General features: G+C 44.3%; 118 protein-coding genes (1 of these 118 running past the window's edge). 3 read left to right on the top strand and 115 right to left on the bottom strand.

Annotation, left to right across the window (positions count from 1 at the left end; all coding sequences use genetic code 11):
* From IEY34_RS16285 to IEY34_RS15865, 85 genes are all read right to left on the bottom strand, one after another.
* Window positions 1-646, bottom strand: partial view of a hypothetical protein gene (locus IEY34_RS16285; protein WP_189012995.1) — the 5' portion only. The gene continues 206 nt to the left of window position 1, outside the view; only the first 646 of its 852 coding nucleotides appear in the window; the start codon lies at window positions 644-646; its stop codon lies off the left edge, out of view.
* A gap of 92 nt (window positions 647-738) precedes the next feature.
* Window positions 739-990 (bottom strand): DUF3243 domain-containing protein, encoded by a 252-nt coding sequence (locus tag IEY34_RS16280; protein ID WP_189012993.1) that lies wholly within the window; start codon window positions 988-990, stop codon window positions 739-741.
* Between the two features lie 96 nt (window positions 991-1,086).
* Window positions 1,087-1,848: an elongation factor P 5-aminopentanone reductase gene (gene ymfI, locus IEY34_RS16275; RefSeq protein WP_189012991.1), complete on the bottom strand. Its 762-nt coding sequence runs from the start codon at window positions 1,846-1,848 to the stop codon at window positions 1,087-1,089.
* A complete protein-coding gene (yfmH, locus tag IEY34_RS16270) occupies window positions 1,845-3,134 on the bottom strand; it encodes an EF-P 5-aminopentanol modification-associated protein YfmH (RefSeq protein ID WP_189012989.1) in 1,290 nt (429 codons plus the stop codon). The genes ymfI and yfmH overlap by 4 nt, the downstream gene beginning before the upstream one ends.
* Before the next feature lie 3 nt (window positions 3,135-3,137).
* A complete protein-coding gene (gene yfmF / locus IEY34_RS16265; RefSeq protein ID WP_189012987.1) occupies window positions 3,138-4,418 on the bottom strand; it encodes an EF-P 5-aminopentanol modification-associated protein YfmF in 1,281 nt (426 codons plus the stop codon).
* Window positions 4,419-4,518: 100 nt separating this feature from the next.
* Complete coding sequence (gene sleB, locus IEY34_RS16260) at window positions 4,519-5,301, bottom strand: spore cortex-lytic enzyme (RefSeq protein ID WP_189012985.1); 783 nt, start codon at window positions 5,299-5,301, stop codon at window positions 4,519-4,521.
* 124 nt (window positions 5,302-5,425) lie between these two features.
* The gene (locus IEY34_RS16255; RefSeq protein ID WP_229757679.1) at window positions 5,426-7,987 is read right to left on the bottom strand and encodes an FtsK/SpoIIIE family DNA translocase; all 2,562 of its coding nucleotides are present in this window, start codon (window positions 7,985-7,987) and stop codon (window positions 5,426-5,428) included.
* A gap of 64 nt (window positions 7,988-8,051) precedes the next feature.
* The gene (locus IEY34_RS16250; RefSeq protein ID WP_189012981.1) at window positions 8,052-8,291 is read right to left on the bottom strand and encodes a YlzJ-like family protein; all 240 of its coding nucleotides are present in this window, start codon (window positions 8,289-8,291) and stop codon (window positions 8,052-8,054) included.
* Window positions 8,288-9,022, bottom strand: a complete 735-nt coding sequence (locus IEY34_RS16245) for a ClpP family protease (RefSeq protein WP_189012979.1) — start codon at window positions 9,020-9,022, stop codon at window positions 8,288-8,290. Before IEY34_RS16245 ends, IEY34_RS16250 begins: the two co-directional genes overlap by 4 nt.
* A gap of 191 nt (window positions 9,023-9,213) precedes the next feature.
* A complete protein-coding gene (locus IEY34_RS16240) occupies window positions 9,214-10,890 on the bottom strand; it encodes a ribonuclease J (protein WP_189012977.1) in 1,677 nt (558 codons plus the stop codon).
* 170 nt (window positions 10,891-11,060) lie between these two features.
* Window positions 11,061-11,924 carry a 4-hydroxy-tetrahydrodipicolinate synthase gene (dapA, locus tag IEY34_RS16235; RefSeq protein WP_189012975.1) on the bottom strand — a complete coding sequence of 288 codons (864 nt, stop codon included), beginning with the start codon at window positions 11,922-11,924 and terminating at the stop codon, window positions 11,061-11,063.
* A gap of 27 nt (window positions 11,925-11,951) precedes the next feature.
* Window positions 11,952-13,169: an aspartate kinase gene (gene dapG / locus IEY34_RS16230; RefSeq protein WP_189012973.1), complete on the bottom strand. Its 1,218-nt coding sequence runs from the start codon at window positions 13,167-13,169 to the stop codon at window positions 11,952-11,954.
* A gap of 47 nt (window positions 13,170-13,216) precedes the next feature.
* Entirely contained in the window at window positions 13,217-14,254 is a 1,038-nt protein-coding gene (locus IEY34_RS16225; RefSeq protein ID WP_189012971.1) for an aspartate-semialdehyde dehydrogenase, read from the bottom strand.
* Between the two features lie 36 nt (window positions 14,255-14,290).
* The gene (locus IEY34_RS16220) at window positions 14,291-14,884 is read right to left on the bottom strand and encodes a dipicolinate synthase subunit B (protein WP_189012962.1); all 594 of its coding nucleotides are present in this window, start codon (window positions 14,882-14,884) and stop codon (window positions 14,291-14,293) included.
* The gene (gene dpsA, locus IEY34_RS16215; protein ID WP_189012961.1) at window positions 14,881-15,780 is read right to left on the bottom strand and encodes a dipicolinate synthase subunit DpsA; all 900 of its coding nucleotides are present in this window, start codon (window positions 15,778-15,780) and stop codon (window positions 14,881-14,883) included. Before dpsA ends, IEY34_RS16220 begins: the two co-directional genes overlap by 4 nt.
* A gap of 148 nt (window positions 15,781-15,928) precedes the next feature.
* Window positions 15,929-16,384: a dUTP diphosphatase gene (gene dut, locus IEY34_RS16210; RefSeq protein ID WP_268240136.1), complete on the bottom strand. Its 456-nt coding sequence runs from the start codon at window positions 16,382-16,384 to the stop codon at window positions 15,929-15,931.
* The gene (locus IEY34_RS16205; RefSeq protein WP_189012959.1) at window positions 16,371-17,627 is read right to left on the bottom strand and encodes a M16 family metallopeptidase; all 1,257 of its coding nucleotides are present in this window, start codon (window positions 17,625-17,627) and stop codon (window positions 16,371-16,373) included. Before IEY34_RS16205 ends, dut begins: the two co-directional genes overlap by 14 nt.
* Window positions 17,628-17,733: 106 nt before the next feature.
* Window positions 17,734-18,786, bottom strand: a complete 1,053-nt coding sequence (locus IEY34_RS16200) for a polysaccharide deacetylase family protein (RefSeq protein WP_229757678.1) — start codon at window positions 18,784-18,786, stop codon at window positions 17,734-17,736.
* A 154-nt stretch (window positions 18,787-18,940) separates the two neighbouring features.
* Window positions 18,941-21,043 carry a polyribonucleotide nucleotidyltransferase gene (pnp, locus tag IEY34_RS16195; protein ID WP_189012958.1) on the bottom strand — a complete coding sequence of 701 codons (2,103 nt, stop codon included), beginning with the start codon at window positions 21,041-21,043 and terminating at the stop codon, window positions 18,941-18,943.
* Between the two features lie 262 nt (window positions 21,044-21,305).
* Entirely contained in the window at window positions 21,306-21,575 is a 270-nt protein-coding gene (gene rpsO / locus IEY34_RS16190) for a 30S ribosomal protein S15 (protein ID WP_029195252.1), read from the bottom strand.
* A gap of 166 nt (window positions 21,576-21,741) precedes the next feature.
* Window positions 21,742-22,677, bottom strand: a complete 936-nt coding sequence (locus IEY34_RS16185; protein WP_189012957.1) for a bifunctional riboflavin kinase/FAD synthetase — start codon at window positions 22,675-22,677, stop codon at window positions 21,742-21,744.
* Between the two features lie 47 nt (window positions 22,678-22,724).
* Window positions 22,725-23,645 carry a tRNA pseudouridine(55) synthase TruB gene (gene truB, locus IEY34_RS16180; protein WP_189012956.1) on the bottom strand — a complete coding sequence of 307 codons (921 nt, stop codon included), beginning with the start codon at window positions 23,643-23,645 and terminating at the stop codon, window positions 22,725-22,727.
* On the bottom strand, window positions 23,642-24,643 hold the full coding sequence (locus IEY34_RS16175; RefSeq protein ID WP_229757677.1) for a DHH family phosphoesterase: 1,002 nt from the start codon (window positions 24,641-24,643) through the stop codon (window positions 23,642-23,644). Before IEY34_RS16175 ends, truB begins: the two co-directional genes overlap by 4 nt.
* Window positions 24,640-24,999: a 30S ribosome-binding factor RbfA gene (gene rbfA, locus IEY34_RS16170; protein WP_189012955.1), complete on the bottom strand. Its 360-nt coding sequence runs from the start codon at window positions 24,997-24,999 to the stop codon at window positions 24,640-24,642. The genes IEY34_RS16175 and rbfA overlap by 4 nt, the downstream gene beginning before the upstream one ends.
* Window positions 25,000-25,005: 6 nt before the next feature.
* Window positions 25,006-27,942 (bottom strand): translation initiation factor IF-2, encoded by a 2,937-nt coding sequence (gene infB, locus IEY34_RS16165; RefSeq protein WP_189012953.1) that lies wholly within the window; start codon window positions 27,940-27,942, stop codon window positions 25,006-25,008.
* Window positions 27,932-28,261 carry a L7Ae/L30e/S12e/Gadd45 family ribosomal protein gene (locus IEY34_RS16160; RefSeq protein ID WP_229757676.1) on the bottom strand — a complete coding sequence of 110 codons (330 nt, stop codon included), beginning with the start codon at window positions 28,259-28,261 and terminating at the stop codon, window positions 27,932-27,934. Before IEY34_RS16160 ends, infB begins: the two co-directional genes overlap by 11 nt.
* The gene (gene rnpM / locus IEY34_RS16155; RefSeq protein WP_189012951.1) at window positions 28,251-28,565 is read right to left on the bottom strand and encodes an RNase P modulator RnpM; all 315 of its coding nucleotides are present in this window, start codon (window positions 28,563-28,565) and stop codon (window positions 28,251-28,253) included. Before rnpM ends, IEY34_RS16160 begins: the two co-directional genes overlap by 11 nt.
* Window positions 28,566-28,594: 29 nt before the next feature.
* Window positions 28,595-29,692: a transcription termination factor NusA gene (nusA, locus tag IEY34_RS16150; protein ID WP_189012949.1), complete on the bottom strand. Its 1,098-nt coding sequence runs from the start codon at window positions 29,690-29,692 to the stop codon at window positions 28,595-28,597.
* 41 nt (window positions 29,693-29,733) lie between these two features.
* Entirely contained in the window at window positions 29,734-30,198 is a 465-nt protein-coding gene (rimP, locus tag IEY34_RS16145) for a ribosome maturation factor RimP (protein ID WP_268240135.1), read from the bottom strand.
* Between the two features lie 228 nt (window positions 30,199-30,426).
* Entirely contained in the window at window positions 30,427-34,734 is a 4,308-nt protein-coding gene (locus tag IEY34_RS16140; RefSeq protein WP_189012947.1) for a PolC-type DNA polymerase III, read from the bottom strand.
* A gap of 68 nt (window positions 34,735-34,802) precedes the next feature.
* Window positions 34,803-36,251, bottom strand: a complete 1,449-nt coding sequence (gene proS / locus IEY34_RS16135; protein WP_189012945.1) for a proline--tRNA ligase — start codon at window positions 36,249-36,251, stop codon at window positions 34,803-34,805.
* A gap of 22 nt (window positions 36,252-36,273) precedes the next feature.
* Entirely contained in the window at window positions 36,274-37,533 is a 1,260-nt protein-coding gene (rseP, locus tag IEY34_RS16130; protein WP_189012944.1) for an RIP metalloprotease RseP, read from the bottom strand.
* Between the two features lie 269 nt (window positions 37,534-37,802).
* A complete protein-coding gene (locus IEY34_RS16125) occupies window positions 37,803-38,948 on the bottom strand; it encodes a 1-deoxy-D-xylulose-5-phosphate reductoisomerase (RefSeq protein WP_189012942.1) in 1,146 nt (381 codons plus the stop codon).
* A 24-nt stretch (window positions 38,949-38,972) separates the two neighbouring features.
* The gene (locus IEY34_RS16120; protein WP_189012940.1) at window positions 38,973-39,767 is read right to left on the bottom strand and encodes a phosphatidate cytidylyltransferase; all 795 of its coding nucleotides are present in this window, start codon (window positions 39,765-39,767) and stop codon (window positions 38,973-38,975) included.
* Between the two features lie 83 nt (window positions 39,768-39,850).
* On the bottom strand, window positions 39,851-40,621 hold the full coding sequence (gene uppS / locus IEY34_RS16115) for an undecaprenyl pyrophosphate synthase (protein WP_189013062.1): 771 nt from the start codon (window positions 40,619-40,621) through the stop codon (window positions 39,851-39,853).
* 67 nt (window positions 40,622-40,688) lie between these two features.
* Window positions 40,689-41,243, bottom strand: a complete 555-nt coding sequence (gene frr, locus IEY34_RS16110; protein WP_189012938.1) for a ribosome recycling factor — start codon at window positions 41,241-41,243, stop codon at window positions 40,689-40,691.
* A 2-nt stretch (window positions 41,244-41,245) separates the two neighbouring features.
* Complete coding sequence (gene pyrH, locus IEY34_RS16105) at window positions 41,246-41,971, bottom strand: UMP kinase (RefSeq protein ID WP_079408959.1); 726 nt, start codon at window positions 41,969-41,971, stop codon at window positions 41,246-41,248.
* Window positions 41,972-42,061: 90 nt separating this feature from the next.
* Window positions 42,062-42,712 (bottom strand): translation elongation factor Ts, encoded by a 651-nt coding sequence (gene tsf, locus IEY34_RS16100; protein ID WP_079408958.1) that lies wholly within the window; start codon window positions 42,710-42,712, stop codon window positions 42,062-42,064.
* A gap of 119 nt (window positions 42,713-42,831) precedes the next feature.
* Entirely contained in the window at window positions 42,832-43,530 is a 699-nt protein-coding gene (rpsB, locus tag IEY34_RS16095; RefSeq protein WP_189012936.1) for a 30S ribosomal protein S2, read from the bottom strand.
* Window positions 43,531-43,781: 251 nt separating this feature from the next.
* Window positions 43,782-44,297 (bottom strand): hypothetical protein, encoded by a 516-nt coding sequence (locus tag IEY34_RS16090; protein ID WP_189012934.1) that lies wholly within the window; start codon window positions 44,295-44,297, stop codon window positions 43,782-43,784.
* Complete coding sequence (locus IEY34_RS16085; RefSeq protein ID WP_189012932.1) at window positions 44,290-44,892, bottom strand: hypothetical protein; 603 nt, start codon at window positions 44,890-44,892, stop codon at window positions 44,290-44,292. Before IEY34_RS16085 ends, IEY34_RS16090 begins: the two co-directional genes overlap by 8 nt.
* Before the next feature lie 34 nt (window positions 44,893-44,926).
* Window positions 44,927-45,250 (bottom strand): hypothetical protein, encoded by a 324-nt coding sequence (locus tag IEY34_RS16080; RefSeq protein ID WP_189012930.1) that lies wholly within the window; start codon window positions 45,248-45,250, stop codon window positions 44,927-44,929.
* A 19-nt stretch (window positions 45,251-45,269) separates the two neighbouring features.
* A complete protein-coding gene (locus IEY34_RS16075; RefSeq protein WP_189012929.1) occupies window positions 45,270-46,679 on the bottom strand; it encodes a flagellar assembly protein A in 1,410 nt (469 codons plus the stop codon).
* Between the two features lie 30 nt (window positions 46,680-46,709).
* Entirely contained in the window at window positions 46,710-47,498 is a 789-nt protein-coding gene (locus IEY34_RS16070) for a FliA/WhiG family RNA polymerase sigma factor (protein ID WP_189012928.1), read from the bottom strand.
* Between the two features lie 19 nt (window positions 47,499-47,517).
* On the bottom strand, window positions 47,518-47,946 hold the full coding sequence (locus IEY34_RS16065) for a hypothetical protein (protein ID WP_189012927.1): 429 nt from the start codon (window positions 47,944-47,946) through the stop codon (window positions 47,518-47,520).
* A complete protein-coding gene (locus tag IEY34_RS16060; protein WP_189012926.1) occupies window positions 47,946-48,440 on the bottom strand; it encodes a chemotaxis protein CheD in 495 nt (164 codons plus the stop codon). Before IEY34_RS16060 ends, IEY34_RS16065 begins: the two co-directional genes overlap by 1 nt.
* A complete protein-coding gene (locus IEY34_RS16055; RefSeq protein ID WP_373291261.1) occupies window positions 48,437-49,024 on the bottom strand; it encodes a chemotaxis protein CheC in 588 nt (195 codons plus the stop codon). Before IEY34_RS16055 ends, IEY34_RS16060 begins: the two co-directional genes overlap by 4 nt.
* 36 nt (window positions 49,025-49,060) lie before the next feature.
* On the bottom strand, window positions 49,061-49,522 hold the full coding sequence (locus IEY34_RS16050) for a chemotaxis protein CheW (RefSeq protein WP_189012924.1): 462 nt from the start codon (window positions 49,520-49,522) through the stop codon (window positions 49,061-49,063).
* A gap of 27 nt (window positions 49,523-49,549) precedes the next feature.
* The gene (locus IEY34_RS16045; protein ID WP_189012923.1) at window positions 49,550-51,625 is read right to left on the bottom strand and encodes a chemotaxis protein CheA; all 2,076 of its coding nucleotides are present in this window, start codon (window positions 51,623-51,625) and stop codon (window positions 49,550-49,552) included.
* 51 nt (window positions 51,626-51,676) lie between these two features.
* Complete coding sequence (locus IEY34_RS16040) at window positions 51,677-52,801, bottom strand: protein-glutamate methylesterase/protein-glutamine glutaminase (RefSeq protein WP_189012922.1); 1,125 nt, start codon at window positions 52,799-52,801, stop codon at window positions 51,677-51,679.
* A gap of 48 nt (window positions 52,802-52,849) precedes the next feature.
* The gene (locus tag IEY34_RS16035; RefSeq protein WP_189012920.1) at window positions 52,850-53,719 is read right to left on the bottom strand and encodes a MinD/ParA family protein; all 870 of its coding nucleotides are present in this window, start codon (window positions 53,717-53,719) and stop codon (window positions 52,850-52,852) included.
* Entirely contained in the window at window positions 53,716-55,035 is a 1,320-nt protein-coding gene (gene flhF, locus IEY34_RS16030) for a flagellar biosynthesis GTPase FlhF (RefSeq protein WP_189012918.1), read from the bottom strand. The genes IEY34_RS16035 and flhF overlap by 4 nt, the downstream gene beginning before the upstream one ends.
* Window positions 55,032-57,065, bottom strand: a complete 2,034-nt coding sequence (flhA, locus tag IEY34_RS16025; protein ID WP_189012916.1) for a flagellar biosynthesis protein FlhA — start codon at window positions 57,063-57,065, stop codon at window positions 55,032-55,034. The genes flhF and flhA overlap by 4 nt, the downstream gene beginning before the upstream one ends.
* Window positions 57,066-57,086: 21 nt before the next feature.
* Window positions 57,087-58,181, bottom strand: coding sequence for a flagellar biosynthesis protein FlhB (gene flhB, locus IEY34_RS16020; RefSeq protein ID WP_189012914.1), 1,095 nt, complete (start codon window positions 58,179-58,181; stop codon window positions 57,087-57,089).
* A gap of 13 nt (window positions 58,182-58,194) precedes the next feature.
* Window positions 58,195-58,995, bottom strand: coding sequence for a flagellar biosynthetic protein FliR (gene fliR / locus IEY34_RS16015; protein ID WP_189012912.1), 801 nt, complete (start codon window positions 58,993-58,995; stop codon window positions 58,195-58,197).
* A gap of 12 nt (window positions 58,996-59,007) precedes the next feature.
* Window positions 59,008-59,277 (bottom strand): flagellar biosynthesis protein FliQ, encoded by a 270-nt coding sequence (gene fliQ, locus IEY34_RS16010; protein ID WP_029195371.1) that lies wholly within the window; start codon window positions 59,275-59,277, stop codon window positions 59,008-59,010.
* Between the two features lie 26 nt (window positions 59,278-59,303).
* On the bottom strand, window positions 59,304-60,077 hold the full coding sequence (gene fliP / locus IEY34_RS16005) for a flagellar type III secretion system pore protein FliP (protein ID WP_189012910.1): 774 nt from the start codon (window positions 60,075-60,077) through the stop codon (window positions 59,304-59,306).
* Complete coding sequence (locus tag IEY34_RS16000) at window positions 60,074-60,703, bottom strand: flagellar biosynthetic protein FliO (protein WP_189012908.1); 630 nt, start codon at window positions 60,701-60,703, stop codon at window positions 60,074-60,076. The genes fliP and IEY34_RS16000 overlap by 4 nt, the downstream gene beginning before the upstream one ends.
* Before the next feature lie 47 nt (window positions 60,704-60,750).
* On the bottom strand, window positions 60,751-61,113 hold the full coding sequence (locus tag IEY34_RS15995; RefSeq protein WP_028558282.1) for a response regulator: 363 nt from the start codon (window positions 61,111-61,113) through the stop codon (window positions 60,751-60,753).
* Window positions 61,114-61,137: 24 nt separating this feature from the next.
* Window positions 61,138-62,400, bottom strand: coding sequence for a flagellar motor switch phosphatase FliY (gene fliY / locus IEY34_RS15990; RefSeq protein ID WP_189012906.1), 1,263 nt, complete (start codon window positions 62,398-62,400; stop codon window positions 61,138-61,140).
* Window positions 62,390-63,388 (bottom strand): flagellar motor switch protein FliM, encoded by a 999-nt coding sequence (gene fliM / locus IEY34_RS15985; RefSeq protein WP_189012904.1) that lies wholly within the window; start codon window positions 63,386-63,388, stop codon window positions 62,390-62,392. The genes fliY and fliM overlap by 11 nt, the downstream gene beginning before the upstream one ends.
* A gap of 35 nt (window positions 63,389-63,423) precedes the next feature.
* Window positions 63,424-63,909: a flagellar basal body-associated FliL family protein gene (locus IEY34_RS15980; protein WP_189012902.1), complete on the bottom strand. Its 486-nt coding sequence runs from the start codon at window positions 63,907-63,909 to the stop codon at window positions 63,424-63,426.
* Entirely contained in the window at window positions 63,910-64,131 is a 222-nt protein-coding gene (locus IEY34_RS15975; protein WP_189012901.1) for a flagellar FlbD family protein, read from the bottom strand.
* Window positions 64,132-64,192: 61 nt separating this feature from the next.
* Window positions 64,193-65,014, bottom strand: a complete 822-nt coding sequence (flgG, locus tag IEY34_RS15970; RefSeq protein WP_189012899.1) for a flagellar basal body rod protein FlgG — start codon at window positions 65,012-65,014, stop codon at window positions 64,193-64,195.
* A gap of 88 nt (window positions 65,015-65,102) precedes the next feature.
* Window positions 65,103-65,489: a TIGR02530 family flagellar biosynthesis protein gene (locus tag IEY34_RS15965; protein ID WP_189012897.1), complete on the bottom strand. Its 387-nt coding sequence runs from the start codon at window positions 65,487-65,489 to the stop codon at window positions 65,103-65,105.
* Window positions 65,486-65,929 carry a flagellar hook capping FlgD N-terminal domain-containing protein gene (locus IEY34_RS15960; protein ID WP_189012895.1) on the bottom strand — a complete coding sequence of 148 codons (444 nt, stop codon included), beginning with the start codon at window positions 65,927-65,929 and terminating at the stop codon, window positions 65,486-65,488. The genes IEY34_RS15965 and IEY34_RS15960 overlap by 4 nt, the downstream gene beginning before the upstream one ends.
* 33 nt (window positions 65,930-65,962) lie before the next feature.
* A complete protein-coding gene (locus IEY34_RS15955) occupies window positions 65,963-67,396 on the bottom strand; it encodes a flagellar hook-length control protein FliK (RefSeq protein WP_189012893.1) in 1,434 nt (477 codons plus the stop codon).
* Between the two features lie 33 nt (window positions 67,397-67,429).
* Window positions 67,430-68,347, bottom strand: coding sequence for a MotE family protein (locus tag IEY34_RS15950; RefSeq protein WP_189012890.1), 918 nt, complete (start codon window positions 68,345-68,347; stop codon window positions 67,430-67,432).
* A gap of 23 nt (window positions 68,348-68,370) precedes the next feature.
* Window positions 68,371-68,814 (bottom strand): flagellar export protein FliJ, encoded by a 444-nt coding sequence (gene fliJ / locus IEY34_RS15945; RefSeq protein WP_189012888.1) that lies wholly within the window; start codon window positions 68,812-68,814, stop codon window positions 68,371-68,373.
* A gap of 9 nt (window positions 68,815-68,823) precedes the next feature.
* Window positions 68,824-70,149 carry a flagellar protein export ATPase FliI gene (fliI, locus tag IEY34_RS15940; protein WP_189012886.1) on the bottom strand — a complete coding sequence of 442 codons (1,326 nt, stop codon included), beginning with the start codon at window positions 70,147-70,149 and terminating at the stop codon, window positions 68,824-68,826.
* 2 nt (window positions 70,150-70,151) lie between these two features.
* Window positions 70,152-70,967: a FliH/SctL family protein gene (locus tag IEY34_RS15935; RefSeq protein WP_189012885.1), complete on the bottom strand. Its 816-nt coding sequence runs from the start codon at window positions 70,965-70,967 to the stop codon at window positions 70,152-70,154.
* Window positions 70,960-71,976 (bottom strand): flagellar motor switch protein FliG, encoded by a 1,017-nt coding sequence (gene fliG, locus IEY34_RS15930; RefSeq protein ID WP_189012884.1) that lies wholly within the window; start codon window positions 71,974-71,976, stop codon window positions 70,960-70,962. Before fliG ends, IEY34_RS15935 begins: the two co-directional genes overlap by 8 nt.
* 12 nt (window positions 71,977-71,988) lie before the next feature.
* Window positions 71,989-73,572 carry a flagellar basal-body MS-ring/collar protein FliF gene (gene fliF, locus IEY34_RS15925; protein WP_189012883.1) on the bottom strand — a complete coding sequence of 528 codons (1,584 nt, stop codon included), beginning with the start codon at window positions 73,570-73,572 and terminating at the stop codon, window positions 71,989-71,991.
* 43 nt (window positions 73,573-73,615) lie between these two features.
* Window positions 73,616-73,924, bottom strand: a complete 309-nt coding sequence (gene fliE / locus IEY34_RS15920) for a flagellar hook-basal body complex protein FliE (protein ID WP_189012882.1) — start codon at window positions 73,922-73,924, stop codon at window positions 73,616-73,618.
* 27 nt (window positions 73,925-73,951) lie between these two features.
* Window positions 73,952-74,401 carry a flagellar basal body rod protein FlgC gene (flgC, locus tag IEY34_RS15915; RefSeq protein WP_189012881.1) on the bottom strand — a complete coding sequence of 150 codons (450 nt, stop codon included), beginning with the start codon at window positions 74,399-74,401 and terminating at the stop codon, window positions 73,952-73,954.
* Between the two features lie 6 nt (window positions 74,402-74,407).
* On the bottom strand, window positions 74,408-74,815 hold the full coding sequence (flgB, locus tag IEY34_RS15910; protein ID WP_189012880.1) for a flagellar basal body rod protein FlgB: 408 nt from the start codon (window positions 74,813-74,815) through the stop codon (window positions 74,408-74,410).
* 227 nt (window positions 74,816-75,042) lie between these two features.
* Window positions 75,043-75,828: a GTP-sensing pleiotropic transcriptional regulator CodY gene (gene codY, locus IEY34_RS15905; RefSeq protein WP_189012879.1), complete on the bottom strand. Its 786-nt coding sequence runs from the start codon at window positions 75,826-75,828 to the stop codon at window positions 75,043-75,045.
* 39 nt (window positions 75,829-75,867) lie between these two features.
* Window positions 75,868-77,262 (bottom strand): ATP-dependent protease ATPase subunit HslU, encoded by a 1,395-nt coding sequence (gene hslU / locus IEY34_RS15900; protein WP_189012871.1) that lies wholly within the window; start codon window positions 77,260-77,262, stop codon window positions 75,868-75,870.
* A 37-nt stretch (window positions 77,263-77,299) separates the two neighbouring features.
* Window positions 77,300-77,854 carry an ATP-dependent protease subunit HslV gene (hslV, locus tag IEY34_RS15895; RefSeq protein ID WP_189012870.1) on the bottom strand — a complete coding sequence of 185 codons (555 nt, stop codon included), beginning with the start codon at window positions 77,852-77,854 and terminating at the stop codon, window positions 77,300-77,302.
* A 195-nt stretch (window positions 77,855-78,049) separates the two neighbouring features.
* Window positions 78,050-79,366, bottom strand: a complete 1,317-nt coding sequence (trmFO, locus tag IEY34_RS15890; protein ID WP_189012869.1) for an FADH(2)-oxidizing methylenetetrahydrofolate--tRNA-(uracil(54)-C(5))-methyltransferase TrmFO — start codon at window positions 79,364-79,366, stop codon at window positions 78,050-78,052.
* Between the two features lie 12 nt (window positions 79,367-79,378).
* Window positions 79,379-81,481, bottom strand: coding sequence for a type I DNA topoisomerase (gene topA, locus IEY34_RS15885; protein ID WP_189012868.1), 2,103 nt, complete (start codon window positions 81,479-81,481; stop codon window positions 79,379-79,381).
* Between the two features lie 70 nt (window positions 81,482-81,551).
* The gene (dprA, locus tag IEY34_RS15880) at window positions 81,552-82,643 is read right to left on the bottom strand and encodes a DNA-processing protein DprA (RefSeq protein ID WP_189012867.1); all 1,092 of its coding nucleotides are present in this window, start codon (window positions 82,641-82,643) and stop codon (window positions 81,552-81,554) included.
* 115 nt (window positions 82,644-82,758) lie between these two features.
* Window positions 82,759-83,691, bottom strand: a complete 933-nt coding sequence (gene sucD, locus IEY34_RS15875) for a succinate--CoA ligase subunit alpha (protein ID WP_189012861.1) — start codon at window positions 83,689-83,691, stop codon at window positions 82,759-82,761.
* Between the two features lie 49 nt (window positions 83,692-83,740).
* Complete coding sequence (gene sucC / locus IEY34_RS15870) at window positions 83,741-84,901, bottom strand: ADP-forming succinate--CoA ligase subunit beta (protein WP_189012859.1); 1,161 nt, start codon at window positions 84,899-84,901, stop codon at window positions 83,741-83,743.
* Window positions 84,902-85,183: 282 nt separating this feature from the next.
* Window positions 85,184-85,441 (bottom strand): hypothetical protein, encoded by a 258-nt coding sequence (locus IEY34_RS15865; protein ID WP_189012857.1) that lies wholly within the window; start codon window positions 85,439-85,441, stop codon window positions 85,184-85,186.
* A gap of 190 nt (window positions 85,442-85,631) precedes the next feature.
* Between IEY34_RS15865 and IEY34_RS15860 the strand changes: the two genes are divergently transcribed.
* Window positions 85,632-86,267 (top strand): magnesium chelatase domain-containing protein, encoded by a 636-nt coding sequence (locus tag IEY34_RS15860; RefSeq protein WP_189012855.1) that lies wholly within the window; start codon window positions 85,632-85,634, stop codon window positions 86,265-86,267.
* 86 nt (window positions 86,268-86,353) lie between these two features.
* Here IEY34_RS15860 and IEY34_RS15855 read toward each other — a convergent pair whose 3' ends face one another.
* The 27 genes from IEY34_RS15855 to IEY34_RS15725 form a co-directional block, all read right to left on the bottom strand.
* Entirely contained in the window at window positions 86,354-87,289 is a 936-nt protein-coding gene (locus tag IEY34_RS15855; protein WP_189012853.1) for a S66 peptidase family protein, read from the bottom strand.
* Between the two features lie 443 nt (window positions 87,290-87,732).
* Complete coding sequence (locus IEY34_RS15850; protein ID WP_189012851.1) at window positions 87,733-88,110, bottom strand: YraN family protein; 378 nt, start codon at window positions 88,108-88,110, stop codon at window positions 87,733-87,735.
* Window positions 88,107-88,424, bottom strand: coding sequence for an EscU/YscU/HrcU family type III secretion system export apparatus switch protein (locus IEY34_RS15845; RefSeq protein WP_189012850.1), 318 nt, complete (start codon window positions 88,422-88,424; stop codon window positions 88,107-88,109). Before IEY34_RS15845 ends, IEY34_RS15850 begins: the two co-directional genes overlap by 4 nt.
* Window positions 88,421-90,292 (bottom strand): TP0910 N-terminal domain-containing protein, encoded by a 1,872-nt coding sequence (locus tag IEY34_RS15840; RefSeq protein WP_189012849.1) that lies wholly within the window; start codon window positions 90,290-90,292, stop codon window positions 88,421-88,423. Before IEY34_RS15840 ends, IEY34_RS15845 begins: the two co-directional genes overlap by 4 nt.
* Window positions 90,293-90,358: 66 nt before the next feature.
* Window positions 90,359-91,006 (bottom strand): ribonuclease HII, encoded by a 648-nt coding sequence (gene rnhB, locus IEY34_RS15835; protein WP_189012848.1) that lies wholly within the window; start codon window positions 91,004-91,006, stop codon window positions 90,359-90,361.
* A gap of 153 nt (window positions 91,007-91,159) precedes the next feature.
* Window positions 91,160-92,026, bottom strand: coding sequence for a ribosome biogenesis GTPase YlqF (ylqF, locus tag IEY34_RS15830; RefSeq protein WP_189012847.1), 867 nt, complete (start codon window positions 92,024-92,026; stop codon window positions 91,160-91,162).
* Window positions 92,027-92,037: 11 nt separating this feature from the next.
* Entirely contained in the window at window positions 92,038-92,655 is a 618-nt protein-coding gene (gene lepB / locus IEY34_RS15825) for a signal peptidase I (RefSeq protein WP_189012846.1), read from the bottom strand.
* Window positions 92,656-92,754: 99 nt separating this feature from the next.
* Window positions 92,755-93,096, bottom strand: a complete 342-nt coding sequence (rplS, locus tag IEY34_RS15820; protein ID WP_127458434.1) for a 50S ribosomal protein L19 — start codon at window positions 93,094-93,096, stop codon at window positions 92,755-92,757.
* Between the two features lie 172 nt (window positions 93,097-93,268).
* On the bottom strand, window positions 93,269-94,018 hold the full coding sequence (gene trmD / locus IEY34_RS15815; protein WP_189012844.1) for a tRNA (guanosine(37)-N1)-methyltransferase TrmD: 750 nt from the start codon (window positions 94,016-94,018) through the stop codon (window positions 93,269-93,271).
* Window positions 94,015-94,530 carry a ribosome maturation factor RimM gene (rimM, locus tag IEY34_RS15810; RefSeq protein WP_189012843.1) on the bottom strand — a complete coding sequence of 172 codons (516 nt, stop codon included), beginning with the start codon at window positions 94,528-94,530 and terminating at the stop codon, window positions 94,015-94,017. The genes trmD and rimM overlap by 4 nt, the downstream gene beginning before the upstream one ends.
* An 82-nt stretch (window positions 94,531-94,612) precedes the next feature.
* Window positions 94,613-94,843, bottom strand: coding sequence for a KH domain-containing protein (locus IEY34_RS15805; protein ID WP_079408680.1), 231 nt, complete (start codon window positions 94,841-94,843; stop codon window positions 94,613-94,615).
* A gap of 26 nt (window positions 94,844-94,869) precedes the next feature.
* Window positions 94,870-95,142: a 30S ribosomal protein S16 gene (gene rpsP, locus IEY34_RS15800; protein ID WP_189012841.1), complete on the bottom strand. Its 273-nt coding sequence runs from the start codon at window positions 95,140-95,142 to the stop codon at window positions 94,870-94,872.
* A gap of 35 nt (window positions 95,143-95,177) precedes the next feature.
* Window positions 95,178-96,536 carry a signal recognition particle protein gene (ffh, locus tag IEY34_RS15795; protein WP_189012839.1) on the bottom strand — a complete coding sequence of 453 codons (1,359 nt, stop codon included), beginning with the start codon at window positions 96,534-96,536 and terminating at the stop codon, window positions 95,178-95,180.
* Window positions 96,537-96,565: 29 nt separating this feature from the next.
* Window positions 96,566-96,925: a putative DNA-binding protein gene (locus IEY34_RS15790; protein WP_189012837.1), complete on the bottom strand. Its 360-nt coding sequence runs from the start codon at window positions 96,923-96,925 to the stop codon at window positions 96,566-96,568.
* Window positions 96,926-97,097: 172 nt separating this feature from the next.
* Complete coding sequence (gene ftsY / locus IEY34_RS15785) at window positions 97,098-98,093, bottom strand: signal recognition particle-docking protein FtsY (RefSeq protein ID WP_189012836.1); 996 nt, start codon at window positions 98,091-98,093, stop codon at window positions 97,098-97,100.
* Between the two features lie 32 nt (window positions 98,094-98,125).
* Window positions 98,126-101,701, bottom strand: coding sequence for a chromosome segregation protein SMC (gene smc / locus IEY34_RS15780; protein ID WP_189012835.1), 3,576 nt, complete (start codon window positions 101,699-101,701; stop codon window positions 98,126-98,128).
* 98 nt (window positions 101,702-101,799) lie between these two features.
* Window positions 101,800-102,501 carry a ribonuclease III gene (rnc, locus tag IEY34_RS15775; protein WP_189012834.1) on the bottom strand — a complete coding sequence of 234 codons (702 nt, stop codon included), beginning with the start codon at window positions 102,499-102,501 and terminating at the stop codon, window positions 101,800-101,802.
* A 60-nt stretch (window positions 102,502-102,561) separates the two neighbouring features.
* On the bottom strand, window positions 102,562-103,797 hold the full coding sequence (gene fabF, locus IEY34_RS15770) for a beta-ketoacyl-ACP synthase II (protein ID WP_189012833.1): 1,236 nt from the start codon (window positions 103,795-103,797) through the stop codon (window positions 102,562-102,564).
* Window positions 103,798-103,890: 93 nt separating this feature from the next.
* Window positions 103,891-104,124 (bottom strand): acyl carrier protein, encoded by a 234-nt coding sequence (acpP, locus tag IEY34_RS15765; RefSeq protein WP_028558238.1) that lies wholly within the window; start codon window positions 104,122-104,124, stop codon window positions 103,891-103,893.
* Between the two features lie 84 nt (window positions 104,125-104,208).
* Entirely contained in the window at window positions 104,209-104,949 is a 741-nt protein-coding gene (gene fabG / locus IEY34_RS15760; protein ID WP_189012832.1) for a 3-oxoacyl-[acyl-carrier-protein] reductase, read from the bottom strand.
* Window positions 104,936-105,886 carry an ACP S-malonyltransferase gene (fabD, locus tag IEY34_RS15755; protein ID WP_189012831.1) on the bottom strand — a complete coding sequence of 317 codons (951 nt, stop codon included), beginning with the start codon at window positions 105,884-105,886 and terminating at the stop codon, window positions 104,936-104,938. The genes fabG and fabD overlap by 14 nt, the downstream gene beginning before the upstream one ends.
* Window positions 105,887-105,961: 75 nt before the next feature.
* Window positions 105,962-106,948: a beta-ketoacyl-ACP synthase III gene (locus IEY34_RS15750; protein WP_308423027.1), complete on the bottom strand. Its 987-nt coding sequence runs from the start codon at window positions 106,946-106,948 to the stop codon at window positions 105,962-105,964.
* On the bottom strand, window positions 106,945-107,949 hold the full coding sequence (gene plsX / locus IEY34_RS15745; RefSeq protein ID WP_189012830.1) for a phosphate acyltransferase PlsX: 1,005 nt from the start codon (window positions 107,947-107,949) through the stop codon (window positions 106,945-106,947). Before plsX ends, IEY34_RS15750 begins: the two co-directional genes overlap by 4 nt.
* Window positions 107,933-108,544: a transcription factor FapR gene (gene fapR, locus IEY34_RS15740; protein WP_167387999.1), complete on the bottom strand. Its 612-nt coding sequence runs from the start codon at window positions 108,542-108,544 to the stop codon at window positions 107,933-107,935. The genes plsX and fapR overlap by 17 nt, the downstream gene beginning before the upstream one ends.
* A 120-nt stretch (window positions 108,545-108,664) precedes the next feature.
* Window positions 108,665-108,838: a 50S ribosomal protein L32 gene (gene rpmF / locus IEY34_RS15735; protein WP_029195321.1), complete on the bottom strand. Its 174-nt coding sequence runs from the start codon at window positions 108,836-108,838 to the stop codon at window positions 108,665-108,667.
* A 38-nt stretch (window positions 108,839-108,876) separates the two neighbouring features.
* Window positions 108,877-109,386, bottom strand: coding sequence for a YceD family protein (locus IEY34_RS15730; protein ID WP_189012829.1), 510 nt, complete (start codon window positions 109,384-109,386; stop codon window positions 108,877-108,879).
* 89 nt (window positions 109,387-109,475) lie between these two features.
* Window positions 109,476-110,597 (bottom strand): SepM family pheromone-processing serine protease, encoded by a 1,122-nt coding sequence (locus IEY34_RS15725; protein WP_189012828.1) that lies wholly within the window; start codon window positions 110,595-110,597, stop codon window positions 109,476-109,478.
* A gap of 124 nt (window positions 110,598-110,721) precedes the next feature.
* Between IEY34_RS15725 and IEY34_RS15720 the strand changes: the two genes are divergently transcribed.
* On the top strand, window positions 110,722-112,011 hold the full coding sequence (locus IEY34_RS15720) for a nucleoside recognition domain-containing protein (protein ID WP_189012827.1): 1,290 nt from the start codon (window positions 110,722-110,724) through the stop codon (window positions 112,009-112,011).
* A 14-nt stretch (window positions 112,012-112,025) separates the two neighbouring features.
* On the opposite strand, the gene coaD is transcribed toward IEY34_RS15720, so the two are convergent.
* From coaD to IEY34_RS15705, 3 genes are all read right to left on the bottom strand, one after another.
* Window positions 112,026-112,529, bottom strand: coding sequence for a pantetheine-phosphate adenylyltransferase (coaD, locus tag IEY34_RS15715; protein ID WP_373291260.1), 504 nt, complete (start codon window positions 112,527-112,529; stop codon window positions 112,026-112,028).
* A 24-nt stretch (window positions 112,530-112,553) separates the two neighbouring features.
* Window positions 112,554-113,114, bottom strand: coding sequence for a 16S rRNA (guanine(966)-N(2))-methyltransferase RsmD (gene rsmD, locus IEY34_RS15710; RefSeq protein ID WP_189012825.1), 561 nt, complete (start codon window positions 113,112-113,114; stop codon window positions 112,554-112,556).
* 580 nt (window positions 113,115-113,694) lie between these two features.
* Window positions 113,695-114,591 (bottom strand): AraC family transcriptional regulator, encoded by an 897-nt coding sequence (locus tag IEY34_RS15705; RefSeq protein WP_189012824.1) that lies wholly within the window; start codon window positions 114,589-114,591, stop codon window positions 113,695-113,697.
* Between the two features lie 275 nt (window positions 114,592-114,866).
* Here IEY34_RS15705 and IEY34_RS15700 point away from each other — a divergent pair, with 275 nt between their 5' ends.
* Entirely contained in the window at window positions 114,867-115,199 is a 333-nt protein-coding gene (locus tag IEY34_RS15700) for a carboxymuconolactone decarboxylase family protein (RefSeq protein WP_189012823.1), read from the top strand.
* Window positions 115,200-115,343: the final 144 nt, after the last annotated feature.

Below are 115,343 nucleotides of genomic sequence, written 5' to 3'. Positions count from 1 at the left end.
TAACCCAATTAGCGAAATGCTGCTTCGTCTGAAAGGATAATTGCTGAAACCACTGGTCATTGTTGTCCAGCAGCACAATATGATCCGCTTCCTCAGAAGGAGCCCACACGGATGGTATGGGACGATCACTGCGCGTCACCCATTCAACGGTTGCCTTCTGCGCCAATAGATCTTGAATTCGCTTCGTTTTCAAATTCTCAACCTGCTGTGCATCGATTTGCCATGTGGAGGCTTGGTCGCTTACAGTGCTTACGCTTCCATTGCTGTCTAGCTGACTCTGTAACAATGTCCATTTCCCTGTTGTTAGACCTTGAGCAATCAACCCATTGGCCGGCCCGATTAGTTCATTCCCAATGACATATATGTAATCATATGTGTTTGCTTTCAGCTTGGCGCCAACACTATCATCTAGGCTGTTCACATCTTTGATCCAATCAAAAGCGATAAAATGTTCACCTCTCCAATTAAGCAATGCTTGGCCAATTGACTGCTTGGCTGCATCCGATAAACGGGGGCTGGAGAGCATTAAGACGGACACTTTCTTGTCCATAACGTCCTGTTTAATGACAGGAATCCCCCGATTTCCACAGCCTGTAACGATCAATATGAAAAGTATGAACAAGAGCATAAACTGTTTGTTAACCATGCCATTCGTTTCCTTTCTACCTTTGAAAGCATGCAAAAGCCTCCGAAAGAGGAGGCTTTCACATAGTACCTTATTGAATTGTAAAACGGTTATTAACCTTTGTCTACTAATTTTACCATGAGTCGGGCAATCGTCCGTTTTTCTTGCTCATCCCCTGCATCCCATAGCTCCTTGAGCACTCGTTCTTGCTCATTTCCAGGATCTACTTTATCAGATAAGAATTCACCGATTTGAAAAGCGAGCTTGGAAATCGTTTCCTCACTCATCCCTGCATGCCCCGCTTGACTCACACGTTCAGCAAGAAACTCTTTCCACTTATCAAATACTTTAAGAACTGTACCCATTGTAAGAAGCCTCCTTTGAGTTATGAGAAATGGTCATTACATACGTAATATTCGCTTCCCGCTCAATAATTATGCACAAGGCTTCTTCGCGTAAACTTAGGTTAGCCATCCACCATTTGGACTGATAATTTGCCCAGTAATATAACCAGACTCCGGCAGGGCCAAGAAATAGACAAGAGAAGCTACTTCATCTGGCAATGCAAACCGACCCACTGGAATTTCATTCTCAATGGCTTCCCGCTCCTCAGGTTGAAAACCAGCCATCATTTCCGTATGCACAGCACCAGGGGCTACGGCATTCACTGTAACGCCTGACGGTGCCAACTCCTTCGCTAAAGCTTTGGTAAAGGCGTTGAGTCCTCCTTTGGCTGTTGAATAAACAACTTCACAGGAAGCACCAGAAATGCCCCAGATGGATGATACATTGATAATCCGGCCATACTTCTGCTTCACCATGGCTCCCATAAAGGTTTGCGTACACAGAAAAGCACCTTTGAGATTCACACCCATGACGGTGTCCCAATCCTCTTCGGTTACGTCAGCCAACATGCCATATAAGGAAATTCCCGCATTGTTCACGACAATATCAGGGATCATGCTTTTTTGTTCAAGTATTTCCTGCATTTTATAAATTTGATCTCGTGATTTCACATCTGCAGAAACGGTCATTACTTTCGCGCCGTGTTTCATACAGGACCTCGCTACTTCATTCGCCGCTTCATGTGATTCACGATAATGAATAACGACATTCATGCCTACCGCGGCGAAGCGTTCAGCAATTGCAGCACCGATCCCTCTGCTTGCGCCAGTCACAAGAACCGTTTGTTCACTAAAGGGTTTACTTGGTGTTAAGATCACGTCACATCACGACTTTTTACGATAGAAACAGCTAGTTTGCTCCAGTCAAAATGATCGCGGAAGCGCTGATTCACATCATCCAATGTAATCTGCTCGTAGACCGGCAAAATATCAAACAAATCGATGTCTTTGAACCGATATTTCGTAAATTCATTGGCAATCGATTCCGGAGAGTTCATCATCCGCAGGAAATTACCGATTTTCTTTTTGCGGCTCCGCTCAAAGGTAACCTGATCCAAGCCAGCATCTTTGCGCTTTTCGATTTCTTCGCGAATTCGTGCAACGAGCCCCTCTGGATCTTTGGTATCACCGCCAAGTATGGAGAACGCGTAACCTTCACTGCAGTTAAATTCATGACCGAAATTATCTGAAATCAATTGCTCATCATACAACGCCTGATAGATCTCCGAGCTAGAACTGAAGAGTACGTCCAGCATGAGCTTGGTTGTAAGCTCTCTGACCAGAAGTTCCTTGCCTATTACGGCAGGCGCAGCTTCCTTGAAGCCCATTAGACACTTAGGCATCGATACAGGCAAGTTGATAATTCGGCGGGCTTCGTTCACGTCAAGCGGTTCGTCCGGAAAAAACCGTTCGATACTTCCTTGTGGCGGAAAGCTTTTGGCAGCTTGATTGGCTTTGACTAGGGAGAGAACTTCCTGAGCGTCCACCCCGCCTACGACAAACAAACTCATATTGCTCGGATGATAAAAGGTGTGATAACACTCATACAGTGTTTCTTTGGTGATTTCGGCTATCGACGCTACGGTTCCAGCAATATCAATATGAATGGGATGTTTCGCGTAGAGAGATTCAATCAAACCGTAATAACTTCTCCAGTCCGCATTATCCTCGTACATTTTGATTTCCTGACCGATGATCCCCTTTTCTTTCTCCACATTTTCATCTGTAAAATAAGGGTTTTGAACAAAATTAATTAATGTCGTTAAGTTTTCTAAATAATGATCGGTGGACGAGAACAAATACGCTGTTCGATCAAAACTTGTAAAGGCATTCGCAGAAGCCCCATTGGAAGCAAAGGTAGCAAAGATATCACCTTCTGGTTCTTCAAACATTTTGTGCTCCAAGAAATGAGCTATGCCATCCGGAACTCGAACCGCATCTTTGCCAGTAACTTGAAAATAATTATCGATCGAACCGTATTGGGTCGTGAATGTAGCATATGTTTTCTGAAAACCTTCCTTAGGAAGAACAAACACATGTAGCCCGTTATCAAGCTTTTCGTGATATATGGTTTCACCCAAGTGTGGATAAGGAATTACCTGCATGGTCTACTCTCCCTTCTGGTCCCGCAAAAAGTAAATCGTGTCCAACTGAACACGTTTGGCAGCTTCAGCAATTGCCGGCACATCAACCTGCTCCACAGCTTCGATCAATCCAGAAACCGAACGTTCTTTTCCGGATAAAATCGCATTGAAATCAAATGAAATAAGTTCGAAAGCGGAGTCTTGAATTTCACGCAGCTGATTGGAAATCATCGCTTTGGTTTGACTCATTTCAGTGTCATTAATCTCACCTTGCTCCATGGCGGAAAGCTGTTTACGGATAATATCAACCGCTTTCTCATAGTTGGCCATTTCAATCCCGGATTGAATAGTCAAAATACCTTTATGGCCATCAAAACGCGAAGAAGCATAATAAGCAAGACTCGCCTTTTCACGAACATTTATAAACAGTTTGGAGTGCGGATAACCGCCCAAAACACCGTTATACATAAGCGCAACCGGATACTTGTCATCCCGATAGGAAAGATTTGTGCGTAAGCCTAAGTTCAATTTGCCTTGATTGACATCCAGTCGTTCAACAATTGTCTTCACTTCACCGCTTGCACCGCGGGGTTCTGAAGTGAGGTAACTGACATCTTCCTTGCGGTCAATGGCGAATGCCCCTTTTACAATATCTTCTACCTCGGTCAAGGTTGTATTTCCCACGACATAGATATCGATCGGAGCGGTTTGCAGCCACACTCTATATTGTTCGTAGAGCTGCTCCGAATTAATGCGGTCAAGGTCGGAAATTTTGCCGAGCGGATGAAGGCGGTATGGCTCATCGGCGCACATTTCTTCCATACAGCGCTCTGCCGCGTAACGAATTTTATCATTAATGACGGATTCAATTCGCTTTTGGAGCGTCTGTTTCTCTGAATCAACATACTTCTGGCGGAAATGACCATTTTCCGTGGCCGGTTTCGTTAATGTTTCCCCAACAAAGTCCAATCCTTGCTGTAATAAGGACTGCGCAGACTTCACGAATCGATCGTTGATAATATCCATGCGCAGCTGTACGATTTGATAATCGCCCCGCTTATAAATATCAAAGCCAAAACCAGCTCCGTAGAGATCATCCAAATGCTCGCGAAATTGCTTCGTTTCCGGGCGCAGCGCAGTTCCTCTGCGCAGGACAAACGGTGTCAAAGCCGTATTCGTAACTGTCTCTTCCCCTAAGGGACGGCCTATGTACACTGAAATCGCAAATGTCTTGAATCGATCTGTGGGAAGTACATGCAATCGAATATGATTCCAAGTACGACGCTCAAATTGTATATGCTCCAAAGGTCTGTCTCCCTTCTATGTCCGTGATATCATCCATTATATTCCTATACGAAGAGGAGAAGCAACCAAAGCTGGTTCCTTCTCCTTGTCCGCTTCTAAATTATTTGCAAAAAATATGCTTTCCGATATTCTTCACTTGCGGTCTGCTCCAAATCCATTTCGAGGTGGCCGTTGCTGGATTGAAATAATAGATACAACCCCCTGTTGGATCCCATCCGTTCAAAGCATCCTTAACGGCCTTCTTCGTTGATTCACTTGGTGTAAGCCAGATTTGTCCATCTGCCACGGCAGTGAACGCCCCTGGTTGAAAGATAACACCGGATACCGTATTGGGAAAACTGGCCGATTTCACCCGATTCAGGATAACCGCAGCTACCGCAACTTGACCCACATAAGGTTCTCCGCGCGCCTCGCCATTAACTGCATTAGCCATGAGATTAATATCTTGTTCGGATAGTCCCAGGTTGTTCGAGGGGGTCAAATTCGCGGGCTTTTGATCCGTGGTGACTTTCTCACTTTCGTTATTCCCAGAACCACCGGTTGCTGGAGGCGCGGTAGGCTTCCAATTCTTCGTCGCTTCCCATAACCTGAGTTTTGTTTTGGCTCCAACAATGCCATCCACTGTCATCCCAAATTCGCCTTGGAATCGTTTGACCGCCGTCAACGTCTTATACCCATAATCTCCGTCTATACTGCCATTATAAAAGCCAATGAACTTCAATCGACCTTGCAGCTCGTTGACATCGGATCCAGTGGCACCATAACGGATTTCATTTTTACTGAACGTTTCTTCGGCAGGCGGATTAAACTTTCCTTTTAACTGAAAAGCGACAACAAGTACGAAAACAATACAAAAGGTAAGTACGATTAGTCGTTTATTCATTCCCCTTCTCAACCTCACTTTTCAAATTACAGCCTTTTCTTGCTTATTATGAGAAAGGGAGTCGCTGTTTATGCAAATAAAAACACTCTCCTGAGGAGAGTGCTTGTTCAAATCCTTATTTCTGTTACGAACTTATCCGATTATGTTGATATTGTTCTATGGACATTAGCACCTCACGAGGCTTACTTCCCTCATAGGGACCTACGACACCTTTGGCTTCCATCGAATCAACCAGTCTTGCGGCACGGGTGTAGCCGACTCTCATCCGGCGCTGCAGCAGCGATACGGATGCTTGCTTGGCTTCCAGGACGATTTGAACAGCTTGATCATAAAGTTCATCCTCGAACTCATTCTGCTGATCTGGCATTTCTTCTACGTGCGGAACCATTTCTTCTTGATAATTAGCTTGTTCCTGTGTACGTACAAAGCCCACGACATGTTCAACCTCTTGATCTGATAAAAAGGCCCCTTGCACACGAACTGGCTTGGAAGCACCTACAGGCAAGTAAAGCATGTCCCCTCGGCCTAACAGTTTCTCCGCGCCAACCATATCCAAGATTGTTCGTGAATCCACTTGAGACGATACGCCAAAAGCAATACGGGAAGGAATATTGGCTTTAATGACCCCTGTAATAACGTCAACAGACGGTCTCTGCGTGGCAATAATTAAATGTATGCCTGCCGCACGGGCCATTTGGGCTAGACGACAGATCGAATCCTCAACATCGTTCGCAGCGACCATCATCAAGTCCGCTAACTCATCTACGATGACGACATAGTAAGGAAGCGGTGGTGCAGTGCCGCTCTCTATGAGCATGGTATTGTAGCCCTCAATATTGCGCGTTCCGCTCTTCGAGAACAGCTCATAGCGCTTCTCCATCTCAACGACGACTTTTTTGAGCGCCAGCGACGCTCTACGAGGATCTGTTACAACCGGTGCTAGCAGATGCGGTATCCCATTATACACATTTAATTCAACCATCTTAGGGTCAATCATAAGAAACTTGACTTCATTCGGTTTGGCTTTGTATAAAATACTCGTAATAATCCCGTTAATACACACGGATTTTCCTGAACCTGTGGCCCCTGCTACGAGTAGATGAGGCATTCTTGCCAGATTGCCCACAATAGGTTGTCCAGAAATATCCCTTCCCAAAACGACAGATAATCGTGAACTGGATTCCTGAAAAGCGGACGTTTCCATGACTTCTCGCATTGTCACGACAGAAACCTCTAAATTCGGCACTTCAATTCCGATCGCGGCTTTGCCGGGAATCGGCGCTTCCATTCGAATATCTTTGGCCGCTAGCGCTAAGGCAATATCATCGGTTAAAGAAACGATTCGACTGACTTTAACCCCGACGTCAGGCTGTATCTCGTAACGAGTTACTGCTGGTCCTCTGACTACCTCAAGCACTTTGGCACGAACACCAAAGCTCTCTAGCGTTGCTTCCAGCTTCCTTGCGTTCGCTTTGTAGTCTGAAATTTCACTGCCTTTGCCTACAGCAGGTTTGGCAAGCAAATCAAGCGAAGGCATTTCATATGGTCGCGTTTGGACAACAGGTACGGCGTCCTGGAATTCCAGCGTCACTGGTTCGTCCCCTGAATCTCCAGTTGCAGCAGCGGATTGAGGCTTAACTGGCTGTGAAGGCGTTATCGGAATCGCAGCGGGCTGGGTAACTGCTTGTTGAGCTTCCTGGAATACCTGCTCCTGAAAATCACGAATAATCGGTGTAACCGGCACATCCTCATCCATTGGTACAGACTCAGCTCTCGCTTCGTTGGACTTATACACAACCTTCTCCGCGGTTTCAGTGGAATCCAGATCATTCGATTCGTTATCGTCACTCACATCGCTCTCACGAACAGCAGCTTTCTTGCGTCCCTCCTTGATAGGTCGAAGCAGTTCCATGAATAATGGAGATTTCTTGGCCTTCTTGACTGGCTGGAAAACCTCTTCATCAAATTCATCATCAACCGGTACGTAAGTAGGCTTCTTAGTCTTTCGCTCACTAACTCCTGCTGTTGCCGTTTGGGGCTGACCCGATTCACGATCCTGCAGCCATTCTTTCATCTTATCTCTGAAATTCTGGCCCACATTACTGAATCTGCCTCGAATGACATTCCCCATATCTATATAAGAAATGCCCGTGGCTAAGATAAAGCCAATCACAAATAACGCATATTGGATTAGCCTTGCTCCCAAATAGTCGAATAAGAAATACAAAATACTATACAAGAATGCGCCAATCATCCCACCGCCGATACCATACTCGAGCGCTGCTTTTCCTGCGTCTGTTGGATGCAATCCTTCCAACATAGCCGTCCAAGTCGACGAGATGACTTTACCAGAGGCAAACCCGCCGTCCGGATACAATTGGGCAAACAAATCGATTTGATTTTTAATCAAAAGTCCCAGAATAAACAGCAAAATGCCTGCTTTCTTGGGTGTTATCATTTCCGGCCAAGCTCTCTTGATCATGGCATACAAAGCCACATATATGAAAATCAGCGGTATTAGCGAATACCACGTTCCCACGAAAAATCGAAAAAGATACACCAAAGAATTCCCAACATGCCCTTGATGCGCAAGTGCAATGACGGAAAAAATCAGGATTAGAATACCATACAACTCGAATAACAAGCTCGTTTTTAATGCCTTGCCTTTTTTCTTGCGTTTCGCCACACTTGTCACCCCCAAGTCCACATTATACCATATTGGACTTGGGTGATGATACAGGAACAGCGCTTTAAATAGATGAAGTCGCCTCCGGAAAAGGACTATAGGAAATAATAGTTCCAGGGGCATATTGACGATTTAAATAGTCCTGAGGATTGCAACTGTATAGTCTTACTATGCGTGCTTGAAAGCCGCTAATAGGTTCTATCTGCATCGATATGCCGCCTTGCTCGATCTCCAGATACTTGGGCTCGTAGGTCTCGATCCCCTCAAATACCACTTCCATTGGCAGCACAGAGTAATGAATCATTGCACCAATCCTCCATTGGGAGATGCTTTCTTAGCATCAATCCGCTTATTCAGCTCTCGAATGGCATCTCCGATGCCACCGACTTGATCAATTAGACCATATTTAACGGCATCAACCCCAATAACGGTAGTTCCGATATCTCTCGTGAGCTCTCCCGTTTTGAACATTAGCTCTTTAAATTTATCTTCCGTCACATTGGAATGTTTCGTTACAAATCGAACGACACGCTCCTGCATTTTATCCAAATATTCAAACGTTTGAGGAACGCCGATAATTAACCCATTCAATCGGATCGGATGGATCGTCATTGTTGCCGTTTCCGCGATAATGGAATAATTCGCTGAGACGGCAATTGGAACCCCTATGCTATGTCCCCCGCCTAGCACGAGGGCAATAGTCGGTTTGGACAGCGTAGCCACCATCTCTGCAATGGCTAAACCTGCTTCAACGTCTCCTCCCACCGTATTGAGGATAATCATGACGCCTTCAATTTTCGGATTTTGCTCAGCTGCCACGAGCTGTGGAATTAAATGCTCATATTTTGTTGTCTTATTTTGAGGTGGGAGTACGATATGCCCTTCCACTTGTCCAATAATCGTAAGGCAGAAAATATTAGATTCGCCTGAAAGTGTATTGGTTTGGCCCAACTGTTGAATATTCTCGAGGACGGGGTTCTTTTTCCCTTCCTCTGTTTCCGGCTCTTGCTGCTTCGGTCCTGTTGATGCTGCCACTCGAATTCCCCCTTGTCGTACTGCCCTAGGCCAATTGGACGGCTATGCATGTACGGATCATAATCTCCCATAGTATGAATAAATTTGCGTTCTTTCATGCATCGAAAGTCGTTCCCTCGACATTGAAAAAAGCCCCCTCCGAATTCGGAGAGAGCTTTACTATTTGCATAGGTTCAAGTGACTGTTCGAGCCTAGACTTCCATGATAATAGGAAGGATCATTGGTCTTCTTCTGGTTTGTTCATATAAAAAACGTCCGAGAACATCTTTCACGTTTGTTTTTAAAGATGCCCATTCATTTACATTTTCGTTCATTAATTTCGTTAATGTATTTGTTACAATACGATTGGCTTCTTCCAAGAGACCCTCAGATTCACGTACATAGACGAATCCACGGGAGATAATATCCGGTCCGGATAAGATTTTGCCATCTTGTTTGCTTAGTGTAACGACGACCACCAGAATACCATCTTGAGACAGCAGCTTACGGTCGCGCAACACGATGTTGCCTACATCTCCTACACCGAGTCCATCAATCAGAATGTTGCCGCTTTGAACTTTAGAGCCTTTGCGAGCAACTCCGTGCTGAACTTCTACTGTGTCGCCGATATCGCACATAAAAATATCTTCTTTAGGAATGCCGACAGATTCGGCAAGAATGGCATGTTGACGCAGCATGCGATATTCGCCATGAATCGGAATAAAATATTTAGGCTTTATCAGATTGAGCATTAATTTCAATTCTTCTTGGCTGCCGTGACCAGATACGTGGACACCAGTTACAGAACCTGGTCCGTAAATGACATTAGCACCAATTCGGAATAGCTCATCAACGGTACGCCCTACATAACGCTCATTGCCCGGAATTGGCGTCGCTGCAATAATAACCGTATCACCCGGTAAAATATCGATTTTACGATGAGTGGAACGTGCCATTCTTGTTAACGCAGACATCGGCTCGCCTTGGCTTCCTGTTGAAAGAATAACCACACGGTCAGCAGCAAGCTTGTTCACTTCTTCAGGCTCAATAAGCATGCCGTCCGGAATGTGCAAGTACCCTAACTCGCTAGCAATCGAAACTACGTTCACCATACTGCGACCGATTACCGTTACTTTACGATTTGTTGCCGCGGCTGCATCGAACACCTGTTGTACACGGTGAATGTTCGAAGCGAATGTCGCGATAACAACTCTTTGCTTAGCTTTACGGAAAACTTCTTCAATTTCAATTCCAACACTGCGCTCAGAGCCAGTGTAGCCTGGACGTTCTGCATTCGTACTATCGGAAAGCAAGGCAAGAACGCCTTTCTTCCCGATTTCTGCCATACGGTGCAAGTCCGCATATTGATCATTCACAGGTGTTTGATCAAATTTGAAATCTCCTGTGTGAACAACTACGCCTTCTGGTGTGTCCAAAGCGACACCAACAGAATCAGGAATGCTGTGATTTGTTTTGAAGAACGAAGCCGTAAGTACACCTAAGGAAAGAACAGTTTCTGAGTTAATAACGATTCTGTTCGTAGTTCCGAGCAAATTCGCCTCTTTCAGCTTAGCTTCGATAAGCCCCATTGTTAGCTTAGTTGCATACAAAGGAACATTAAGGTGCTTAAGCACATAAGGTAAGCCGCCGATGTGATCTTCATGGCCGTGCGTGATAATAATTCCGCGTACTTTATCCCGATTCTCTGTTAAGTAGCCGATATCCGGAATGACAATGTCGATCCCCAGCATGTCCTCCTCTGGAAATTTCAATCCACTATCAATGACGATGATATCGTTCGCATACTGAACGCAATACATATTTTTTCCGATTTCGCCCACGCCGCCAAGAGCGAAGATCAAAAGTTTATCAATATTTTTTTTGGACAAGAATATACCTCCTTCTAAGATTGGACGACGAATTTTAAATGAAAAAACCGAACTAGTCACTTGCAACCATTATACATGAAAAAAAACTACAAATACAAGTTAATACCGATTACATTAGTTTCCCCAAAAAAAGAAAACCGATGCCGGAAGCACCGATTCATTAGGCGTTATCATACAAAAAGTGATTGGATGAATTGTCCTTCTTGCTCGGATACGCGAACTAGCGGAAGTCTTACTCCTCCTGTTTCCATCCCTTTCAGTGCGAGCGCATGCTTGATTGGCGCAGGACTCGGTACACGGAAAATGCCGGTAAAAAGAGGGTGAAGCTTACGATGAAGTTCAGCAGCTTGCTGAATGTTGCCTTCTAGATAATACTTTATCATAGATTGCATTTCTTTTCCAATCACATGACTGGCTACACTGATAATTCCTTGGCAACCCACGGCTAAAGCAGGCAAAGCATTGCTGTCATCCCCGCTGTAAACAAGGAATCCAGGCGCTGCTTCATTCAAAATGCGTGTCAATTGATCCGTATTCGCACAGTCTTTCGTGGCTACGATATTCGAAATATGGGAAAGACGAACCGTTGTGTCCGCATCTAGATTAACGCCTGTACGTCCTGGAACGTTATACAGGATTACCGCAGTCTGAACAGATTCAGCTACCGCTTTGAAATGCTGAAACAACCCTTCTTGCGAAGGACGGTTATAGTAAGGAGCTACGATTAATAAACCGTCTACCCCAAGTTTCTCAACCTTTTGGGAAAAGTGAATCGTATGTGAGGTATCATTACTGCCAGTGCCTGCAATAATCTTGCAGCGTCCACGTGAATAGCGAACAGATAACTCAATAAGCTTGAGTTTCTCATCATCCATTAAGGTAGGCGCTTCACCGGTTGTTCCGCAAATAACAAGGCTATCCGACTGTTGATCCTCAATTAAATAGTTAATAAGTGGTTCTACTTGATCCCAATTGACTTGTAATTGATCGTCAAACGGAGTGACCATAGCTGTGACTACTCTTCCGAAATCCACCGTTTGCACCTCCTGAATTTCCTATTTTCATTTCGATAAATTAAATTTATGATGCAAGGCTTTGACAGATTTAATCATATCTTCACCTTGAACAAGTACCCAAATCGTTGTATTCGAGTCAGCTGATTGAAGGATTCGAATGTCTTCTTCGGTCAAGGCTTCAACAATATGTGCCATGATCCCTGGGACACCGTTAATTCCCCCGCCGATAACGGAAACTTTGGCGCACCCGCTTAAAGCCCTAGGCTCGTAACCTTGATCTCTTAGGAGTTTGACTGCTCGCTCCGCCTCATGATCAAACACCGTATAGACCACCGCTGACGGATTTACATTAATAAAATCAACACTGATCTGATGCTGCGCCATCGTCTTGAACACACGAAGCTGAAGGTCAAATTGCCCTTCTACTGCCGCAACTTGAATCTGTGTAATATTCGTAAAATGGGCAATTCCTGTAACGAAACAATCTCTTACTTGGCTGCGTTCCTTCGGCATACTGTCAGAAGCTGTAACCAATGTTCCCTCTTCCTTCGAAAACGTAGAGCGCACGCGAATTGGGATATTCGCCTGCATAGCAACTTCAACAGCACGAGGATGAATGACCTTCGCACCATTGTGAGCCATATTGCAAATCTCAGCAAAGCTAACACGAACAAGCGGTTTCGCATCTTCTACAATTCTTGGATCCGCTGTCATGATACCATTCACATCGGTGAATATATCGACGATTTCGGCTTTTAATGCTGCTCCAAGCGCTGTTGCGGACGTATCACTGCCGCCCCTGCCAAGTGTGGTCAATTCATCCTGACTTGATTTCCCTTGAAATCCGGTCACAATGACAACCAAATCCTGTGCCAATAAATCGAGGATTCGGTTTGGCTGCAAAGCTAGTATCTTCGCGTTGCCATACTCGTCATTCGTATGAATGCCAGCTTGCCCACCTGTCAAAACGGTAGAACGAATACCATTTGCTTGCAGCAAGCTGCACAAATGCACTGCAGAGATTAACTCTCCGCAGCCCATCAGCATGTCGAGTTCCCGCGCCGGCAGCCCCTCTCCGTTCTTTCGAACGAGCTCAAGGAGCGTATCCGTCGCATAAGGTTCGCCTTTTCTACCCATCGCAGATACCACTACAACTAATTGATAAGGATGATTGAGTGCGTCTTGAATATGTCCGATAACGTGTTCTCTAGCTGAAGCGGTGGAAAGCGAAGTACCTCCGAATTTCTGCACAAGGATTCGCATGAGTTTCCCCCATAGTCACTGCATATTGCTAATCGCAGTAGCGCTGATTATTGTTCTATAGCAATATATTCAGCAATTTGCACAGCATTCCAAGCTGCGCCTTTCAGCAGGTTATCCGAAACGATCCACATGTTTAATGCTCTGGGATTGCTCAAATCACGACGTACACGTCCCACGAAAGTTTCTAATTTGCCTGCTGCATCTGTTGCCAGTGGATATTGCTGCTCTTCCGGATTGTCGACTAGCACAATGCCAGGAGCATTGGCCAGCAACGTTTTGACTTCTTCAATGTCAAAATCCTCTTTCAATTCCACGTAGACGGACTCAGAATGCCCGTAAACAACCGGAATGCGTACACAAGTTGCTGTAACTTCAATGGACTCATCGCCCATGATTTTTTTCGTTTCAAGAATCATTTTCATTTCTTCATTCGTAAAACCATTTTCATGGAATTTGTCGATTTGCGGAATCGCATTGAAGGCGATTTGATGTTTGACCGGCAGAGAACCTACTGGCAAAATATCTGGTTTTGCATCATTGCCTTCAAGAACTTCCTTGGACTGTCTCAGCATTTCGTCAATCGCTTTGGCGCCCGCTCCGGAAACGGCTTGGTACGTAGATACGATAACGCGGGAAATCCCATAACGATCATATAATGGCTTAAGTGTAGCAACCATTTGGATGGTGGAACAGTTCGGATTCGCAATAATTCCTTTGTGTTCATTGATTTTCTCAACATTAACTTCTGGTACAACTAATGGCGTTTCTGGATCCATACGGTATGCGCTCGTGTTATCAATACAAATCGTGCCCGCTTGAACCGCATGAGGAGCTAATGCTTTGGTAACATCCCCGCCTGCACTAAACAATGCAATATCAACACCTTGAAAACTCTCCGGTGTGGCTTCTTGAACAACCACATCTTGACCTTTAAAAGGAATCTTCACGCCTGCTGAACGGGCGGAAGAAAGCAATTTTAATTCCTTAATGGGGAAATTCCGTTCTTCTAATAGACGGATGATTTGTTCTCCTACTGCGCCTGTAGCGCCTACAACTGCAACATTAAAAAGCTTCTGGTTCGACATTATGCTGGTTTCTCCCCTTCAAGGATTATATATAAATTAGTATTGAAATCTCTCAATAATCATCGGCTGCAATTGCTTACCTTCCAGTGCAGCTTCACAGGCTTCCATAATCAAGTCCATCCGAGCTACCAACGAATTTGGTTTGGCTCCAGGGGCGTCTTGACCATAAGGAACGAAGTAAATGTTCTTGGTGATTAAAAGTTTAGCAATGTTCATCGCATTCAAACCTAGGCCGTCATTGGTAGAAATAGCTAGAACCAACGGACGCAAATTTCTCATCTGGGCCTTAGCCGCCATAAGTACAGGACTTTCAGTCATTGCATTTGCTAGTTTACTAGTCGTATTCCCTGTACAAGGCGCAATAACCATCACGTCAAGCAACTTGGATGGACCTAGTGGTTCTGCATCTACAATCGAAGAGATAATCTGATTGCCTGTAATATCCTTTAATTGCTGCTGCCAATCCGCAGAGTTGCCAAATCGAGTGTCCGTAGTCATCACCGAATTGGATACAATCGGAATCACACGTGCACCTGCATCTACAAATCTCTTAATCTGAGGCATGACTTCTTCCAGCGTACAGTGAGAACCGGTTAATGCATAACCGACCGTTTTCCCTTGCCAATTCATTCCACATCGCTCCTGTCTTTGAAGTCTTCCTCGATCAGCTGACTTAATGTGTTTGCCATGATGCGGCCAGCTGTTTTGGGGGCGACGATGCCAGGTAGACCGGGCGCGAGCATCGCTTTAATGCCTCTTTTCTCAGCGAATCGGAAGTCCGTTCCACCAGGTTTAGAAGCCAAATCGATGATGAGCGCGCGATGTGGGATATTGGTAATAACTTGCGCTGTGACTATCATAGTCGGAATTGTGTTAAAAAGCAAGTCAATATTCCCCACTTCCGGGTACAAGTCCTTTGTATAAAAAGGCTGAAAACCCATCTCCCACGCTCTCGCAAAATGCTCTGGCTTCCTTACGCCAACCTTGACGGCCGCCCCTAATCCTTGCAACGTTTTGGCCATTGTAAAGCCTGTGCGTCCAAAACCTAAAACCATGCAAACAGACCCATGAATTGTGATATCTGTGTTCTGGATCGCCATCATGAGTGCACCCTCTGCAGTCGGAATAGAATTGTAGATGGCAATATCATCCCGTTCGAATAACTCAATCACTTCAATGTCATGGGCAGCGCAGAGCTTTTTAAGAAAATTCTTGGCCATCCCTGTGTACACTTTGGCATGCTTGGGCAGCGCAGCCATGTGTTCGTCGGTCAATCTCATTTCTTCATTGGAGAACACAGATTCCACTTGTCCTGAATCATCCGTTCCCACCGCAGGTAATATAAGTACGTCCACGGTTTGCAGTAATACAGGGTCAAGTTTAGCCGTTGAAACACCGCTGAACTGCCTTCCGAGATTATCAAAACCGATTAATGTCACAGTTGCATCTAACTCGGTAAATTTCTGAATTACTTCTAGTTGCCGGGCGTCCCCGCCCATAAATGCAACCGAAATCCCAGTAAGCATTCTTGCCTACACCCCTTTCTCAGTCCGTTTCGATACGTTATAGTATGCGTTCGCCTAAAGATGGGTGCAATTCCTTTTCTGCCGTACCAGTGAAACAAAAAAGGACCGTCTTCACTGGGAAGACAGTCCATAACCTTATTATTTCTAATCAACGCCCTGTATGACCGAATCCGCCGGAACCGCGCTCTGTCTCCGTTAGTTCCGTTACTTCAACAAGATTAATTTGCGGAACTAATTGAAACACCATTTGCGCAATCCGCTCATTGCGCTGAATTGTAAATGGCTCTTGTCCATGGTTAATTAAGAGCACTTTTACTTCGCCTCGATAATCTGCATCAATCGTTCCAGGCGAGTTCAGTGAAGTAATGCCATGCTTATAAGCAAGCCCGCTTCGCGGTCGAATTTGGGCTTCGAGCTCTGGCGGCATACTAAGCGCAAATCCTGTCGGGATAAGTTCCCGCTGGCCTGGGCTCAGAATGATCGGCTCGCTAACCGCGGCATGCAGATCAAAGCCACTGGCTAGTTCGGACATTTTCTGCGGCAGCTTGATATCCTCATGACCAGCAAGGCGTTTAATTTGAACTTCAAAACTAGAGAGTGACAAGCTGATCCCTCCTGAAGCCATTAATTACATCATCCGAATTTCCAACCATGGATAAAGCAAATGGGGTAGCGAACAAGGACTTGATCAATGCGCGAATATGATCCATCTGAACACTTTCAATTCGTTGGATCATTTCATCAAGACTATAATGTTTCCCCGTCATCAACTCATTCTTGCCGAATCGGTTCATGCGGCTGCTTGTGCTCTCCAAACTAAGAATTAAGCTGCCTTTCAGCTGCTCTTTCCCCTTCTTTAATTCCGAGTCCGTCATTCCTTTAATAGCGATATCTTGTAGAAGCTCCATCGTAACTTCGAGCACTTCCAGTGTCTGCTTAGGCGCAGTTCCCGTATAAATCGTGAACATCCCGCTATCGATGTGGGAAGAGTGGTACGAATAAACCGAGTAAGCAAGACCTCGCTTCTCACGAATTTCTTGAAACAGTCTAGAGCTCATGCCTCCGCCAATGGCGTTGTTGAGAAGTACCATCGGGTACAAATTCTCTTCTTGCAGCGAAAGCCCAGGCAGCGAGAGACAAATATGATTTTGTTCCGTTTTTTTCGCATGGAAAATCAAGTCACCAAGAAAATCAGGCGCATCATAGCTAGTTTCTATCCCTGTTGTTGCAAACTCGCCAAAATGCTTCTCGATTAGTTCACGTACGCTATCATCAATATTCCCAGCAATGCTTAACACCGTATTCTCGGTATTATAATGCTGCTTCATATAGTTACGAAGATCCTCTGATTTCATTTTGGACAAGTTATCTTCAGTTCCGAGAATCGTATAGCCTAGCGGATGCGAGCCATACGAAGCCTTCGCTAATAAGTCATGTACCAAATCATCCGGCGTATCTTCATACATGGAGATTTCCTCGTAAATGACTTTCTTCTCTTTCTCCAACTCGCCTTCATCAAAGGAAGAATGGAAAAACATATCGGATAAGACATCCATCGCAAGCGGCAGATGCTCGTCGAGAACTTTGGCGTAATAACAAGTATACTCCTTGGATGTGAATGCGTTGACATTCCCACCAATTCCATCAAATATCTCAGCGATATCTTTTGCTGTATGACGATCCGTCCCCTTAAACAGCATGTGTTCAATGAAATGCGATACGCCGTTCATCTCTTGAGATTCATTACGCGAGCCTGTTTTCACCCATATTCCGAATGTAACCGATCGAAAAGTAGGGATTTGTTCCATGACGACTCTCAAGCCATTATGTAAGCGATATTTGATCACCAAGGTTCCTCCTCAAAGTGTAGCACCTAAAATCCTATTCCCCAATTATACTTACTCAGTCTAACAAAAATGTGTCTACGACTCAACTATGTGCCGAGTAGCTCACTTAGTTCGTCATTTGCCCCCCATCTGGGATTCGTTTGGAGGACATAAGCTCCGATACGGTACCCAGAGTTAAACCTTTATTCTTAATGAGTCGGATCATCCCTTGCAGCGCATCTTTGGAAGATGGTGTGGGGTGCATCAGGATTAGCATGCCTGGTTCAATACTCGTCGTTAGCCGCTGAATAATGCGATCTGCTCCGGGATTTTTCCAATCGATTGTATCAAAGGTCCACAACACCGTTTGCAATTTAAATTCAGAGGCCACTTGAATCGTCTCTTGGCTGAAATAGCCCGAAGGCGGTGCAAAAAGAGTATTTTTAACACCGAGCTGCTGTTTCAAAAGATCTTCTGTCTTGGAGATTTCTTCTACCGCTTTGCTGCGATTTATATTTCTCATATCTTTGTGCGAATAAGCATGATTAGACATTTCATGTCCCTCGCTTTGGATCATTTTGGCCATTTCAACATTTTTCTTTAACCAAGAGCCATCCAGAAAAAAAGTAGCGTGAACGTTTTCTTTACGAAGTGTCTCTAAAATACTAGGTAAATATTCATTCCCCCAAGCCACATTAATCATCAATGAGGCCATTGGCTTCTTGGGGTTTCCTTTATATACGGGAATCGGCCCCAAATCATTCAGTTGAATGCTGGGCTCTACTTCCTTCATGACATAATTAATTTTGCCAGGCGTAAGGTTATGTGCAGATAATTTAAGCGTCTCTTCGACATCCATTGCCAAGCCATTATACCCTGGTATTGCCTTCCATACAGGATCAATCCTAGCATTTATAGGGGCAATATTTCGTTTAATCGCTTCATTTTGGATGATTTCAGCAAGTTGAGAGGGGCTAAGTTTCGTTTGCTGGATTGCCCGCGTTGATTCAGCTGCAAAAACAGGCATTGTCTCTTCATTCTGCCAATCGCTCCGATTCACATAAGGCATTTGTATGTTTTTCACAGCTTGAATATATGTGCCTACATCTGGTATTGCCTGAATGGTGAGCATAACCACAGCAAAGAAACTTCCAAGTAGAAGCCATTTTTTCACGTACATGTACAGGTCCCCCCATCCTTATGTCCTGATTGTATGCAGGTAAGGACAAGAGTAGAACGAGGCGTGTCCATGCTCACTGAAAAGCAAAAAAGAGACAGATTGATCTGACTCTTTGTTCAAAGACTATGAAGAGAGACTTCACAAGTCACGCGGCTTAGGTCTGAGCCGGGACTTGCGAAGTTAGTGTCGCTTTGCGAGAAAGATTTACTCTTCCTTGCTGGTCAATTTCAGTTACTTTGACGGTAATTTGGTCGCCAATATTCACGACATCTTCCACTTTGGCAACACGCTCTGTGGAAATTTGTGAAATATGCACTAAACCTTCTTTACCTGGCAAAATTTCAACAAAAGCTCCGAATTTCTCAACACGCTTAACTGTGCCAAGGTACGTTTCACCCACAATGACTTCACGTACGATGCCTTCGATAATGGAACGCGCTTTTTCGTTCATCTCTTGATTGGATGAAGCGATGAATACACGACCGTCTTGCTCGATATCGATTTTCACGCCTGTTTCTTCGATAATTTTGTTGATAATTTTACCGCCTGCACCAATGACATCACGGATTTTGTCCGGATTAATGTTCATTGTCAAAATTTTAGGCGCATATTTCGAAAGCACTTTTTTCGGCTCAGCAATGCGAGATACCATTTTGCCTAGAATGTGTAAACGGCCTTCTTTGGCTTGCTGCAAAGACTGCTGCAGAATGCTGCGATCAATACCGTCAATTTTGATATCCATTTGCAGAGCTGTAATCCCTTCGGCTGTTCCCGCAACTTTAAAGTCCATATCGCCAAGATGATCTTCCATCCCTTGAATATCAGACAAAATGGAGAAGTGATCGCCGTCTTTGATCAGACCCATAGCAATACCGGCAACTGGTGCTTTAATCGGTACACCTGCGTCCATAAGAGCTAAAGTGCTTGCGCAGATACTTGCTTGAGATGTCGAACCATTCGATTCCAACACTTCAGATACAAGACGTATTGTATAAGGGAATTCAATTTCATTAGGGATGATAGGCTCAAGCGCTCGTTCACCTAAAGCACCATGTCCGATTTCACGACGACCTGGAGGACGAAGCGGTCTTGCTTCACCGACGGAGAATGGCGGGAAATTATAGTGATGCATGAAACGTTTGGTTTCTGTCAAATCCAATCCATCCAAGATTTGAACATCGCCAAGTGCGCCTAATGTACAAATACTAAGTGCTTGGGTTTGTCCACGTGTGAACAGACCGGAACCATGCGTACGCGGCAATAGATCAATATCACAATCGATTGCACGAATTTCCTCAGGTTTACGGCCATCAGGTCTTACTTTATCATGCGTAATTAAGCGACGAACTTCTTCTTTGACGATATCGTACAGTGTTTCTTTCACATCACCTAATAGACCTGGTGTTTCTTCATATAAGGCAGTGAAATGTTCCACAGCTTCGGCGTTAACCACATCAATTGCTTCTTGTCTTGCATGCTTCTCTGGGATTTTGATAGCTTCCACTAATCTAGCTTGTGCAAATGCGCGAACAGCACTATTTACTTCTGCATCAACCGCATGAAGCTTCACTTCCATTTTCGGTTTACCAGCTTGTGCAACTAACTCCTCGATAACCGCGACAATTTTACGGATTTCATCATGACCGAACATAATCGCTTCCAAGACAACTTCCTCAGAAACTTCATTCGCGCCTGCTTCTACCATCATAATTGCGTCTTTGGTTCCGGCAACCGTCAAGTGAATATCACTTTTCTCAGCGATCTCACCCGTTGGATTAATTACGAATTGACCATCAACTCGTCCCACAATTACGCCACCAATAGGGCCGTTGAATGGCACATCGGAGATTGCAAGTGCAGCTGATGTCCCAATCATTGCCGCGATTTCAGGCGGACACTCTTGATCCACGCTCATTACGATGGAAACGATTTGAACATCATTACGGAACCCTTCAGGAAATAATGGACGAATCGGACGATCCGTTAAACGACTCGAAAGAATGGCTTTCTCACTTGGACGTCCTTCCCGTTTAATAAATCCACCCGGAATTTTACCAACCGAATAAAGTCTTTCTTCATAATTAACCGTTAGCGGAAAGAAATCCAAATCTTTCGGTCCGCTGGATGCTGTTACTGTACTTAGTACAACCGTATCCCCGTAACGCACGGTAACAGCTGCATTGGCTTGTTTGGCCAGTCTTCCCGTTTCAAGAATGAACGGTTTGCCGCCAAGTTCCATTTGTACCCTTTTCTCCATAAAATCCTCCTAAGGAATTATTGCATTCCATATGTGTTTGACTGCATGCACAGAAAAAAAGGTCCACAAACCTAGTATCTCCATACTCCGTATGTATTCATCATGAACTCATGATGGAGTCATCCTCTATTTCTGCATACTGTCTAGTATTTCCTTCTTTTTCCGTTTTAAAAATACAAGAAAAAGCAACCTTGTTGTCACTCTCTGCTGAAGCTTTATCAAGCCCAGCAAAGGAGCAACAGGTTGCTTCTCATTGTCGGTTTTATCGACGCAAACCAAGCTTCTCGATCAAAGCACTGTAACGGCTCACATCTTTGTTCTTCACGTATGCCAGCAATTTACGGCGTTGTCCTACCATTTTGAGCAAACCACGACGGGAGTGATGATCTTTCTTGTGTGTCCGCAAGTGGTTAGTCAGGTTAACAATGTTCTCAGTAAGAATTGCTACTTGTACCTCTGGTGACCCAGTGTCAGTATCATGTACTTTGTGAGTTTGAATCAGTTGTGTTTTGCGTTCTTGAGTTAATGCCATGATTGTTCATCTCCTAAATTCTATTGTATCCCCGCTAGCCTAGAAATCGCCGATGATAGCGTCAATCCAAGCTAAGGTTCATGCCACAAAGAACTGTTCCTCTGGGCAACGTTAATCAGTATATCACAAACGTCTAGTAGAAGCAAATGCCTGTTCGACTAGAACGTTATAATTTCATCTTGGCTGCTTCCGCATCCAGTTTGATTTGGGTGATCAACTCGTCGATCGATGAGAATTTACGCTCGGGACGAAGGAATGCAATAAGTTCGACATTCATATGCTCGCCATAAATTTGCTCGGAAAATTCGAATAAATGGGCTTCAAACGATGGTTTTAACTCTCCGGTTGTGAATGTTGGCTTAACGCCAATATTCATAACACCGTTATACGTTTGCCCGTTAACTGAAGCTTTAATCGCATAAACGCCGTTCGTGGGGATGACATAAGATTCATCCAATTGCAGGTTAGCTGTTGGAAACCCGATCGTTCTTCCCCGCTTCTCTCCATCCACAACAATACCGCTTATACTATAGGGACGCCCAAGTAGTCTCGTAACTGTGTCAATATCCCCTTGGTGCAATGATTCACGAATGAGTGTGCTGCTAACTTTTTCGCCATCCATATGAAAGGGTCTCACCACTTCTACTGAAAATTTCCCGTGACTCAACTCACAAAGTGAATCAGGGGTTCCTTTGCCTTGATAACCAAAAGTAAAATCAAAACCACATATGACACTGTTCACTCCGAGCAAGTGCAAGACTTGATCCACAAACTGCTCTGGTGTTAACCTCATTAAAGAAGCATCAAACGTGACAATGTACGTATGACTAACACCTAAGGACGCGAACATTTCCATTTTCTTTCTCATCGGTGTGAGCAGTTCAAAGTATTTATCTTTGCCCATTACCGCTCTCGGATGAGGGGAAAAGGTCATAATGGCCGTTGGCAGCCCAAGCTTCTTCCCTGTTCGCAAAGCTCGTCCAATGACTTCCTGATGTCCCAAATGAACGCCATCAAAATCACCGATTGCCACAACTTGCTCGCCAACAAAAAGGGGCGAACCATCCAAATCAATGGGATATGAGATTGGAATTACTTGCATATGTTTTCATTCACCTACCCATTTCAACCTGTCCCTAGACATTTGTATTAAAGGAAAACTTTGACTGGGACCAGGGCTTGGCTAGCACTTTTCCATTCAAATAGACCCAGAAAACGTTGATCCGGCGAATACGCGCGGACGATGCTTTGAGAATGCTCAACTTCCCCGCGAATCACCGGACTAACGGTCATCACAATCTTCTTTCCTTGCAGGGCATTCGCAGCTTCTTGAGCTGTTAGTACAACCGAAGGAATATGCGCAATCGCTTCATCCATTGGAATCATCTGCGCTTGCAGGTCATTTTGCGCTTTCAGTTGAGCAATTTGTTCAAATGTCAAACATTTCTCTTGACGAATGCTGCCCGTTGAAGTTCGTATCAAACTCTGCATAACCGCCGGATAACCCAACGCCTTTCCGATATCTACGCATAAGGTTCTTATGTAAGTTCCTTTGGAGCATAGAGCGCGGAAATGGATTTCCGGATGCTTCTGCTGTAAATCAATGTGCAGGATATCCAAGCGATAGATCGTCACTTTACGTGATTTTCGTTCTACTTCTTTGCCTTCTCGGGCTAATTCGTAGAGACGTTTACCATCTATCTTAACAGCTGAGTACATCGGAGGAATTTGCTCGATTTCGCCGACGAAAGATTCAAGAACCGAACGAATGTTCGCATCTTCTAGACGAACCTCGGAAACTTCCTCCGTGATCGTCCCCGTCATATCTTCCGTATCTGTTGCCAGACCAATTCGAAGGACAGCCTCATATTCCTTGGGAAGATCCTGAATATATTCAACCATCCGAGTTGCTCTGCCAATGCATAAAGGCAAAACCCCAGTTACTTGAGGATCCAATGTTCCCGTATGGCCAATCCGCTTGATACCTAATATTCCTCTAACTTTGGCAACAACATCGTGAGATGTGAAGCCAGCAGGTTTCCATACAGGTAGAACGCCTTCTAACGTCATATCAGCTTACTCCCTACTTCCTGGACCATTTTGGCAACGGCCTCATCCAATGTCCCATGGATTGTGCAGCCTGATGCGCGAACATGACCGCCTCCACCAAGTGATTGCGCAATGGCCGCAACATCAACAAGTCCGGAAGAGCGAAGGCTGACCTTAATGACGCCGATTGACTTCTCTTTAAGCAGCATCCCCACTTCGACACCTTCTACATTGCGCGGATAGTTAACTAACCCATCCAAATCATCACTAGAGGCTCCTGTTTGCTCCAAATCCGCCAAAGAGACAGCAAGCCAAGAAAGTTTGCGATCATTGGCAAATGAAAGCGTTGATAGCGCTTTTTGTAGAAGAACGATTTGTGAGTAGGTGACTCTTTCCAGCACTTGTTCAGCAATCTCGGCACCTCGCACACCAAGGGCTAACAGCGTTGCTCCCATCTGCATAACTTCAGGAGACGTATTGGAATAACGGAAACCGCCTGTGTCCGTAAGCAAGCCCGTATAGATGCAATCACCAAAGGTCAAATCAGGCTGCAATCCCATATACATCGCTAAATCATACAAAATTTGAACGGTCGCCGCTGCATCATGCTTGATCAAATGACATGAACCAAAGTTATCGTTCGTCGGATGATGATCAATATTGAGCAACTGCACTTGGTCGTCAAAAAGAGTGCTGATCCTACCCATTCTGGAGAAATCAGCACAATCTACACTTATTATGGTTTGAAAATTTCTACTCGGTATTGCTTGGCTGTAATCAAGAACCTGATCACTGCCCCATAGATAGGAAAATTTAGAGGGCATTGCGCCCTCATTGATCATGGAGAAGGCTTTGCCTCGTTGAGTCAAAATCCAGCCCATGGCATACGTAGAACTGGCGGCATCTCCATCTGGCTGGATGTGAGATACCACCAGGAAATCATCATGCTGCTCGATAAACGCAGCGGCTGCTGCCAGCTGCTGGCTGTATTCGGGTGCATGGTTCATTCCGCTGCTCATACGTTTGGATTCCCTTCATGGTTCAGCTTGTGCAATAGGTTGTCGATATGACTTCCATAGTCGATCGAAGCATCGAACTTGAATTGCAATTCCGGGATCTTGCGCAAACGAATTCGTTTGCCTAGTTCGGAACGAATATATCCCGTACCCACGGAAAGTGCCTTCAATGTCGCTTCTTTCTGTTCTTCTGTGCCCATCACACTTAGAAACACTTTTGCTAATGATAAATCATTCGTTACATCTACCGCGGTCACGGTAATGAAACCAATACGCGGATCTTTCAATTCGGACTGTACGATTTGGCTTAATTCTTTCTTAATTTGCTCGCCAACTCGACCTACACGAACTCTAGCCATTTGTCATCACCTCTCAACGGACTCCATGATGAAGGCTTCAATAATGTCGCCCTCTTTAATATCATGATAACGCTCCAGAGATATACCACACTCGTACCCTTGTGCCACTTCTTTTTGATCATCCTTGAATCGTTTCAAGGAGTCAATTTTACCTTCGTGAACAACAATGCCGCTGCGGATCAAGCGTGTTTGCGCGTTACGAGCAATTTTGCCTGATATGATCATACAACCAGCAATTGTGCCTGAACCCGTAATTTTGAATACGTTACGAACTTCAGCTTGACCAAGTACAACTTCTTTAAAGATTGGATCCAGCATACCTTTCATGGCTTGCTCGATTTCTTCAATTACGTTGTAGATGATGTTATGCAGACGAATGTCAACTTTTTCTTGATCAGCTGTTGCTTTCGCAGCAACTTCAGGACGAACGTTGAATCCGATAATAATCGCATTGGACGCAGAAGCCAGAATAATATCTGATTCCGTAATCGCTCCAACACCGTGGTGAAGGATTTTCACGCGAACGCCTTCGACTTCAATTTTCTCAAGGGAGCTTTTCAGTGCTTCAACCGAACCTTGAACGTCACCTTTGATAATCACATTCAGATCTTTGATTTCGCCATCTTTAATGTGTTTGAAGAGGTCATCCAACGTTACACGGGAGTTAGCCGTCATCTCCGATTGACGAAGTGCAACTGCACGACGTTCAGCGATGTCTCTTGCTTTGCGCTCATCTTCATAAGCAAGGAATGGATCTCCTGCTTGAGGAACTTCCGTAAGACCTGTAATTTCAACAGGTGTTGACGGGCCTGCTTCCTTCAAACGCTTGCCTTTATCGTTCACCATCGCTCTTACGCGGCCAAAGCACACGCCTACAACGAAGCTGTCTCCAACTTTGAGAGTTCCGTGCTGAATAAGAATACGGGCAACAGGGCCTCTACCTTTATCCAACTCAGCCTCAATGACGGTTGCTCTTGCCCGTTTGTTCGGGTTAGCTTTGTACTCCTGAACTTCTGCAACCAGCAAGATCATCTCTAAGAGATTCTCAAGACCGATCCGTTGTTTTGCGGAAATTTCGCAGAAGATCGTATCGCCGCCCCACTCCTCCGGAACCAATTCATAAGCGGTAAGAGCTTGCTTAATTTGATCAGGATTTGCGCCTTCTTTATCAATCTTGTTCACAGCAACGATGATAGGTACACCAGCTGCTTTGGCATGGTTGATCGCTTCAACCGTTTGTGGCATAACGCCGTCATCTGCCGCAACAACGATGATCGTAATATCCGTTACCTGCGCACCGCGGGCACGCATTGTTGTAAACGCTTCGTGACCAGGCGTATCTAGGAACGTAATTTTCTTATGGTTAACTTCAACTTGGTATGCACCGATATGCTGCGTAATACCGCCGGCTTCGCCTTCCGTTACGCTAGTTTTACGAATGGCATCAAGCAATGTCGTTTTACCGTGATCGACGTGTCCCATAATCGTAACGACAGGAGGACGTTCAAGCAAATCTGCTTCATCATCGATTTCTTCAAAAGTCTCGAAGTTGTCTTCTTCAACTTTAATTTTAATTTCAACTTCAACACCGAACTCCGATGCGATCAATTGAATAGCTTCCAAATCCAACTCTTGATTGATCGTTGCCATTGTTCCCAAGAATAACAGCTTCTTAATCACTTCAGAGGCATCTTTGTGAAGCAATTTCGCTGTTTCTCCAACGGTCATGCTGCCACGAACGATGATTTTCTTAGGTGTGTTGTCGATTTTTTCTTTCTTAACCGTATCTTGCTGGTAACGGCCTCTGTTGTTGCCGCGTTGGTTCCCTCTGTTTTGTCCACCAGGTCCACGATTTCCGCCTGAACGATTATCATCAAAACGTTTAGGTGTTGGTTTGGACTTCTTCGTTGTAATAACGCCAGCTTTCGCTGCTGCATCATCCAACTCCGCTGCCGTTGCGCCAACATGGAATTGTGGTTTAGCTTCTTGAACAACAGGTCTTCCGCTTTGGTTGTTGTTGCGGTTGTCAAACGGTTTGGATTGACGATTAGGACCTGCGCTGCGGTTCGGTCCTGCATTTTGTGGACGGCTGCTGTTCGCGCTTTGTCCACCACCTGCACCCGGACCACCAGTGCCTTGGCTTGGACGTGATCCCGCATAATTGCTGTTGCTGCGTGGAGCTCCGCCTTGACCTTGGCCTCCTTGACTGTATCCTTGACCGCCACTTGGACGTTGGCTGTTGTAGCCGCCAGTAGAACCAGCAGGACGCTGTCCACCAGTGTTGGAACCTTGATAGCCTGTGCGTTGTCCTTGACCTTGGCTAGTGCCTTGACCACTTGGACGCTGTCCACCTGGATTAGAACCTTGATACCCTGTGCGTTGTCCGCCTTGGCTAGAGCCTTGGCCGCTTGGACGTTGTCCGCCTGGGTTAGAACCTTGATACCCTGTGCGTTGTCCGCCTTGACTGCTTGGGCGTTGTCCGCCTTGTGAAGAACCTTGACCGCTTGGACGTTGGTCACGTTGCGGTTGGGAAGGACGACTCGTCGTGTTGGAAGACGTAGACTGTCCTTGCTGGGAAGTTGGTGTCACTGCACCATTGGCTGGTGTGCTGCTTGCTTGTTCTGAAACAGCTGGCTTTGAAGCCGGAGCTGCTGCACCTTTATTCTCTTGTGCTGGAGCCTGCGATGCAGGATTCTGATTCGTCGTAGATGAACTCACATTTCCTCCGTCCGTAGCTGCTCGTTTGGCAGCCGCATTGGCTTTAATATCACGAAAAAACTTTTCTACACTGCTTACTGCATCATTTTCCATTACACTCATATGGTTGTTAACGGGAATGTTTAACCGTTTGAGAATTGTAATAATCTCTTTGCTACTCATATTGAGCGTCTTCGCGTATTCATATACGCGGGTTTTGTCTTTATTGTCTTGTTTATTGGTCAATATGTTCCACCTCCGCAGGATTATCTTGACTCTTCTGCAGCATCTGCGCGAAGCCTCCGTCCAATACACCTATGGTGACACGCATTTCTTTCCCTATGCTGCGGCCCAATTCATACTTCGTACCAATTTCCAAGAGTTTGACTCCATAAAATTGGCATTTATCTTGAAATTTCTTACGTGTATTAGCCGAGGCATCTTCCGCCATAATGACAAGTTTGGCTTCTCCCCCGCGAATCGCTTTAAAAACACCTTCATCGCCGGTTACAAGCTTCCCTGCCCGCATCGCCAAGCCCAATTGAGACAGAAATTTAGGATTCATCTTGAGGTTCATCCTCCTTAGAAGAGAGGAATTCATCTTCAACACGAATGAAATCTTGCTCCAATTGATCATAAATATCAGCGGCTACGGCATGCTTGAGTGCTCTATCCAGGGCTTTGCTTTTTTTGGCCAATTTAAAACAAGAAACTTTACCGCACAGGTAGGCACCGCGCCCAGACTTTTTTCCTTTGAGATCAATGAGAATGTCATCTTCAGGCGTTTTGACGACGCGGATCAAGTCCCTCTTAGGCATCATTTCCTGGCAGGCCACGCATTTTCTCAGAGGGATTTTTCTCTGCTTCATTCCGATCACCCCTTGCTTCAAACCAAAACCTAGTCGATACTGACGGAGTCTTGGTGCATTTCTTCTGCATAAGTTTTCACTCTGCCAAACTCTTGTTCTGCCTGTGTTTCACTCTTTATGTCAATTTTCCATCCGGTCAATTTGGCAGCTAAACGGGCATTTTGCCCTTTAATCCCAATGGCCAAAGAAAGTTGATAATCAGGAACAATGACACGTGCCATCTTTTCATTTTCATGAATTTGCACTTCAAGAACCTTGGAAGGACTAAGCGCATTAGCGACATACTCTTCCACGCTTTCCATCCATCTTACGATGTCGATTTTCTCGCCGCGCAGTTCGCCAACAATCGTTTGAACGCGAAGTCCTTTGGGACCAACGCAAGATCCGACTGGATCAACTTCATTATTGCGGGAGTGAACAGCGATCTTGGAACGGAAGCCAGCTTCACGAGCCACCGAACGAATCTCCACAACGCCATCAAAGATTTCTGGAACTTCCAGCTCAAAAAGACGCTTTAACAATCCAGGATGTGTTCGTGACAAGATGATTTGAGGACCTTTGGTCGTATTCTCTACTTTCGTGATATACGCTTTGATCCGGTCGCCTTGCTTGAACTTATCTGTCGGCATGAGCTCCGTGAGCGGCAATACAGCCTCTACTTTGCCCAAATCCACGTAGATATTACGTTGATCCTGACGCTGAAGGATACCCGTAACGATATCTTCCTCTTTATCGATAAATGCGTTATAAATCAAGCCACGTTCCGCTTCGCGAATACGCTGAGTAACCACTTGTTTAGCGGTTTGTGCAGCAATTCGACCAAAATCGCGAGGTGTCACTTCAATTTCAACAATATCATCCAATTGATAGTTCGGATTAATTTCACGTGATGCATGTACTGAAATTTCCAATCTTGGATCTAGTACTTCCTCAGTTACCGTTTTACGGGCATATACTTTAATGAGGCCTGTATGGCGATTGATATCGACGCGCACATTTTGTGCGGTGTTGAAATTACGTTTATAACTGGAAATCATCGCTGCTTCAATTGCATCGATAAGTAACTCCTTCGAGATACCCTTCTCACGTTCAATTTCCGACAGCGCTTCGATAAAATCCGTGTTCATTTGAACTGAGTCCCCCCTTTCAATAAGTAACGTAACGATTACTAAAAAACGATAGCAAGACGAGCACTTGCTACTTTAGCAAACGGAATGATGATTTTCTTTTTACCGATTTCAACAACGAGTTCTTCTTCGTCAAATGAAAGCAGTAAACCTTCAAATTCCTTGGAACCATCAATTGGTTCATAAGTGGTAACAAATACGTGACTGTTCACTGCCTTGTGATAATCTTGAGTTTTCTTGAGCGGACGTTCCGCTCCAGGTGAAGAAACTTCCAAGAAGTAGGCATCAGCGATTGGATCTTTCTCATCCAGTTGAACACTTAAGTACTCACTGATACGGCCGCAATCATCTATATCAATTCCGCCTTCCTTGTCTGCATAGACACGAAGGAACCAATTGCTGCCCTCTTTGACATATTCAATATCCACGAGTTCAAATCCATTTTGTTCAAAGAAATCTTTCAGCATGTCCTCAATGACGGATTTGATTTGTGCTTGTGTAACCACGAATACATGTACCTCCTAAATTGACTTTCCTTTGTCGTAAACCGAAAAGTCCTATATCAAAATGTAAAGAGTGGGTTTCCCCACTCTTTAATCACAAGATGATATCCTCATTATTGCCAATAAAAATTATACCATAACCATTCTTTGCATTACAATAGCAAACTTGTTAATCATTTTCACTTGACAGCCTGAGCTGAACTCTCGAAAACGGGCTAAAAAAACAGTCAATTAAAATAATGAAAGTTGGTTAGACTCCGGCAATCCACGGAAACAGCCCATCGAAGCAAGCATCTCAATGACTGTTTTGGAAGCCTTGGAACGATTCTGGAAATCTTCGATAGAAAGGAAGTCTCCCTGATCTTTGGCTGCCGCGATATTCTTCGCCGCATTCTCCCCAATTCCGGAGATCGCCGCGAATGGCGGAATGAGCGAAGTGCCGTCGATAATAAACTTCGTCGCGTGCGAGCGGTAGATATCAATGGGTTTGAAGCTGAAACCGCGCGAAGTCATCTCCAAGGACATCTCCAGAATGGACACCATCGCCTTCTCTTTCGGCAGCGCTTGGAAGCCCTTTTCTTCAATTTCAATCAGCTTTTTGAGAATAGCATCATAACCTTGACATAATATTTCAAGATCAAAGTCGGCTGCACGAACACTAAAATAGGTCGCATAGTAGGCAATCGGGTGATAGACTTTGAAATAAGCGGTACGAACAGCAGAGATGACATAGGCCGCAGCATGCGCTTTTGGAAACATGTACTCAATCCGCTCACAGGATTCAATATACCAAGCCGGTACATTACAGCGCTTCATCTCATCTTTCCACTCATCTGTCAAACCTTTCCCTTTACGGACACTCTCTGTAATTTTGAAAGCTAGACCTGCATCCATGCCTGCCTTGTAAATCAAGAAGAGCATGATATCATCCCGACAACCGATAACGGTCTTAATGTTGCAGATCCCTTTCTTAATCAGTTCCTGAGCATTCCCTAACCAAACACCTGTTCCATGCGACAGTCCAGAAATCTGCAGTAAGTCAGCGAAAGAGCTGGGCTGTGTTTCTTGAAGCATTTGTCGAACAAATTTGGTTCCCATCTCCGGAACGCCATACGTCGCGACCGGTGAACGAATTTGATCCGGTCTGACGCCGATAGCTTCCGTTGAATTAAAGATACTCATGGCCTTGGCATCATTCATTGGAATCGTCGTTGGATCAATCTCTGTGAGATCTTGCAGCATCCGCATCATCGTCGGATCGTCGTGTCCAAGAATATCAAGCTTGAGCAAGTTAGCATCAAAAGCATGGTAGTCAAAGTGAGTTGTCATCCACTCGGAATTCTTATCGTCAGCTGGGAATTGTACAGGAGTGATATCATCGACTTCCATATAATCCGGCACAACAACGATTCCGCCGGGATGCTGCCCTGTGCTTCGCTTTACGCCCGTACAACCGGATGCTAAACGGTTAATCTCGGCACCTCGCCATTTGGCGCCTTGTTCTTCTTCATATTTCTTAACAAAACCGAAGGCTGTTTTTTCAGCGACCGTACCTATCGTTCCCGCACGGAAAACACTTTTCTCGCCGAACAGCTCTTTGGTATAGTTATGCGCAACCGGTTGATATTCCCCGGAGAAGTTCAAATCGATATCGGGAACTTTATCCCCTTTAAAACCAAGGAACGTTTCGAAAGGAATATCATGCCCATCCCCTTTGAGCGGTCCTCCGCAATTCGGGCAGATTTTATTCGGGAGATCGAATCCACTCGGAACACTGCCATCCAGGAACCATTCACTATGCCGGCAAGCTGCACAAAGGTAATGAGGAGGCAGAGGATTAACCTCAGAAATCCCCAGCATCATGGCAACAACAGAGGAGCCTACAGACCCCCGTGACCCTACGAGATAGCCATCTTCATTAGACTTTTTGACGAGACGTTCTGAGATTAAGTAGTTGGCAGAGAACCCGAACTTAATAATCGGCACCAGTTCTTTCTCCAAACGAGCGACAATAACTTCCGGCAATTCATCTCCGTACATGTTCTTAGCGGTCGTATAGCAGGTTTCTCGAATTTCTTCGTCTGCTCCTTCAATAATCGGGGTAAACAATTTATCCGGGAAAAGGTCAATCATTTCAAAGCGATCGGCCAAATCATTAGTGCTGCGAATGACGACCTCCATCGCTTTCTCTTCGCCCAGAAATTTAAATTCTTCCAACATCTCTTTGGTGGTCCGGAAATGCGCATCCGGCTTCTTCATCGCTTTGAGCGGGCTGAAACCTGTAATCCCTTGAATCGTAATGTCTCGGCATACTTTCTCGCGAGGATTCATGTAATGAACATTGCCAGTAGCAATGACTGGTTTGCCTGTTTTATAACCGATTTCGCACACTCGGCGTACCGCGTCTTCTAACGCCTCTACACTGCCGACAAGCCCTTTTTCAACCAGATGCATGTTGTAGCTAACAGGTTGAATCTCGAGAATATCATAAAATTCTGCAACTTGTTCGGCTTCCTCCATCGATTTATTGAGTACGGCTTCAAAAAATTCGCCTTTTTCGCAACCCGATGTAATCAGGAGGCCTTCTCGGTGCTCAACCAATATACTCTTAGGGATGGTTGCGGCACGCTGCAAGTATTTCGTATGTGATAATGAAATAAGTCTGAATAAGTTCTTCTTGCCAATCGCATTAAGTGCATAAATACAACAATGGAACGGTCGTTGATTCGACAAATCTTTACCGACGTAATCGTTCAATTTCGCGAGACTCGTAATTTGTCGATCATTCGCCTCGTTAATTAAATGATACATAACATAACCTAGGGCAATGGAATCGTCGATCGCTCGGTGATGGTTATCCAAGCCCACTTTAAATTTATCGGATAAGGTGTTCAACCGATGATTTTTCATAGAAGGAAAGAGAAATCTCGCAAGTTCAAGCGTATCCAGCACCGTGTTGGTTACTTCAGGCAAGTTCATCCGTTTCAGATTCGTTTGGAGGAATCCCATATCAAATCTCGCGTTGTGGGCGACCAATACAGAATCGCCTATGAACTCCACGAATTTGGGCAGTTCATCCTCAATGTCTGGCGCATCAACCACCATATCATCGGTAATATTCGTTAGTTGCTGGATATTATAGGGTATCTTCTCATGCGGATTGATGAATGTTGCAAAACGATCGATTTCTTTGCCATCCTGCATTTTCACGCCGGCCAGCTCAATAATCCGATTGTTCGTTACCGATAGACCCGTTGTCTCGACGTCAAATACCACATAAGTCGCTTGTTTGAGATCCAAATCACGACTGTTCATGACAATGGGCACCGAATCATTAACAACGTTCGCTTCTAAACCAAATATCACTTTGATGCCATGTTTCTTGGCCGCTTTGCCTGCATCGGGGTAACATTGAATGTTGGCGTGATCCGTAATGGCAATCGCTTTATGTCCCCATTTCGCTGCCATTTTCACATATTGATCTACGGGGGTTAGCGCATCCATCGTGCTCATATTCGTATGTAGGTGAAATTCAACGCGCTTTTCTGCCGCATCATCCATACGATCTCTAGGAGGCATGACTTCGGTCAAATCATTAGGGATCATAACCAATTCCGGAATTTGCATGAATCGATCATATTCCACCTTGCCTCGGGCACGAATCCATGTCCCATTGGCAAGCAAACTAAGAATTTTCACATCATCCTTGGTCTTCGCAAATACTTTCATAGCCAAAGAATCCGAAAAATCCGTCAAGTTAAACGTGAACAAGGTATTACCATTTCTCAATTCCTTGACATCTAAACCAAATACCGTTCCTTGTACTGTAATTTTCTTCTCTTCTTCTTGAATGTTTTTGAGCGGTACAGGAACTTCTTTAATTTCGTAGCCCATAACGAGCTTGAGATCATCCGGCAAGGAAGATTCTTCTTCCTCCATATCGATCGACATCATGATTTCTTGCGTGAATGTCTTCTCGCCTTGTTCTCGCTGCTTGGCAAATTTCTCGTACTCGGCTTCGATTTCGGTTGAATCACTAATGGCGTACTTGATCGTTAGCTCGGTTTGAAAAAAGTTTTGAAAAAAATTGCGGATAAACATATCCATATTTTTCTTCTTAGCGAGTTCAAGCCCTATTTGATCGAGCATGATAAGGGTTAATGAATGACCTTGAACATCCACTTTGGCCTTCGTCATCCAACCATTAATCGAAGCAACCTCACGCTGCAGCCACTCCAGGAATAAACTCCAATATTCATCTACCAAAACTGCCGGTTCCACTTGCTCGTATTTCCAAATGAAACGAATCTTCGCTATTTGCGCAAACTTTTCTTGAATCATTTTACAAAATGAGCGATAAACGTTCAGAGGCACCAAGTCATTTTTCACCAAATAAAAAGTCCAGTCCCGATTCTTGCGACTGATTTCCACTTGATCAATATAGCCTTCCGCAAAAAATGATCGCACAACATCGGCTGGAATCTCGGCTTGCTGCATCAAAAGCTCAAAGCGATTCCGTTTATCAGCCAAATTACTCATGAACAGCCTCCCCATAAAAATACGAAGGGCAATGGAATTGTTGCCTCCATTTGCCCTTAGGATTGTAATTAATAGCTTCGGCCAAATACGACCGTATGTTTAGCAGCTTCGCCGCAAACCAGACACGTTGATTTCGTTTCTGAAGGTGTGAAAGGGATATTACGGCTTGTTGCACCCGTTTCTTGCTTGACATGCTCTTCACATGCTGTTGAACCACACCAACCTGCTAAGGCAAACCCGCGTTTCGTTTCTAGGAAGCTCTTGAACTCCTCGATCGAATCGACAGCAATATAATGCTCATCGCGGAACTGCTTGGCTTTATCATACATCTGCTGATGAATCTCAGCAAGTAAATTTTGCACCTCTTGCACGAAGTCAGCTTGCTGTACCGTTTTCTTCTCGCCGCTAACGCGGGATACAAGCACAACTTGACCATTTTCCATATCACGAGGTCCTAATTCAACCCGAATCGGTACGCCGCGCATTTCATATTCATTGAATTTCCATCCCGGACTTTGGTCAGCACGATCATCTACTTTGACACGAACGCCGGCTTTCTTCAGTTCAGCGAACAGCTCATCCACGCGGCCGATGACTTGCTCTCTCGTTTTGGGAGGCCCGATCGGAATCATAATGACTTGGGTAGGGGCTACTTTAGGAGGCAGTACCAAACCACGATCATCACCATGAACCATAATCAGCGCACCAATCAAACGAGTGCTCACACCCCATGAAGTTGTATGTGCAAACTGGTGCTGATTCTCACGATCCAAAAATTTAATATCAAAAGCAACAGCAAAATTCGTTCCAAGGTAATGGGAAGTTCCGGCTTGTACCGCTTTGCCGTCTTTCATCATCGCTTCGATGGAGAATGTATCTATAGCACCAGCAAATTTCTCGGAAGGCGTTTTTTGCCCAACGATAACAGGTATCGCTAAGAAATCTTCCGCGAACTGACGGTAAACTTCAAGCATCTGCATCGTTTCCCGGCGCGCATCCTGCTCATCTTCATGTGCGGTATGGCCTTCTTGCCACAAGAATTCTGTTGTGCGCAGGAACGGCAATGTACGCTTCTCCCAACGAACGACATTCGCCCATTGGTTGATCAAAAGAGGCAGATCACGGTAGGAGTTGATCCACTCCGAATACATATGGCCAATCATTGTTTCCGAGGTCGGACGAATTGCCAAACGTTCTTCCAGTTTCTCGCCACCTGCTTCTGTCACCCAAGGAAGTTCAGGATTAAAACCTTCGACGTGCTCTTTTTCCTTTTGGAAAAAGCTCTCTGGAATGAATAGTGGGAAGTACGCATTGCGATGCCCGGTTTCTTTAAATTTGCTGTCCAGCTCGCGTTGGATGTTTTCCCAAATTTCATAACCATCCGGTTTAAATACGATACAGCCCCGTACAGGAGAATAACTCATTAAATCAGCTTTCTTAATTACATCTATATACCAACGGGAGAAATCTTCTCCTTGTGGTGTAATCTCTTTTACAAACTGCTTATCGTTTGACATAAACCCTCCCAGATCATTAGAACTAGCCTTTAATCAAGCGCAAAATATCATTATACGTTACAGCCACCATCAGCAGCATAAGCAGTGCAAACCCAACAAAGTGAACCATGCTTTCCCGATTCGGATCAAGTGGCTTGCCGCGCAGTGCTTCCAATCCCATAAATAGAAGTCGACTTCCATCCAAGGCTGGAATCGGCAGAAGGTTAAATATCCCTAGGTATAAGCTCAAAGTAGCTGTCCAAGAGAGGAAAACCGCTATTCCCATTTGAGCAAATTGGGCAGATACTTGAGCGGTTCTTACAGGACCGCCTAAATCATCGAGTTTAAATTGAAGCGTGACGAGCTTTTGCAGCCCTGTTACGATTCCGATTGTCGTACCAACGACCTGATCGTAAGTGCCTGTTAAGACTTCACTGAAGCTTGCGCTCCTGCGATCACCAGAAATGACAACACCTAACTTACCGGAACCTGCATCCATCTCAGGCGTAACTTGAACCGTTAATGGGTTGCCTGCACGATCGATGACCCAAGTCATCGGCTTCCCCGCTGATGCTTGAATCGATGTTACCAGCTTCTCGCGATCCGTACCAATCGGTTGATTATCAATGGAGATGATGACATCACCTTTGTGCAAACCGGCTTTTTCTCCAGCTTTACCCGCAAGCACGGAATCCAGTTTTACATTCGTAAACACACCAGATATCACAACCACGATAAAAAACAAAACGATCGCCAAAATAAAGTTCATAACGGGTCCCATTACGATCGCCAAAGCTCTTTGCCCCACTGTTTTGGAGCCGAACTGCCTGTCGTATGGGGCAATTTGGGTTTCTGTTCCCTTCGTGACCATCATGGCTTGCGGATCCATCGGATAAGTGACTTTCTCTCCATCCACATCCAGCGAGACTTGAAGCGCCCTCTCCAGATCAATCTGTTCCACCACACCAATAATAACATTGGAACGACGGTCCAGTTGGTCCAGATACAGAGACGTCACTTGATTTTGTTTGTTTAATTTAATCGCAACCGTTTGCCCAGGATTTACCTGAACAATTTCCGGATCTTCACCCGCCATCCGCACAAATCCGCCAATTGGCAGAATACGCAGCGTATAGCGTGTTTCCCCTTTTTTATATGAGAAAATCTTGGGCCCAAAACCAATGGCAAATTCTCTAACTAAGATCCCTGCACGTTTGGCAAAGTAAAAATGACCCCATTCATGAATCGTTACCAGAACGAAAAACAACAAAATAACCTTCAATCCCACTTCTATGGTTGACAAGTCGTAATTCCTCCTTCAAGTTTTCTCCAGAAAACTATCCTATGTATGGAAAACCATATCGTTTTCGTTGGAAACCTGCCTTTTAAGCATCCATTCGTCGACAGCATGTTCTTAGATTACCATTATTGAACCGCTGAATACAAGCTATGCCCGTTTAGCACAGTATACGAATAAGAAGATTGAATTAGACTTTACTCCCTAAAGCATGCTAGCCGCTGATTAAAAAAAGAGCCGAGCCAAACGCTCTGACTGTAGCTCCCTTGCTCATCTTAGAATTGGACATTTGTCGCGAAGGCTCTCGCCCACAAATCCTGCTCATGAATAACTTCAAGAGGTGGATTTGAAATCGACTCATGCTTTAATAAAACAGATTCAATAATATGTTCAATTTGCAAGAAAGCAATTTCACCTTTGAGAAAACGTGCAACTGCAACTTCATTCGCTGCATTATAGACTGTCGGTGTTGTTCCACCCTGAATACCGCTCTCGAAAGCCATCTTGAGACATGGAAAACGATTGAAATCCATTTCACGAAAATGTAACTTGCCGATTGCCGCTAAATCCAATCGCTTAGTCGGTGTTGGATAACGATCAGGATACGTTAACGCATATTGAATCGGCACCCGCATATCCGGATTGCCTAGTTGCGCAATGACACTATTGTCTTCGAATTCAACGTAGGAATGAATGACGCTCTCTGGGTGAATGAGTACATCGATTTGATCATAGCGAAGATTGAACAACCAATGGGCCTCGATGACTTCAAGTCCTTTGTTCACCATAGTCGCAGAATCAATCGTAATCTTGGCGCCCATGGACCAATTGGGATGCTGCAAAGCTTGCTCAACTGTTACTCCCTCTAATTCAGCTCGCGAGCGATCACGAAATGAACCTCCAGAAGCTGTCAGTGTAATCTTGGCAATTTGTGAACGATTCTCACCATTCAAACATTGAAATATGGCGGAATGCTCACTATCGATAGGGAGCAAGCTAACACCTTTCCTGCGAGCAGCATCCGTCACAATGTGCCCAGCGCTCACCAGTGTCTCTTTGTTAGCTAAACCAATATGCTTGCCTGCCTCGATGGCAGCCATCGTGGGCTTCAAACCCTGACTCCCTACCATGGCTGTCACAACAAGATCTGCCTCGCTTGAAGCAGCAACTTCCATTAAACCTTCTTCTCCGTATAAAACCTTGGTCGTGGATGTTATTTGCTTCGAAACTTCATCCGCCAATTCTTTGGTTGCCACGGAAACGATCTTAGGCTGAAAAGCTTTAATCTGTTCGATTAATAATTGACTGTTATATCCGCCTGCTAGGGCTTCCACTTGAAATTTCTCTGGCGCGTGTGCAACAATGTCCAGCGTTTGAGTCCCAATGGACCCCGTTGATCCCAAAATGGCAATCCGTTTCATCAATTTCCACCTCGTAGCTGACAATTAGTGAGGAATCATTCCAAGCAAATGAATAAATGGGAATACGATTAACCAGCTATCCATTCGATCGAGTACACCACCATGACCGGGGAGTAATGTTCCTGTATCTTTAATACCTTTCACTCGCTTATAGGCAGATTGAATCAAATCGCCGACTTGTCCCACAACAGCAATGACTAGCCCAAGAAACAGAGCTCGTCCATAGCCGAGTAAATCTGGCGCGTACCAAGCAAATACCAGGGCGATAATCATCGAGATCACAACCCCGCCGACTGCCCCTTCAACTGATTTTTTCGGACTAATTTGTGGCCAAAGGAGATTTTTCCCAAGCTTAGAGCCTACAAAATAAGCGCCTGAATCCGATGCCCAGATACAAACAAAGACAAGGATCGTCCAAAACAAGCCATGTTCAGCAAGCCGTGAAGAAATCATATAATAAAAGCCAAAACCAATATAGACAACACCAAGCAACATAACCGAAACCTGATCAATCGTAATTTTGTTTTTGGTCGCTACCGTTATGAAAAGCAGTAAAAACATGAGAAGCCATATAACGGCAGTCGAAGTGAGAGGTATTGAGATACCCACCCAATCCCAGGGAATCGTTATGTATAAGAGTGCAATTAGTCCCACTGCGCTTGTTAATTTAAATTTAGAATAGCCATTCATTTGCAAGTACTCGCGATATCCCAAAATGGATACCAATACGATTAAACCTGCATACCAATAACCACCCAAAACTAATAGAGTGATAAATAAGAAGCCAGCGATGACTCCTGTGACAATTCTCTGCTTCAAGTTGAATCCCCCTAGATGAACAACTTTCAATCGTTAAGCCAGGTTACGCTTCCCTACTAACGTAGAAAGAGAGGAGCTGTAGACTAAACGCCCCCATATCTTCTTCCGCGGCGCTGGTATTCCGCAATGGCTTGTAAGAATAACGATTCCGTGAATTCCGGCCAGTAAGCCTCCGTAAACCAAAGCTCCGAGTAGGCTATCTGCCAAAGTAAAAAATTACTGAGTCTCAATTCACCGCTAGTGCGAATTAATAAATCCGGATCTGGCAAATCGGAAGTAAGCATATAGGAAGAAAACCGGTTCTCATCCAATTCCTCAACTTGTAATTTACCGCTATGAACATCACGAATCATTTCTTGAACACCAGCAATCATTTCTTTACGCCCGCCATAATTCAAGGCAAAATTCAATATGAGTCCTGTGTTATCCTTTGTCCGTTCGATTGCACCTTCAATCGCTTTCAGCGTGTATTCAGGCAAACCTTCGCGCCATCCTGTCATTCGAATGCGGACATTATTTTCGATCAACTCTTCAATTTCCAAAGGGAAAAACTCTTGAGGAAGCTTCATTAAGAAATCCACTTCTTCCTTAGGCCTCTTCCAATTTTCGGTCGAAAAAGCATACATCGTCAACACTTTGACACCAATTTGATTTGCAGCCATCGTAATTTTCTTCACATTTTTCATACCTGAATGGTGACCAGCTACGCGAGGCAACCCTCTTTGTTTGGCCCACCTTCCGTTGCCATCCATAATAATAGCGACATGTGCAGGTACTTTGTCTAATTCGATGTCTTGTAATTCGGCCTTAACTGGTTTACTTCTTCCTAACCATTCCTTAACTAGCTTGAACACCACTGTTGTTCCTCCCAACTAGGGAAAGATGAAAAACCCCCAGCGAATACCCGGGGGCATATCTATCTTATACTTCCATGATTTCTTTTTCTTTAGCAGCCAAAACTTTCTCAACTTCAGCCACGAATTTATCCGTAAATTTCTGGATATCTTCTTGATGTTTGCGGGACTCATCTTCAGAAATCCCAGCTTTTTCAAGTTTCTTAATTTCATCGTTCGCATCGCGGCGAATGTTACGAATAGCAATCTTCGCTTCTTCGCCGAACTTCTTCGTCATTTTCACGAGATCAGCACGACGCTCTTCCGTTAAAGCCGGAATGACAATACGAATAATCGTCCCGTCATTGGACGGAGTTAATCCTATATCAGACTTCATGATTGCTTTTTCAATCGATGACATTGAACTTTTGTCCCATGGTTGAATGAGTAAAGTACGTGAATCCGGTGTAGTCAAATTAGCAAGTTGATTAACAGGTGTCATTGCACCATAATATTCAACTTGAATACGATCTAATAAAGATGGGGTCGCACGACCAGCACGAAGCGAAGTCAAGTCTCTTTTCAAAGAACCAATCGCTTTGTCCATTCGATCTTCCGCATTTTGTTTCACTGCTTGTGGCATGGTTAGACACTCCCTTTAACTGTAGTCCCAATTTTCTCGCCAAGGACCACTCGTTTGATATTCCCTTTTTCTGTAATGTTGAACACCACTAACGGGATGTTGTTATCCATACAAAGGGAAGATGCGGTGGAGTCCATGACACCAAGATTATTACTGATGACTTCCATATAGGTTAACGTCTCGTACTTCTTAGCTGTTGGATCTTTGAAAGGATCAGCGGAATAGACGCCATCCACTTTGTTTTTGGCCATGAGAATAACTTCCGCTTCAATTTCAGCGGCTCTCAAAGCTGCTGTCGTATCCGTTGAGAAGTAAGGATTACCAGTTCCTGCGGCGAAGATAACAACTCGACCTTTCTCAAGGTGACGCATTGCTCTTCTCCGAATGTACGGTTCTGCAACCTGTTGCATGGTTATCGAGGACTGCACGCGTGTAGGGACTTCAATATTCTCCAAAGCGTCCTGCAGCGCCAATGAGTTCATCACCGTTGCCAACATGCCCATGTAATCAGCAGTAGCTCGGTCCATCCCCTTCTCGCTTCCGGCTATCCCACGCCAGATGTTACCGCCACCTACGACGATAGCTACTTCTACATTCAATTCCACAACATCTTTGACCTGTTGGGCAATGGACGTAATGACTTCCGAATCAATGCCGTAGCCCTGCTGACCAGCCAAAGCTTCGCCGCTTAATTTTAGCACTACTCTTTTGTAAAAAGGTTGACCCAACTTGTTTACCCCCGTTTCATTGCATGAACCAACATCTCTTATTGGCTAAAAAAGAAGGAACACCGAGTGTTCCAACTTTTTTGAAAGCTATTATAGGTTAACTTGGGACATAACTTCTTCCGCAAAGTTCTCTTGTTTTTTCTCTAGACCTTCACCAAGACCGAAACGTACGAAACGACGAATGGAGATATTCTCACCGATAGCTGCGATTTTCTCATTCAACAATTGGTCGATCGTTTTGTCTGGATCTTTAACGAATTGTTGTTCCATCAAACAGAACTCTTCGTAGTATTTGCCGATACGGCCTTCAACCATTTTGTCAATGATTTTCTCAGGCTTGCCTTCATTTAAAGCTTGGTTGCGAAGAATTTCTTTTTCTTTTTCCAAAGCTTCTGTTGGTACTTCTTCACGTCGTACATAAGTTGGGTTCGCTGCTGCGATGTGCATCGCGATGTCTTTACAGAACGTTCTGAATTGATCTGTTTTACCAACAAAGTCAGTTTCACAGTTGATCTCAACAAGAACGCCTACTTTACCGCCAGCGTGGATGTAAGACTCTACTGCTCCTTCTGTAGCGATACGTCCAGCTTTGTTAGCTGCCGCGGAAAGACCTTTTTCACGAAGCAATTCGCCGGCTTTCGTGATATCACCGTTTGCTTCTTCAAGGGCTTTCTTGCAATCCAACATACCTGCGCCTGTTTTTTCACGTAATTCTTTCACTTGTGCTGCTGTAACTGCCATTGAAAGAAACCTCCCGTTGTTTGTTAGTATAATATGTAACATACCATGAATTCTTCTTTAAAAAAAGGGTGGTGACAGGCTGTTACACCTTCCAACCACCCTTTTCACGTGCCTATAGATTAAGCTGTTGTTTGTTCGCCTTGGTGTGCTTCGATAACTGCGTCAGCAATTTTCGCTGTCAACAATTTAACCGCACGAATCGCATCATCGTTACCTGGGATCACGTAGTCGATTTCGTCCGGATCACAGTTTGTATCAACGATACCAACGATTGGGATACCCAATTTGCGAGCTTCTGCAACAGCAATACGCTCTTTACGTGGATCGATAATGAAAAGTGCACTAGGCAGACCCTTCATGTTCTTGATACCGCCTAAGAATTTCTCAAGACGATCTCTTTCTTTGCGAAGGATGATAACTTCTTTCTTAGGAAGAACTTGGAAAGTACCGTCCTCTTCCCATCTTTCAAGAGTTTTCAAACGGTCGATACGTTTTTGAATTGTTTGGAAGTTAGTTAATGTACCACCCAACCAACGTTGGTTGATGAAGTACATGCCACAACGTTCTGCTTCTTCAGCAACGGAATCTTGTGCTTGTTTCTTAGTTCCAACGAAAAGGATTGTACCATTATCTTCCGAAACGGATTTAACAAAGTTGTAAGCTTCTTCAACTTTTTTAACCGTTTTTTGTAGATCGATAATGTAAATACCGTTTCTTTCTGTAAAGATGTACTTGTCCATTTTCGGATTCCAACGACGTGTTTGGTGACCGAAATGTACGCCAGCTTCTAAAAGCTGTTTCATGGAGATAACTGCCATCCCCAATCCCTCCTCTAAAATGGTTTATTTGGTATCCGCCGCCTATCGCATCTTTGCATAAAACTTACCAAAGTAAGCACCATTATGCAAATTGACGGGCGTGAGTTTTTAACACCGAGAATAAATATACCACAACTCAAATCCCTATGCAACCTTTTGTCGACAGCGTTTTTGGATACTGTAAATAAAGAGTCTCAGGGACTAAACGAACAAAAAAGACCTCCATAAGAAAGATCCATTTGTAAGTTAAACTATTGAGCTGCAAGTAAATTCGCAACGATTTTCTGCACGTCCAAAACACCTTCAAAGGAATGAAAACCTACTTGAATCTTCGTGTTTCCGCCTTGCTTCTCAAGCTCCGTCGTGAAGGCTTTACGATCCGCAATAATGCCCGATTTCATTAACAAATCAGCAACTGCGGTAGCATCGAGATTAGGTTGTACATATAGAATTATTTTCTGGCTTCCTTCAGGTGACGTAGCTTTAGGTTGATCCTTGGGTTTAGCCGCGGCTAACTTATCGCTTTCTTCTTTCACCTTCGTCTGTACAAGGGTATCCAGCTCGGCTTGGGTATATACTTTTATGTTTTTATCAAACACTTGATAATATTTCGCGGATTCATCCTTTAACTTCTGCGGATCCAACTCGTCCAAAGCCAAGTTTGTCTGACCAGGCGCGCTCGTTCGAACGGACATCATTTGCAAAAGCAAGGCACCCATAATAATCCCAATCCCGATACCTAACATCATCGAACGATTTTTAAGCACGAGTCATCTCCTCCTGTCTCGAAAGCTGCAGGATTAGACTGACTTCGCCTTTATTCATCCCTAATTTCTTAGCGATGGCTTCAACACCTTTTCCTTGATCGTGCAAAGCAAACAACTCTGCATATCTGCTCTTCATACTTAATCCCGAGTATACAGGTTCTTCTACGACAAGTTCTTCATGATGCGCATCTGCACCTGATGGTAGCATAGGAGCTGATGGTGTGGGAATAGACACGACAGTCATGTCAGAGATCGGAAGTTGATCTGGAACTGCAGTCATTCCAGTTGCAGATTGATTCACATGAACTTTCGTCAATTCCTGGGAGAGCTCATATTTTTGCTTCTCAAGCGATTCTAGTCGGCCTGCAAGCTTTGCTAATTCGACTTCATAGTCTTGTTTCGTTTTGGAGAAGAGATTGAGCAGGGACTGATTTTGCTCATCCATTTCAGCCGCAAAGTGCTCGATCGTTTCCTCAATTTCTTGCACTACGCTTGTCTTGGTTGACAAGGCAGCCTGATCTTTGGGTAGGAACCGTGCGTAAACAATAAGGACAAAGCCCAGAAGAACGACATACATCCACGGCTGCATAGCCATTGGGTTCACCTTTTTCTATATGTAAGATAGCTGGTTACAGAGATAAATCAATATGATGCCCTTTATATGGGTGTTCTGGCTCGTGAGGTGCAGCTGACGATTTCCCATCTGCTTTCCTCTTCCCCTTTGACTTCCCTTTAGAAGTTTGTTGATTCTGTCCGGACTGATCTTTGATATCTGCCCTTGCGCTTTCTTCCAGCTTACTGCTGCGATGACGATCTCTCTCAGTATTCTGAAGCGATTGATTCTCTAGAATGGTTTCATCCTGACGTGGTTTTTGCATGAGTTGATTCTGGCGTATACCCGCCTCATCATTTTTGTGAACGGCCAGTTGTAAATCAATGGCTTTAAAACTCATTGTCTAGCCACCCCTTCACTCACACATAGGCACTCATTGTAATATCACCTTCACTTAGACGGAACGTCATCCGATTCGTTGGATCCTTGATGAATTTCGTATAGCGCCCTATTACGATTTTCGTTCCGCCATATACGGTAGACAGAACCTCCACTTTCGCTTTCTCTGAGTCTTCCAAAGACTTCTCAATTTCAAAAATCCGATCTTTAACCGCATTTTGTTCTTCGATTGCCTGTTTTTTCGTGTGATTCAGTTTGATGCGCATGGCCACTTTATCAGGTGTAAGCTGACCTGCAGCAGCTAATGAATCTAGTAAAGTAAGCGCTTTATCCGTCTTATCCATATTTTCCATATACACTCTAAGTTGATTGCGTAAAGTAATCATTTCATTGCGAAGCTCGGGCAATACACCAACTTCGACGACCGTTGCGGTTGACATCGTATTCCCGATGGTTCTGGCCGTTACACGTTCACCAGCCTGAATCGTACCTCCAACAATAAGTCCCTTGGAACCACTGCAAACAACAGCTTTTCCAGCTCTGATCGTAGAATGCATGATACTCTGGCTAACTAGCAACTCACCGGCAACTTCTATAGTAGCATCTTGAATGAAAGAACTTTTGACATTCTTACCAGCTTTAATATGTGCTTTATTTTGTCCAACAATCCCAGCGTTAATCTCAACAGAACCTTCTGCTTCTAGTTCAGCTGCTTCGACGCCGCCAGTAACGCGAATGTCGCCTGCTGCGCGAATTTTGAAGCCAGGAAGCACATTGCCGCGAATAACAACCGTACCGATGAAATCGATATTACCTATATTGTAGTCCACATCTCCATTTACTTCATACACAGGGAACACATTAATTTTATCCCGATCTGTACGTACAACCATGCCGTCAATGGCCGAATACAGTGCTCTTTGTTCGGCATCAGCAATCACATTCTTGCCCAATTTAAAGCGAGCTTCTTTACCTGCTTTGGCGAACTGCGTCTCTCCTGTAACAGCTCTCCCAGGCGTGCCCTCTGTCGCTAATGAACGCTGGCCGATCAGTTGGCCTTTCCGCACATTGTGAAGGGTGACAACTTCTTTATAATTCACCCTGCCGTCATCCAGCTCGAGTGGTTTTTTTTCATCTTCATCAAAAACAAAAATATATTTAATAGAGCCATTCTGTCCATCTACAGGCTTAGTACCTGTCGCAATTACAACTTTCTGATGATAAAACGACTTGGGATCCGCAGCAATTTGAGCAAGTAAAGGTATATTTAATCCATGCACAATATGATTTTTTTGAATAAGGTCTTCCAATTCACCTATCGTAACTTTGAAATCAGCTTCTGCGTTTGTGATCAACAAGCTTGCAGACAATTTGTTGTCCGAAACAGAAATATTAATATAGTAATCTAAAGGCATGTTCCTCTCAAGCATGGAATACCACCTTTCACGATCGAATTTAAGTTATGAATCCTGAAATAATTGATTCTTGAATCTTCCAAGTACACCTTTTAAACGAAGAATCGCCTTGGAATGCAGCTGTGAAATGCGTGAAGGCGACAAGCACATAACTTCCGCAATTTCACTCAATGAAAGCTCTTCGAAATAAAATAAAGAAACGACGGTTCTTTCTTTCTCCGTTAAACGCTCAATCGCTTTGGCCAAAGAATCTTTCAAATAAAACTCATTCACCTGAAACTCAGGGTTCTTAGCCTTCTCATCCACGAGCAAGGATAACCTGGTTTCAGAGTCTTCCTCACGAATCGGATCATCGATCGAACATACGGTAGTAATGGAAATATCTTGCAGCATCTGTTGAAAATCGGTTTCTGACACTTGCAAATAAGCACTTATCTCCGCATCAGTAACTGAGCGAAGATACTGCTGTTCCAGCTTCTGATAAGCATCTTCAACCTTTTTGGCCTTCTCGCGTACAGAGCGGGGTACCCAATCACCTTGTCTCAATCCATCAATGATTGACCCTCTTATTCTCCAAGAAGCATACGTTTCGAATTGCAACCCACGTGCATAATCGAATTTCTCCACGGCATCTATAAGCCCCATGACACCAAAACTGGATAAATCCTCTTTGGAAACACTCTTCGGAAGTCCAATAGCAAGTCGGCTGGAAACGTAGTCGACTAAAGGCAAGTAACTCTCAATAAGGGATTGTTTCGCAGGCACCCAGCCTTCTTCCTTCCACTGTTTCCATAACTCAATATTCGCTAGTTGTGATTGCTTTTGTTCAATCATGATTTATGTTTCACCATCCTTAATCTTCAGACATTCGCCTTAAGGCACCCGCCAGTTGTTCAGGGTCCAAATTATTCTTGGTGACTAGCTTAGGTGGATTGAGTGGTGAAAATTGCATATCCGCAGAAGATAAAGAGTTGTTATCACTCAGGTTAGCTTTCATCAATTCACGGGTTTCTTCATCCAAATCAGGCGTTGTCATATCGAGTGATTGACCAACTCCCGAATCCTCTACTGGATTACCTGGGAAGGTTCCATTTGCTTGCTCTGCTCCGATCATGACACCTAACACCCATCTGAAGCCAAATGTCAGAACATATAAGATAAGAAAGCTATACAAACTCTTGAGACAAGTGGAAAGAAATAAATTATTCCCAATCGATAAGGCAAATGTAAATACTCCCGCTATGGCTGCTACAATAACATTGATTCGCATGGTTCCAATCATTAAATTTCCTTCACTCCTAATTGGACACTTCGAATGACCAGTATGCCTGTCTCACTATTAAATTCAATGGTACGGCCGTAGTTGGCACCTGTATCCTCAGCGCGAATTGGAATTCGATATTTAATCAACATTTCTTTACAAGATTCTACATTTCTAGGCCCAATTCTCATCGTATCATTGTTTCCCGCAAAAGCAAACATCTGTGCACCGCCAGCGAGCTTGGCTTCTAACCTGCTCACAGCTGCGCCAAGCAATTCCATTCTTGAGATTAACTCAGGAATAGCTGTATCCGCGTATTTAGCAATGTTCAGCGATCCCTCACGTGCAATCTCTGATGAAGGCAGCATAACATGTGCCATACCGGCCACTTTAACGCGGCTATCATACAAAGTGACACCTACACACGAACCCAGCCCTGTTGTCTTTAGCACACCTATTTGGTGAGCTACATTCAGGTCAGCCATTCCTACTTTAATCAAATTGTCTTGGATCATGAAGACTCTACTCCCAATGCGGAAAATATTTTGCCAAACGATTCCGGATCAGGAATTAGGAAGAAATGTCCTTGTACTTCATTATCCCCTTCCAAAAATTTGGTATCAATGAGAAGGGCTTGATCTCCCATTTGACCAAACTGCAATAAGCCATAACTCAAGATAGCTCCTGCCATATCAATCGCTAACGCCGGAACGGTAGGTTGCATGTTTAAATTCGTGAAATCTGCAAGTGAGGATAAATAGGACCCCGCTAGAATATTGCCTATTTCATTCAGCGCCGACAATTCAAGTTCGGAATATTCTTCTTGATCCTGTATGTTCATCCCAATCAGATCTCTTAACATATTTTTGGCAGCATCTAAATTGAGAATAAAAAACATATTACCAGGAGCATCGCCATCCACTCGCAAGAAAATAGCTAGAACTACAGTCTCAGCTCCACCGACACTTTCGCAAATTTCTTCAAAAGGCAGCATGCGTACTTTGGGAACAAGCATATCAATTGGCTTATCTAATAAAGTAGATAGGGCGGTCGCTGCATGACCCGCACCTATGTTCCCTACTTCTTTCAAAACATCCATCTGGAAATCTGCTAACTGACTAAACACATCCACAACTTAATCCTCTACTCTTTCCAACTGTTGGAGTTCGTTGCGGTCCAATACCTGCTCCAAGTTGAGCAAAACTAATAATCTTTGTTCTCCGACACGAGCAATGCCATCTAGATACTTGGCTTTAATCCCGCCAACAATTTCTGGAGGATTATCAATATTATCTGTATCCAAATCAATAACGTCATTGGCAGAATCAACAATCAAACCAACTTCGAAATCTCCTGCAGAGACAATGATAATGCGAGTAGCATCCGTAGTCGGCAGTTCATCAAGTCCAAAGCGGGAACGAAGATCAATAATCGGAATCACGACACCACGAAGATTAATGACACCCTTGATAAATTCCGGTGCTTTCGGTACACGGGTCATCGGCTGCATTCTTTCAATTGTTCTGACTTTCTCAACTTCCACACCATATTCTTCAGTTCCAAGTGCAAAGACGATAACCTTTTTTTCTTCTCCCATTGTGAACGCCTCCTTAGATTTAAGTAATTATTTAATCAATGCATTAGGGTCGATAATCAAAGCTACTTGTCCATCCCCAAGAATCGTTGCGCCTGAAATAGCAAACAATCCAGATAAGTATTTGCCCAATGTTTTGAGGACAATTTCTTGCTGGCCAATAAATTCATCCACCATTAAAGCAACTTGCTTGTCCCCTTTGCGAACAACGACAATTTCGGTTTCATCTTCCAAATCCTCATTGAAATCTGGAACACTGAACAACGTACTGAGTGACACCAACGGGATAACCGAATTGCGGTAATCCACCATTTTGTTGCCATGGATGTTGCGAATTTGTTTCTTTTGAATAGCAGATGTTTCAACGATGGAAGACAATGGAATAGCGTATTTCTCGCTGCCAAGACGAACAAGCATCGCTGAGATGATCGACAAAGTCAATGGAAGTTGCACGGAAAATTTACTGCCCAAACCTGGTCTGGAATCAACTTGCACGTGTCCGCCTAGCATTTGGATCTTGGTCTTAACGACATCTAGACCAACACCACGGCCTGAAATGTCAGAAATTTTCTCAGCTGTACTGAAGCCGGAGGCGAATAACAAATTATAGACTTCGATATCAGACAATTTCGCAGCTTGTTCAGCCGTTACGAGACCATTCTTCAGTGCGGTTTTCAACACTTTATCGCGATAAATGCCTTTGCCGTCTTCTTCGATTTCAATAAAGACATGATTACCGCTGTGAAATGCGCGAAGCTGAATGGTACCCTGCTCACTCTTGCCTGCTGCAAGTCTGTCACTAATAGATTCAATCCCATGATCCACCGCGTTGCGAAGCAAATGAACAAGCGGATCACCAATTTCATCAATAACGGTACGATCTAATTCCGTTTCAGCGCCCGTAATCACAAGATCTACTTTCTTATCCAATGATTTAGCTAAATCTCTGATCATACGAGGAAATCTATTGAAAACAGAATCTACAGGCACCATGCGGAGCTTCAAGACGATATTCTGCAAATCACTGCTGACTCTGGACATATGTTCGACGGTTTCAGTCAAATCATTCCGCTTAACTTCCGTAGCGAGTTGTTCCAGTCGCACGCGATCAATCAACAATTCACTAAATAAATTCATAAGTGCATCTAGTCGTTCAATATCTACACGGATCGTCCGACTCGCTACGGGAGCTCCGCCAGCAGCCGGTTTAGCAACAACAGCCGCTGCTTCTACTTTTGGTGCTGCTTCAATCGTTGGAGTCTGCACAGGCACAACAGCTGCAGCCACTGCAGCGGCAATTTCTTGTCTTGCTGCCTCAACTTCAATTCGCGGACGAGAAAGCTCAGCCAAGGATTCTGTATCGACCGTAATGATAATTGCAGATTGAATCTCTGAAACATTCAAAATTTCTTTTTCTAGCGTTCCTTGATCCACTTTCGAAATAAAGTATAAGGAGAAGGAGCGATCGAATTTCTCTTGTTCAATTTCTTGAACAGAAGGCGTCGCTTTCACGATCTCTCCCATTCTTTCTAAAGCATCAAAGACCATATAAGCACGAGCCGCTTTGAGAACGCAGTTCTCGTTCACTGTCACTTCGACATAAAAAACTAGGAAACCTGAATCAATGGACTGTTGCAAAATGGAAAATTGGAACTCGTCAACTTCAATCCCTTTTGTTGCCTCTTTCACGGCAGTAACAGCTGCCGGGACTGCCGCAGTCTTGTATTCACCCGTAACAATAGAGCGAAGTGAAACAACAATCGGGGATACATCTGCTTTACCAGTACCGCCTTGAATAATGTCTTCCACCATGGATTCCAAAGAATCCAAACTTTTGAAAATACAATCAAAAATGAAAGGGTTCATTTCAATTTTACTGTTGCGCACTAGATCTAAGACGTTTTCCATCTCATGTGTAAGGGCCGCGATGTCTTCGAAGCCCATCGTTGCGGACATGCCTTTCAGCGTGTGAGCAGAGCGGAAAATATTATGTACAATACTAATATCCTGAGGGTTGCTTTCTAAACTTAGTAAGTTCTCATTCAAGGATTGCAAATGCTCTTTCGATTCATCGATAAACATGGATAAATATTGACTAAGTTCCAAAACCACACACCTCCAATAGAATCATTATTCAATTTGCTTGCTAACGTTCAACTAATTAAGTACGCATTGAGCTAGTCTAACGGCAATATCTTGCTGTGGCAGCACGTGCATCGCAGCTTGCATCTCTACAGCAGCCCGAGGCATGCCGTATACGACGCATGTTTCTTCAGACTCAGCAATGGTTGTCGCTACACCGGATTGCTTCAGTGACAGCATCCCTTTGGCGCCATCGCTTCCCATCCCTGTCATCAGTACGATGTGCCGTTTCAACTCACTCATACCAAGCAAGGACTCAAACATGACATCCACCGAGGGGCGGTGGCCAGAACGAGGATCTTCTTTGGTTAATCGGATTTTGTACGTTTTGTTCGAATCTTTATATGCGATCATATGCCAACCGCCAGGAGCCACGTAAGCTGTTGCGGTTTGGAGAACATCCCCCTCCGCTGCCTCGACAACTTTAATTTGCGAAATGTCATTCAAACGTTGTGCTAATGACTTCGTAAAGTTAGGCGGCATATGTTGAACAATAAGAATCGGAGCTGGAAAACCAGCAGGGATATTCGAGATTACTTGATGTAAAGCTCTAGGACCTCCTGTTGAAGTACCTATCGCAACAAGATGATTGAAGTGCGTCGAACCCTCAGCCGCTCCCGCTTTCACATCAGGAGGTTTCATAGCGGATGCTTTGCTTCTCTCAAATACCGATGGAGTTGGTGATGTATTCAAACGAGAAGACAATGGTTTCTGCTGAACAGGCTGAAAGCTTCTCATTTTGGTTCTTACTGCCATATGTAGTTTTTCATGAAGTAGCTGTTTTACTTTGTATAAGTCAAGGGAAATCGAGCCAGAAGGCTTTCGAATAAAGTCGACAGCTCCCCATTCTAGCGCTTTAATCGTTTCAGATGCCCCTTCTTCGGTTAAAGAACTTAACATGATAATCGGTGTAGGCTGTTCAGCCATAATCCGTTGAAGAGCATCCAGCCCGTTCATGACGGGCATTTCGATATCCATCGTTACGGCATCAGGACGAAGAAGTTTAACTTGTTCGATAGCTTCTTGACCATTTTTAGCGGTACCAATGATTTGATATTGGGGATTTTCAGAAATCAGATCGCTAATAATTTTTCGCATAAAGACAGAGTCGTCTACGACTAGAATGTTATAAGGTGCCATGCTGTTCCCCTCCCTTTATGTGCTTATTCGACATGATTTGCGAAAATCCTATTTCAAAAGTTTCATCATTTTATTTAAAAATCCTTTTACGCCTGTAGATGGCGTATCAATGACTCGATAACCTTTGATATAATTTTCGGTTAATGTGTTTAAGCTTCTTGATGCTGCTGAATGTGGGAAAGCGACTGTAAACGGTATTTGCTTTTTTACTGCTTTTGAAACTGTTGCATCATCGTCTACAAAACCAAGTGTCGGAATATGAATATCTAGAAATTGCTTAGCAACCAGTGAGATTTTGTCCGCTGTTTGCTTTCCTTCTTTCGAATCTGTAACGCGGTTAATGACTAATTTAAATGAGACGTTATGTCCCATGGAATTCACCATTTTAATTATTGCATAAGCGTCAGTGATGGATGTTGGTTCTGGTGTTGTGACTACAAACGTTTCTTCAGCGGCTAGAATAAATTTGAGTGTTTCTTTGGATAATCCAGCGCCGGTATCAAAAATGATAAAATCTACGTATCCATTGAGCTGCATGACTTGTTCTGCAAAGTAATCTAATTCTTCCTCTGTTAAGCGGAGCAAATCGTTGAATCCCGAACCGCCTGCAATAAAATCTAAATTGTTATAGCCTTTTTGGATGATTTCCCATATTGTTTTTTCTTTCTTCAAAAGATGATACAAATTGTATTTAGAGGACACACCCATAAGCACGTCAATATTGGCGAGCCCGATATCAGCATCAAAAACAAGCACCTTATAACCTTGGGACTGAAGCGTCAATGCAAAGTTCAGCGTGAAATTAGACTTCCCAACGCCGCCCTTTCCGCTAGTCACGGTAATAATCCTGGTTGCCCTTGTGCCTTTATCATTCTGAATCTGTACCAGGTTCCGCAACGCTTCTGCTTGATCCTTCATGCTTTAGGCTCCTCCAATAACAAATCAATGATTTGCCACTCATTCATCTCCGTAATATCATCAGGGACATTTTGTCCATTCGCAACATAGGAGATTTGAAGAGTAAATTCATGAACAATATTCACAATTGCCCCGTAAGAATCCGTTTCGTCCATTTTCGTAAAGATTACTTTGTCCAATTTAAACTTATTGAAATTGTTGGTAATAGCTCTCATATCGCGATATTTGGTTGTTAAACTCAAGACGAGAATCGTTTCACTATTCCCCTGCGTCTTGAGAAGTGAGTTCAGTTCAGAAACATACATTTCATTCCTAAAATTCCGACCGGCCGTATCCATGAAAATAATATCGCAATCCGCTAGATTATGAAAAGCTTTCGATAAATCTTGCGGAGAGAAGACTACTTCCAACGGCACATTCAAAATAGTAGCGTACGTTTTCAACTGCTCAATTGCTGCAATACGATACGTATCCGAAGTGATGAATCCAACTTTTCGTTGATACTTCAGGACTTGTTCAGCAGCTAACTTGGCTATCGTCGTTGTTTTGCCAACCCCGGTTGGCCCTACGAAATGAACAACGCGAGTATTCGGTGAAATTTGTTTGCTTTTATCTGACTGAAAAACTTGACCAAGTTTGGACTTAATGATTTGTTTGGCGGATTCTTCCGTCACGGGTTCATCGGCCAATTCGAAATCAGCTAAGGTCTCGTCAATAATTTGGCGAACAAGTAAAGCATCTACTTCTTGATCGTAAAGTCGTTGTTCAATTTGTTGCAATGGTTCCGGAAGATTGGAAACGTCTGCCGCTTTCGTCAGCTTGTGCATCATTTCCTTCATTTGCTTGAGTTCCTCAAGCAAGTGCTCATCCTTAGCATTAGGCCTGTTAGGTGCATTCACAGAAACGGGTGAGTACGATTGCTGCGCAGCATAGAGCGGAGCTGCAGGCGCTTCGTGAGCTGTTTTGACAGCTACGGGTTCTCTGGCTGGGCTCACGGGAGCGAAAACATCAGGAACATCAGGAAAATCCGACATATGTGTTTGCTGCTTAACAGCTTGAAGATTGTTTGCCGGTGCCTGCACCCGCGGCTGCTGCATGTGAGGTGCTGCTGCACGCTGTTGGTTAGCCGCATTGGCAGCAGCGTTCGAAGCATCGATTGCTGCAATAACTTCAATCTTTTTTTTGCCAAATAAACCGAGAAAGCCGCCAGTACGAATTTCTTTGGTATTCAAAATAACAGCATCCTTGCCCAAATCAGTGCGTATTTTCTGCAAAGCATCCGGCATGGAATCGACAACATATCTTTTTACTCTCATAAATTGACTACCCCCATGCTCTGAATTTCAACGCTTGGCTCTAATTCGCTGTAGGACAAGACAGGAATATCTTGCAGAGTTCTTTCTAGTAATTGTCTTAAATACATGCGAATCGTCGGAGAAGTTAGAATAACGGGCTGTTGACCAGATTGAATCAATTTGGAAACCTGTTCGCTTACACGATGATAAATAATTTGTGAGGAAGAAGGATCCAGAGCTAAGTAGCTGCCTTGATCTGACTGTTGAACAGATTCGGCTATTTTCTTTTCGACTGATGGGCCTACCGTAATTACTTTAAGCGAATCGCCCAAAGAGGTGAACTGTTGCGTAATTTGTCTGGACAAGGACTGTCTGACATATTCAGTTAAAATCTCAGGATCTTTGGTGTAAGTTCCATAGTCCGCTAAAGTCTCAAGAATTGTAACCAAATCACGTACCGAAATTTTCTCACGCAATAACTTAGCTAATACCTTTTGCACATCACCAATCGATAAAACGGAAGGTATAAGATCGTCAACAAGTGCTGGGTACGCTTCGCGAACATTGTCGATAAGAGCTTTCGTTTCCTGACGACCCAGAAGTTCATGCGTATGTTTCTTGATGATTTCTGTAAGATGTGTGGCAACGACAGAAGGCGGATCTACTACCGTATAGCCTGATAATTCCGCTCTTTCTTTGGTCACCTCATCAATCCAAATCGCAGGCAAACCGAAAGCAGGTTCAGTTGTTTCAATACCAGAAATCGAATCATCTTCAATACCAGGACTCATCGCTAAGTAGTGATTAAGAAGTAGTTCGCCGCGTGCTACGGTATTGCCTTTAATTTTGATGATATACTCATTAGGTCGTAATTGGATGTTATCACGAATACGAATAACAGGTACGACAACCCCGAGTTCAAGCGCACATTGTCTACGAATCAAGATGATTCGATCCAATAAATCTCCCCCCTGCTGTGTATCCGCCAGAGGTATTAAGCCGTAGCCAAATTCAAATTCAATTGGATCCACTTGAAGCAAAGAAATGACACTTTCTGGACTGCGAACTTCCTCAATTTGCTGCTCTTCAACCATCTGCTCTTCTTTGATCGCTTCCCGTTCCAAATTCTTCTGCATCTTATAAGCGGCATAAACTAGCAACCCTGCAATCGGGAATGTAGTGAACCAATGAATTGGCGTGAATAATCCAAGAACAACTAACGTACCAGCAACAATGTACAAAAGTTTCGGCTGAGCAGTAAGCTGTTTAGTAACATCCTGTCCAAGATTCCCTTCTGAGGAAGCGCGAGTTACGATAATACCAGCAGCAGTAGAAATCAATAACGCAGGAATTTGACTGACGAGACCATCACCAATTGTGAGAATAGAGAAGGTTTCCAGAGCTTTACTGAAAGACATCCCTTTCATCGTCATTCCAATGATGAAACCACCGATTAAATTGATAACAAGGATAATGATACCTGCAATAGCATCCCCTTTAACGAATTTGCTGGCACCATCCATTGCCCCATAGAAATCCGCTTCACTTTCAATTTTCTTTCTTCGTTCACGAGCTTGAACTTCATTAATTAAACCTGCATTTAAATCAGCATCAATACTCATCTGTTTGCCCGGCATCGCATCGAGCGTAAATCTCGCTGCAACCTCGGCAACGCGCTCAGAACCTTTGGTAATTACGATGAACTGTACCAAGACCAGAATGAGAAACACGACGAATCCCACGACGATATTGCCTTGTGCCACGAAAGAACCAAAAGTTCTGACCACGTCGCCTGCTTCTGCATGCGACAAAATGTTCCGGGTCGTTGATACGTTAAGCGCCAACCGGAACAAGGTCGTAATCAAAAGTAAGGAAGGAAAGATGGAGAACTGCAGTGCTTCTTGTGTATTCATTGCTACTAAGATAATCATTAAAGCAACTGATATATTGATAATCAGCAGAAAATCCAGTAAAGGGATTGGTACCGGTACAATCATCATTAAGACAATACAAATAATGCCTACCAGAACCACTAAATCTTTGATTTTCAACAGATTGTACCTCCCTCTTCGTTAATTCGTTTTGCCCTTCATTTTATAGACGTAAGCCAACACTTCAGCAACTGCTTGGAATAAATCAGCTGGAATGGCTTCACCGATCTCCACTTGGGCAAATATGGCACGTGCTAACGGCTTGTTTTCCATCGTCACAACACCATTCTTCTTGGCCACTTCTTTAATTTTGAGAGCTACATAGTCAGCACCCTTGGCAATAACAGTGGGCGCCTGCATGTTAGAAGAATCATATTTCAAAGCAACTGCAAAGTGAGTCGGGTTTGTGATAATGACATCCGCTTTGGGAACTTCTTGCATCATCCGCTGCATGGCCATTTGACGCTGCTTCGCACGAATCTTTCCTTTAATCAGCGGATCTCCTTCACTTTTCTTATACTCATCTTTGATATCCTGCTTGGACATTTTGAGACTCTTCTCATACTCGTACTTCTGATAGATATAGTCAAATACCGCAAGCACGATAAGAATAGCACCAATTTTAATGCCGAGCTTTAAAGTAAGTGAAGCAATAAATGAAAAGGTGCTTTCAAGTGGCGAATGACCTAACCCTAATAACTTGGCCTTTTCCCCCATTAAAGTCGTGTACACAACGTAACCGATAATAAGCATCTTCATGGTGGATTTCAAAAAATCCATTACTGTTCGCAAGGAGAAGATTTTTTTGAACCCCTCAAGCGGATTAATTTTACTGAATTTCATCATCAAGGGATCGCCGATAAACATAAAGCCAATCTGCGCGTAATTCCCTATGAAAGCAATCAAGACAACAAGAATAAAAATAGGTGCCAGAATGATTAAGCCTTGTATGACCAAATTTGTGAATAGGACTTGAACATTCCCCATCGTAATATCCATATTGAGTTGATTATTGTATACGTTTTTGAACATACTGATGATTCTTACTTTCATGTAGCTTCCAAACATGAGGAACGACAAGAATGAAAAGAGGAGGATGAACGCGGCGGGCAAATCCATGCTCTTGGCGACCTGTCCCTTTTTACGGGCATCCTGTCTCTTCTTCGCTGTCGCAGGTTCCGTCTTTTCTCCTGCAAACCATTGTAAATCAAGCTGCAAGCGATATGGCTGGGACACGGTTTCCTCCTACTCAGGGAGAGGGTTGCTGTGTACCACTAACTAATTGAAGCAACTTCTCCATGTAATCAAATATCGTTGCAAATAAATTTTGAAATTGCGAAATCAATTCTGGGAAAAGCACAACTAGCAAGAAAAAGCCCAAAATCATTTTCAAAGGTGCGCCGATGACAAAAATATTGAATTGCGGAGCCACCCTTGTCAACAGCCCTAATCCTAAATCTGTTAAAAAAAGGGCTGCTACAATTGGAGCAGCAAGCTGGAACGAAAGATAAAACATTTTCGACAAAGATTTGAAAAGAAAATCCGATATCTCACCATTGTAAATATGGGCGAACAACTGATTATCCAATGGAACCCATTTATAGCTATCAATAATCGCTCTAATCAAAAAGTGATGTCCATCAAAGGACAAAAAGAGCAAGATGGCGATCATGTACTTGAGATTCCCTAACATCGGGGATGAAACCCCTGTCAAAGGATCTATGACACTTGCCATACTAAAACCGATCTGCATATCCATGAAAGAACCGGCTGTTTGCACAACTGTAAAGAAAATATAGGCCAGGAAACCAAGTAAAATGCCAATCAGCATTTCACGAATGATCAATAGGATGTATTCACCATCCAATGGTATAGGCTTGTCAAGACCCATACTTGCAAAAATAAGGAAAGAGATGAATACAGAAAGACCGATTTTGAACATCATCGGTACATTTCGCGAGGAAAGCACCGGAACCACGACAAAGAATGATGTAATTCGACAAAAGATAAGCAAAAAAATAGGGATAGCCTGAAAAAATATATTTGTCATATCGCTCACAACCTAACCAACGAATTTGTAAAGGTTGTTGAGTAAATTAAACGTAAAGTCTACCAATGTATTCATAATCCATGGCCCAAAAATTAAAATAGAAAGCAGTACTGCAACAATTTTGGGAACAAAAGCTAACGTCTGCTCTTGAATCTGCGTAGTTGCTTGGAAAATACTGATGATCAAACCAACAACAAGCCCAATAATCAACATGGGGGCACTGGCTTTCAGTACGGTATAAACAGCTTCACCGGCAATCCGAATGACAAATTCCGAACCCATTTAGTAATCCTCCGATATCTTGATCCTCAACCATAGCTTAGGAGTAATGATCTCACAACAAGGTACCAACCATCTACTAAAATAAACAACAGGATCTTGAAAGGCAATGAAATCATAACAGGCGGTAACATCATCATCCCCATCGCCATTAAGGTACTGGAAACAACCATATCGATGACCAGAAATGGAATAAATATCATAAATCCCATCTGGAAGGCTGATTTCAGTTCGCTAATCGCATAAGCCGGCACTAAAGAAGTAATAGGAATATCTTCAACACCAGTTGGCGCTTTAGCTTTGGTGTAATCTAGAAATAGCTTTAAATCCTTCTGCCTGGTATGTTTGAACATAAACTTCTTCATCGGCAGTGAGGCTTTCTCAAAAGCCTGGGTTTGATTAATTTCCCCCTTCAAGTAAGGTTGAAGTGCCGTCTGATTAACTTCCCCCAAAGTTGGAGACATAATAAAAAAGGTTAAAAACAGAGCGAGTCCGATTAAAACCTGATTGGGTGGCATCTGCTGTGTTCCCAGTGACGTTCTTACGAAACCAAGTACAATGACGATACGCGTAAAACTTGTCATCAAAATTAGAAATGATGGAGCAAGGCTCAAAACAGTTAACAATAGCAATAAGGTTACCGTATTAGAGGAACCAGCGGCAGCGCCTCCGGTACCAATATTTACATTTAATCCAGGAATCGGATTGTTCGGATCTGTCTCGGCAGCCGAAGCTGTCAGAGAGATTAGAAAGACGGAAATGAACACGATCAATAGGGCAAGAATTCGTTTATTTCTCTTCATTCATCATTCAACCGATCTGTTGGTTTTTGATCTGAAAGCCATTCTTCCACATTTTTATTCCGATTTGAAACTCGTTGAAGTTTGTCATGAAATACTTGTTGAAAGGAAGAAGTGATTTCAACTTCCTCTTCAATATCTTTCTTTTTAAGCGGCAGTTTGCCAATCCACTTCGTCAATGCGCCAAAACCGACCCTGTCATCCTGAGAGGAAGTCAGTAAATCAGTGATGTAGGCTACTTCATCGGCGTCATTGATTTTATCCAATAATTGAATATTCTCACCGACGCCAACTACGAAGAGCGAATGACCAATTTCTACAATCTGGATTGACTTATTTTGCCCAAGGGGAACTCCACCTAAAGATCGAATCGAGTTCCCAAACATGGTGCCTTTATTTCTCCTAGCTACATACTTGATGAGTACAAAGAACAAGAGAATGATTAAAACGAGAAAGAAAATGACCTTGACAACCATACCAAACGAATCAAAGGAGTCTGTAGTCGGAAAATCAGATGTTGGCAGACCTTGTCCTGGCTCTGTTTCGGCAAAGCTTATTGACGTCGTGTACAACATCGCGGCTACACTAAGTAACGTAGTTAACAGTCGTTTCGATTGGAGTCTTCTCATAGTCGCATCCCTCTTGGTTTATATAAGACTCAACCGAATTAAGCGGCTTACCCTAGAGTCTTTTTAATTGCTTCGATAACACGGTCCGCTTGAAACGGCTTTACGATAAAGTCTTTGGCGCCAGCTTGAATCGCATCAATAACCATCGCTTGTTGCCCCATCGCGGAACACATGATTACTTTCGCATTTGGTTCAATCTTCTTAATTTCCTTCAAAGCTTGAATCCCATCCATCTCAGGCATGGTGATATCCATTGTAATCAAATCTGGTTTTAATTCTTTGTATTTCTCAATAGCTTGTGCGCCATCATTCGCTTCGCCACAAACCTCATACCCATTTTTAGATAAAATATCACGAATCATCATTCTCATAAAAGCAGCATCATCAACAATAAGAATACGGTTAGCCATGAATAAAGTCCCCCTAGAATTAAATTATTGTAGCTTTTGAATTCGTTCCCATTGATTAACAATGTCCGTAACACGAACCCCAAAGTTTTCATCGATAACCACGACTTCGCCTTTGGCGATTAACTTATTATTAACTAAGATGTCAACAGGCTCACCTGCTAATTTATCCAATTCAATAATAGATCCTTGTGACAATTCCAAAATATCTTTGATCACCTTGTGGGTTCTGCCTAACTCAACCGTTACTTTCAGAGGAATATCCAAAAGCAGATCAAGATTAGTATCATCCGAATGAGAGAACGAACCGTTTTGTAAATTACCAAACTGAACAGGTTGCACATTTACATTGCGATTCGGCATCCCACCATATGCGGCTGCAGGTGGCTGCTGATACATAGGCTGTTGAGGTGGATACATGGGTTGTCCCATCGGTGGTTGTTGATACATCGGTTGCTCATACATAGGCTGCTGCTGCTGCTGGTACATAGGCTGCTCATAAACAGGTTGAGCTGCTGCAGGAGGAGGTGTATGAACTTCTTGCTTAGGTGCGGAAGGAGCAGGTGCTTGTGCAGCCGGGGCAGCTTCCATCTCAGACTCTGAACCACCACCCATTAGGATCGATACCATTTCTTTGGCGAAAGGAACAGGAAGTAACTGCATGATGTTGGAATCAATAAGATCACCAATGATGAGTCGGAACGATATCTTAATAAATACGTCCTCGTCAGGTAATTTTCCTTCTCCTTTCGACAAATTTAATATGTCGATTCCAGGCGGTGAGATATTGACAAATCGATTAAAGATAGTAGACATCGAAGTTGCCGATGAACCCATCATCTGATTCATTGCTTCTTGAACAGCGCTGATGTGAATTTCACTGAGATTTTCATCTCCACCAGTACCGTCTCCACCCATCATAAGATCAGCGATTACTTGCGCGTCACTTGTTTTGATGACTAGTAAATTAATACCATCAAAACCGTCGACATAATTAACATGAACCGCTACATGTGGTCTAGGAAACTCTTCTTCCAATTCCTCTTTGCCAATTATTGACACGCGAGGAGTTGTAATATCTACTTTCTTGCCCAGCAATGTCGAAAGAGCTGTGGCTGCACTGCCAAATGTAATATTACCAATTTCACCAAGTGCATCCTGCTCTAACGAAGATAAATAGTCTTCAACTTTAGGAGGCCCATGATAAGAAGAGGCTGGACTATCGTCCGAGGACTGTCTCAACAAAGCGTCGATCTCTTCTTGGGACAGATAATCTCTGTTATTCGTCATAATCTTCTTCTCCTTCGTTTACGATTTCTGTAATTTGTACAGCCATCTTCCCTTTTACGGTACCAGGGCTTCCGAGATATTTCAGCTTCTCGCCCACTTTGACTTGAAGCGAATCTTCGACGGATTTATGCAGTGGGATAACATCGCCAATTGTTAAACCAAGAAAGTCACGTATGGTAATATCAGACGAACCCAGTTCTGCAATGAGTGGCAACTTGGTTTTTTCCAAGCGCGATTGAAGTGCTTCCACTTCTTCAGGAGCTCTCGTCTTTTTCTGGGAAACAAACCAGTGATGAACGGATAGACGAGGCATGATCGGCTCAATAACCACATGAGGAATACAAAGATTGATCATCCCCGTGGTATCACCGATTTTGGTGCTAAGCGAGATCAGTGCAATCGTTTCATTAGGAGAAACAATTTGCATGAACTGCGGATTCGTTTCAAGTGCCTCTAATCTTGGCTGAATGTCGATAACGGTCTTCCAAGCTTCTTGCAAACTATCGAAGGCTCTACTAAAAATACGTTCCATCACAATCGTTTCAATTTCAGTTAAGGCATTAATTTTCGTAGGGGTCGTGCCTGCTCCACCCAATAATCGATCCAACATAGCGAAAGCAACATTGGGATGAACCTCAAGTACCATTCGACCCTCTAAAGGCTCCGCTTCAAAGATGTTCAAAATGGTCATTTTCGGGATCGAACGAATAAATTCGTCGTAGGGCAGCTGCTCCACTTGGACAACACTAATTTGTACAAACGTACGAAGTTGTGCTGAAAAATACGTAGTTAAGAATCGTGCAAAATTTTCGTGAATCCGAGTTAAGCTTCGAATATGATCCTTGGAGAAGCGCACGGCTCTCTTAAAGTCATACGCCCTTACCTTCTTCTGCGTATCCTCTTTTTTAAGTTCATCCGCATCCATTTCGCCAGAGGACAAAGCAGCTAGCAAAGCATCGATCTCATTTTGCGATAGAACATCAACCATTCGAGTCACCTCCTTTAAGCAAAATCAAAAGCGAGTTATTGAAGTACTTTATCGGTTATCCAAATTTGCTTGATTTTTCCTTCATGTAACAATGGGTTTAGTTTATTCATTAAAGTTGAAGTTAAACTATCAGAACCTTTGCTGCCTTCAATCTGATCTTTCGTTAAATCACCTAGAGCTTGTACAATTGTTCCTTTGACCGCGGAGTCCAATAAACTATCAAACTCTGCTTTACCCTTAGCATTTTCTAATTCAAAAGCGAAACTAATTTTAATGAAATTCTGACTGCCGGATAAGTTTGTTAAAATATCTTTGATAATGGCCGTGTTAGCTTTGACTGCTTCAGCAGAAGGCGCTTTGGTCGGTTTCACACTGGCAACAGCATCTTGTGCTTTGGCGGCAGGATCTTTGGATTCATTATTTTTCTCCATAAAGTTCCATAATACAAAGGCCGCTGTCAAAATCAGTGTAATCGCAATTAGAATGGAGACAATGAGTATGAAAATTTTGTTCTTAAACACTTACGAACCCTCCGCATCCTTGGACTTAATAGTCGCTCGAACTGAGCCAATCTCCTGCATGTAGGTCCGCACTAAGCTTACCACAACCTCTGCCTTTTCGAGAACTGTGATTTTCTTTCCTGTTGTTAAACTAATCATGGTATCAGGAGTCTCTTCAATCTGTTCAATTAATAAGGCATTCAGAAAAATAGGCTTGCCATTTAAACGTGTGAGAGAAATCATGCTTCTCCTCCTGTATCAGGATAAGGGGAGGCAAGCTCCCCTCACTTCACATTACTGAAAATTAGCGTTTAAGATTTACGACTTCTTGCAGCACTTCATCGGAAGTTGTAATAATGCGTGAATTCGCTTGGAAACCACGTTGGGCGATGATCATCTCCGTAAATTCACCAGTCAAATCAACATTGGACATTTCCAATTGACCTGAGATCAGGGTGCCTGTACCTGTTGCTGTATTGCCTGGCACATCGATAGTTAAAGCACCTCCTGGATTCGCGTTGGCTGTCATACGGTACAAATTCCCACCGATTTTCTCAAGACCAGATGGATTGATGACTTTAACAACACCAATTTTCTGTCCTGTTGTAACCGTTGCACCTGTGGAATCAATACCAATAATATCTCCATTTTGCGCGATTGAGAAGGAAACAATATCTTCAGGAATTACGATTGGGCCAGCACCTTCAGCCCCCATCACATGAAGCCCTTCAGCATTTACTAAGTTGCGGCTAGCATCTAACGTGAAGTTACCTGATCTTGTAAGGTAAGGCGCATCCGTTTGCTCCGCTGTCCCTACTGCAAAGAATCCATCACCATTCACACGCAAATCCGTTGTAACATTCGTTGTCATGGCACTGCCTGCTGTATGAATAGTATCAATTGCTGCCAAACTAACTCCTAGACCAACTTGCTGTGCATTCACACCACCGCGGTTGTCATCGGCAGCACTCGCACCGGAAACAGTTTGGCTAAGAATGTCTTTGAACATAACACGGCTGCCTTTGAAACCAATCGTATTCACGTTAGCTATGTTATTACCGATAACATCTAATTTCGTTTGAAAACCACGCATACCTGAAACGCCTGAGTATAAAGATCTTAACATCTATTTGGGCCTCCAATCGGTTTTTAAAATCATGAGCTGCTTCATTCGTTCCACAGCCCCAGGCTTCCTGCACGGTCGAGCCTGATTCTTATGCGATAACAATGGCACTGTCGATTTGAGTAAATACATGTTCATTCATAGAGGTTCCATCAAGCGCCGTCACGACGGTTCGGTTAGGAACATTAACAATCAAAGCATTGCCGCCCAGAATCATTAGCGCATCTTTGGCACCTTTAGCGGCCACCTTATCGATTGCTTGACTAAGTTTATCCAATTGCTCGGGCTTTAGTTGAATGCCTCTCTCCTTAAGTCTAACCTCTGCATGATGACTGAAACGAACAAATTGTTCCTGAAGAAGTTGTTGAAACTTAGGAATACCGGGTGTAGATACCGGCTGCTGTACAGGTGTTCGTCTCGTAGACGCTGGAGAAACCGCATTAGGATAAAGCTGTCCAATGGATATTCTCTCTGTCATTTTGTTTCTCCAACATTCTCAATTCTTTTAAGCTTGTCGAGAGAAATTTCCACTCCCTTCACAGTAGCATATTGATTGCCATCTTTGAACGTAATGGAATCTACGATACCTGTTTTTTCAGAGGAAGCACCAGATGAATCTATATCCGTCCACGTCACCGATTTGCCAATTAACCCTGACACGAAACCAAGAGATTGGCGCATCAGCTTCATTTCACCAGCCATATTCGTTAATTGCTCAACGGATGTGAACTGTGCCATCTGAGCGATAAATTCTTTATCTTGCAAAGGCTGAGTCGGGTCTTGATTTTGAAGCTGTGTGATCAAAATCTTGAGAAAATCATCTTTGCCTAATGTATTGTTGTCTTTTTGTTTCGTCTTGGCATTATTGCCTGCATTAATTAAATCTGACACATTTCCTACAACCGGGTTTGAAGCCATACTATCACCTCCAACTGCTTCATATGTATTCATCTAGGCAATGACATCGAAGGAGTTACCATTCACAGCGGTACGAACTTGAGCAATATTGTCGATTTCTTGATTAAAATCAAGAGCATCTTCTTGAAAATTGCCAGTACGATTCTTGTTTTGCTGCTGTGATTGACCAAAGGTCTGTTGTTGACGTTGATCCTGGAACATACTCGATTGCATATTCTGGTTCTGCGTAACTTCCAGTTTCTCTACTTGCAAACCTTGAACCTGAAGCGCTTGTCTTAGCGATGGAAGCTGACTTTCTAACATCTGCTTGCCGGCTAAAGTATCCGCTGCGAATTGCGCGATTAATTGACCGTCATGCATGGAGATTCTAACATCAACTTGACCCAGGTTTTTGGGAAACAAGGAAAGCTTCGCTTCAGAGAATGAGCCAGCCACTGTAATCTTCATGTTCTTCAGAACATGGTCTGTCATTTCTTCAGCAAAATTACCTGCGTTAATGGTTGCAGGAGCTTTCACTACAGCTGTATTAGCGATCTGTGCTTTCTGAAGATCTGCAATCGTTACAACAGTATTGGTGGAAAGATTGGATTCAGTTGGCAAATCTACAAGGTCAACGAAAGATTCTTTGGAATCTGTTTGTGACTTGAGCGTTGACGAAATGAAAACATTTTTTGCCGCAAGCAGTTCTAATCTGGACTTAGGTTGTTGCACAAGTGTGAATGAATCGCCATCCAGTTTCTGTGGCAAAACCAGATTACTTGCACGCTTATGATGGCTAGCTTTGTCTACATGAACTAATTCTTCTTTGTTTCCATCTACTGAATCTTCTGCTGCTCCTACAACTGGTGTTGCTGGTTTAGAAGTTATAGCTGGTCCTTTCAGATTCGCCATCAGTTCAGGAAGCAAAGGTTGAATCGTGTTCTGCAAGTCTTGATTAAGAAACTTCACAATCGGGTTGTCCGGTTGTTGTTTCGTTAAAGTAGCAAGCGCGAGCAACGTGTTCTGTGCATCTAAGTTTAACGTATCTGCAGGTTGCAAGTTCAATCCATTGGATAAAGGAAAGGCTCCGCTGGCTTGTCCGTCACCAAGCGTTTGCAATAGTTGCTTAGCATCTGCAAACCATTGGCTAACTTTAGGGTCTTGCAACAATTGCTCTGCTAATGCTGGATTGCTATTCATCGCTTCTAGCAGCATCTCAGGAAGAGGTTGATCCTCTGTTCCTTGATCAGGTTGTGCAGTTGCTCCTTGTATGGGTAGAACCAAACTTTGCAGCATCTGCAGCAGCATATTTAGCGAAATTGCGGGATCTGTTGCACTTTGTTCCCCTGTCGTTGACTCCTGCGATAGTTGTCCTCCCAAAACTTGGTTAAAAGCATCTTTGGATGCAGCATCTGTGGACGCTGTTTTACCAGTAGTTGCTGTGGAAGTTGTATTCGCAGTTGGAACTTTAGCTATTTGAACATCCATTTTATTCACCTCCCTTCATGACATCCACATTGCTTATTGAACAAGTTTGGCTGAAATGGCAGCAGCGATTTCCTTATTCGCATCTGAAAGTGATGACATGACTTTTGAGCGTGAGGCATTGTCCATCCCACTTAGAATTGCCAATACCTTTTCTGGATTTGACTTATTCATTTCCAATAAAACAGATGAAGCGCTTTTTGGCGTCATATTAGCAAAAGTTTGTCCGAGATCCGATTTGCTAACGGTGGTTGTTGATTTAGTCGTATCTTTGGAACCATTCATTGATAATCTTTCTTGCAAAGCAGCAATTTCTTTGTCCCGAACAGGTACAACGTCTTTGAGTCCAATGGAAGCTTCAGCAGCCTTGGCTGCATCCATTTTTTCAAGAATCGCTCCTCGACTGTCGGATTTCATCATAGAGAAGATAAGTACCATTTCTTTCTGCGTTAAAGCTTCGATGATTGGCGCCGCTTTGCTTGGCGTCATTTTTGCGTACATATTGGCTAGTTGTGTAATCTGATTATTGTATTCTTCCTGAGTTTGCGTTTTGTCTTTCAACTTTTCTTCGAGCTCGGTCAATTTCGACTGCGCCTCTTTAATAGAAAGATCTTTTTGTTCTGAAGTCGACTCTGCTTTCTGAAGGGCTGCTTGCAATTCAGCAACTCTTCCATTCAGCTTAGTGATTTCATCATCTTTGACTTTCACGTTTTGCTCAGCCGTTTGTGGTTTAGCAGTGCCGTTCACAACGGTTTTCTCCTTAGGAGCAGGAACAATCGTCCCTATGACTGGTGTATTGTGCAGTGCCTTCTGAATACTGCTCTTGATATCGTAATCAAAGATAGATAACAGCACGAAGAGCAAAACCGCCGTGAACACAAAGGGGATGACAAACCATATCAGAAATCGTTCCAGTGCACTATAGGATGCACCCTCAATGTTGGTATCGGCCATCTCCTCTTCCCTCCTTTACATCCTCAATACGTTAATCGCTTGAAACGATTTGTCGCCATTTCATCCAGCGTATCCTGCTCTTTTTTGGCAACGAACGCTTGGAATTGGTTGAACGCTTTTTCTCTAGCTTTGGACCAAACCTTTTCGTCAACCATTCTTTCAGAGAGGTGCTCTCGCTTTTTGTGTACAATATGTTGAGCTTGCTGCACATCTTGATGTTTTCTTGCAATTTGTTGGTCAACATGATTCATATAGCTTTGCATCATCATCATTTTTGAAATGGATACGGAATGACTAGATTCATCCGCCATTTCATTCTGAAGATTTTCTTTTTGTTCAAATAATCCACTTAAATTCGTTTCTTCAGTCCGTAATTGACCCATTGCCTCCGACAAAATCCACTCTGCCTGTGTTCTTTCATTGTTTTTCAAGTTGACAATTTGTTGGAAAGAATAGCGAAAGTTCATTCAGGACCCTCATCCCTTATAAAATTCATGAATCAAACGTTCTTGAGCTTCTTCATAAGTTAACTTCTCACTCGTCTTTTGTTTGGTAAAATCCCATATGGCCTCAATATTATCCATTGCCAAATCAATATTTGGATTAGAACCTTTTTGGTATGCCCCTATATTGATAAGGTCTTCCGAATCTTTATATATAGAGAGAAGTCGCTTCAACTGATCGGCAGCTTCCATATGTTCAGAGGGAACAATTTCTTTCATAACACGACTTACACTGGATAATACGTCAATCGCCGGATAATGTCCTCTGTTGGCAATATTGCGGTTCAAGACGATATGACCATCGAGGATACCACGCACGGCATCAGCGATTGGCTCATTCATGTCATCCCCGTCTACTAGCACTGTGTAGAACGCAGTAATAGATCCTTTGGGACCAGTTCCTGAACGCTCCAAGAGACGTGGCAGCATGGCAAAAACCGAAGGGGTATAACCCCGTGTAGCAGGAGGTTCACCGACGGCAAGACCGACTTCACGTTGTGCCATGGCAAAACGAGTAACAGAATCCATCATCATCATCACATTTAGACCGCGATCTCGGAAGTATTCAGCAATGCTGGTAGCAATCATCGCGCCTTTGATTCGAATTAGAGCTGGTTGATCCGATGTTGCAACGATGACAACTGATCTGGCAAGCCCTTCAGGCCCTAAATCTCTTTCAATAAAATCAAGAACCTCACGTCCACGCTCTCCGATTAGAGCAATTACATTGACATCCGCTGAGGTATTACGGGCAATCATACCCATTAATGTACTTTTACCGACACCAGAACCAGCGAAAATACCGACACGTTGTCCCTTACCAATGGTCAGCAATCCGTCAATACAGCGAACCCCTACAGAAATTGGATGTAGCACACGAGGCCGTGTGAGTGGATTGCCTGGCACATTATTGGTCGAGTACTGCGCCATTCTTGAAGGCAAGAAGGAACCATCCAAAGGCTGTCCTAAACCATCTAATACTTTGCCAAGCAACTCGTGCCCCACTTGAACCGTTAGTGGTTTTCCAGTACCAACAACATCACAACCTGGACCAATAGCATCTAAATCGCCCAAAGGCATAAGAATAACTTTGTTGCTGCGAAAACCAACAACTTCAGCTTTTAACGGCTTATTCGATTTATGTGGATAAATGTAACAAAGGTCACCAATACTTACATCTGGCCCTTCAGATTCAACCGTTAACCCAATGACTTGGGTCACTTTACCGTTGACTCGGATTGGATCAATGGTGTGCAAGTGCTCTTTGTATTTATCCGCTTTTGGCGAAGAATGACTCATGATTAGATTCCCTCGCTTTGAGTCGCCAGTTGTTGTAGGGCAGACTTGATCTCTTTTAATTGAGTATCAATCCTTGCATCAATGCTCCCAAATGAGGAACGGATCACACATCCCCGATCTTGTACAGTGGAATCGGGAATGATTTGCAGTTCTGCTTGTGAGTCAATCGATGTAAGCAGTTCTTCCCTCGCGTCTTGAATATAGGCGAATTGTGAAGGTGCCACGCAGAGAGCGATAATCCCCTTCTCACGTCTGCGCGAAAGGACAGACTGAATTAAATCAATAACCCATTCTGGCTGAAGTGTTAATTGTCGACCAATAACTTTCTCCGCGATAGAGGTACTGAGTTCAATTAGAAAAGGTTCTGATTCCTGTATGATTTGTTGTTTAAGCTTATAAGATTGTTCCAAAATAGCTTGAGCCTCTGCCAGCATTTCTCCGTGCTCTTGTCTGAGTACATCTTCTGCTTGGGCTATTCCTAATTGATAACCTTCTTCATAACCAGCTTGCTTCGAACTGGCAATAAGTTCTTCATCTTGAGAACGGCGTGCTTCCCACCAATGGTTAATTTCTTCATTTGCTTGTTCACGAAGTGTGGCAGTTTCCTGCATGGCCTGATGAATTTGTTCATTAGCGAAAGCTTCAGCATCTTGAAGAATCTGATCTTTCAACGATGTTGCTTCTGCAATTTCTTGTTGCTGCTCAAATGTCAGTTCATCAGAATCTTGTTCTTGCATGAACGGAAGAGGAGAAATGGTTTCGACTAACTTCTTATCATCTAAAGGGAAATAAGCAAATGATTTAATGATATTAGACAATAATATCGTCTCCTCCACCGCGTGCAATGATGATTTCACCTGATTCCTCTAGACGGCGAATAGTGGCAACGATTCTAGTTTGAGCTTCTTCCACATCACGCAAACGAACGGGACCCATGAATTCCATTTCTTCCTTGAACGTCTCGGCCATACGTTTGGACATGTTTTTGAACAATACATCGCGTACTTCCTCGCTTGCAACTTTGAGTGCGAGCTGCAAGTCGGCATTCTCAATATCACGAATAATACGTTGAATAGAACGATTGTCGATATTGACAATATCTTCGAATACAAACATCCGTTTTTTGATTTCTTCGGCCAGTTCTGGATCCTGAATTTCTAGGGAGTCGAGAATTGTACGCTCTGTTCCGCGGTCAACACCATTCAAAATTTGGACGATAGAAGCAATACCACCGGCATTTGTATAATCTTGCGTTACGGTAGAAGATAACTTCTGTTCCAGCACACGTTCTACTTGGCTTATCACTTCAGGCGAAGTACTATCCATAAGCGCGATACGTTTCGCAACATCCGCTTGCTTTTCTTGTGGCAAGGAAGACAAAATAATGGAAGCTTGTTCGGCCTGTAAATAAGACAATACCAATGCAATTGTTTGAGAATTCTCATTCTGAATAAAATTCAGAATTTGAGCTGGATCCGCTTTTCTTGCAAAGTCAAAAGGTCTAACTTGCAAAGTTGCCGTCAAACGATTAATGATATCAAAAGCTTTCTGAGTACCCAACGCCTTTTCCAAAATATCCTTGGCGTAAGCAATACCCCCTTGCGAGATAAACTCTTGCGCTAAACAAATTTGATGGAATTCAGATAAGATCGCTTCTTTTTCTAAAGAATCTACTTTTCTAACATTCGCAATTTCAAGCGTCAATTGTTCGATTTCTTCTTCTCGCAAGTGTTTAAATATTTGTGCAGACACCTCAGGGCCTAAACTGATCAAAAGAATGGCTGCCTTTTGTCGTCCGGTTAACCCTTGCAGAGCAGCTCTGGCCATACAAGTGCACCTCTATTCGTCTACTAACCAAGTACGAAGTAAGTTAACAAAGTCTTCTGGGCGCTTTTTCGCAAGAGCTTCCAGTTGCTTACGCACTTGGTTGTCATTAGTTACATTTTCAATATCCACGGTAGGAAGCTCAGCTTTGCTCGCTGCCAAGTTCATATCTTGTTCTAATTGCGCAGCAGCTCGTCTCCGCTTTCTGATCGCTAGTCCAGCAATAAGTCCAATCGCAAGCGCCGCTAGTGCAAGACCACCATACATCAAATACTGCGTAGTTTTGGAAGCAAGCGTATCTTTCGGTTTTGCAAAAGAATGTGCAAATACCGTAACTTTTTTCTGCAAGTCTTCGTCTGTATATGTAACCTTGTTATCAGCTAAAGCCGTTCTGACAATGTTCACTAATGCATTTTGAACCGCTGTCTTGGTTTCAGCCGTCAAAGAGTTAGGATCATCAGCAACAGGCGGTTCAATACCGACATTAATACTTAAATCTTTGACAACATAAGGAGTAGAAATAATGTCGTTCGTAATTCTATTTACTTCGTAATTAACGGTCTTGCTATTTTTCTCGGAATTGGAATTGCCTGAGGCGCTAGAACCCGGATACCCTGGTACATCCGTCGACCCTGTGCCTGGGACTCCGCTTGCTGCACCAGCACCTTTATTAACATAAGATTCAGTAGCTTCTTGCAAAGAGATTTCCAAACCTTTTTGATCAACTTGATTTGGCGCGCTGACAAGCTGCTCTTTGCTCTTCTTTTGATCAAAATTCATCGTTGAGAAGACACTAACATTCACTTTGTCGCGACCAAACATAGTTCCAAGCATATTATTAATGTTCTTCTGCAAATCATTTCGGAATTGATTGTTAATATCGGATTGATTTGAAACCAGACTTGAAGATGAAGTTCCGCCTGCCTTAGAAGACACTAGGCTTTCCCCATATTGATTAGAGATGGTGATATTCTCTACGGGAAGATTCTTGACACTGTGAGAGACTAAATTATAAATCGTATCAATCTTGGCTTGATCCAATGAATAGCCTTGTTTCATTTGCAAGACCACAGATGCAGTCGCTTTCTCTTGCTGCTGTTGTAAGAACGGACCTTCTTCTGGCAGTGAAATCAAAACCTTTGAACTACCGATCGCTTGATTCGAATTAATCAGCTGCTGCAATTCCCCTTGAATTGCGTTCAAATATTTCACTTTAAATTCGTTATCTGTGATACCAAATGAACTGCTGCTGCTAAAAGCACCGAAGCCTAATGATCCATTTTTATTTAAACCTTGTGATTCTACCCCAAGTTTCACATTTGCTACTTCGCTGGTAGGAACTTCGATACTTTTACCATCAGCACTAAGTTTATAAGGAATCTTAGCTGTATCCAGATAACCTTTAATAGCAGAAGCATCGCTAGGCTGTAGTTCTGTAAAAGCCAATGAATAATCCGTCTTAGATAAATTAATACTTATAATTGCGGCAGTTAGAATCAATAAGAACACAGTTGCTATGAAAGTGATTTTTGTCGTCTTACTGTATCGATTCCAATATTGCTTCACCTTTTCCCAGTACTGGAGCAGGTTCTCGTTCACACTTTCACCTCATCGAACCAAAGTTTAGCAGCATTCATTAAAATCACAGCTGCATTCTCATCATTTCTTGGTAAGCTTCCAGAACTTTATTTCTGACTTGTACGGTCAGTTCAAGTCCCAACGATGCTTTCTCGGAGGCAATTGTCAGTTGATGCACATCGGAAAGTTCACCTTTAATGAAACTCTGATTCAACTGGTCCACTTGCTGTTGTTGCGTATTCAGGTTTGTAATAGCATCATTCAGAAAAGATCCAAATCTTTTACCGAGGTCAGCGGCTCCTTCGCCGGCGTCACTCTTGGGTTGAACGGAGCTCATGATATTGAGCGGACTGTAACTGATTTTGTCAATCATGATGCAACCTCCTGTAATTTATCTACCTTATCTTCCAATCTCCAAAGCCTTCGTAATCATTGCTTTACTTGCATTTAGTGCGGTTACGTTTGCTTCATAAGATCGTGTAGCAGACATCATATCGACCATCTCTTTGAGGACATCGACGTTTGGCATATACACAAAGCCATTTCCGTCTGCATCCGGATGTGAGGGATTGTACACTTGTTTCAATGGTGAATTGTCTTCAAAAATTTTATTTACCCTTACCCCTTCTCCCGTTCCGTCAGCCATGGCTGATTGAAGCGATTGAGCAAAGCTTGGTTGCGACTTTGTTTCGAATGAAACTAATTTCCTTGTATAAGGAACCCATTTGCCATCTACAAATTTCGCACGGGTCGTATCCGCATTCGCTATGTTAGAGGAAACAACGTCCATCCTTAGACGCTGTGCTGTCAGTGCCGAAGAACTAATATCAAATCCATTTGTAAGTCTCATAGGTTATTACTTCCCTCCTAACACTGTACGCATCTTTTTGAATTCACTGTTCATTTGCTGAATCATCGTGTTGTATTTAAGTTGGTTCTTAGCCATCAAAGACATTTCATAATCCATATCCACATTGTTCATATTATTGTTGATTGCTGTCGATTCATCAGTTTTTATTTCTGTATTTGGCAATTTTGTAGTTTTACCTATAAAGAAATGCCTACTGTCTGTCCGATAACCTTCTATAGAGGGTGTCGATGAACTCATTTGATCTTGCAGAAGATCTTCAAATTGCACATCTGAACGCTTAAAGTAGGGTGTATCCACATTGGCAACGTTATTCGCTACCACCTTTTGTCTTAAGGTCGATGCGTCAAGCGATCGCTCCATTAAGTTCCAACTTGGTTTGTCTAACAAAGACATAGACGTTACCCTCCTTTCTATAGCATTTTCCTTTAGTACTTCAACAATAGATTGAATGATTCCTTCTTATTTCGACATTATTTTTATTAAATTAATTCAAATTAGTTCTATAATGTAGAAATATGTAAAACTCCTTGTTACATTTCTTATCATCTAAGATATTAGCCTAACTTACAATAAGAAAAAAGCCCTATCTTTTTACAAGACAGGGCTTTTCCTTATGTTTGCTATAACTTCGTCTTAATCTGTTCGATACTTTGCATTAATTGTTCATTTAATATACGGATATAAGTGCCCTTCATACCCAGAGAACGCGTTTCGATGACCCCCGCACTCTCCAATTTACGGAGCGCATTAACAATCACAGAACGTGTGATACCGACTCGATCCGCAATTTTACTAGCTACTAGAAGCCCTTCCTTACCATCTAATTCCTCAAAAATGTGCTCAACAGCTTCCATTTCACTAAATGATAAAGAGCCGATTGCCACTTGAACAACTGCTTTGCTTCTCGCTTCTTCTTCGATCTCTTCAGCACGTTCTCTGAGAATCTCCATCGCGATTACAGTTGATCCATACTCCGCCAGAACCAAATCATCATCGATGAAGGTGCCTTCATTCCGACTTAATATCAGCGTCCCTAGACGACTTCCTCCCCCAATAATTGGTACTAAAGTCGTATGGATATATGGAAACATGTCTTTCATCTGTTCTGTATAATAGAAATAGGGGCTGTCTTGTTCAGCGATTGCCGATGTTTCCTCAATCTTCAAAAGAAGATTATTGGACTCTGTCGGAAACCTGCGTTCGATGAGAATGGATTGATTCATCTCAAGCGAAATCGGATCATTTGTCGTGGCATAACCAAGGATTTTACCTTTGCGACTTACCACATAGATATTGGCAATGACAATATCCCTTAACACTTCTGCCATATCCATAAAGCTGACCGCATTGCCTGCTTCTTTCTGCAGCAATCGATTCAGCCTTCTTGTTTTGTTTAGTAAACTCATTTAACTGCCTCCTACTTACATTACCGTGCACACATACATTTATAAAATATACTGACTTAAATCTCGGTTTTGAACAATATCTCCGAGCTTATCACGAACATATTCAGGATTAATAACGATCGATTCAAGTGTTATCTCTGGCGCTTCATAGGACAGATCTTCTAGCAGCTTCTCCAAAATCGTATGCAATCTTCTTGCCCCGATATTCTCCGTATTCTGATTTACTTCCACAGCAATTCGCGCGATTTCATAAATAGCTTCTTCCGCAAACTCGACCGTTATACCTTCAGTTTGCAATAAAGCTGTATATTGTTTGGTTAGTGCATTTTTGGGCTCTTTCAAAATAGAAACGAAATCCTCAAGCGTTAAATCACTCAATTCAACCCGAATCGGGAATCTCCCTTGCAGCTCTGGAATCAAATCAGATGGCTTTGCAATGTGAAAGGCACCAGCGCCAATGAATAAGACGTAATCCGTCTTCACAGGGCCGTATTTAGTCACAACCGTTGAGCCCTCTACAATTGGCAAAATGTCGCGTTGCACGCCTTCTCGAGAAATATCCGGGCCGCTCCCGCCGCGGCTGTTGCTCGCTATTTTATCTATTTCATCAATAAAAATAATGCCGGATTGTTCAGCACGATGAATCGATTCCTGGATGACTTCATCCATATCGATCAAGCGTTGCGCCTCTTCTTGGGTCAGAACTTTTCTGGCTTCTTTGACAGGCAGCTTTCGCTTTTTCATTTTCTTCGGCAGCAAGTTGCCAAACATTTCTTGCATGTTCATACCTGCTTGCTCATTGCCTTGACCTGCGAGCATATCCATCATGGAAGGAGAAGAATCTTCAACCTCAATCTCAACTAGCTCATTCTCTAATTTACCGTGTGTCAATTGTTCGGCAATATCTGCCCGCTTAGTGGATAGCGTAGGGTCTGGGGCTTCTTCTTGCTCTGGTTGGTTCTGACCACCGAACAGCATTTCAAACGGATTACGTTGCGTTTTGGCGCGTGTCGCACTTGGTACTAACAAGGAAACCAGGCGCTCATTGGCCAATTTCTCTGCTCTATCCTTAACATTCTCCATACGTTCAGCCTTTACCATACGGACAGCCGTTTCCGTTAAATCGCGAACCATGGACTCCACATCTCGTCCCACATAACCGACTTCGGTGAATTTCGTAGCCTCAACTTTAATGAATGGAGCACCAACCAACTTGGCAAGTCTACGGGCAATTTCCGTTTTGCCTACACCAGTTGGGCCAATCATCAGGATGTTTTTCGGAACAATTTCATCCCTCATGGCTTCGTCGACCAGGTTTCTCCGATAACGATTCCGCAGAGCAATAGCCACTGATTTTTTCGCTTTTTTCTGACCTACTATGTATCGATCCAATTCTTGGACAATTTGTTTAGGTGTAAGGGAGCTGTTGGCCATGTAGGATACCCTCCTATAAGATTTACCTTCAGATACGTTATTCGATCTCTTCGACAATGATATTGTGGTTTGTGAATACACAAATCTCAGCAGCTGTCGTTAAAGCAGCATGAGCAATTTCTTTGGCACTCAAAGTAGATGCATGCCTATGCAGCGCTCTTCCAGCAGCTAAAGCGAAACTGCCTCCAGATCCAATAGCCAAGATACCATCATCAGGTTCGATGACTTCCCCATTACCAGAGAGAAGCAGCAGCCCCGAAGCATCCATCACAATCATCATAGCTTCCAGTCTGCGCAGCACACGATCCTGCCGCCAATCCTTGGTAAGCTCAACCGCGGCGCGCTGCAAGTTTCCATGATGTTCCTCCAGCTTACCTTCAAACTTCTCGAAAAGCGTAATAGCATCGGCAACAGAGCCGGCAAATCCAGCGATAACTTTCCCTCTATGTAAACGCCGTACTTTTTTGGCACTGCTTTTCATAATCATGCTGTTGCCAAATGTCACTTGCCCATCTCCGGCAATAGCCCCTTTACCTTGATGACGAATAGCAAAAATAGTTGTTGCATGAAACGTGGCTTGATTGGAATCCATCTCTTATCACCTCTCAAATGGAATCATACATCACATAAGAAACACTTTTTCTTGGTTTCGGTCTCATAAAAGAGATAAACCCCTAGCGAGGTCGTTTCAAAAAAAGACCGCATCTAGAGGTAAATGTATGAGGAAACAAATGAAAAATACCACAAAACATAATTATAGTACCACAAGAAATAGTACGATTACAACTTATTCGGCAAGTGTTTTCGAAAAATTCTGAATACTTTCTAACGCACGGTTAGCCAGCTTCTCGTATTTTTCTTTTTTGTTGCGAATTCGTTCCGGCAATTGTGGAAGTAATCCGAAATTTGCATTCATCGGTTGGAAGTGCTTTACGTCCGCTTCGGTAATATAATTAGCCATACTTCCTAACGTTGTTTCAGCAGGCAGAGTCACGCATGCCTCACCTTTTGCCAAACGACCAGCGTTCATACCGGCAATTAGTCCGGAAGCAGCCGACTCTACATATCCTTCAACACCAGTCATTTGACCAGCAAAGAAAAGGTTTTCTCTGTTTTTATATTGATACGTCGGATTAAGCAGTCTAGGCGAATTGATGAACGTATTCCGATGCATAACACCGTAACGTACAAACTCGGCTTGCTCAAGCCCAGGAATCAATGATAAAACACGTTTCTGCTCCCCCCATTTCAGATGGGTTTGGAAGCCTACCAAATTAAATAAAGTTCCAGCTGCGTTATCTTGACGAAGTTGAACGACAGCGTGCGGCAATTTGCCTGTATGTGGATTTACTAATCCAACAGGTTTCATTGGTCCGAATAAAACCGTTTGTTTGCCGCGTTTAGCCATAACTTCAAGCGGCATACAGCCTTCGAAATAGATTTCTTTCTCGAATTCCTTGAGTTCTGCTACCTCTGCTGTGATCAATGCTTCATAGAAAACATTGAACTCGTCTTCCGTCATCGGACAGTTGAGATAGGCTGCTTCCCCTTTATCATATCGGGAAGCCAGATACACCTTATTCATATCGATGGAATCCTTCTCTACGATAGGAGCTGCGGCATCATAGAAGTAGAGGTATTCTTCTCCCATCAATTGCTTGAGATCCGCAGACAATGCTGGTGAAGTTAAAGGACCCGATGCGACTACAACAATTCCATCCGGCAGAATTTCAACTTCCTCATTGCGAACCTCAATAAGCGGATGGTTGCGCAGAGTGGAGGTTACAGCTTGCGAGAAACCATCGCGGTCAACCGCTAATGCCCCTCCAGCAGGTACAGCATGCTCATCTGCGCAAGACAGAATGAGGGAATCCAGCTTTCTCATCTCTTCCTTCAAAACACCTACCGCATTGGTCAGGCCATTGGAACGAAGCGAGTTGCTGCACACGAGCTCAGCGAATTGATCGGTAATATGAGCTGGTGTTTTACGAACATTACGCATTTCATATAAAGTAACAGGCACGCCTTGACGGGCAATCTGCCAGGCGGCTTCACTTCCAGCCAATCCTGCACCGATGACTGTTACTCTTGGATATTCTGGCAAAATCAGACACCTCTAATCTTTCATATCGTCGGATGAATCGTCACTTGCTTCTTCTTTATGGTCACACTGCGTACACTGAATCATCACGCCGTTCTTGCTTCTTTTCTCGATCATCATTGAGCTGCAAGCGGGACATGGCTTATTGACCGGCTTATCCCAGGAAACGAAATCACAAGCTGGATATTGATCACAGCCATAGAATACACGTCCTTTTTTGCTTCTGCGCTCTACGATCTTACCTGTCTTGCACGTAGGGCATGTAACGCCAATATCTTTGATGATTGGCTTCGTATTCCGGCAATCCGGGAAACCGGAGCAAGCCAGAAACTTACCGAACCGCCCCATTTTATAAACAAGATGCTTGCCGCACTTCTCACAAATTTCATCGGAAACTTCGTCTTGAATTTCAATTTCTTTCATTTCCTCTTCAGCGAATTCAAGACGCTTTTCGAAGGATTTGTAAAAGGAATCCAATACCCGAACCCAATCTTCCTTGCCCTCTTCAACAAAATCGAGTTCTTCTTCCATATGAGCTGTGAATTCAACATCCAGGATTTCCGGGAAGAATTCCTGCATTAATTGAATCACAAGCTCACCGAGTTCCGTGGGCACGAATTTCTTCTCTTCAATCGCCACATAGCCACGCTTTTGAATCGTCTCCAGCGTTGGCGCATATGTACTTGGACGACCAATACCCATTTCCTCCAGCGCTCGCACCAAACGCGCTTCCGTATACCGTGGAGGCGGTTGAGTAAAATGCTGCTTCGGATCGATGCTTTGTTTCTGGAGGGTATCTCCCTTCGTCAGAGGAGGCAGCAATTTATCCTCTTCTGTCGTTCCATCATCATTGCTCTCGACATAAACTTTCATAAAACCAGCAAATTTCATTTTGGAGCCGTTCGCGCGGAATATCGTCTCCCCTGCTGTCAAATCAATCGTCATTGTATCTAAGACTGCTGAGGACATCTGACTCGCTACAAAGCGATCCCAAACCAGCTTATACAGGCGATATTGATCTTTGCTGAGATACTCTTTCATCTGATCCGGTTCCCTAAGCACGGAAGTAGGACGAATGCCTTCATGCGCATCCTGCGCATTCGCATTCTTTTTCGTGTACATACGTGGTGTTTCAGGGTAGAATGTCGGACCATATTTATGAATGATAAAATCTTTGGCTTCTTCTTGTGCGATCGGTGAAATTCGTGTCGAGTCGGTACGCATGTAAGTAATTAGACCAACCGTACCTTCTTTCCCCAAATCTATTCCTTCATATAATTGCTGGGCTACAGACATTGTCTTGGAAGCTCTGAAATTAAGCTTTCTCGCAGCTTCCTGCTGCATGGAGCTCGTGATGAATGGTGGTGAAGGATTGCGAGCTCGCTCTTTCTCTTTCACTTCTTTCACCGTAAAGGCATCGCTGCCCATCGCAGCTAAAATCTGTTCAACGTCCTCATTCGAATGGAGTTCTTTCTTCTCCCCGTTGATGCTATGATACTTGGCTTCGAACACCGTCTTCCCAGCATCAAGCACTACGGTGATAGACCAGTACTCTTCCGGTTCGAAGGCTTTGATTTCATTTTCGCGATCTTGAATTAATTTAACTGCGACGGATTGTACACGGCCTGCAGATAGTCCTTTTTTTACTTTTTTCCAAAGCAAAGGGCTGATTTTATAACCAACAAGTCGATCCAAAATCCGTCTCGCTTGCTGAGCATTAACAAGATCTTGATTGATTCGGCGAGGCGTTTTGAACGCATCTTTAACCGCATCTTTCGTAATTTCGTTAAATACTACACGACAGAGCTCGTCGGCACCCACGTCCAAATAGTGCGCTAAGTGCCAGGCAATTGCTTCACCTTCACGATCCGGATCCGCCGCCAGATATATTTTCTTAACTTTTTTGCTAGCATCTTTTAATTCTTTAAGGATAGAACCTTTACCACGGATAGTTATGTATTTAGGCTCAAAGTTACGATCCACTTCTACGCCAATTTGGCTCTTCGGAAGGTCGCGAATATGACCCATCGAGGCTTTTACAATAAATTTACTGCCTAAATATTTGCCAATGGTTTTGGCTTTTGCCGGTGACTCCACTATGACTAAAGAATCCGCCATGGATCGTCCTTCCTCCCCTCTTGGTTTCAAGGTAACGTCTATTGGCGAGAAGAAAAACTTCTTGATTAGCCTATGCTAAGATGTAAGTAGAACCTGGAAGCTGTTTAATCGCCTTTTTCATTACCAAAGATAACAGAACTGCATGCAAATGTCCAAACGTAAATTGACCATCCTCTAACAAGCTGTCAATTGAGACTGGCTGATTCGACATTTTCCGGAAAATTTCGTCTTCCTCAACCGTTAGTGTAAATAGCTGAGATTGTTTCTTACTTGCGCCTAGTTCCTCCATACGGATGATATGTTTATACTCCTCCAGAATCTCCTCGACTTGAGTCACTAGTTTGGCGCCATCTTTAAGAAGTTTGTGAACGCCAACGCTTTGTTTGGAGTCAATAGGACCTGGAACAGCAAATACATCACGTGATTCTTCGAGGGCAAAATCAACCGTTATTAATGACCCACTATCAGCTGCTGCTTCCACAACGGTAACACCAAGGGATAGACCAGCAATAATTCGATTCCGCTGGGGGAACATCCCCGGTCTCATGCCTGTACCAATCGGATATTCGGAGATAATGACACCTTCTTGTTCAATTCGCTTATATAATAGTGCGTTTTCACGCGGATAAATGTGATTGATAGCACAGCCGAGGACAGCAACTGTCTTCGATTTGCCTTTTAGCGCACCGATGTGAGCTTTGCTGTCTATGCCTCTGGCAAGTCCACTCACAATGCTGAATCCGGTTCTCGAAAGTGCATCTGCCCATTCCTCAGCAATCCTCTTCCCATATAGTGTCGGCGTTCTTGTCCCAACTATACCTAGGATTGGCCCTTTTAACAAAGAAAGTTTCCCTTTAACATACAGCACCCACGGTGGTTGTGCAATTTCTTTGAGTATTGGCGGGTAGTCATCGTCCAAAATCGTAATAATTTGAATCGATTGCTTCCTATATAAGTGAAGTTTTTCTTCAATAAAAGATCGGTTAAACTGTGTGGCGATTTGGGCAGCGACGGATGCTCGAATCCCTTTGGCAGTTAGTTCAGCTGTTGACAACGTTAATAAACGTTCCGGCTCCGGAAAACGGTTTAGTAAATGAAGAATCGTTTTCCAACCAACACCTTCAAGCTCATGAAGTCCAATCAAAATCAATCGATTATCCATAAGTATATACACTCCCCACTCGAATGACAAATACCTGCCTTTGTAAAAAAACAAAAAACCTCCCAAATCCCTATGTCAGGGATATGGAAGGTTGCCTACCTTCTTCATAAGAAGACTATTTTTTTGTGATAACTTTATCCAGCATACCTTTTTCTTCAAGGACACTTACAAGCGTAGAGCCCATTTCAGAAGGTGTTGCAGCTACGCGGATTCCGCATCTTTCCATTGTTGCAACTTTCTCAGCTGCAGTACCTTTACCACCGGAAATAATGGCACCAGCATGTCCCATACGTTTTCCTGGAGGCGCCGTTTTACCACCGATAAAGCCAACAACTGGCTTCGTCATGTTAGCAGCAACCCACTCAGCCGCTTCTTCCTCTGCTGTACCACCGATCTCACCGATCATGATAACCGCATAAGTGTCTGGATCATCATTGAAACGTTTGAGGATATCAATGAACTCAGAACCTTTAACCGGATCTCCACCGATACCAACAGCGGATGATTGACCGATTCCACGTGTAGTCAATTGGTGAACAGCTTCGTAAGTCAAAGTCCCTGAACGGGAAACAACGCCTACGTGGCCTGGTGTATGAATGTAACCTGGCATAATACCAATTTTGCATTCACCTGGTGTGATAACGCCTGGGCAGTTAGGTCCGATAAGAACCGTTTTCTTACCTTCAAGGTAACGTTTCACTTTAACCATATCAAGAACCGGAATACCTTCCGTGATACAGATAACAAGCTCAAGCTCAGCTTCAATAGCTTCAATGATGGACTCAGCTGCGAATGCAGGTGGTACATAAATAACCGATGCCGTAGCACCTGTTGCATTTTTGGCGTCGATAACTGTATTAAAAACTGGAAGCTGAACAAGCTCACCGTTTTCCAATGTGATATCTACTTTCGTACCGCCTTTACCAGGCGTTACGCCACCAACCATTTGTGTGCCATATTCCAGTCCGCCTTTGGTATGAAACAAACCCGTAGCGCCGGTAATCCCTTGAGTAATGACTTTTGTATCTTTATTGACCAAAATACTCATGATCTTTTGTTCACATCCCCTATATTAGTTAAAACCACTCGGGTTTAGATTATTTCACAAGTGCAACGATTTTTTGTGCGCCGTCTGCCATGGAGTCAGCCGCAACGATGTTCAAGCCGGATTCATTAAGAATCTTTTTACCAAGTTCAACGTTAGTTCCTTCTAGACGAACAACGAGCGGACGGGAAAGTCCAAGCTCTCTTGCAGCAGCGACAACGCCATCAGCAATAACGTCACAACGCATAATCCCACCGAAGATGTTAACGAAAATCCCTTTAACTTGCTCATCGGACAAGATGATTTTGAATGCTTCAGTAACTTTCTCTTTCGTAGCACCGCCCCCTACGTCTAGGAAGTTAGCCGGGTCTCCGCCGTAATGCTTGATAATGTCCATAGTGGCCATTGCAAGTCCTGCGCCGTTAACCATACAACCGATGTTGCCATCAAGAGCGATGTAGCTCAGGTCGTATTTGGAAGCTTGAATTTCTTTCGCGTCTTCTTCTTCAAGATCACGAAGATCTACGATGTCTTTGTGACGGAAAAGCGCGTTGGAATCGAAGTTTAATTTGGCATCGAGAGCCATAACGTCACCAGAGCCTGTGACAACCAAAGGGTTGATTTCGGCAATAGATGCATCTTTCTCAACGAATGCTTTATAAAGAGCAAGCATGAATTTAACTGCTTTGTTGACAAGTTCATTAGGAATGTTGATCGCGTAAGCAAGTCTACGTGCTTGGAAAGCTTGAAGACCGATTGCTGGATCTACAGCCTCTTTGAAAATTTTCTCAGGAGAATGCTCAGCTACTTCTTCAATCTCCGTACCGCCTTCTTCAGAGGCCATCAAAACGACGCTGCCTGTAGCACGGTCAACAACTACACCGACATAATATTCTTTTTTAATGTCACAGCCCTCTTCGATCAAAAGGCGTTTTACTTCTTTACCTTCTGGACCTGTTTGGTGAGTGACAAGCACTTTACCAAGAATCTCGCTAGCATATGTACGAACTTCGTCGAGGCTTTTAGCTACCTTAACGCCGCCTGCCTTACCGCGACCTCCGGCATGAATTTGCGCCTTAACTACGACGACGGATGTTCCGAGTTCTTTTGCTGCTTCAACAGCCTCATCAACGGTAAAAGCAACTTTTCCGTTAGGAACGCTGACTCCGTACTGTCTCAGGACTTCTTTGCCTTGATACTCATGGATATTCATTTCCTAAAATCCTCCTATCAGTGTGGACTTTCTATACGTGCTATACAGGGGAAAAGTGTAATTTCCTGATTGCGTTCTGCACGAAATAATTCTTGCTGCCGGAATTAGTATCACACTTCTTCACAAGCCCTAACCATTGTATCACTTATTTTCGACAGTTTCCTTATTTTTTTCGTTAATTCATTCAAAGTTTCCTTTCACGCTGAAAAACTTTAGCTATCACTTTGCACATAAAAAAGACGTATTTTCCATCATCTGAAAAATACGTCTAGCTTGAATTGCCTAGTAAAGCGGTGTTGTTGGCGTATTCATTCGCGGTTCACGTTCCGCTTGTTTGATGAACCTAAGCTCATTGCCAGTGAAATGACAAATTAAGCATTGAATCGTCGGCTCGCTCTCTGCTATCGCATTAGGATCTTTAAATTCCGTTATACTGCCAGAAAGGGCATCCTTCTGAAACGATTGCGCATAACTGGTAATTACACTGAATTTTACTCGGTTGGAACGACAATTGGGGCAAAAATAGGGTTTCTCCTGCATATCATCACCTCTAGTTCCAGTATGCGCATCGAGGCGTTATTTAAAACGCCTTTCTTACAATTAGGAATTGCGTAATTTTACCATATTCGCTTACAATATAATTACACGGATCGATAAGGAAGCACCTTTTATCCAATTTTATGACAGTATGCTTCATACTGCTTAACCTAGGAGAGGAAGGTGCTTTTTGATGTACGGTAAAGTATTAAGCGCATGTTTGCAGGGTATCGAAGGACAGCCGATCGAAGTTGAAGTCGATATATCAAGCGGGTTGCCGCAGATTAATTTGGTAGGACTCCCCGACCCCGCTGTCAGAGAATCCGTTGAAAGGGTTCGTTCTTCCATTAAAAATGGCGGGTTCAGCTTTCCTATGGATCGCATAACCGTAAATTTAGCACCCGCTGATTTGCGCAAGGAAGGCTCCTCATTCGACCTCGCTATTGCGGTTGCCATTTTGATTACAACTGGACAAATCCCTGCGGATTGCTTCCAGCAAACTTTATTCCTAGGAGAACTCGCGCTCGATGGTTCACTCCGCCCCATTCCTGGCGTTCTGTCGATGACACATGCTGCTAAGTTGCTAGGAATGAGGCGTGTTTGCCTTCCTCTGGCAAATGCCTCTGAAGCAGCGTTGATCGCTGGAATAGAGGTGTGTGGCATTACGAATTTAGCTGATTTCAAACATTGGAACAAAGACTCCGAACCTGATTATATATTTAATGTCATTAATAACAGAGGTAGCGAATCTTCGACAAATTATACGGAAACTTCCCATTTTGTCGAAGATTACGCGGACGTCAACGGTCATTATCAAGTTAAGCTGTGATATTGGCCTACATTGGCTTATAAGTGTTTAATGACCAACGCCTCAAAGGCTCCCTTTATGTGTTCAACCTCACTTCTATTACTCATTTAGCGCCTGGTAATTGTACTAACAGTTGGTTCAAGCACAGTCAAAGTGCTAGTATACGTGTTGAGATTTACCAATGCGCCAATCGGTACAGCAACCTTATATATGCCATGAGCGGCAGCCAAATTAGTCATTAGCGGCTTCCCTAAAGGTACTAATAGTTCATTGATCAAATCATTGTAAGATTTGCCGTAGGCATCTGGGCAACCTGAACACTCGCCCATTACAATTCCAACACAATCATACATCTTACCTGCCAATATTAGATGCTTAATCATTCTATACACCTTGTTGATAGGTTCATGAATTTCTTCAAGGAATAGAATTTTTCCTCTAGTATCAATTTCGAACGAGGTACCCAAAGTATCCGTAATTGAAGATAGGTTGCCTCCGACCATAGGTGCAGTCACATTGCCAACCACTTTACTTGTTAGAACCCTACCTGGAGGATTTTGGATACGCCTTGGAGATTTAACAGTAGAAACTGCCTCAAAGAATTGATTGAAATTAAAAGCAGGAGTAGACGCCTTAAAATCGATAAGCAGCAGACTAGAAAAAGTTACTAAGTCAGAAAATTGATATAAGGTATTTAATAAAACAGAAACATCACTGTATCCTGTGAGTATTTTGGGATTTGCTGAAATTAATTCGTAGTCCAAATACGGGAGAATTCCCGCTACGCCCACTCCTCCTCTTGTGGGAAGAATCATATTAACTTTTGGATTAGCAAACATATTCATGAGATCGATCGCTCTTTGTTCATCTGTTCCAGCAAGAAAACCATTTACTGCATACACATAGTCACCTAAAATAACCTGAAATCCCATGCTTTGCAATACTGAAATACCAGTATGTATGGTGTCCGGGGCTAGTGGACTTCCTAATGTAACAATTCCTATTGTGTCACCACGTTTTAATATGGGTGGATAAATAGGCATGTCTCCACTCTCCTAGCAAGTCTGTAAGTAATATTTATGTGCGGAAAGCGAAAATAATGATACCTATAAGGAATAAAGATCAAGTTGCCATCACTTGAAAAAAAACCTTGCCTGCGGTTAGGTCACCAAGTCAAGTCAATTAACCTTGAGGCAAGCCCCTTTAGGAACTGAATACCCTCTATTCGCTCAAAATCGCTCATTCTGAAAATCTAATGAATGCCAGACGCGCTATTACAAGGAAACGATCACCTTTTCCTCCTAAAAACTGCTCGATAGGGCCAATTCTGTTCATTAAATCTCCAAAGCAGCCATATTCTCGTCTTTAAGCATCATACAGTTCATTAGAAGCCCTTTTGTGCATGAAGAGGAAGGAATTGGGTTCCGACCGCAGTCAAACTCGTGTAAAAAAAGCCTTATGAGGCGTTTGTCCGACGACAACCGTATCAAAAGGCTCCTTCTATATGTTCGATGCGAGGTGCTTCTACACCTAAAGTTACTTCTATCGCGATGACATCAAAGCGAACTGATCTCCCATGCTGTTGAAAGCGATGCAAATAAAATTGCGCTGTCTCTCTGACCTTCAACTGCTTTCTAAAATCAATTGATTCTTTAGCCGTCCCAAAATGCAGGGAGGGTTTTCGTGTGCGGACCTCAACAAATATTAATACGCCTGCTTTTTCAGCAATGATATCGAGTTCTCCTGTCCGGCATCGCCAATTCCGCGCCACAATCCGGTAGTTCATCTCAATTAAATAGCTCTCAGCTGTATCTTCGCCGAATTTCCCTAATTGTTTCCTTGAATCTTTGCGCCTTTCGGTCATTCGTCATTCCTCTTAAGCCGCATCCGATTATCCGAACGATAAATAAAGCTAAGCACCTCAGCAACGAGTTGGTATAATTCGGGAGGAATTTCTTGATCCAAATCTAATTTTGACAGCACTTCCACAAGTGAAGAGTCCTCTTGAATAGGGATTCCATTATCTTTGGCTTTCTGTAAAATAGCTTCTGCCATATGCCCACTGCCTTTGGCGATGAGAGTTGGAGCCTTCTGTTGTTCCGGTGAATATCGAAGCGCTACAGCTTTTTTGAGTGGTGTCGATGCCGGTGCCTCGGATGGATTCCTACGCTTGTTCATGCTCGGAAATCCACTCCTTTGTACGTTTTCGGCTGAAATAGCGCCCGTAGATCAGCTCGGCCATCTGAAATCCCTTGCTTATCTGATTCATTTTCTTTCAACACAGGCGGCAGAGGGTAAGGGGAACACTTCAAAGATATAAATTGATATCCAGCTTTCTGCATGGCTGCTGTTATTTCTTCTTTGGATTCTTCCATTAAAGGGGCTAAGGCAGGATGATCATTATGGATATTCAATGAAACAATTTTATTAACAACTTGCACGTCCAACAGCGTGTTGCCCATGACTTTCATTTGCAGATCAAAAAGAAGTCGGCAATTGCTTGCATCTACTTCTCCGCGTTTGCCTTTGCGGGATTGGATGTGAATGGCGGCCGACTGTTGGCCTGTCCCATCCATGAAAGGAACGAATAGGGTCATATGGGCAAACATCGCACTTTTGTCACCAGTCAGCATGAGCTGTTGGCCGGTAATTTGCCCTATAGCTTGCTGCGCCGCCTCTTTGAGCGGCGCTGGCGTGTCATCGGATGCGGTTAGCTGCAGCAGCAGACTTTTGAGCGTGTCAGCCGCAGGCTTGACCGTGTCGTCCTGCTGGTTGCCAGCAGCGATTAGATTCGGCAGCAGATCGTCTGTTTGTGTCCGTCCGCGCAGCATCGGATCTACACGCTCATCGAGCTTAGCGGCTAGATGAGCTTCATGTTCCACGCCAACGGCTTTGAGCATCCGACTGATCCAGTTGGTCTCACTTTCAGCCGCTGGCGCTGGCGCGTCGGGCGCAGCGCTTCGCGCCTGCGCCTCTGCTGGAGCCGCCGCCTTCTGCTTCGCAGGCGGCTGGGGCTCCGCCGGCGAACCCGCCTTAGGCGGCTCGCCTTCGCGTGCAGGCTCAGCGCTCCGCGCCTGAGCCTGCGGCTGCTCGGCCGCCCCCGCTGCGCGGGCGGCCGGCTGTCCCGCCGCCGGGGCTTCGCCGGCGGCCTTCTCCGCGCGCGGCGCAGCCGCGGCGGGCTCTTCCAGCCCCGCTGCTGCGCTAGCAGCGGGCGGAGCCGTACCGGCAGCAGCCGCAGGCGGGCTGCCGGCAATCACCTGCGGCGCCCCTGCAGGAGCCGCCGTCTTCCCAGCGCCAGCCTGCGAAGCAGCTGGCGCTGCAGCTTCTGCGGCCGCCGTAGCTTCCGGCGGCCGCGCAGGCCATGTCGCTGCGGCAGAAGCTCGCAGCTCCTTGAGCAGCGCGACAACCTGCTTGGCGGTATCCGCCGCGGGGTGCCCCGGATCTTGCTCAAGCAGCGCGCTAGCCTGCTGCTCGAGCTGCTCCAGAACTTTGCCTACGGGCGGGCCCGTTGTCACCTGCTTCAAGGCCCCTACCGTCTCCATCGTGAGCGGCAATCCCTTTTTGTGAGCAAGTATGGCTGCCTGGGCCCATTCTTCCTTATTCGCCCCTTCAGGCAGACTACGCATTAATTGATCAAATGCTTTGACATTTTCCTTCGACACCGGAACACCATCTTGCTGCATCTGCTGAACCATTTGCCGATTACTTGCAGTATCCTTTACATTGAAAGCCTTGAGCAAATCACTAAGCGAATCATCCGCAATCTGCACATCCGATGCTGTGAGTGGTTTCAACAAAACTTGACCCCCGCTGGAAGATTCCGGTTGCACTTGCAGCATCGTCACCTCTCCCTGTTTGAGGGGAGTTTCCAGCTTGGCACGAACCTGTACGCCACCAATATTCAATAATGCTTCTTGATCACTAAGCAGTTGAAGCACAACACCTTTGACAATCTGCCCAACCTTTAATTCAAGCACCTTGCTATCCGATGCGGTTAATTCTCCGACCAAATTACGAATCAGTCCGCTAATATTCACTTTGATCACCTCGAGTTTTCCTGTCACCTTATGTATAGTATCGGCGTTTTCCAAGCATTACTTTACAAGATTAAGTTAAATATGATCCAATTCAAGCTGCTCTGACTGGGGCGCAGATTCCTTCAATTCCAATTGAGCCATAACCTTGCGAATAAATAACTTTCGATGAAGTGCGGTAGGCCCATAGCGCAAAAGCATCTCTCTATGGTGCTTCGTTGCATAACCTTTATGTACAGCAAGGCCATATTCGGGATATTGCTCGTCCCATTCTATGCACATGCGGTCACGTGTGACCTTGGCAATAATGGAAGCGGCGGCAATCGATTGACTTAGCGCATCACCATGTATAATTGCTGTTTGTTCAATGTCCACACTTACAACTTCGGCATCTACGAGCAGATAATCTGGCACGATCTTCAATTGTTCCACGGCCATCTTCATAGCCAATCTTGCAGCTTGTTTAATATTTAAGGCTTCAATCGCATCAACATCCACAATACCTACACCGACTGCAAGCGCTTCGCTCATAATTTGGTCGAATAACAGGTCCCTTTTCTTCTCAGAAAGCTTTTTGGAATCATCGACTCCCTCCAGCAGAAACCCTTTGGGAAGAATAACCGCAGCTGCCACGACATCGCCGAATAGACAGCCTCTTCCTACTTCATCTATGCCAGCAACAAGACTGAAGCCTTGCTCCCATATTTGTTTTTCGTACTCTAGCAACGGCTTTCGCCCCTTTCCATCTCTTCATTATAAAGGATTGACGCCGCGTCAAGCCATACCATTTTTTGCTTGCATCTTGCCAAAATAAAAAGCCATCTTCGAGCCCGCTATCGCAGCGGAACTCCAAAATGACTTTCATTCAACCGATTTTGATTAACGCAAAGGTTTTTCCAAAGAAATGCGCCCCATTTTACCTGCTCGAAGTTCACGAATAATAATCAAGGAAGCCTTGTCCAAATCGACCTTACCACCGCTTACAATAGCTCCGCGCTTGCGGCCGATCGCTTCCATAACCTTAATGACCTCATGAATATTATCCATATCCTCGGGAAGCTCTTGAATGGCATATCGTTCCTGAATACCAGTTCCATAATGCTGAACCATGTATTTAACGACGAACAGCGCGATTTCATCCAAATGAAGCAATTCTTCTTTAATCGCACCTGTAGCCGCCAATCTCATGCCAACCATTTGATCTTCGAATTTGGGCCACAAAATCCCCGGTGTATCCAACAAATCCATCTCGGTGCCGACTTTAATCCACTGCTGCCCCTTGGTAACGCCTGGTTTATCTCCAGTAGCGGCAATTTTCTTGCCAGCAAGCTGATTAATAAGCGTCGATTTGCCCACATTTGGAATCCCAACAATAAGCGCTCTTACTGCACGAGGGTTAATCCCCTTGCGAAGCTGACTCTCAATCTTGTGAGCCCAAAGCTGCTTAACTCGCGGCAAGATTTCTTTCAAATGAGTTCCGTTGGCAGCATCGATCGGTAATGCCGGAAGACCTTGCTCGGCAAAATATTTGACCCATTCCGCAGTGACTTGCGGATCCGCCAAATCATTCTTATTCAGCAAGACCAGGCGCGGTTTATCCTTTAAAATCTCATCAACCATCGGGTTCCGGCTGGAGAGCGGTATGCGGGCATCCAAGAGCTCAATGACGACATCAATCAGCTTAAGCTTTTCTTCAATCTGTCTTCGCGCCTTGGTCATGTGACCGGGAAACCATTGAATGGTCATTCTTCTTCACCTCAAAAATGTATGAAACTAATTTTGCTCACTGGCCAGAAAATGACTTCTGCACGGCCAACAATTTTGTCGTAGGGTACGAAACCTACACTCTTCGCACGGCTATCTTTGGAATTCGGACGATTATCTCCCATAGCGAATATCTCGTTATCTGGAATTTTGGTTTCCGGATAATCTGACAATGTATTGTAGGGATGTCCATCTTTATTTGCTTGTTCAATCGCTTCTTTGATGAAAGGCTGATCAATCTCTTGACCATTAATGAAGACTTTGTCACCCGTCACTTTCACTGTCTCACCTGGAAGACCAATGACGCGTTTGATGTAATCCTTACCTTCCGGAGCGTGGAAAACAATAACCTCTCCCCGTTTCGGCGAGCGAATATCATACACAATTTTATTCACGATAAGTCTTTCACCGGTAGAGAAATTCGGGCGCATGGAATCTCCATCTACAATGAACGGCGAGAATAAGAACCAGCGAATGATGATCACAAGCACGCCCGCAATAACCAAAGCTTTAATCCATTCCCAAGTCTCATTTTTAGTTGATTTCGCAGGCGCAGCAGCTGCCGCTGAGTCCGGCTCTATGTAAGGCTGATCTTGGTTCTTTTGTTCCATCACTGATTGCCTCTTTTCCAGTTTTGGTTTATGTCGTTAGATCTAGTATGCACCATGAAAATGAAAAGGAGACTTGCCTGAACAAGCCCCCCGTTTTTCTTATCGAATTTCTTTGATTCTTGCAGCTTTACCACGAAGACCACGCAGATAATAAAGTTTCGCACGACGAACTTTACCACGGCGAGCCACTTCAATCTTTTCAATCTTCGGAGAATGGAATGGGAAAGTTCTTTCCACACCCACACCGTAAGAAATTTTACGAACTGTAAACGTTTCGCTGATTCCACCGCCGTGGCGTTTAATAACAACACCTTCGAACAGCTGAATACGCTCACGTGTACCCTCGATAACTTTTACGTGTACTTTAAGTGTGTCTCCTGGACGGAAATTAGGAATATCCGTACGGAGTTGCTCTTTCGTAATCTCTTGAATAAGATTCATAGTTGACTCCCTCCTTCCACACAGGTGTTCATTCCGCTCATTCACAAAGTAGATCGTAGTTGTTATGCGTAGAGGACCACCAGACTCGAACTGTTGAAAAAATCACAACAGAATATATATTATCATAGATAAAGAATAATATCAATAGAGAACTTTCTGGCTATTCAACCTTTTACTGCCGGGCATGCCATTCGGCAACCCATGCCTTCTCTTCTTTGGATAACTCTCTATCTACAAGCAAATCCGAACGTCGTTCCAATGTACGGAACAATGATTCTTTCCTGCGCCATTTCCTTACATTCTCATGATGGCCTGACATCAGCATTTCAGGTACTTCCCACTCTCTGAACTTAGCTGGCCGCGTATAATGCGGATACTCCAATAGACCTGTTGAGAATGAATCCGTGACAGCGGACATTTCATTGCCCAGCACGCCAGGCAGGAGCCTCACTACGCTGTCTATGACAACCATAGCGGGTAATTCACCGCCTGTTAATACATAATCTCCGATGGAGAGCTCGTCCGTCACCAGATATTGCCGAATCCGCTCATCGTAGCCTTCGTAATGACCGCAAATAAACACAAGATGTTGTTCGCTCGACAGTTCCTCCGCTTTCTTTTGCGTAAAAGGCGTACCTTGCGGACACATCAGAATCACACGCGGCTTAATTTGCTCTTCTCCGGGTTGTTCATGAACGGGCAGAGCTTCAACCGCAGCGAAAATCGGCTCAGGCTTCAAAACCATACCGCCTCCGCCGCCATAAGGATAATCATCGACTGTATTATGCTTATTGTTTGCATAATCACGAAAATTTACCGTATTCAACGAAACGATTCCTTTATCACGCGCTTTCCCCAATATGCTGGACGAAAAAACACCATCAAACATCTCAGGAAAGAGCGTCAACACATCGATTCTCATTCTAGTAACCCTTCCATCAGATGGATGCGGATTATTTTGTTGGCGACATCGACATCAAGGATTACATCATCAATGACAGGCAGTAATAGTTGCTTTCCTTTCGCCAAAGCTACGACCCACACATCATTAGCGCCTGGTGTTAATACTTCGGACACTAAGCCTAATTCTTGGCCATCTTCCGTAATCACGTTGCACCCGATAATTTCGCTATAGTAATACTCTCCCTCATCAAGCGGTTGCTGCTGGGTGCTTTCAATTTTGAGGAGCGAACCTTTAAACTTCTCTACCTCATTGATGTCAGTGAATCCTGCGAATTGGATGATGAACACATTTTTATGTAAGCGGGACGATAGCACCGTCACCGGCGTTTGCTTATTTTGAGAATCTACAATAATTAGCGAATTGCCTTTATCAAAACGTTCTGGGAAATCTGTTTCTGGAACTATTTTTAGCTCTCCACGAATTCCGTGGCTGTTTACAACTTTACCGATGGTGACCAGTTTTTCGCTCATATTCGCTTGCCCAACCTCCACATTAATTTACCTTCCAAATCATACAAGAAAAAGGCTAGGAACTAAATCCTAACCTACTTTCTTATGAAACGATTTCTACGGCTACCCGCTTCGTTTCTTTCACAGCTGCCGACGTGACCACTGTGCGGAGCGACTTCGCAATCTTTCCTTGCTTGCCAATCACTTTACCGACATCGTCGGGATGAACAGACAGCCTGAACTCAATCTTGTCATCTTTCTCCACCACAGTGACACGTACTTCTTCCGGATGATCGACAAGTGCCTTAGCAATTACCGTGATAAGATCCTTCATGAACTCACCCTCCGAAAGATAACAGATTACTTCTGTAATTTCAGCTCGTGAAATTTAGTCATCAAACCTGCTTTTGAGAACAGGCTGCGAACTGTATCGGACGGTTGAGCGCCAGTTTGAAGCCATTTCAGCGCTTTTTCCTCATCAAGAGAAACTGCTGCTGGTTCTGTAATCGGGTTATAAGTACCGATTTCTTCAATAAAACGACCATCACGTGGGGAACGGGAATCCGAAACCACTACACGGTAAAAAGGAGCTTTATGAGCGCCTACACGTTTAAGACGAATACGTACTGCCATGAAAAATCACCTCCTACTTAGAATAAATAGCTTATTTAAAAGGGGAATTTAAATCCCTTGCCAAGCTTTTTCATACCTTTGCCGCCTTTAGGACCCATCATGCCAGAGAATTGCTTCATCATCTTGCGCATATCATCGAACTGCTTGATGAAACGGTTAACTTCCTGCACGGAGTTGCCGCTTCCCATAGCAATCCGCTTGCGGCGATTTGCATTCAGGAGCTCAGGCTTGCGCTTTTCTTCCGTGGTCATCGACTTCACAATAGCCTCAACACGTGCCATTTGTTTGTCGTCAACCTTCATATCCTTCATGCCTTTGATCTTGTTCGCACCAGGCAGCATATCCAGAATTTGATCCAAAGGACCCATCTTCTTAACTTGCTCCATCTGATCAAGGAAATCTTCAAAGGTGAATTCGGCGTTGCGCATTTTGCGCTCCATCTCTTTCGCCTTATCCATATCAATCCCGGCTTGCGCCTTCTCAATCAGAGTAAGCATATCGCCCATGCCCAATATTCTTGAAGCCATACGATCTGGGAAGAAAGGTTCCAACGCATCCATCTTCTCGCCGCTAGCCACAAACTTGATCGGACAGCCTGTTACAGCTTTGACGGACAACGCAGCACCACCACGGGTATCGCCATCCAGCTTCGTTAATACAACACCTGTCAGCTCAAGCTGTTTGTGAAAACTTTCTGCAACATTGACGGCATCCTGACCTGTCATCGCATCGACAACAAGTAAAATCTCATCAGGTTCAACGGCAGTTCGTACATTCTTCAGCTCGTCCATCAAATTCTCATCGATGTGGAGACGACCGGCGGTATCGATAATGACATAATCATTACCATTATCTTTGGCATGCTGAAGTCCGGCTTTGGCAATGTCCACCGGGTTCACTTGATCACCGAGTGCAAACACAGGCACTTGCAATTGTTCTCCCAGAACTTGAAGCTGCTTGATCGCGGCTGGACGGTATATATCACAAGCTACGAGAAGCGGTCTATGGTTCTGCTTGAGCAGCATTTTGGCTAGTTTACCAGAGGTTGTTGTTTTCCCTGCCCCTTGCAAGCCTGCCATCATAATGATCGTTGGAGGTCGATTCGAGCGTGCCAGTTTACTTTGTGTGCCTCCCATCAGAGAGGTAAGCTCTTTGTTAACAATATCGATAACAACCATGCCAGGTGTGAAGGACTTCAATACATCTTGTCCTATCGCTTGTTCTTTCACCTTAGCAATAAAGTCTTTCACCACTTTAAAGTTAACGTCCGCTTCGAGCAGAGCCAATCGAACCTCGCGAAGCGCTTCGCCTACATCTTCTTCCGTCAGCTTACCTTTGCTTCTCAGCTTGCCGAATACGTTCTGTAATCGGTTTGCTAATCCTTCAAATGCCATGCGCTTCACCTCCTGCCTCTGGACTTTATTTAATCTATCCCTACTATTGTATCAAAAAGCTCCGTCGTTTTCCTCTTTAGCTCAGGATCGCATTGATCCATCACTTGAATCAGTTCTGAACGCAGCTTCATGCGCTGTTCATGTTTATGTACTAGCTGCAGCTTGCCTTCATAATCCTGCAAGGTTAACTCTGCTCGTTTAATGTGCTCATAGACCGCTTGGCGGCTTATTTCAAAATTCTCAGCGATTTCTCCCAAGGAGTAATCATCGTGGAAATACAACTGGAGGAATGTTCTCTGTTTATCGGTCAACAACGCTTCATAGAAATCAAACAGCAAGTTAATGCGATTCGTCTTCTCCAGCATCTGATCGATCTGATCGAGCGTCATAACTCCACCTCCGTAAAGGTTGCGCACTTGACACCAGCACAACAGAACCTATCATACTGAATTCCGAGATGAATGTCAAGCATTTGACCTTGTCAGTTTAAAAAACAAAAAATCCACCTCAAACCGCCACGCGGTTGAGACGAATTTTGAGTTCCACACAAGAATACCAGGATTAAATATCGGTTTCTTCCTTTTGCTCGCCAATCCATTTGCCAAACAATGCATGAACAAATTGCTCTGAATCAAACGGCTGGAGATCATCCATTTTCTCCCCAAGACCTACGAATTTCACCGGTAAAGACAGTTCCTGACGGATCGCTACAACAATACCGCCTTTCGCTGTGCCATCCAGCTTGGATAAAACCAATCCTGTAAGACCTGTTTTGTCGCCGAATAATTTGGCCTGGCTAAGCGCATTTTGCCCCGTTGTCGCATCCAAAACAAGAATAACCTCATGAGGAGCATCCGGTACTTCCCGCTGAATAACGCGATAAATCTTGTTCAGTTCCTCCATCAGATTCACTTTGTTCTGCAAGCGGCCCGCAGTATCGCATAATAGGATGTCGACTCCTCGTGTTTTGGCAGCTTGCACAGCATCGAACATCACCGCGGCGGGATCAGCGCCAGATTGTTGTTTGATGACATCAACACCGACACGTTCTCCCCAAATCTCCAATTGCTCAATTGCTCCAGCACGAAACGTATCTCCGGCAGCCATCAGCACTTTTTTGCCTTGTGATTTGAACATATGAGCCATTTTGCCGATTGTCGTTGTTTTCCCTACCCCATTAACGCCTACGAATAAAATCACAGACAACCCGTTCGGATTCAGATTTAATCCTGCATCCGCATCTCCTTTCAAAAGCTCAATAAGCTTCTCAGAAAGAATCGGTTGAAGTTCCGCCGGATTCTCGATTTTACGCTTCTTCACTTCAGCACGAAGCTCATTAATCAATTTCAAAACCGTATTCACGCCTACATCAGCGCCGATTAGAATTTCCTCAAGCTCTTCATAGAAATCTTCGTCAATTTTCTTGCGGCGACTAAATAAGTCATCTACGCGATCAACGAAGGCGTCCCTCGTTTTGGTTAGTCCTTCTTTAAATTTATTCGTAACAGCTTCGGCCTTGCTGGAAATACTATCTTTTAGTCGTTTAAAAAAGCTCATGGTTCCTCCTAGGAAATTAACTTGTCAACAGATTATGACGCGGAAACAACAGCTTCCTCATCCTCCAAACGCACTGAAACCAACTTGGAAACTCCGCCTTCTTGCATGGTTACGCCGTACAGCACATCGGCCTCTTCCATCGTTCCTTTGCGGTGTGTAACGACGATAAATTGCGTCATTTCCGAGAATTCACGCAAGTATTCAGCAAAACGAGATACGTTCGCTTCATCCAGAGCCGCTTCAACTTCGTCCAGGACGCAGAATGGCACTGGCTTTACACAAATAATCGAAAATAAGAGCGCAATCGCCGTGAGTGCTCGCTCTCCACCTGAAAGCAGCTGTAAATTCTGCAGCTTCTTGCCAGGCGGCTGAGCTACGATCTCAATGCCGGTATCCAGCATATTCTCTGGTTCCGACAAAATCAAATCCGCTCGACCGCCCCCGAACAATTTGGCAAACACAACACCGAAGTGCGACCGAATGGCATCAAAAGTCGTCTTAAATCGCTTCGACATCTCTATATCCATTTCACGAATGACTTGATACAACGTTGTTTTCGCTTCGATCAAATCATTTTTTTGCGAATCTAGAAACTCAAAACGTTCAGACACACGCGAGTATTCTTCAATTGCACCCAGGTTGACATCCCCCAAGGAAGCAATCTCACGTTTGAGCTCACGTACTTTACTTTGGGTCCCTTGAATATCTTCCGGCACCGGGTAGCGATCTTTGGCCAGCTCATAGCTAAGTTCGTAGTCTTCAGCCAGCTTTTTCAGCATATTCTCAAGTTCAACATCCAGACGAGTTACACGAACTTCCGTTTGGTGCAAACTCTCTTCAACCTGTTTTAGTTGCGTGCGCTGCGCGCGAGTTTCATTCTCTTCCTGCTCAAGCTTATGTAGCCATTCCGTTCGTTCAGCCCGTTTGAAATCGATACTTTCCGTACATTGCTGCTTTTTGAGCTTGAGATCGTTAAGCAATTCAACTTGCAGCACCGTCTCCTGCTCAAGCAAAGCCATATCTTGTTCCAGTTGAACAAGAAGCCCTCGGTTCATCTCCATCTCCCGATCAACCTCTCCAAGATCCTGCTGCAAACGCCGCTGTTGGTCTTGCAGAGATTGCTTCTCTTGAGAAATCGATGCCACTTTAACCTTCAAATCTGTCAATTGGCTTTGCAGCTCTTCTTTTTCGGATTCACTGGCTTTTCTGGAGTTTTCAGCTTCGCGAATAGCCTGCTGCAAGGAAGCTTCCTCTTGCTGAAGCTCAGCCAACATAGCTTCGGCTTCCGTTTTCTTGAGAGCCAAATCAGCCTTCTCTGCCAGTAATGAACCTCGATCTTGACTATCCTGGGAAAGCTGGTCTTCAACTGTCCGGCTTTCGGATTCCAACGGGTTCAATTCTGCACGAACTTGCTGCTCCGTGATCCGTTTCTGTTCCCCTAGCTGGCGAAGCTGCTCAATCGTCATCATATCATCAGTAATCTCACGCTTCATCACGCCGGATTGGCTGCGCAAACCGCTAAGCTGCTGCTCAGAGCTCTTGATTTCTTGATCCAATTCCTCAATCTGACGTTGGCGACCTAGCAGATTCGTCGATTTCTTCTGCAAGCTTCCGCCAGTCATAGAACCGCCGGGATTAACAACGTCACCTTCCAACGTGACAACACGGTAGCGGTATTGTGCTTTGGCCGCAATATGATTGGCATCTTCCAAGCTCTGGGCAACTACAACATTCCCTAATAAGCTTGAGAAAATATTCGTATAAGTGGCATCGAATGAAACGAGATCAACCGCAAGACCGATAAAGCCTTTGGCAGATTTCAACGAGCTTAGCTCATGATCGCCAATCGAACGACCCCGAATGACATTCATCGGCAGGAAAGTAGCCCGCCCCATTTGGCGGCGTTTCAAGAAGGCAATGGCTTCACGACCATCGGCTTCCGTTTCAACCACGATATTTTGCAAGGCGCCGCCGAGCGCTGTCTCTATCGCTACTTCCACATCCGCGGGCACTTTGACCAGTTCGGCAATTGCGCCGCGAATTCCCTTCAAATCTTTGCGGGTTTTCGCTTTAAGGACTTCCTTAACCCCTTGCATAAAGCCATCATAGTCGTTAGCCATTTCCTTCATGGTATCACGACGGGAGGTTAAGGCATCAAGCTTTTGTTCCCATTTGCGAACCATTCCCTGCGCTTCATCCAATAAGCTTTGTTTATTTTTCAAGCTTTGGGTTAGCTGCACATACTGTTGCCTAACATCTTCAATTTCTTGGACGGTCTCATCCAGCTTAACCGTTAATTCCTGCTTGCGCAGTGTAATTTTCTCCCGCTGTTCGGACCATTTTTGGCGTTCTTCATCCAATCTCTCCAAACGGCGTGCAAGGCTCTCCGTCTGCTGCTCCGCATACCGAATTTCATTGCGCGCCTGGGCCATCCGGTTAAGGGTTTCCAGCAGCTCCCCTTTTAATTGATCTTCTGGCGATGAGCTGATCCCGCCATTAACACCCAGCAAACGCTGCTCCTCAGCTGTCAGCTTGGCCTGAAACTCAAATAACTGTGCGCCAATTTGGATGATTTTCTCCCGCTGCTCACTCAGTTCGGCTTCTTTATCCAGCTTTCGCTGCTCTTGAATCGCAATCGTTGTGCTTAACTGCTGATGATTCCCGACATAGTTTTTCTTCCGTTCTTTGAGAACTTCACCATGTCCTTCGCACTTCTCGAAATCCTCGCTCAGCCCAAGCAAGCTTTCTTGCAATTTCTCCAACTCTTCTTCCAGTCGGCGCGTTTCCCAGCGATGCTTCTCCAGATGGGCATCATGCTGATTCACGATTGTGGAAAGCTCCGTTTGCTCTTTCGTCAGCTTTTCTAACTTTTGCGAAGCTTCATTCCACGAAAGATAAATCTGATCGATTTGATGGACATACATGGCAATCTCACTGCTCTTGAGCGTCTCGCGAAGCTCCTTATAGCGAATTGCTTTCTCCGACTGCTCGCGAAGCGGTTCAATTTGATCCTCTAGCTCGGAAACAAGATCGTGAATCCGCAGCAAGTTCTGCTCGGTTTCCCCTAATTTCTTCTCTGCTTCCCGTTTGCGTGATTTATATTTAACAATCCCCGAGGCTTCCTCAAAGATACCCCGACGATCTTCGGATTTTGTGCTCAAAATCTCTTCAATACGTCCTTGTCCAATAATCGAATACGCTTCTTTCCCAATTCCCGTATCCATGAACAATTCGGTGATATCTTTCAGACGGCAGGGCTGCTTATTAATTAAATACTCGCTCTCCCCGCTGCGATGCACTCGGCGAGTTACCGTTACTTCATTAAAATCAAGCGGCAGAGACTGTGACGTATTGTCCAGCGTCAGTGACACTTCCCCAAAGTTAACCGCACGGCGTGAATCACTGCCGGCAAAAATAACATCTTCCATCTTGCCGCCACGCAAAGATTTGGCGCTTTGTTCACCCAGTACCCAGCGGATACCGTCTGAAATATTGCTTTTTCCGCTACCATTCGGACCTACAACTGCGGTGATACCGCGTACAAATTCCAGTTCCGTCCGGTCTGCGAAAGACTTAAACCCGGATAATTCAATCCGTTTCAAAAACATGGTCTCACCTCAAAAATTATTGTAACATATCCCTTCTAAAAATAAGAGAGATAAAAACCAAAAAAGGCAGCCGCAGCTGCCTCCTCTAGCTATATTCGTTATCGCTGAACGGTGACATTCAATTTCAACAAAGCTTGAGCTGCTGCTTGCTGTTCCGCCTCTTTCTTGGAACGTCCTGCACCGGTTCCCAGCAGATCAACATCCATATACACCTCTGCAACGAACTCACGCTCATGAGCAGGTCCACGTTCATTGACAATCCGGTATTCCAGTGAACCCATATTATGATGCTGTGTATGTTCTTGCAATTGTGTCTTGTAATCGATCACAAGAAGCTTGCCTTCGTTGGAGATTTTGGTGAACACATGTTTATGGAGAAATCCTTTGACAACCTCGATCCCTTGATCGAGGTATAAAGCGCCTATGAAGGATTCAAATACATCGGCAAGGAGAGCCGGACGGGATCGCCCGCCTGTCAATTCCTCACCTTTGCCAAGCAAAACAAATGCGCCAAAATCCAAATCTTCAGCAAAAGTAACTAAGGACGGCTCACAAACAATCGAGGCTCTAAGCTTCGTTAATTCGCCTTCCGAACGCCCTGGATAAGAATCATATAAAAATTCTGAAACCGTTAGCTCAAGGACAGCATCGCCTAGAAACTCCAGCCGCTCATTATCTTTGTGTCCAGCAATACGGTGTTCATTCACATAAGAGGAATGGGTAAATGCCTGCTTCAGCAATTCCGTCTTCCTAAAAGTGATGCCGATTTGCTTCTGCAGTACTTTGATATCACGATTCATTGCTTAACTCACCGCCCAGAGAGAATGATATTCCGTTATCTTTCTTCGTAGGAAGGCAAATTATGCTTCAAACCTTTTCAAGATAATGGTTGCATTGTGTCCGCCAAAACCGAATGAGTTCGACATCGCAATATCAACCTTCGCTTCACGAGCTACATTCGGTACATAATCCAAATCACACTCAGGATCTTGGTTAACCAGATTAATTGTTGGAGCAATCAAATTATTGGAAATTGTCAATCCGCATATAACGGCTTCTACCCCACCAGCAGCGCCAAGCAAATGGCCTGTCATGGACTTCGTCGAGCTCACTGCTACTTTGTACGCATGTTCACCTAATGCTTTCTTAATCGCCGTCGTCTCGGATTTATCTCCTACCGATGTAGAAGTTCCATGAGCATTGATATAAGTGATGGATTCTGGTGCAATCCCTGCGTCCTTAATCGCTTTCACCATACAACGTGCGGCTCCGTCTGGGTCCGGATCTGTCATGTGATAAGCGTCGCCGCTCATACCGTAACCAATCACTTCCGCATAAATACGAGCTCCGCGCTGCTGTGCATGTTCTAGGGATTCCAGAATCATGACGCCTGCGCCTTCTCCCATAACAAACCCATCACGATCCGTATCGAATGGACGGCTTGCCAGATGCGGCTCTTCGTTGCGTGTAGACATTGCCCGCAGCGCACAGAAACCAGCTACACCAATTGGTGTGATGGTCGCCTCTGCTCCACCGCAAATCATCACGTCAGCATCGCCGCGTTGAATCATTTTGAAGGAATCACCGATGGAGTGCGTTCCTGTTGCACAAGCTGTTACAGCTGTGGAATTCGGTCCTTTAGCACCTGTCACCATCGAGATATGACCTGAAGCCATGTTCGCAATCATCATTGGAATGAAGAATGGCGAAACACGTTTCGGCCCTTTTTCCAAAAGAATTCTATGTTGTTCTTCCCAAGTATTCAAACCGCCAATGCCAGAACCTACCGAAACGCCCACGCGTTCAGGATCCGTATCTTCTTTCACATTCAAGTTAGCGTCCTTCAGTGCATTAATTGCTCCTGCGACTGCGAATTGAACGAACCGGTCCATACGGCGAGATTCTTTGCGATCCACATAATTCTCAATGTTGAAATCTTTCACTTCAGCTGCAATGCGAGTGGGGTATTCAGTTACATCAAAATTCTCAATTAAACTAACGCCGGATTTACCGGAAGTCAGATTTCCCCAAAACGTTTCTAAGTCTTGACCAAGGGCAGTAACTACGCCCATACCTGTAATCACAACTCTGTTCATATGTACCACCTTCTATGTAGAGAAACTTAATTTTTTGTTGTTCAAAATGGAGAGAAAGTCCCGTCTTGATTAGAAACGGGACTCGGTAGACTATTACGTATGAGATTTTATGTAATTCGTAACTTCTCCTACTGTCGTAATCTTCTCAGCATCTTCATCTGAAATTTCTAGATCGAACTCATCTTCTAATTCCATTACTAATTCAACTACATCGAGAGAATCAGCACCAAGATCTTCTTTGAAAGATGCTTCGAGGGTGACTTCAGCTTCATCAACCCCTAGACGATCGACTACAATTCGTTTAACACGATCCAATACGTCGGACATCCGGTTCACCTCCTCTTTGGTATTATACGAGAATCTTTGACAGATTGCCAGTAGGCAATTTCTAGATTCTCTTTCTGGAAAATCTTACATGTACATGCCGCCATCTACATGAAGCGTTTGGCCTGTCATATAGGACGCATCGTCGGACGCTAAGAAGCGAACTACCTTTGCAATTTCCTCAGGCTGACCCAGACGTTCCAGTGGAATCTGCTTCAACATATGTTCTCGCATCTCGGCCGACAATTTGTCGGTCATATCGGTTTCAATAAAACCTGGAGCCACCGCATTCACGGTAATGCCTCGAGAAGAAAGTTCCCTAGCAGTCGCTTTGGTTAAACCAATGACGCCTGCTTTGGCTGCTACATAGTTGGCCTGACCCGGGTTGCCGAGCACGCCAACTACAGAAGATATATTAATAATTCGACCGAATCGCTGCTTCATCATAGGGCGGGTAACGGCTTTCACACAGTTAAATACGCCTTTCAGATTCGTAGCGATGACTTGATCGAACTCTTCTTCCTTCATTCGCATGATTAAATTGTCTCTTGTTATGCCAGCATTATTCACAAGAATATCAATTTTACCAAAAATCTCTAACGTTTGCTTGACTAAATTATCGGCTTCTTGAAAACTGCTGACATCTGCGCGCAATTTGACCGCCTTGCGGCCCATTGCTTCAATAGCTGCTACGACTTCGCCGGCAGCAGTCTCGCTTCCGGCATAGTTCACGGCAACATCTGCGCCATGCTCAGCTAAATGCAGAGCAATAGCCCGGCCAATACCTCTGGATGCACCTGTGACGAGTGCAACTTTACCCGTTAGCATGATTGTGCACCTCCTGCATGTACTTCTCCAAAGCTTCTAGGCTGCCAATGGACACCGTTTTCACCGTTTTGTCGATCTTCTTGATCAATCCGGCGAGAACGGTTCCTGAGCCAAGCTCAATGAACGTGTCGACGCCTTGGCCGATCAAGTAAGCAATGGTGTCTTCCCATAATACAGGGGAATACACTTGTTCAACAAGCAGACCGCGAATATCGCTGGGCTGCGTAACAGGGCGAGCCGTTACGTTGGCCACAACGGGCACGGCTGCATCGCTCATCTCCACGGACGCGAGCACCTCAGCGAGGCGCTCCGAAGCTGGCTTCATGAGCGAAGAGTGAAAGGGCCCGCTCACCTCGAGCGGTATGGCGCGCTTCGCGCCGGCTTCTTTGCAGCGTTCGACAACTGCTGCAACGCCCTCTTGGCTGCCCGAGACGACGATCTGTCCCGGGCAGTTCACGTTGGCGAGCTCCACGACGGAGCCGCCGCTTGTGATAGCCGAGCATAGCTCCGCCAGCGCTGCGCGCTCGGCTCCCAGCACGGCTGCCATGGCGCCCAGGCCGCCTGGGACGGCCTGCTCCATGAACTCGCCGCGAGCCCGCACGGTGCGGACCGCGTCTTCGAACCCGAGCACGCCGGCTGCGACGAGCGCGCTGTACTCGCCCAAACTATGTCCGGCGACATAGTCCGGTGTAATGCCCGCCGCCTTGAACGCTTCCAGACAAGCGATGCTTGTTGTCAGCAGCGCAGGCTGCGTGTGGTACGTGATCTTCAACTGGTCCTCCGGACCCTCGAAGATCAAATCCGATAAAGAGAAGCCGAGCGCTTCATTCGCGCGGTCATAATACGATTTGGCGGCAGGATGATTCGTGTACAAATCCTGCCCCATCCCCACAGACTGCGAACCTTGACCAGGAAAAACAAATGCTATTTTACCCATACGAGAAAAAAATCCCCTTTGGCGATAAATTTTAAAATGAAGTTTATAAGGACAATGGAATGTTCGTGTTCGTGACTACCACACCAGAGCAGATGCGCCCCACGTCAAGCCGCCGCCGAAGCCAACCAACACGATGCGGTCGCCTTCTTTTAATCTACCCTGCTCAGCTGCTTCAGCTAGCGCTACAGGAATGGAAGCTGCGGACATGTTGCCGTATTTGTCTAAATTGATCATACATTTGTCATCCGTTAATTCCAAACGATTCAAAGAGGCTTGAATAATTCTCATATTCGCTTGATGCGGAACTAGCAAATCGATGTCCGCTTTTTCCCAGCCTGCTTTACGCAAAGCTTCATCTGCCGCATTGCCCATAATTCGCACGGCGAATTTGAAAACCTCAGCACCGGCCATATAGATGTAATGCAGACGTTGGTCAATCGAAGCTTGCGTAGCCGGGTTACGTGAACCTCCACCTTCAATTTTCAGAAGAGGACCTCCCGTACCATCTGCGCCCAGCTCGAAGGATTTAAAGCCTCTTTCCTCAGGCACTTCACCAATGACAACGGCTCCCGCTCCATCCCCAAAAAGAATGCAGGTGTTACGATCCGTATAGTCTGTGATCCGGGATAAGCAATCTGCTCCAATCACGAGCGCATATTTATAAGTTCCCGTTGCGATGAAATTCGCAGCATTCGCTAGGCCATAGACGAAGCCGGAGCAAGCGGCAGAAAGATCAAAAGCTGCTGCTTTCTTAGCGCCCAGCTTCTCTTGCAGCACGCAAGCCGTAGACGGGAAAGACATGTCCGGTGTAATTGTCGCGACGATGATCAAATCAAGTTGATCCGCGGTAATGCCTGCGCTAGCCATCGCAATAAGGGAAGCTTCGTAGCATAGATCAGAAGTAGCTTGTCCTTCTGCTGCAATTCTTCTTTCGCGAATCCCTGTTCGGCTGACGATCCATTCATCATTGGTTTCGACCATGGTTTCAAGTTCTTGATTCGTTAATATACGCTCTGGTACGTATTTCCCCGTTCCGAGGACCCCAACTGGTATTAGATTCATGTTGTTATATCTCTCTTCCCATGGCTAATTTCGGCAGATATGGTGCCAACCAAATCATTCTGCAAAGCTATTCTCGCTTGACGAACAGCATTCTTAATAGCATTGGCATCTGAGGAGCCATGGCTTTTCAGAACAAGTCCATCAATCCCCAGCAGTGGCGCAGCACCATGTTCATTGGGATCGAATCTTTTACGAAATAGCGTCAAGCCCGGTTTCAAAACAGCCGCCGCAAGTTTAGTAAATATTGTTTTAGTAAACTCTTGCTTTAGCGCTGAGAAGATCGCCGAAGCCGCACCTTCTAATGATTTCAGCATAATATTTCCAGCAAAACCATCACATACGATGACATCGCATTTGGCTCGAAGAACTTGTGATGATTCCACATTTCCAACGAAATGAATAGGTGCTTGCTCCAATAAAGGATATGCTGTTTTCGTTAATTCATTCCCTTTGGTCGCTTCAGTACCTACATTCATCAGACCAACTCGCGGCTTGGTTATACCATCCACTTTGGAGCGGTATATACTGCCCATAATGGCATACTGAAGCAAATGTTCGGCCGTAGCATCCATATTTGCGCCTAAATCCAGCGCAAGCACACCATTCCCATCTAAGGTTGGTATCATAGAAGCTAATGCCGGACGTTCAATCCCAGGAATGCGACCAACAACAAGTAATCCCGTCGTCATCAATGCTCCCGTATTCCCTGCGGAAATCATCGCCTCTGCTTCTTTCTCGCGTACCAGCCTTCCAGCCACTACCATGGAAGAATCCTTTTTGCGGCGAACAGCTTTCACAGGCTCATCTTCCGCTTCAATGATTTCTTCGGTATGACGGATCGTTAGATTCGCTGGCCGTTCTGTGAGGTGAGCCTCAATCGCGGCGCTGTTGCCGACCAGGATGATATGTACATCCTTCCATTCCTTGGCCGCTGCGAGTGCACCTTCCACTACGATCTTAGGAGCATTATCGCCGCCCATTGCATCAATCGCGATCCGCATGCAGCTTGTCCTCCCTATCTAGATGCTCTTTCTTCGAATGAAAGATCACAAAATTGCCTCGAAAAACAGCCTCATCCCCAACATAAGAAGACACTTCAACTCTTGCTTTCCCCTTGGATACAGAGCGCACATAAGCTTTAGCAATGCATTTCTCTCCGAGCTTCACAGATCGTATAAAACGAATATCTGCTGAAGCAGTCAGAGCTATCGGATCGTCGATGACAGCAACCGCCAAAGAGTTCGCTTGTGAGAATATATGATGTCCTCTTGCAATTTTGGTTCGTGAGAAAACATGATCTTCTTTAATTTCAAAAATCGAAATACCGCTTTGGTCCAGCTGTATGTCGATAACTTCTCCAATAACTTCATCAATGGATAATGATCGAACTTGGTCATGCGTCTTAACCGCCATATGCTTCATTCGTTCCCGCAGCTCAGGAATGCCTAACTCCAATCGATCTAATCGGACGGTCTGGATACTGACGCCAAACGTACGCATCAGTTCTTCGTCTGTCATAAAAGGATTGACTTCAATCGCTTGAAGCAATTGCTGCTGCCTTTGTCGTTTAGGAAGGCGTTCGATGGTGAGCACCACCTTATCTCGTGAGATCTCATCTTATTACCAGATACTAAACTGTAGTATATTAAATTTACAACCAAAAAGAAAGCAAAAAAAATAGCACTTCACTTTTGAGATGAAGTACTATGTCCATTCTTATGCTTTTACGATCTCTCTGCCTTTGTAAGTTCCGCAAGATTTGCACACGCGGTGAGCTAGCTTAAGCTCTCCACATTGTTCACACTTCACCATGCCTGGAACTTCCAATTTAAAGTGAGTACGGCGCTTGTCGCGACGGGTTTTGGACGTTCTCCTTTGAGGTACTGCCATATTCAAAACACCTCCTTATACGAATTTCCGGCGTTGCCTTATTCTTTGTTAAAATAGTCCGCGAGACCTGCAAGCCGAGGATCAATCTTCTCCTGCTTACAGCCGCAATCACGTAGATTGCGATTCTCTCCGCACACGGGACAGAGACCTTTGCACGCTTCGTCACAAAGTGGTATGTACGGTAAACCGACCACTACATTTTCTACAACGTAAGGTTCCAAATCGACTTTATCTCCAACTACCAGATGGATATCCTCATCAAGATCAGGATCTTCCTCTTCTGGCTTCTGCATGAAGACTTCCTCAAAAGGAAGCTCGATTGTTTGATTAGTGTGCGATAAGCATCGTGAACAACTTAACTCCAAGTCTAGCGTTAACGTACCGTTAACTTTTGCTAATCCATCTTCATGCGTAGCTTGAAGATCGACACGTACAGGACCATAACCAAGGACATCGTGACGCCCTTCAAAAGGGGCCGTTAAGTTCATTGATTCCGTCATATGCACGGGCTGCCCTTTAAGAGCAAGCTCTCTAAATCGAATTTGCATGTTATTATCACCCCAAACAAACAAAGATTATTATATCCAGTCGCGAAGCTGCTTGTCAATTCAAAAATTTTATTTTTACTTTATAAAACCTATTTAGAAGGCAGATTCGCTAGAAATTTCAGAGCATCATCCATCGTGCCAATTTCAACGATTTTCATCTTCGTCTTAATTTGCTCAGCTCTGTGAACAGCATCCGAGTAATTATTAACCTTAGTCCCGTCTTTATAGGTCACATCTTTGGGCGCGAAGAAATAATCGGCTTTTTCCCGATCTGCGGCAATAATTTTATGCTCAATTCCGCCAATTGGGCCTACTGTGCCATCCGTTTCAATCGTCCCAGTCCCAGCGATCCTGTATCCTTTGGTAATATCCTCTGGCAAAAGTTGATTGTAAATTTCCAAGGAAAACATCAAACCTGCCGATGGACCGCCAATCTCGCCAGCCTTAATCGTCACTTGCTGATCGGCTTGATCGGCTTTTACAGACTGCATATCTGCCGGAACAACACCTAGGCCAGCTCTCGCCTCTCCTTTATCCCCTTCTTGCTGTGGGAGTGTGCCTAAGACTAGGGTGGCTTGTTGCTCCACTTTCTGCCTCTTATAAGTGATTGCAACGGAATCACCTGGTTTTTTACCTTTGAGCGAGTCCAGCAAATCTTGAGCGACCTTCACTTCTTTATCGCCCGATTTCAACAGCACATCCCCTGGTTTGAGAACCTTTTCGCCCGCTAGGCCAGGCAATGTCTGAAGCACCATGACACCCTCGTGGCTGATATGGAAGGGAACCTTGGCATGCGTATACGCGGCTTGAATAGCATTCGCCTGTGAAGTTAGCATGACATATTCTTGACGCTGCGTGTATTCCTGCTCGGACTCACCTTGTTTCAGTACACTTCGTTTAGGCTGAATCTCCTCATAAGGATGTAGAAGACCTACTATATAATTAACCACATTGGCGTCGGCGACGCGCACCGTGGTCAGCATCAGCGTCCCTTTCTCGGTATCCGATCCTTTGGCCACAGTAACCATGGGCTTTATTTCTTCTGCTGTTCCCGGCATAAAAATAAAAAATGGCAGCCTTACAAAAAACAGCAAATAAACGATTACTACGCCAACAATCGCTGAAAGTAAGTACCTTCTAGTCGCTGATACTCGCGGATAACGGTAGGAATCATTCGACCAAGTGCGTACACTCTCTTCTTCATTTTCCATGCAAGTTCCTCTCTCTCGATGACTAATCTTTGGCCTCTTCTGACCTGTTGCCAAGCAAAGCTTGGTCTAAACCCTCAACTTTCCGCGTACAAATGAAAGCATATTTGAAGGATGAGGTGATTCTATGCAGCCTATGAATACAAGATCCAATTCTAAACTTACGACACTGGTATTAGGGTCTTTGGCTGCCCTAACGGTTGTGTCTGTTATTCTATTTCCGGACAAGGCCTTCCAATCCTCCCTTGAAGGACTAACGATATGGTGGAAGCTCGTGTTTCCGGCGATGATGCCTTTTCTAATTATGACTGAACTGTTAATCGGTTTCGGCGTCATCCAAGGGGCAGGTGTTCTGTTAGAGCCGCTAACAAAAGCTATCTTTCGGCTGCCAGGTGTAAGCGGTTGGGCTTTAGCCTCCGGACTTATTGTAGGTTTTCCTACAGGAGCCAAAATTACAGCTTCCTTGCGTGAAAAAAATCTTATCACACGGACCGAAAGCGAACGTTTAACAGCTTTGTCCCACCTATGCAGTCCGCTCTTCCTCATTATCGTCGTAGGGGTCGGGTTCCTCAACAGCGCCAAACTTGGCATCGTGCTTGCCGTCATCCATTATGGGTCAGCCATTCTAACCGGTATTGCAATGAGATTATTCCGGAAAACGAGCACGCTTACTACCGAGTCTGCTGAACTTGAACCGGCAGATTCAACAGTCGCCAATCGATCGACCCCAGTTATGAAACAAGCCCTCTTCACGATGCGTCACGCCTATTTGCATGATGGACGCGCCTTAGGCAAACTGCTTGGGGACGCCGTGACCGCCTCCGTACAAACTTTAATGCTCATCGGCGGCTACATGATGATTTTCTCCGTCCTGATCAACGTCATTCATATTTCTCAGCTAACAGCTGCGCTGCGCCCTGTCACTCAAGCCATGCTTCAATTGATTAATATCCACACAGACACTGCACCGCAGTGGGTCACAGGCGTTCTTGAGATTCACCTCGGCGCCTATGCATGGAGTCAAACGCAAGGTCTCTCCCTGCTAGCACAAATAGCGCTAATTAGCGCATTTCTGGGTTGGGGCGGTCTCTCTGCCCATGCGCAGGTTGCTGGGTTGCACCAACAAACAGACGCTCGCTATAGCTTCTTTTTGCAATCCCGTATCCTTCATGCTGGGCTAGCCTTCACACTTACACTCCTGTTATGGAAACCATTGCAGCTGCTTTTTACAGACACAGAACCTAGCTTTCTTTGGTTGGACACAACTGCAGCCCATTCCACGGCGTCCACCTTCCCGCTTAACGGAGAATCGACTTGGAGTCTCTGGGGACCTATGCTGGCTCAATTTATTCTGTTGTTCCTCATCATGCTTGCCGTTTCAACAGTCATAAGAGCTTTCCGTAAGAAAGCCCTATAACTACAACAATTCATTTAATTACCTTTAGGAAATTTCAACTTGAGCGCCTCTTCTACTTCCACAGGGACTAAATCTTCAACGGGTCCATGAAATCGAGCAATTTCCTTTACAATACTTGAGCTCAAATAAGAAAACATTGGCTTAGACGTCATAAAAAAAGTCTCAACATCTGAGTTCAACTTATGATTCGTAGATGCCATTTGCAGTTCATATTCAAAATCCGAAACCGCCCTAAGCCCACGTACAATCAAGCGCACATTGCGTGCTTTCATATAATTGACCATTAAATCTCTAAATCCATCCACCTCTACATTGGGCAAATCCTTGGTCACTTGGCGAATGAGGTCCATCCGCTCTTCAAGTGTGAATAAGGGGTTTTTGGACGTGTTGTTGAGAACTGCTACGATTAGCTTATCAAAAACTTTTGCTGCTCTATGTATGATATCAAGATGCCCATGCGTAACCGGATCGAAACTGCCTGGATAAACGGCTATCGTTCTTCCGTGTTCTTGCTTCATCATGCTGTCAACTCCTCTTTCTTCTTATCCCTCGATGGATCGTGTGTAAATCGTTACCGCCGTGTCTCCGTAGTCTGCTCGCCGCATTAGTTTGAAACTGCCGATATCCGCTTGCAGGACATCCTTGGCATCGTGTTCCACCACGATCGTCGCATTGGCTTCCGCAATAGCCTGCTCCTCCATCGTGCTAATGAGATCCGCAATAAGCTTCATTTTGTACGGAGGATCAAGGAAAACCAGCGCAAACCGCTGTTCCCGCTTCGCCAAAGCTTTCAGTGCCCGAGTGGCATCTGTTCGATAAATCTCAGCTTGGTCCTTCAGACCTGCTGTCTGTAGATTGTGTTGGATCGTGTCGATGCTCTTCTTCTCGATGTCGATAAACACGCCCTTATCCATCCCGCGGCTAAGCGCCTCGATCCCTAGTCCACCGGTGCCGGCGAATAGATCAAGTACTTGTCCTCCATCAAAATAAGGACCGATCATACTGAAGATGGCCTCTTTCACTTTATCCGTTGTTGGCCGTGTGCTTGTACCAGGTACAGCTTTTAACGACCTGCCTTTGGCAGTGCCTGAAATTACTCTCATCTAACGTACTTCCCTTTCTAGCTGGCTCATTCTTTTGCTATCGTACCACAAGCTCTAATCCGACACAAAAAAATTATACGCCTAATGTATAAATTTCCTGTAAAACGGTCATCCTTGAACTATCGACATCAGAGAATGTCGTAGACAACCGCGGAGAAGACTTACGTTTCCCCATAAGCTCTTCGTCCGGTTTCTCCTCTCCCATGAGACGGCCTGTAAAAGGGCCGTCGTAATAATTTAATGGTACAGATGCCTAAAACCCTTATTGTATAAGGGTTTATTTGAGTATAACAGCGCTAATATTTCATATAATACAGATCATTAATATTAGCATTGGGGACGGTTTGGGGACGAAAATTTTCAAATTGGAATAAACCATATCAATTTCATTCCAAAAACTTCTTATTAAGCTGTACTAAAAAGATCCTGTCAATAAACATACCTTACAAAAGTAACCTCCAACTTTCACTTCTGCTAATAGCTTTCCAAATTTACGAAACTATTCATTTAAACCGATTTTGGCTCTACAAAAGTTGAATTAGAAACAACAAGGAACAACTTTTTCCAGTTGCTCCTTGTTTTATTGTGCTTTTATGCGCTTTATATCTTCCCTTGGAGGAAAGCCAAACATACGGGAGTATTCCCTACTAAACTGGGATGCACTTTCATATCCAACCCGAAAAGCGACATCAGCGGCATCTGTTGATTCGGATAATAAGAGGCGCCGCGCTTCTTGAAGTCTCAGTTGTTTTTGAAACTGAATAGGGCTCATAGCTGTTACCTCTTTAAAGTGCCTATGAAGCGACGAAACACTCATATTCACTTTTTCCGCAAGATCCTCAACCCGAAATGACTTCTCATAGTTATTCGTGATATGTTCGATTACATCTTTTACTTGATGGGCAGAGCTACCCTTTATTGCAATTTGTTCGAGCATAACCCCATTCTGACCTTTCAGAACTCTATATAGAATTTCCTTCGTAAACAACGGCGCAAGTACCGGGATATCCTCCGAATGATCTAGCAATCGAACTAATCTAATGACCGCATCGAACAAAGGCAACTCTATTGGGCTAACAAACATACCTCGATTAGTATTTTCTTTCGCTCCTACCCGGATTCCAAAATCACGTAAAACCTCGAGGATTTGGTTCGCCGTAAATTCAAGTTTAAAACCCAAGTATGGAAAGTCCTGAGAAGCCTCGATTACTTGGGCGGTAACCGGCAAATGAACGGATGAGACAAGATATTCTGTTGGATTATACTCAAATCGCTCCTGTGCTAACCATACCTCTTTAGCCCCTTGAGCAACAATGCAAAAGGAAGGTTCGTAAACTGAGTAACTTGGTTCGGACATACTAGAGCGACGGATGAAAAATAAAGATGGTATTGCTGTAGCGTAAACACCATCGTTTTCTGCATAACGCTCAATAATTTTGGCAAGCTCATTTTGCTGGTTAGTTATGATTTCGGGCATTAGATCCTCCTTATTCCTTCGGTTCTTATAAAATAATTATAACTCATATTCATCTGCTTACTAAATAGTTGTGAGAGGATTAGGCAAGCATTTGACACGAATGGGATAACGATCGCTTTGTCATTTGGTACATAATAAGGATAAGCGCGGCGACGGGTGCCGGCTATGGAAGTAATGGACAAGTTAGATACCAAACTGAGCCTGCTCTCTTCACATCACGATCCTGAAATGGCGAAATGGCTCGGCAACTATAATTAAGAAAGAAGGAATAAACAATGTCTTCTTCTAAAGAACCTACTGTTATACAGAAACTAATCGGAAATATTGCCCCGAAACTCGCGGAATTAACGGATGACGTCTTGTTTGGCGATATATGGGCGCGCAATGAGCTCTCCCCGCGTGACCGAAGTTTGATTACCGTAGCGTGCTTAATCACCAGCGGAAATACGCAGCAGTTGAAAGACGGCCATTTAAATCTGGCAAAACAAAATGGCTTGTCGGAAAAAGAGCTGATCGAAGTGATGACTCATCTTGCCTTCTATGCAGGTTGGCCGAAAGCCATGTCAGCCATTCTGGTTGCACAAGAAGTATTCACATCAGAGAAATAATTAAAGAAATGATGTTATTTACTCAAACTTCGCAGAGCGAAATTAGTCTTAAATCCTTGATACATATAGCAGAACCAGGATAATGATTGACCTCTTGCTAAAATAGAAAAACACCGCTTCGGTTTGGTATAGTGATTGTGACGA

It is taken from the genome of Paenibacillus marchantiophytorum (assembly GCF_014640555.1).
Classification (GTDB): domain Bacteria; phylum Bacillota; class Bacilli; order Paenibacillales; family NBRC-103111; genus Paenibacillus_E; species Paenibacillus_E marchantiophytorum.
The sequence above is the reverse complement of the archived record's forward strand: the minus strand, read 5'-3'. Positions and strand labels throughout refer to the sequence as shown.

What these genes read in the sequence shown, in the direction of transcription:
- IEY34_RS16060 (WP_189012926.1), bottom strand. Translation starts at nt 48,440, where the DNA reads ATGATCCAAGACAATTTGATTAAAGTAGGAATGGCTGACCTGAATGTA.
- rsmD (WP_189012825.1), bottom strand. Translation starts at nt 113,114, where the DNA reads ATGAGAGTAATTTCAGGCACTGCCAAAGGCAGGTCGTTAAAAGCTGTA.
- IEY34_RS16250 (WP_189012981.1), bottom strand. Translation starts at nt 8,291, where the DNA reads ATGATTCATTACTCTGTGCTGCCAATGGAAGTGGTATTTGAGGGGATC.
- IEY34_RS15845 (WP_189012850.1), bottom strand. Translation starts at nt 88,424, where the DNA reads ATGAACAAGCGTAGGAATCCATCCGAGGCACCGGCATCGACACCACTC.
- rimM (WP_189012843.1), bottom strand. Translation starts at nt 94,530, where the DNA reads ATGAGCGAAAAACTGGTCACCATCGGTAAAGTTGTAAACAGCCACGGA.
- IEY34_RS16075 (WP_189012929.1), bottom strand. Translation starts at nt 46,679, where the DNA reads ATGCTTGAGAGGAACATGCCTTTAGATTACTATATTAATATTTCTGTT.
- sucC (WP_189012859.1), bottom strand. Translation starts at nt 84,901, where the DNA reads ATGAATATCCATGAGTATCAAGGCAAAGAAGTCCTGAGACAGTACGGA.
- smc (WP_189012835.1), bottom strand. Translation starts at nt 101,701, where the DNA reads ATGTTTTTGAAACGGATTGAATTATCCGGGTTTAAGTCTTTCGCAGAC.
- ffh (WP_189012839.1), bottom strand. Translation starts at nt 96,536, where the DNA reads ATGGCATTTGAAGGATTAGCAAACCGATTACAGAACGTATTCGGCAAG.
- IEY34_RS15955 (WP_189012893.1), bottom strand. Translation starts at nt 67,396, where the DNA reads ATGGATGTTCAAATAGCTAAAGTTCCAACTGCGAATACAACTTCCACA.
- rnpM (WP_189012951.1), bottom strand. Translation starts at nt 28,565, where the DNA reads ATGAAGCAGAGAAAAATCCCTCTGAGAAAATGCGTGGCCTGCCAGGAA.
- fabF (WP_189012833.1), bottom strand. Translation starts at nt 103,797, where the DNA reads ATGAACAGAGTTGTGATTACAGGTATGGGCGTAGTTACTGCCCTTGGT.
- fliJ (WP_189012888.1), bottom strand. Translation starts at nt 68,814, where the DNA reads ATGAACTTTCGCTATTCTTTCCAACAAATTGTCAACTTGAAAAACAAT.
- codY (WP_189012879.1), bottom strand. Translation starts at nt 75,828, where the DNA reads ATGAGTTTACTAAACAAAACAAGAAGGCTGAATCGATTGCTGCAGAAA.
- hslV (WP_189012870.1), bottom strand. Translation starts at nt 77,854, where the DNA reads ATGGATTCCAATCAAGCCACGTTTCATGCAACAACTATTTTTGCTATT.
- IEY34_RS15805 (WP_079408680.1), bottom strand. Translation starts at nt 94,843, where the DNA reads ATGAAGGATCTTATCACGGTAATTGCTAAGGCACTTGTCGATCATCCG.
- IEY34_RS16085 (WP_189012932.1), bottom strand. Translation starts at nt 44,892, where the DNA reads ATGGCTATGCAGCCGTGGATGTATGTCGTTCTTCTGGGCTTTGTCCTT.
- IEY34_RS15950 (WP_189012890.1), bottom strand. Translation starts at nt 68,347, where the DNA reads ATGGCCGATACCAACATTGAGGGTGCATCCTATAGTGCACTGGAACGA.
- frr (WP_189012938.1), bottom strand. Translation starts at nt 41,243, where the DNA reads ATGCCACAAGCAGTGAAACAAAATGCGGAAGATCGAATGGACAAAGCG.
- dpsA (WP_189012961.1), bottom strand. Translation starts at nt 15,780, where the DNA reads ATGCTTACTGGGATTTCGGTTGCATTTATGGGCGGGGACGCCCGGCAA.
- hslU (WP_189012871.1), bottom strand. Translation starts at nt 77,262, where the DNA reads ATGGCCAACAGCTCCCTTACACCTAAACAAATTGTCCAAGAATTGGAT.
- IEY34_RS16050 (WP_189012924.1), bottom strand. Translation starts at nt 49,522, where the DNA reads ATGGGAGAAGAAAAAAAGGTTATCGTCTTTGCACTTGGAACTGAAGAA.
- truB (WP_189012956.1), bottom strand. Translation starts at nt 23,645, where the DNA reads ATGACGTTAGAAGGCGTTCTACCTGTATGGAAACCTGCTGGCTTCACA.
- flgG (WP_189012899.1), bottom strand. Translation starts at nt 65,014, where the DNA reads ATGTTAAGATCTTTATACTCAGGCGTTTCAGGTATGCGTGGTTTTCAA.
- IEY34_RS16280 (WP_189012993.1), bottom strand. Translation starts at nt 990, where the DNA reads ATGGGTACAGTTCTTAAAGTATTTGATAAGTGGAAAGAGTTTCTTGCT.
- rbfA (WP_189012955.1), bottom strand. Translation starts at nt 24,999, where the DNA reads ATGGCTAGAGTTCGTGTAGGTCGAGTTGGCGAGCAAATTAAGAAAGAA.
- IEY34_RS16125 (WP_189012942.1), bottom strand. Translation starts at nt 38,948, where the DNA reads ATGAAACGGATTGCCATTTTGGGATCAACGGGGTCCATTGGGACTCAA.
- IEY34_RS15705 (WP_189012824.1), bottom strand. Translation starts at nt 114,591, where the DNA reads ATGCCCGAAATCATAACTAACCAGCAAAATGAGCTTGCCAAAATTATT.
- lepB (WP_189012846.1), bottom strand. Translation starts at nt 92,655, where the DNA reads ATGGAACAAAAGAACCAAGATCAGCCTTACATAGAGCCGGACTCAGCG.
- IEY34_RS16185 (WP_189012957.1), bottom strand. Translation starts at nt 22,677, where the DNA reads ATGCAAGTAATTCCAATCTCATATCCCATTGATTTGGATGGTTCGCCC.
- IEY34_RS15700 (WP_189012823.1), top strand. Translation starts at nt 114,867, where the DNA reads ATGTCTTCTTCTAAAGAACCTACTGTTATACAGAAACTAATCGGAAAT.
- acpP (WP_028558238.1), bottom strand. Translation starts at nt 104,124, where the DNA reads ATGTCCGACGTATTGGATCGTGTTAAACGAATTGTAGTCGATCGTCTA.
- IEY34_RS16055 (WP_373291261.1), bottom strand. Translation starts at nt 49,024, where the DNA reads ATGGATGTTTTGAAAGAAGTAGGGAACATAGGTGCGGGTCATGCAGCG.
- IEY34_RS16070 (WP_189012928.1), bottom strand. Translation starts at nt 47,498, where the DNA reads ATGATTGAACAAAAGCAATCACAACTAGCGAATATTGAGTTATGGAAA.
- topA (WP_189012868.1), bottom strand. Translation starts at nt 81,481, where the DNA reads ATGGCGGATTCTTTAGTCATAGTGGAGTCACCGGCAAAAGCCAAAACC.
- dprA (WP_189012867.1), bottom strand. Translation starts at nt 82,643, where the DNA reads ATGGATAATCGATTGATTTTGATTGGACTTCATGAGCTTGAAGGTGTT.
- flgB (WP_189012880.1), bottom strand. Translation starts at nt 74,815, where the DNA reads ATGTCTTTGTTAGACAAACCAAGTTGGAACTTAATGGAGCGATCGCTT.
- plsX (WP_189012830.1), bottom strand. Translation starts at nt 107,949, where the DNA reads ATGCGGATCGCGATTGATGCAATGGGCGGCGATAATGCTCCTAAGATC.
- IEY34_RS16000 (WP_189012908.1), bottom strand. Translation starts at nt 60,703, where the DNA reads ATGAGAAGACTCCAATCGAAACGACTGTTAACTACGTTACTTAGTGTA.
- IEY34_RS15865 (WP_189012857.1), bottom strand. Translation starts at nt 85,441, where the DNA reads ATGCAGGAGAAACCCTATTTTTGCCCCAATTGTCGTTCCAACCGAGTA.
- IEY34_RS15975 (WP_189012901.1), bottom strand. Translation starts at nt 64,131, where the DNA reads ATGATTTCTCTCACACGTTTAAATGGCAAGCCTATTTTTCTGAATGCC.
- yfmH (WP_189012989.1), bottom strand. Translation starts at nt 3,134, where the DNA reads ATGCAGGTAATTCCTTATCCACACTTGGGTGAAACCATATATCACGAA.
- IEY34_RS16035 (WP_189012920.1), bottom strand. Translation starts at nt 53,719, where the DNA reads ATGAAGGATCAAGCAGAAGCGTTGCGGAACCTGGTACAGATTCAGAAT.
- IEY34_RS16140 (WP_189012947.1), bottom strand. Translation starts at nt 34,734, where the DNA reads ATGAGTAATTTGGCTGATAAACGGAATCGCTTTGAGCTTTTGATGCAG.
- fliP (WP_189012910.1), bottom strand. Translation starts at nt 60,077, where the DNA reads ATGAAGAGAAATAAACGAATTCTTGCCCTATTGATCGTGTTCATTTCC.
- IEY34_RS16175 (WP_229757677.1), bottom strand. Translation starts at nt 24,643, where the DNA reads ATGAGCAGCGGAATGAACCATGCACCCGAATACAGCCAGCAGCTGGCA.
- flgC (WP_189012881.1), bottom strand. Translation starts at nt 74,401, where the DNA reads ATGAGACTTACAAATGGATTTGATATTAGTTCTTCGGCACTGACAGCA.
- rplS (WP_127458434.1), bottom strand. Translation starts at nt 93,096, where the DNA reads ATGAATCTTATTCAAGAGATTACGAAAGAGCAACTCCGTACGGATATT.
- IEY34_RS15960 (WP_189012895.1), bottom strand. Translation starts at nt 65,929, where the DNA reads ATGGCTTCAAACCCGGTTGTAGGAAATGTGTCAGATTTAATTAATGCA.
- tsf (WP_079408958.1), bottom strand. Translation starts at nt 42,712, where the DNA reads ATGGCAGTTACAGCAGCACAAGTGAAAGAATTACGTGAAAAAACAGGC.
- ylqF (WP_189012847.1), bottom strand. Translation starts at nt 92,026, where the DNA reads ATGACCATTCAATGGTTTCCCGGTCACATGACCAAGGCGCGAAGACAG.
- fliG (WP_189012884.1), bottom strand. Translation starts at nt 71,976, where the DNA reads ATGGCCAGAGCTGCTCTGCAAGGGTTAACCGGACGACAAAAGGCAGCC.
- nusA (WP_189012949.1), bottom strand. Translation starts at nt 29,692, where the DNA reads ATGAACACGGATTTTATCGAAGCGCTGTCGGAAATTGAACGTGAGAAG.
- proS (WP_189012945.1), bottom strand. Translation starts at nt 36,251, where the DNA reads ATGTCAAACGATAAGCAGTTTGTAAAAGAGATTACACCACAAGGAGAA.
- IEY34_RS15855 (WP_189012853.1), bottom strand. Translation starts at nt 87,289, where the DNA reads ATGCCTATTTATCCACCCATATTAAAACGTGGTGACACAATAGGAATT.
- coaD (WP_373291260.1), bottom strand. Translation starts at nt 112,529, where the DNA reads ATGAAGCAAGAACACGGAAGAACGATAGCCGTTTATCCAGGCAGTTTC.
- IEY34_RS15790 (WP_189012837.1), bottom strand. Translation starts at nt 96,925, where the DNA reads ATGACGCTCGATCAGATCGATCAGATGCTGGAGAAGACGAATCGCATT.
- sleB (WP_189012985.1), bottom strand. Translation starts at nt 5,301, where the DNA reads ATGAATAAACGACTAATCGTACTTACCTTTTGTATTGTTTTCGTACTT.
- IEY34_RS16200 (WP_229757678.1), bottom strand. Translation starts at nt 18,786, where the DNA reads ATGTACGTGAAAAAATGGCTTCTACTTGGAAGTTTCTTTGCTGTGGTT.
- IEY34_RS16160 (WP_229757676.1), bottom strand. Translation starts at nt 28,261, where the DNA reads ATGAATCCTAAATTTCTGTCTCAATTGGGCTTGGCGATGCGGGCAGGG.
- rpsB (WP_189012936.1), bottom strand. Translation starts at nt 43,530, where the DNA reads ATGGCAGTTATCTCCATGAAACAGCTTTTAGAAGCTGGCGTACATTTC.
- IEY34_RS16220 (WP_189012962.1), bottom strand. Translation starts at nt 14,884, where the DNA reads ATGAATTGGCAAGGGAAAACGGTCGGTTATGCATTAACCGGTTCTCAC.
- fliE (WP_189012882.1), bottom strand. Translation starts at nt 73,924, where the DNA reads ATGATTGACAAAATCAGTTACAGTCCGCTCAATATCATGAGCTCCGTT.
- flhF (WP_189012918.1), bottom strand. Translation starts at nt 55,035, where the DNA reads ATGAGAGTAAAAAGATATGTTGTCGATTCCATGCCGGATGCTTTGCAG.
- pnp (WP_189012958.1), bottom strand. Translation starts at nt 21,043, where the DNA reads ATGGAGAAAAGGGTACAAATGGAACTTGGCGGCAAACCGTTCATTCTT.
- dapG (WP_189012973.1), bottom strand. Translation starts at nt 13,169, where the DNA reads ATGCGAATCCTTGTGCAGAAATTCGGAGGTACTTCGCTTTCCACCGCT.
- trmD (WP_189012844.1), bottom strand. Translation starts at nt 94,018, where the DNA reads ATGAGAATCGATGTGTTGACGCTCTTTCCTGAGATGTTTGATGGTGTT.
- IEY34_RS16080 (WP_189012930.1), bottom strand. Translation starts at nt 45,250, where the DNA reads ATGAGTTTTAAAGCCATTGATTTACAACTGGCCGTTCACAAAAATGAT.
- IEY34_RS15730 (WP_189012829.1), bottom strand. Translation starts at nt 109,386, where the DNA reads ATGCAAATTCGATTTAGAGAGCTTGCTCTTAAAGGGCAGCCCGTGCAT.
- IEY34_RS15995 (WP_028558282.1), bottom strand. Translation starts at nt 61,113, where the DNA reads ATGGCTAACCGTATTCTTATTGTTGATGATGCTGCTTTTATGAGAATG.
- IEY34_RS15965 (WP_189012897.1), bottom strand. Translation starts at nt 65,489, where the DNA reads ATGACAGAGAGAATATCCATTGGACAGCTTTATCCTAATGCGGTTTCT.
- fliI (WP_189012886.1), bottom strand. Translation starts at nt 70,149, where the DNA reads ATGAGTCATTCTTCGCCAAAAGCGGATAAATACAAAGAGCACTTGCAC.
- rpsP (WP_189012841.1), bottom strand. Translation starts at nt 95,142, where the DNA reads ATGGCAGTACGTATTCGTCTTAAACGTGTAGGCGCTCATAAAGCTCCT.
- sucD (WP_189012861.1), bottom strand. Translation starts at nt 83,691, where the DNA reads ATGAGTATTTTGGTCAATAAAGATACAAAAGTCATTACTCAAGGGATT.
- IEY34_RS15860 (WP_189012855.1), top strand. Translation starts at nt 85,632, where the DNA reads ATGTACGGTAAAGTATTAAGCGCATGTTTGCAGGGTATCGAAGGACAG.
- IEY34_RS15725 (WP_189012828.1), bottom strand. Translation starts at nt 110,597, where the DNA reads ATGGAAAATGAAGAAGAGAGTGTACGCACTTGGTCGAATGATTCCTAC.
- IEY34_RS16040 (WP_189012922.1), bottom strand. Translation starts at nt 52,801, where the DNA reads ATGGCACCTTATAACATTCTAGTCGTAGACGACTCTGTCTTTATGCGA.
- IEY34_RS15850 (WP_189012851.1), bottom strand. Translation starts at nt 88,110, where the DNA reads ATGACCGAAAGGCGCAAAGATTCAAGGAAACAATTAGGGAAATTCGGC.
- IEY34_RS16225 (WP_189012971.1), bottom strand. Translation starts at nt 14,254, where the DNA reads ATGTCGAACCAGAAGCTTTTTAATGTTGCAGTTGTAGGCGCTACAGGC.
- fliR (WP_189012912.1), bottom strand. Translation starts at nt 58,995, where the DNA reads ATGACAAATATATTTTTTCAGGCTATCCCTATTTTTTTGCTTATCTTT.
- fliM (WP_189012904.1), bottom strand. Translation starts at nt 63,388, where the DNA reads ATGGTTGATGTTCTATCGCAAAATGAGATCGATGCTTTGCTAGCTGCT.
- ftsY (WP_189012836.1), bottom strand. Translation starts at nt 98,093, where the DNA reads ATGAGCTTTTTTAAACGACTAAAAGATAGTATTTCCAGCAAGGCCGAA.
- rpmF (WP_029195321.1), bottom strand. Translation starts at nt 108,838, where the DNA reads ATGGCAGTACCTCAAAGGAGAACGTCCAAAACCCGTCGCGACAAGCGC.
- fliQ (WP_029195371.1), bottom strand. Translation starts at nt 59,277, where the DNA reads ATGGGTTCGGAATTTGTCATTCGGATTGCCGGTGAAGCTGTTTATACC.
- fabG (WP_189012832.1), bottom strand. Translation starts at nt 104,949, where the DNA reads ATGCTAACGGGTAAAGTTGCACTCGTCACAGGTGCATCCAGAGGTATT.
- rnc (WP_189012834.1), bottom strand. Translation starts at nt 102,501, where the DNA reads ATGAATCGTGATATCAAAGTACTGCAGAAGCAAATCGGCATCACTTTT.
- IEY34_RS15720 (WP_189012827.1), top strand. Translation starts at nt 110,722, where the DNA reads ATGCAGCCTATGAATACAAGATCCAATTCTAAACTTACGACACTGGTA.
- fliY (WP_189012906.1), bottom strand. Translation starts at nt 62,400, where the DNA reads ATGACGAATAACAGAGATTATCTGTCCCAAGAAGAGATCGACGCTTTG.
- rpsO (WP_029195252.1), bottom strand. Translation starts at nt 21,575, where the DNA reads ATGGCATTAACTCAAGAACGCAAAACACAACTGATTCAAACTCACAAA.
- IEY34_RS16065 (WP_189012927.1), bottom strand. Translation starts at nt 47,946, where the DNA reads ATGATTGGAACCATGCGAATCAATGTTATTGTAGCAGCCATAGCGGGA.
- fabD (WP_189012831.1), bottom strand. Translation starts at nt 105,886, where the DNA reads ATGGGTAAAATAGCATTTGTTTTTCCTGGTCAAGGTTCGCAGTCTGTG.
- IEY34_RS15750 (WP_308423027.1), bottom strand. Translation starts at nt 106,948, where the DNA reads ATGAATCTAATACCAGTTGGGGTCCTCGGAACGGGGAAATACGTACCA.